Raw genomic sequence first — 115,343 nt, 5'->3', positions numbered from 1 at the left:
GCATATTGCCAAGCGTAAGGCAGCACCAAAAAAGCAAACACAGCGATCAACAGGCAAATTAACACCTGAAACGCCGCTCTCATGCGCAGCCCCAACTGGTGATGAAAAAGCTCAACGCTAATATTACGATGCTGGCGCAACACCACGCCGACGGATAATGCCACCATATAAATAAACAAGTAGCGTGAGAGTTCTTCGGTCCAGGCAATGGAAAACGGCAAGAATAGTCGCTAACACACCTGAAGCAATACCGTTACCGCAATGGCAATTAACGCCAACACCGCCAGGGTAAGAAAACAGGTATCCACCCAGCCAATCATGCGCCCAATGGGGCCTTGTAGCCGAGGCACCGCCGACATTGAATCCAGACTCTCTAACGCTTTGTTTTCGGGCGCTGTTTGATCCGAGTTCATAAACCTATCCTCAAGGACAAGCTGCTTTTGCAGATAGAAGATGGGCTGGCGCAATGCCAGCCCATCGTCACATTACCAACACTTTTACAGGTCTTGGATAGCATCAAAGAGTTCACGCTGCTCAGGCGTCAACGCATCAATAACGGCAGGACGCGCCTTCTCAGCAAACGCATCAACATCAACCTCCACGAACTCCATACCACGTTCCTGAAGCGCCTCTACTAGACGAGCCTGGTCTTCTACAAATAGTTCAGACTCATAAGCCTGCATTGTCTTGGCGGCATCACGGACCACTTGCTGAAGCTCTTCAGGCATTGCTTCAAGTTGATTGCGCCCTATCACGACATAAATCCAGCTACGTACATGGCCGGTCATGTTGACGTAATCCTGCACCTCATTGAAGCTGGCACTTTCAATCAAGCTGAGCGGGTTTTCCTGACCTTCCAGGGTATTTTGCTGAAGTGCGGTAAATACTTCGCTAAAAGCCATCGGCGTAGGACGTGCGCCCAGTGCTTGCCATGTGTCTACAAAAAGCGGCACGTTGGGGACACGAAGGCGTAGGCCATCAAGCTCATCCGGGTTACGGATGGGACGGTTAGAGGTCAACTCGCGAGGACCGCGCTCGAACCAGGCCAACGGGACCAGATTGGTACGCTCGGTGATCTGCGCTTCAATATCGGCACCGATCTCGCCACTGACCGCCGCGTGCAAATGCTCGGAGTCGCGGAACGCATATGGCACCGCCATCATGGCCGCCTTGGGCGCCCAGTTCTGCAGGCTTTCACCCGTGATCGTCATATCCGCCGTACCCAGTTGGATGCTGTTGATCACATCCATCTCATTACCCAACTGCTCACTGGGATAGAGGCGTACTTCGATTTGCCCGTCGGAGTTGGCTTCGACTTCTTCTTTAAATTTCTCCGCAGCCTGATGCCAAATATTTTGCTCATTGGCCAAGTGGCCAAAGCGCAAGGTGTAATCTGCCGCCATTAGTGAATGGCTGCCTAATATCGCGGCGCCGATCACTGCACTTGTTAAAAGTCGTTTGATCATTTTCTCTCTCCTGCACACTGATTTTGTAGGTTGTTAATTGCGCGTGGTGGCGTGTTTACCCTCATGCGCCGACGTTAATCAGCACCTTTCGGGCTTCTTCTGGTCGGTGATCAAGCATGTCGATGGCACTGGGCATCTCGCTTAGCGATAGCCGGTGGCTGACCAAGGCCAAGGGGTCCAACTGGCCACTGGCCATGAGCTTGAACACCTCCGGAAATTTGCGATTATTAAGACGCGAACCCACCAGGGTCAGCTCTTTCTTGATCACCTCTAACTGGACAAGATCACTGGGCTGAACGCTAAAACCCAGCAGACCGATACGACCCGCGGGCGACGCTAAACGCAGCATTTGCGGCAAAAGCGCTGGTATGCAGGCCGCATCAGCGATCAGTGGCACGCCCTCCCCCTGGGTCAAGGCAAGCACTTCCTTTTCTACATCTTGCTCATGACTATTGAAGACGTGCGTTGCGCCAAGCTCTTTCGCTACCGCTAGTCGCTCGTTAATCACGTCCGTAACGATCACATCGTTGATGCCCAGTGCGCGGGCCATCTGCAGGATGGTCATGCCAATCACGCCGGCACCCAGGATCATCAGCCGATCTCCCGGGTGTGGCTGCATACGGTCGAGGACGTTGGCGGCAATGGTATAGGGCTCTACAAGAGCAGCGGCGTCTAGCCCAATATGGTCAGGCAGGCGATGAACATTGGCCGCGGGAACGGCGACAAACTCTTCAAAGCCACCGTTTCTATGCACGCCAATGACTTCAAGTGAACTACATACGTTTGGACGTCCAATACGGCAGGGATAACACTCGCCACAGCTGATCACGGGATCCACACAGACGCGATCACCGACAGCAACGCTCTGGGCTTTCTCGCCCACTGCCTCAACGACCCCCGCAAACTCGTGACCAGTAATACGTGGAAAACGCACAAAGGCATTATCGCCATGGATAATATGCATATCCGAGCCGCAGATGCCGGCAAACGCGACGCGTACCAACACTTCTCCGGCAGCTGCGGTGGGAGCCTCCACATCGGCAACCTGATAGTCGTGCGGGGCGTTAACCTGAAATGCTTTCATGGATATCGTTCTCCTTTACCAGTGCCACAAGGTGCCATCTTCCAGCCGGTTAACCGGCAGGCTGGCACGCTTATAGGGATATTGCTTGGCTAATTCTTCGTCGATATCGACGCCATGCCCTGGGCTTTCACCTACAATAAAATGGCCATCTTCAAAGCGGTAATCGTGGGGGAATACCTCGTTGGTGGCGCTGGTATGCGGCATGTATTCCTGAATGCCGAAATTGGGCACCCATGTATCAAAATGAATAGCCGACCCCAAACAAACCGGTGAAAGATCCGTTGGCCCATGGAAACCGGTGCGCACGTGATAAAGGCCTGCCAAATCAGCGAGTCGACGTACATGCGTAATACCGCCAGCGTGGGTGAGGGTCGCCCGGATATAATCAATCCACTGATTCTCGATCAGTGTCTTGGCGTCAAACAGGCTGTTGAACACTTCGCCTACGGCCAGTGGTGTGGTGGTATGTTGCCTGATGAGGCCAAAGCTCTCCTGGTTTTCCGCCGGTACGCAGTCTTCCAGCCAGAACAGGTGGTAGGGCTCCACTTCCTTGCCCAGACGCGCAGCTTCGATAGGCGTCAGGCGATGGTGAACATCGTGCAGGATATGCAGGTCGTCACCGAAGCGTTCACGCACGGCGGCAAACAGTTTAGGCACGTGGTTCAGGTATTTGGTCGTGCTCCATACGTGCTCGGCGGGCAGGTCGGCATCGGCCGGCTCGTAGGGTTCGCCATCCTTTTTGGCTACCCCGTAAATGCTGGCAATGCCCGGCACGCCCGCTTGAACGCGTACCGCTTTATAACCTTCGTCAACATGGCGGGCCACTTCTTCAAGACACGCGTCAATATCACGCCCTGTCGCATGGCCATACACCATGACCCGATCCCGGCTTTTGCCACCCAGTAGCTGATACAAAGGCATGCCTGCAAGCTTGGCCTTGATATCCCAAAGCGCCATATCAACAGCCGCAATCGCGCTCATGGTGACCGGCCCACGGCGCCAATAGGCACCCCGGTAAAGATAGTGCCAGATATCTTCGATACGCTGGGGGTCACGACCAATCAACGCGGGTATGACATGCTCTTCAAGATAGGCCACAACCGCCATTTCACGCCCATTCAAGGTTGCATCACCAATGCCATACACACCCTGATCAGTGACGATTTTCAACGTCACGAAATTACGACCCGGCGAGGTCACAATGGTATAGGCCTGTTCGATTTTCATTAAACCGTCTCCTGCATCAGCGCTGGGGTATCTTGTTCTGCGAATGATTGGTCTTCCTGGCCTTCGAACAGAGTAGGGAAGCGACGAACCAGATCGGGCATGGAGACCAGTATCTCGCGAAGGTGTAGACGCATTGCTTGCTCAGCTTGAGAGGCGTTTCGCGCCTCAATGGCAGCGATAATGCTAGCGTGTTGGTCAACCAGGCGCGCCAGCGGGGTGCTATCGGGAACACTGAGATAGCGCACGCGATCAAGCTGGGCACGAACCTCCTCAATTACTTTCCAGGCCGCCTGCTGATTGACCCCAAGCGATAGCGTGCGATGGAACTCTTCATCAAGGCGATAAAAGCGATCGTGATCATTAGGTTCGATACAGCGACGCTGACGTTCCAAAAGGTCATACAAGTCAGTCATCGTGGCTTGGTCCAACCCTTTTTCAGCGGCGAGAGTGACGACCGCCACTTCAACTGCCTCACGTACAAAGCGAGCCTCAAGCACTGCCTGCTGAAATATTTTCACCACGTAGGTGCCACGCTGCGGCTTAACTTCCACCAGTCCTGCCTCAGAGAGCCTTATAAAGGCTTCTCTTACCGGCTGGCGGCTGACCGAAAACGTCTCAGCAATTTCTTTTTCTGACAGCGCCTGCCCCGGCGCCAACACCATTTGAATAATCGACTGCCTCAGCACTTGAAATAACCGCTGGCGAACCGAGTCGCTGTCACTGGTTTCCTGCCATAGCATCTTTAAGGTTGTCGTCATAACACCTCTATTCGGGTAGGCGCCCGTATCGAACGGCCACCACAACTGATACAACTAGTATGGTAGTTATCGACAAGCAGAGAAACCCTTTAACGGTTATACTTTGGTCGCCTAAACACGCGATTTGTCATACTTTTTGGTTTTCTTTCAGGAGAGTACGTCTATAAAGATGCTGTTGATCCCGTAGTAGGGTAATTTAGCTAGGCCTCATCACGTAGGAGGTTTTTGTGAGCAGCCAAAAAGGTAAGCAAGCGCTATTATTGAGCCCATAGGTACGCACTATTTAATGTCTCAGCGATGCTTTAAATAGTTTTATCGTGCTGAAAAATAACGTTTATAGGTAAGAAACAAGACATCGACTCAGGGTATTGAGTATCCGTCATGTCGTGTGGCGTGATTCATAGCAAGGATTGATATCCCTTTTAACGCCTTGGCGCGCTATGATGGCTTAATACAAACGACTGATTGATGTCATTGCTGATAGATCGTCAAGCGCAAGGGAAGCCTGACGGCTGTTGGGAATTAGCCACTATGAGTAAGGAGAGAGGAATGCAGGTCATCCAGGTACAAGATAACTCTAAAGACCTGGTCTTATCGACTGAGTTACCCCCTTTTTTGGTAGCCGATTTACTCCAGTGCCCCAACCTGCCTACTCTTCCTTCAGTCGCGATCAATATTTTGAATATAGCGCGTACCGACTCGCCCTCGGTTAACGACTATGCAAATGCCATTGAGCGTGATCCCGCCTTAACCATGCGGATCATCGCGTTGGCAAACAGTGCCTTTTTCTCAAGAACCCATCTAAAAGTAAAAGCTTGCCAGGAAGCCACTGCCAGACTGGGGTTAGATACCACGCTAGCAGCGGTGATGAGCTTTAGCCTGCTAGAAAACAAAGGCGTTGATGCTCATTACCAGCATGTCTGGATGCGGTCGATTATTGCTTCGCTAGCAGCACGCCACTTGGCCATTCATCTTTGCCCTGATAAGACCGGACCTGTATTCACGGCAGCCCTACTCCAGGACATAGGCATTTTAGCCCTGCGCGCAACCTATCCTTCTGAAAGCGCAGCGCTATATGCGGAATCGCCTATTTCTCATCGTCAGCTATCGGAGTCAGAACAACAGCTATTTGGCTGTGACCACTCCCAGGTAGGCGCGTGGCTGGCTGCAAAATGGGGAGTACCAACACCTCTCGCACAACGTATTTGCGATAGTCATGGTGATTATAATATTTCCACACCGGACATGTTGTGTATTCAGCTCTCTGGCCCGATCGCGGATGCCTGGCTATCGTCGCACCCGGCACAGTCGCTGGTTTCCGTAATCCGAGAGTTTGAAACCCAAGAAGGCGCTCATAAAATCTCGTTACGCCAGTTATTAGAAAATATTCAGGAACAGCTGCCAGCGTTAGCCGATATGCTGCGAATGGCTGCGCCGCCTGTACAAGACAACGAATCATTGCTTGCTGAGGCACAACAAATTCTGTTTCGGCAAACGTTACTATTGACGGCACGCCTTGATACCCAACAGGCTGAACTAGCCTCGTTACGTAAACGCCAAGAAGACCTGGAGGAGCGCTCACGCACCGATGCGCTCACGGGCTTAGCGAACCGAGACTGGCTTGAAGAGCAGCTACAAGAACACTTTGTCATTTGCCAAGAGCAGGCTCGTATCATGTCGGTGGTATTTATCGACCTGGACCACTTCAAAAAGCTGAACGACAAATATGGCCACCCAAAAGGTGACCAGGTGCTAAAAAAATTCGGCAAAACGCTGCAGTCGTTAATCCGCGAAGGAGACCTTGCTGGTCGATGGGGCGGAGAAGAATTCGTTATCATTCTGCCCGAAGAGAACGCCATGGCAGCTCAGGTATTTGCTAACAGAGTCGCCCAGCGGTTAGAAAAAACACCTATGGCTTATGCTGAGCTGGATCCCATCCACGTGACTGTCTCTATCGGTATCGCCTGTTTAGATGACGGCGGTTTTAACAGCGCCAATGAGCTGATCGACGCAGCTGATAAATGCATGTATTTCATCAAACGCTCGGGGCGCGGCGGCATAGCGGTTTATGGTGAACGCGGCATCACCAATATGCCTTTTCAGGACTAGCTTATGTGTTGACTGCTAACGCCCCCTCAGTAATCAGGGCAGCCCATGTTGCAACTTCATCAAGTACATAAAACCTATTCAACGCCGCAAGGCCCGCTGAGGGTACTCAACGATATTTCGCTGCATCTGGAAGCGGGACAGAGCCTGGCACTCATGGGTGAATCCGGAAGCGGCAAATCCACCCTCCTACACCTAGCCGCCGGCTTGGATCAGCCCGATCAAGGGAAGGTTATTCTCGCCGGAGAAAATATAGCCACCTTTGCTGAGTCCAGGCGCGCCAAGCTGCGCCGTGAACAAATAGGACTTGTTTTTCAGCAATTCTACTTAGTTCCCAGCCTTACGCTTATCGATAACCTGCGTTTGCAGGCACGCCTGGCCCAACAAGAGGATGCCGAGTGGACAGCCCACTTAATTGAGCGGCTCGGCCTTAGCGGTTTGGAAAAACGTTACCCCGAACAGCTCTCTGGTGGGCAACAGCAGCGCTTGGCCATTGGCCGCGCCTTAGCGCCTCGCCCCGCGTTGCTACTGGCTGACGAACCTACGGGTAACTTAGATGAAGCCACTGCGAATACCGTTCTGACGCTGTTATTGAGCTTGGTACGTGAAACCCAATGTGCCTTACTTGTCGTTACCCACAGCCCTCAGGTTGCTGCTCCACTGGACCGCTGTCTGCGTTTACGCCACGGCCAGTTGGCTAGCGTTACGTCATGGTGACCCGAATGCCGTCAATGTTCATGGTGTTAACGACGCTGCTTGCCCACTATCGGCGTCACCCAGGCCAGCTTGTCATGTTATTGCTCGGCCTGTGGGTAGCCAGTGCGTTATGGAGCGGCATCCAGGCTATCAACGCGACGGCTCGCGACAGCTATGCCCGCGCCGACGCCCTGTTTGAAATCCAGTTGGATCAGCTTGAGCGACGTGATGGCATGCCCCTAACCCACGCCGATTATGTCACCCTTCGCCAAGCAGGCTTGCTTGTTTCTCCGCTATTAGAAGGCGAGCTCATTACCAAGAATGGCACCCGGCTTACGCTTATCGGCATAGACCCGCTGACGCAGCCCAGCAGTAATGCGTTATCCCAATCAGGAAGCTCAGCCTCGTTTAGTGCGTTTTTAACGCCCCCTTGGCAAACCCGCATAGCCCCTGATGCCCTGACAGCCCTGAACCTTGAACGAGCCAGCGCCCCAGGGGCTACGCCAGCGCTTGCGAACGGTAAAGTACTTCCTCCGCTTGTCATAGCCCCCACACTACCGCCTGATACGTTGATCACGGACATTGCCGCCGCGGCGCGGTTACTCGAAAGCGGCGACACCATCTCTAGGCTTGTCAGCGCACCCGGCAGTCTGACTAATGCTCCTGACGGTTTTACGCTCACGCGCGCCAGCCAGATAGCCTCGCCTAACCAACTAACCGAAAGCTTTCATTTAAACCTCACCGCGCTGGGCCTGCTCGCATGGGTGGTGGGATTATTTATTGTTCAGGCAGCGCTAGGGCTAGCACTAGAGCAACGCCTGGGTACGTTGCGCACGTTGCGCGTGTTGGGAGTATCAGGTCGCAGCCTGGTAATAGCGTTAAGCGTAGAGTTACTTCTGCTCGGCATTATCGGGGCACTTGCCGGTATTGCCAGAGGCGTATGGCTGGCGCGCTGGCTTCTCCCGGATGTCGCGGCAACGTTAGGCTCGCTTTACGGTGCCGGCATTGGTCAGGAACTTAACCTACCCTGGCATTACTGGGTCGGTGGACTAGCCTTCACGCTGGGCGGGCTATTACTGGCAGGCAGCGGCGTATTATGGCGCGCGGCGCGCTTGAACCTGCTGGAGTTAGGGCAAATGCAGGCATGGCGCAGCGGTTACCGGCGCCAGCTAACGCTTATGAGTATGGCTGGGGCCATCGCCCTCAGTGCTGCACTATGTTTATACGGATGGCTATATTACCAGCCCCCCGGAGAAGGATTAGTGGCAGGCTTTGGATTGATTGCCTCGCTGCTGTTGGCCAGCGCACTTTGGCTGCCGCCCTTATTGGCTCTGGTGCTTAACGGACTAACTCACTTGGCTCGTCGTCAGGTGCTTGTTCACTGGGCGTTGGCGGATATGCAGCTTCAGTTACCCAGGTTATCGCTGGCCATGATGGCCCTATTGATAGCACTTGCCACCAACCTTGGCGTGGGCAGCATGGTCGGTGGCTTTCGACTTACATTTTTAGACTGGCTTGATCAACGCTTGGTCGCCCCGCTCTATTTAAACGCTCCCGCTGAGCAGTATGACGATATTGACGCCTGGCTGGCTGATCGCCCCGAGGTGGCTGAACGTCTGCTCACCAGACGCAGCGAGGCAACGCTTCAGTCGATCATTACCAATGAAGGCAACCGTGCCATAGGCACAGCTATCGAGCTTTACGGGATTACCCCAGGCGAATCGTTAACGCCGCACTGGCCCTTGCTGGCATCTCAAAACACCCGCGAGGCTGCCTGGGCGGCTTTTGCCAGTGGGGCAGTGTATATCAATGAACAGCTAGCCACAGCGGAGCGTCTTGCTCCTGGTGACCGACTGGTCCTGCGTGCACCGGGCGCTAATGAAACGTTAACCATCGCCGCTATTTATCCCGACTACGGCAATCCCAATGGTCAGGTGCTAATGGCGTCGCCTCAGCTTGCCACGCGTTTCGATGCTCCGCCTGGCTCGATGGGCATAGTGCTGCACGATAACGCCGACGTAGAGGCATTACGTGGCACCCTCACCAATCGTTTTGAGCTGGGCGGCGACGCACTAAGAGATCAACGCGAGATTAAACGTATCGCCACTGACATTTTTGAGCGCACCTTTACCATTACTCGTGCGCTTAATGTACTAACCCTGGCAGTCGCTGCACTGGCGCTGGTGGCCAGCCTGTTAACCCAGGCACGGGGGCGACGTCAACAGCTAGCTCCGCTGTGGGCATTAGGGGTTCCCCGTGCCCGGCTTGCGCAACTTAATCTTGCCCAATTAGGTGGTATAGCCCTCATGACAGGCCTGTTAGCGGTGCCGCTGGGCATTGCGATAACCTGGGGACTCGTCGCCATTATTAATGTGGCCGCGTTCGGCTGGCGACTGCCGCTTTATCTGTTTCCATCGGAAATGGCCATTACCTTAAGCACCGCCGTTGGTGTAGCGCTGCTGGCAGCAGCGCTACCCACTCTGCGTTTTTGGCGCGCCTCACCGCGTACATTACTGGCGGAAGAGGCCCCTCAATGAACGTGCAATTATTTTCACCAACCATGGTTCTGCAATCCACGGTGTTGCGGGCCATCGCTATACTCGTCATAGCGCTGCTGACTCTCCATGGCTGTAACGCTGACGATCAAGCATCGCCCCCTAACGCTGGCTTTGCCGGTTTGGGTCAGGACGCGGACGGATTTCAACACGCCAGTCCGCGTCAATCACTTAACTTGCCAAAAGACTTTCCACAAGCACATGCCGCTCACCCGGACTACCGCATTGAATGGTGGTATTTAACAGCCAACCTTGAAGATGCCTCTGGAGAGTCGCTCGGCCTGCAATGGACGCTATTTCGTCAGGCGTTAATGCCACCCAACGAACGCCCTGCCCCCACACCGTGGTCGGCGGATCAGCTGTGGATGGCCCATATGGCGATCTCCCAAGGTGAACAGCACAAAGTAGCCGAGCGCTTCGGGCGCAGCCACTCGCAGGCTCCGCTACTCGCTTCTCAGGGCAGCCAAGCAGGGGTTATCGCAAGCCCGTTTCACGCCTGGCTGGATGACTGGCAACTGAAAGCCAACCAAGAAGCCGCTAGCACTGATTTCAACCATCTTGCGCTCACCGCCTACAGCGGCGAAGGCGAGTCGCGGTTTGGTTACTCATTAACGCTCACCGCCAAAGGGCCATTGGTGCTGCACGGCGAACAAGGCTTTAGTCAGAAGGCCGCCAATGGTCAAGGCTCGATGTACTACAGCCAACCCTTTTGGCAGATTGACGGCGACGTGACGATTAACGGTGAAACCAAAACGGTCAGCGGTCGCGGCTGGCTGGACCGTGAGTGGAGTAGCCAACTGCTCGATGCTCGCCAATCTGGCTGGGACTGGCTCTCGATTCATCTTGATGATGGCCATAAGCTGATGGTATTTCAGCTTCGGGGCGGCGGCGATAGCGGTACCGCATCCAACGAGCCAGCCGCCGACTATCGCTCCGGCACCTGGATAACGCCTCAAGGCGACACCACCCCTTTAACTAACAGCGACATCACCCTGACACCGCTGACCACCACTCCTGTAGCGGGCCGCGACATCCCCACTCGCTGGCGTCTGGAAGTGCCGTCAGTCGATGTGGATGTCAGCGTCGAAGCGCCCTACGCCAACCGCTGGATGACCACCAGCGTGCCTTACTGGGAGGGCGAGGTGGTGGTTAATGATCACTCAAACGGTGAAGTGCTGGGGGAAGGATATTTGGAAATGACAGGCTATTGACGAACGAAAACGCGACAACTGCACGTTATGTATAGCGACTGACGCATTACGACAACTATTCTATGCTCACCGCGACACACTAGTAGGCGAATAAATCGTTACTAGAGAGCACGCCATGAATCGCAATGTCATCCTTACCTGTGCTGTCACTGGCGCAGGTGATACCACCGCTAAAAACCCCCATGTGCCTGTTACGCCCAAGGCCATCGCCGCTTCCTGTATTGAAGCAGCCCGTGCTGGTGCCAGCATCGCCCATATTCATGTACGCGATCCCGAAACAGGCGGCATCAGCCACTCGACCGAGCATTTCCGTGAAGTAATGGAACGTGTTCGCGAGGCGGAGGTGGATATCGTCATGAACATTACCGCCGGCGGTGGCGGCGACTGGATACCCGATGAACAGGACCCCACCCGCGGCGGCCCCGGCAGCGATATTCAAACACCCGCCGAACGCCATGCCCCGGTCGGCGAACTGCTTCCCGAGCTGTGTACGCTGGATTGCGGCAGCCTTAATTTTGGTGACATGGTCTACGTCAACCCTGCCGACTGGCTGCGCGAACACGCCCGCCTGGTCCAAGCCGCGGGTGTTAAGCCAGAACTTGAATGCTTTGACCTCGGCCACGTCTGGTTTGCCCGCCAGCTCCAGCAGGAAGGACTCATCGACGGTGACCCGCTTTACCAGCTCTGCCTGGGCATCCCCTGGGGTGCCGAAGCCGATACCGAGACCATGCTCGCCATGCGTAATAAATTGCCCGATAACGCCAACTGGGCTGCCTTTGGCATTGGCCGCCATCAAATGCCTATGGTCGCGCAAGCAGTGCTGCTTGGCGGACATGCTCGGGTAGGTTTGGAAGATAACCTGTTTTTGCAGAAAGGCGTGCTGGCCACGAATGGTCAACTGGTCGAGAAAGCCTCAACCATTATCGAGAATCTTGGCGCTCGAGTAATGACCCCAGCGCAAACCCGTGCCCATCTATCACTACGCGCCCCCAACACCGGCACTACGATGAGCCACGCCGCAGGAGGTAAGTCATGAGCCGCTTAGCCGTCATCGGTACCGGCGTGATTGGCAACGGCTGGATTGCTCGCGCCCTCGCCCATGGCTGGGATGTCGTCGCCTTCGACCCAGACCCCAAGGCGCCAGCGCGCACCCGTGCGTTTGTCGACAGCGCCTGGTCCTCGTTGACACAGCTTGGATTGGCGCCCAACGCCAGCATTGATCGCTTGTCCTTTGTTACCAGTATTGAAGAGGCGGTGACCGGCGCTGATCTTATTCAGGAGAACGTGCCTGAGCGCCTGGAACTGAAGCAAGAGATCTTAGCGGCCATTGATGCTACTGCCGCACCGGACGTCATCATAGGCTCATCTACCTCCGGCTTTAAGCCCACCGATTTGCAGCAACGGTGCCAACGCGCGCCTGGCCGTGTGATGGTTGCCCACCCCTTCAACCCGGTGTATTTATTACCGCTGGTGGAGCTTGTAGGCGGTGAGGCGACTCACGCTGAGCAGCTTTCCACCGCGCAAGCGCTGTATCAAGCACTCGCCATGCGACCGTTGGTGGTTCGCCGCGAAATTGAGGGCCATATCGCCGACCGGTTAATGGAAGCGCTATGGCGGGAAGCGCTGCACCTCGTTAATGATGGTGTCGCCACCACGGAAGAGATTGATGCCGCGGTGGTTTACGGCTGCGGGCTACGCTGGTCGTTGATGGGCACTTTTCTTACGTTTCACCTTGCTGGTGGCGAGCCCGGCATGCGTCATATGCTGGAACAATTTGGTCCCGCGTTAAAACTCCCTTGGACCAAGCTGCAAGCTCCCGAACTTACCGACGAATTGATCGATAAAGTGGTCGAAGGCTGTGAGTACCAAGCTGCAGGGCGTTCGGTGGCGACGCTTGACCGACGTCGCGATGACTTTCTCGTCGAGCTACTAGCAGTCGTTCACAAATATTGGCCGGAAGCCGAAGGGTTAGAGGGGCGGATTTAATGATCATTTACACTTCCCGTGTCGCCCCTGAGTGGGTCGATTACAACGGCCACATGAATGATGCGGCTTACGCCCATGTTTTTTCTCAGGCCTGCGAATCGCTCATTGATCATATTGGGCTGGATAAAGCCCACCGCGAACACTATGGCTATACGATTTACACGCTGGAGACCCATCTTTGCTATCGCCAAGAGGCGCATCAAGGGCAGCCGCTTAAGGTGGAACTTGCGCTGCTCGATAGTGATACAAAACGGCTTCATGTATTTTTCACCCTGCGTGATGAGCAAGGTAATCTACTGGCGACCAGCGAACAGATGCTAATGGGGATTAAGCTGGCCTCTGTTCGACCAAGTCCTTTTCCGGCCCCGGTGGCGAGTGCCATCGCCTCACTAGGCCAGGTAAAGAAAGATGCTTGGCCAGCGCTGGCTGGTCGCACTATCGGTATACGACGTTAAACAAACAGCAGCCACTACAACAGCCGATGCATATAGACGCTTTTATCCAACGCTTTAGTGCTGGCCTGACGATAATGGAGGCGTTGCCTTTACCTCAGGCTCGGCGCGCGTACGACAAACGTTGCCGCTCGTTCGCGCCCCCCGACCCGGTCGGCATGCAGATTAACGATTGTCGGATAAAGGGGGTCAACGTCCGCCTCTTTACTCCCCAGCAGCGCACGCCTGGTCGTGTACTCTTTATACATGGAGGAGGATTTACCGTTGGCTCTACGGATAGCCATCATGGCCCCGCAGCAAGCCTTGCCAATCTCCTTGAGCAGGAGGTCGTCAGCGTTAATTATCGACTCGCGCCAGAGGTTAGCTATCCGCTAATGCTGGCAGACTGCCGCGACGTAATGGAGGCTATCCAACCGATCGCGCTGGTAGGTGATAGCGCTGGGGGACGCTTAGTCATGGATTTGGCCCATTCGCTTGAACACTCGCCGCCACTGGGGTTGATCTATCCACCGGTTGGCGAGCTCTCAGCAGAGTGCCTAGGAGAAAGCGCCCCGCTGCTTTCACGACAGGATGTGCTGCGCCTGCGGCAAGAGTGTCCAGAGATCATTGCCACCCAGCGGGATCGTCGCCCGCCTGCGACTAGCATTGAGGTGCTGACCGTCGCCCGCGACCCCTTAACTCGCCCTATTGAAACCACGGTGGCAGAGTGGCGCAAACAAAGGGCCTCAGTTGGCTATCGTTGCGCTGAGCACATGGTACATGCAGCCCTTCACGCCCAGGCAGAGCTACCCGAGATGGGCGACGCGTGGCGGGATTTTTGCCTAGCCCTCAAACAGCGCCTGTGAAGATAAGGCGCTGGTCAACGGATTCGTCGTTCGTTAAGAGAGGGATTAATTACTCAAACTGTGCACGCACTTGCTCAATCGCTGGTTCGCCATCCCGGGTGTTCACACCGTCCAACCACTCGGCAACAGTATCCAGATGCTGCCCAATCCACTCATGAGCGACTTCCTCTGCCGGACGCTCTTCGTAGCTATACTCGTGCACCCACTCGTTTTGATCTTCAATATCAATCACGTACTGTGACAGAAAGCGGTGAACCTCGGGGGCATCATCCTTCAGGCTAGCAGGCGTGATGGTCCAGACTGTGCTTTCGATGGATGCCACGCCCGCATCATCGCTATCCGCCAAGTAGGCTAAATCGAAGCTCACGTTCATCCAGTGAGGCTCCCAACCGACAAAAGTCACCCACTCCTGATCAGCCATTTTTTGCTCAGCCTGGGCCAACATGGCCGAGGTCGAGCTTTCACGAAGCTGCCAATCACCTAGCCCCGCAAGGTCGTTATCAATGGCATTAAGAATCGCCTCATTAATCCCGGTGCCGGCCTCAATCCCCTGGATTTCACCTTCAAACTGATCGTAATGCTCGGCCAGCTCAGCAACCGAGGTCACCCCCGCATCGTAGACATACTGAGGAACTACTAGCCCGGAATTGGCCCCTCGGATATTGGAAGCCACTTTTTCTATTTTCCCGCTAGCCACCAACGGCTCTACCATATCGGTCTGTACGGGGTACCACCCCCCTAAGTAGATTTCCAGGTCGTTACGCGACAGGCCTTCCAGGATGACGCTCACGGCTAAATCCTGTTGGCGGGTTTTATAACCCATCGCCTCGAGTAGCTGAGCAGCCACTTCTGATTTTACCGTCACCCCTGGCCATGGCGGCACGCCAAAGCGCAGTTCATCCAGCGCGGCCATGGCAGGTGCTGCAGCAAACGCAGAAAGTAAAAAGCCCGCTTTTATCGACAACGACTTGGTGGAAATCGTCATATGACTAAACCTCTTATTAGTTGGGTTTAGCTAGTATGCGCGGCTGACTAACCATAACAAGGCACTAAGCGACGATTAAAAGACGTAAGGCGACATAAATGCCCTAAAGCACTTTTTTCGCGGCTGACGAGCGTACCTGCCGAGGCGAGAAACCGTAATACGCGCGAAAGGTGCGCGCAAAGCTTGAAGACGAACTAAACCCACAGGCCAGCCCCACCGCCAGTATGGCTAAATCAGTCTCTGCCAACAGCCGATGAGCTCGCTTTACTCTTAATTGTAAATACCACTGGCGCGGCGTCAGGCTTAGTTCTTGCTCAAATAAGCGCTGCAACTGTCTCACCGAGACCTCCGCCCTACTGGCTATTTCTTCAAGGGTAAGCGGCTCTTCAAGGTGTTGCTCCATCAGCGTCACCGCTTCTACCACATGGCGGTTATGGGTACCCAGGCGCTTCACCAATGCCATGCGCTGCTGGTCGCTGCGGGTGCGGATTCGATCATGGATCAGTTGCTCAGAGACATCGATGGCCAATGCCGCACCATGACGCCGCGCGATAACCTCAAGCGCCATATCCATCGCCGCAGCCCCGCCCGCGCAGGAAAAACGCCGCTCACCGAGCTCGTACAGCTCATCGGTCGTATCAATTCCCGGAAAGCGCTCACGAAACACTGGCAGGCTCTCCCAATGCAGAGCGACTCGCTCGTGTTTAACTAATCCGCTGGCGGCAAGCAAGAATGCCCCGGTATCAATGCCACCCAGGCAGCAACCTGCTTGATCCAACTGATGGAGCCAAGCCATTAACGACCGAGTCAACGAGGCCTCAGGCGCAAACCCACTGCACACTGCAAGCGATGGCAAATGGTGAACATCCGCTGTTGCCTGGTCGGCCATGAGCGTCATACCGTTGGATGCCGTGACAGGACCTCCATCAACACTAATCAAGGTCCAATCAAACAGCGGTCGATCGGCAATGCGGTTAGCAATCCGCAGCGGCTCAACGGCGGCAAAGAACGCCATCATCGAGAACTGAGGTAGCAACAAAAAGCCTACCTTTTCAGGCAGCGAGCCCTGATAACTAAGGCGCATAGCAATGCTCAAGGTGATGATGAAGTGATCCCAACGGGCAGACGGCCAAGCGTTACTCTATATCGAGGCGTTGCTGTTGATAAAGCGACCACTGCTGTTCAACGCGTCCGTTTGGCAGTCGACAATAACGTCCGGTGCCCAAACTGGTTTCTTGAACGTAAGCATCCCCACCGATGCTTTCACAATAGTCAGCGGCTTGTTGAAGCATCTGCTGGTCCTTTCCGCCCTGACTAGCACATCCCGCCAACAGCAGCATCATGGCCGCGATCAAGCAATGATTCTGGCGTGCAGTGATTGAGTTCGAATTCATCATCCTCTTCTCTCTTTGCTTGTTCATTAACGCCATGCTGCTCTCCCTATTCGCCGAGGACGACAATCTTAACTCAGTCGGCCCAACGTCCGTGTGTTCCGTGTGTAGTGGGCCAACTAATCCGCACTTCTACTATCAAAACCAATATAGAAACGTCTGCTGTGTTTGCCGATGTCGACAATGATAGCTAGGCTAAGGAGTGTGCCGATTGAGGTATGACATCGTTGATGGAATTGTGCTACACCAATTCATAAGGGCAGCCCATTGATAAGGGCAATGTCTGTTTATAAGGAGAGTTGAGCTATGTCCAGCCCGGAGCATAAGCAGAAGATCTGGAAGATGATCAAGGATATCAAAGTTGGCATGCTCGTTACGTTGGACCACGACACACCCCGTGCCCGCCCAATGCACTTGGTTCAGGATGAGTATGATGGCACGTTGTGGTTTTACACTCGCCGCAGTGCCGAAAAGGTATTTGAAACCGAAGACGACCATGATGTGTGCCTGAGCTTTTCCGATCAGGAAGAAGGCGTATACGTATCGCTATCAGGTAAAGCCAATTTAAGTGACAACCGCGATTTGATCGCTAAGTACTGGAATCCTTTCATCGCGGCGTGGTTCCCAGAAGGTAAAGACGATCCAGACATTGCTCTGCTGGAAGTTAAAGTACAGATGGGTGAGCACTGGAAGGCTAAGGAAAGCAAAACCTTCCAACTCTATGAGATCGCCAAAGCCAACATCAAAAAAGACGCTACCCCCAACATGGGCGAAAATGAAAAATTCGGTAGTTAATCGCTTAATAAAGCGCCCTTATATAAGGGCGCTTGTAAGCCTGTTGCTGGCTCCCCTTATGGGAGCCAGCCATGTGTGGGCGATTGAGGCGTCTCACCAAGAAGATGACACTCCCCAGAAGGCGTGTGAGCTAACCGATCAGAAGCAGAAGATGCTTTCTCAGATCAATGACGCGCGTGGTGAGGAGCGGCAATGCGGTAACCAACATTTTGCTGCGGTCGCCCCGTTGAGCTGGAGCTGTGAGCTTGAAGCCGCTGCCGCTTCCCATTCTCAGGACATGGCCGAGAATAATTATTTTAGCCATACCACACCGGATGGCGTGGGTATTCAGCAACGTGTCAGTAACCAAGACTACGAATGGCAAGCCGTCGGTGAGAATATCGCCGCTGGGCACACCTCGGTCTCTGCAGTGGTGGACGGTTGGCTAGATAGCCCCGGCCATTGTCGCAATATCATGAGCGAAGCTTTCACCGAGATGGGTATGGCAAAGGCCCACAACCCTGAGTCGCGCTATTCAACCTACTGGACGCAAACACTAGGCAACGCACGCTAAAAAGACGTGAGTTCATGTAGCGGCAAAGTGAATTAATCACAGGTCGCCATAGTGAACCGCCGTAATCGCATTTTTAGGCGAACCATCGACCAACTTGGTGCTGTAGGTTAAATACACAAACGTTTGAGCGTCGGTGTCATGCATGCGCACCACACGCATATTCTTAAAAAGCGCCGAGCGGCGTTGCGTAAACACCACTTCCTGCTCCGATACCTCGGCTGGGTCGAAAACAATCTCCCCTGTTTGTCGGCAGGCGACACTCGCCTCACTGGCCTCTTCGGCCAACCCCACCGCCCCAGAAAGCCCACCAATTTGAGAGTAGGACAGGTAACAGGAAATACCTTGTACTTTCGGGTCGTCAAAGCGCTCTACTTCAATCGTATTGTTCGGGCCGAGTAGTTTGAATTCCGTGCGCACGCTGCCAATATGCGCGTCTTGAGCGAGTAGCGTAGCTGGCAGCAACGCCACCATGGGCAAGGCCACCATGACAACAAGCGACTTGATAACGACACGGCTAGGAAAGAACAGGGATATGGGCATAAGCGTCACTTTCTGGAGTATTAAAGGCGTAAGTTTTCAACCCGCGTGACCCAACAGGAAAGCGCGCTGATAATAGTACAGCGCGCTTTCGGTAGTTTCGCGTTGTTACTACTTAGTTACTACTTACGCGTTATCTATCGGGAGCTGGCTGACGGCTCATGGTACGGGCAGGCGTTAAAGCTTGCACGAAAATCAGCCGAGTGCCGGTAGGTTTCTTTACGTACCCGGTTGATATTGCCCAATGGCTGATGATCAGCGATGCCTGTCCAGACACTAAAGCGCATCTCATCTTCTACCTGACGAACCATTGCTTCTTGCCAGCTGTCTTGCGATGGAATATGCAGGGTAGCGACGCGATAAAACGGCGCGCTCTGTTCGTCCCATTCAACCGTTGCGTCTTCGATGGGCTGTTGTTCAATATCCCGACAGAGCTGGACGCAAAAAGCCCACTCCCCCTGCCTCTCTTTCATTTCATTGCGCACATCTTCGCGGATCGCATCTCGACGGCCATCAATATCGACCATGCGCCCGCTTAGCGCCTTCAATGAGTCACTGATAGGCCTGATACTGAACTTCGCCATATAATCGCCGTAACGAAAGGCGGTCGCGCTGTAGTAGGTTTCACCCAGCGGATCAATATTGGGCACCCCACCTAACGACTTAACGGCGGGACTGTCGACATGCATCTTCTCAAGCACCTTGTCGACCCCCTGCAGGGTCTTGGAAGTCGCTACTTTAGTGCCCTCAAGCCGATCCGTGGTCTTGGCCAGCATCTTGAGATTGGTCTGAAATTTCTCTGCATTCGGCGCCTGGAAGACCGGGGCGTTAAGCATGATAAAGTCTTGGTTGTGCCCTTCAGAATCAGGCAGGCGTTCCCCTTCGACACCGACCACCTTGAGCGCTAATCCTCGAGGCAACGAAATGACATCCGGCAGAATATCGCCAGCGTTGGTTGAAAGGCGCAGGTAAACCTCATACTCGCCAGGCTTGGCAAAAAGCCCTTGGGCCAGTTCATCCGGCAGCGCTGATTCAACCCGTAAGGAGCCTTTCAAAATACCGTGCGCCTTGGCGTGTACACTGCGCACGGCATGGTCATAATCTTCAGAAGTGCGTTCCAAAATGGTATCGAAGTCATTGATCAGCGAATCAATGACTTTCTGCTCGTCATCCAGAGGGGTTTCGACGTCGGGTGTATAGCGTACGGGGGAAGATGGTTTCATATAGCCTCCATGCTGTAGGGGTCTTTACTGTCCTGAACGATCAACGCCTATACCTTCCAGCGCATCGACTCCATTAAGACTAGACTTTATTCACAACCTCTCAACAGTCAACGCCAGATTAGGTGCCAATGGTAGCCGAGGCAGCAACGTGCCCTGGTAGGCATGATAAAGATCGGGCTTAACATCGCCAGCATTCGGGTCAATTGCCAATGTCTTATCGAGCTCTTGATACCAACCACCCCGTTGACGGTCAATAAAGGTAGTATCGACAAAATCCCAGAATTGACGGTACCAATGCTCATAATGAGCCTCATTGGTACGTCCCAGGAAAGCGGCTGCGGCGGCCAGCGCTTCCACGTGGGTCCAGTGCCGACGACGTCGGGAGCTTGGCCGACCGTCCCAATCCACGGTATACACCAGTCCTGCCACGCCGTCAGTCGCCCAGCCGTCACGTAGGCTGGCGTCAAATAGTGCCGTAGCATCACTCAATAGCCAGGGCGGCGCTGCCCGCCCGCGAGACTCGAGCGCCGCTTCCAGGTGCAGCATCAAACGCGACCACTCAAAGCCGTGCCCGGGCGTGGCGCCATAAGGGTAAAAGTCATCATCGAGCTGGTCGGCGTTATAGTCTGGCCACTCCGACCAATCACCATGAAAATGCTCGAGTATTCGATAGTGGCGCGTAACGGCATGACGATGGATCATTCGTTCCACAACGGCCAGCGCCCGATCAAGCCATACTGGCTGTGCCAGCACATCGGCCAGCGCCAAACACAGCTCTACGCCATGCATGTTGCTATTGCCACCTCGGTAGTCTGCCAGCTCACTCCAATCCCGATGATAGCTCTCTACGAAAGCCTGCTCTTCGCTTGACCAGAAACGAGCCTCAATTACTCCCACGACCTCATCAAGCAGCGCAGCTGCACCAGGAATACCTGCGTGTGTCGCGGTAGCGGCGCCGAGGGCAACGAAATGATGAATGTAGCACTGCTTTGTGTGATCGTCGGCCGTGGCAGGATCGGCTGAGTACCAGCCACCGTGACGCTCGTCGCGTAGTACACCGTCAAGCGCACAAATAGCGTGTTCGGACAGCGCCGCGGCGCCCGGCACGCCCTGCAACGCTGCCAGGGCGTAACTATGCGCCATACGCCCGGTAATCATCGTATCGGCCCCGGCTCCGTCAGGAATACGCCCTTCCCCATCAAGTGCTGCGAAACCGCCAGAGGCCAGACGCGCCTGACGGTGAAAGTCGAGCAGCGCGAGTCCTTCCCGGGTTAACCAATAATGATGAGTGGCGCTATCGAGCCAGCACCGTGGCTTTTGAGCGATCTTGTGCATGGCAACCATTCCTTTGTATCGTGCGAGACTCGGTCTCGCATCCAGCTATTAACCATGAACCACGGTAACGTCATTGGTGTGGAGGCTCAGGCCGCTGCTGAACGAAGCCTTCCCGTCACTCCATGAAAATCCGCGCCTGCACTCAGCGTAGACATGGGTTTATGTCACCACAAGTGCGGGGATCTGAAGGTGACACGTAGTCCTTCCTGGATGCCTTTAATATAAGGTCAAGAAGTGTCCATGACATTTAGGGCGATTCAAGTAGCTGGTTTTGAAAGGAATGCTAGGGAACGGCGAGAGCCAAAAATAAAGCCTTTTAGAGTTTTTTAGCTTAGTCAGGACTTCTCAAGATAGCCCGCTGGCGTCCCTGGCAGGAGTCGAACCTGCGACCTGCCGCTTAGGAGGCGGCTGCTCTATCCTACTGAGCTACAGGGACATTAGCTGTCTAAGCTTGCGGGCGCGTAGTATAACGCGTCAGCCTAATCAGGGCCAATTGAGTTGCTAAATCCAACCCAGTAAACGTAAAGCAAAAATTCCAAGCGTGATCGTCACGCTCGCCATGAGGGTCGTCATCGCAATAATATTGGCGGCTAGAGCCGCGTTTCCGCCCATGGCTTTTACCATGACAAAGCTGGCGGCAGCGGTAGGGCTGGCGAAGAATAGGAACAATAAACCTAGCTGCTCGCCTTTAAAGCCCAGGGCCCAAGCCGCAGCCGTCGAAATCACGGGAAGAATCACCATCTTCATGACGCTAGAACTCAGCGCAATCTCGCTTTTATCCCGAATACTCGAGACTGACAGCGTGGCGCCAATACAGATGAGTGCTAGCGGTAGGGTTAATGACGCAAAGTAATCGCCAGAGGTCATCATCCAACGCGGAAGTGAAATAGAGAACGCGGTAAACGGCAGCGCTACCACCACTGAGATGATCAGCGGGTTGGTGGCGATATGTTTGAGGATGCTTTTCCAGTTTGTCGCTTGCCCGGGCTGATAAGTTGCCAGCACGATAACCGATAGCGCGTTATACATGACAATAACGACACCGACTAAGAGACTGCCTGCTGAAAGCCCGTAATTGCCGTACATACCCGCCGCCAACGCCAAGCCAACGACACCGCAGTTGCCACGAAACGCTCCCTGAACGTAGATCCCTCTCTCGGCATAAGGAATGCGATAAAGTGCCCATAGCCAGCTAAGCGCAAATTGACCTAGCGTCGCGACAGTGAAAAACAGCATTACCGGCACATCAAGCGCCACGCCAATATCTGCCTTGATCAGACTAAGAAAGATCAGCGTGGGTAGCGTCGCTTTGAAAACTAGCGCAGAGGCGGTGGACACAAATGCCCGATCAATCCAGCCCAGTCGTTTCAGGCCAATACCTAAAAAGACCATGGCAAACACTGGCAGGGTGATATCCAGCGTTTGCGTAAACAGTTCAAGTAAGTTCACAACGGTGTCTCAATCAATTAAGCACTTGCTTATACTCCACTGAGGAAGGAGTATTGTCGACAGGTAAGCATGAAAAGAAGGTACTTTAAGTATTACGTGCTCGCTACTCAAGCTGGCGAGTTCACTCTACCGCCTCATAGTTAGTGTCCGTCATATTGACCACTACCCCGTCTCGGCCCAGTCCTTTTGCCTTATAACTACCTGCATCGGCGCGAGCCAGCACGTTGGCGACACTGCCGTCTGCCTCATTAAAGGTAGTGACACCGATACTCAGCGTCACTAGATATTCTTTACCTTGGTGAGTGACTGATATCTCTCTCACCGCTTGGCGGAGAGACTCAGCGATTCGCCTCGCTTGAGATAGCGTGCAGCTAGGTAATAGAACGCCAAACTCGTCGCCGCCTTGACGCGCCACATGGTCGCTACGGCGTACCTCCCAGGCAACCACCTGGGCAATACGGCGCAACATTTCATCGCCAAGCGCGTGGCCCCCTTCGTCATTGATGGGCTTAAAGTGATCCAAGTCGAACAGTAAAAGAGCCGACGGCGTACTGGTCTTTTGGAAGTCCGCAAAGGCTTCTTCCAAGCGCCGCTCAAAACCGCGCCGATTTAATAAACCGGTTAATGGATCGTGCTCTGCCTCCCAGCGCTGAAGCGCTTCTTGCTCCCTGCGTTCAGTAATATCCTTAACAACACCGACTAAACCCAGGGTATGACCATCTTGGGAAAGCGTGACCACGCGCGCATGAATATCCAACCACAACAGCTCTTCATCACTGCGCAAGAAACGCAGCTGACGAACAAAGTCACTGCCGGTATGCAGGCTATGCAGCCACATATCGCGTGCGCCTTCTATATCATCGCTATGAACCTGTTTGAGCCACAACTCCATTGGCATATCAGCAGCAATACCTAACATTTCCAACAGCGCGGGATTCATATAGGTAATGTCGCCATGAATATTAGCCACAAACATACCTTGGGGCGCGGCGTTCAGCACAGAGTCTAGAAATGCCTCTCGCTCTTGCAGATCACCGAGCAGTAGCTGCCGTTCATTCTCGACACGGTTAAAGGTACGTGCTACTTGCTGCAGCTCCCGCATATTGGTGGCCAAGCTCACGGTTTCACGGTGGCCAAGCCCTACTTCGCCAATTTGCTTTTCTAATTGCCTCAGAGGAGAAAGGACGCGCCCCAACATCCACAACAATAACGGCAGCGTGAAAAGCGCCAGCGCCACCCATAACCACCAAAGTTGTCGAATAAAGTTAGTTAATGGCCATTGCGCCTGCTCAAGTGGCAAATAAAGACCGACTATCCAATTAGCAGGCCACACCTGCGCATAAGACTGTAGCGCCATTTGTCCATTTAACAATTTACCTACGCCATCACCTTCCCAGCCATCCAAAGCCAAATCCAATAATGAATTCATGCGCTTATCGGGTACGGCAACGTTCACGAGTTTGCTGTCAGGGTGGTATAAAATTTTCCCTGAGGCGGTGGCCACGCCAGCAAAACCGCTGTCGCCCAACCGCACTTTAGCTAAACGATTAAATAGCCCCCCAGAGTCTAATTTTAGGACTCCACCTATAAAACCATCGAAATCTCCCTGTTCGGTAAAGCGAGGAACGCTGATCAGCACTATCGGCACACCGCTCGCTCGACCGACAAATGGTTCGCTGACATAAGGACGACGACTCCCCCGAAGCATGGCAAAATATTCAAGGTCAGCGGTATTCAGCCCCACCCGTCCGACGACAGCGGGCCAATCAGCAACCACGACTCCCTCGCTATTGGCAACCACGATTCCATCGAACCACGGTAAAAGGCTATCGCTCTGCCGAAGCTGGTAGCTAATCCAATCAGGATCCTCCGTGCTGCCGATCGTCTCCCTTAATCGCTCTAGCGCTTGGATGCGCATGACGACCTCTTGGGTCACTTCGTCAGCGAGTAGCGTGGCTTCATAACGAAGGTGCGACACATTCGTCGCATGCACCATCGTTTTACCTAATTGCCAGGACATCGCCAGCATGAGCGATACCACCAAAAACCAGGTAATGGCGAGCCCCAGCAGTAGCCGGCTTTTTAAGGAACGTGAGGTAAACATTGTTTTCAGGGCAGAAGCCAAACGCACAGGGCAACCTTATTATACATTTGTAACCACTTGATGTTATTGGTGATAGCAGTATCGCCCAAGTATCGTTAGCAACCAACGTACCAACCCTAGAGGCTCTAAAAACGTTGACGCCGATCAATATTCCCGCTTATGGGGCATCATTTCGTTTACGGTATCGAAAAACTTAACTTACATTACAGTAGACAGCTATTCTATAGGCTTATACGCGCAATGAAAGCTATAGAGCCTCCGTAGAGACCCACGACCAATAAACGCAAGGTTCAACAAGCCCCCTCCAACCGCCTTAATGGTTGAACTAGCACTTCAATAAAAACGAGCTCATTACCCTCGACTCACGTATGTTCGCCCACTTTCCCTTTGTTCTGATACCTTACTGCGGCTTGTTTTAGGGCGTATGGTTGATGACGAATGGGCTTTGGCGAAACAAACGACAAGGTGTCTCTCATTAGGTACTCACAAACTGGCTGCCTTACCTGCATTGTTGGCAAAATTTCATCGTTTCAGCCGAACACACCCATACCTCCGACACCGGATAATATAGACAAAACATCATTAAATAAGGTTGAAGCAAGCTCACTGGATGCGATAGCCTCGCTAGCCGCTTGGCTTTACCATCGCTTGTTCGAATTTATAGCCTATGGGCACGAAGCGGCATAGTAATATAGCGTCTCTTGGCAGCGGGCAGTATCTGAAAAAAGAGCTCCTTTGCGCTTCTTTTATTTTGTGACCATACCAAAACACACATTGACCAAACGTTACATGCATTAGCGACATTGCTGCCGTAACCTATCCGTCAAGATTGACACGGTTAATGCTGGTTAGACCCAAGGATAAACGGATGGATTCTTTCAACGACTTAGAAGGCGCTACACCTTCTTGGTACGTTATTCAATGCAAAGGCGGGGAGTCATTTCGCGCTGCAGAGCACCTCACAAATCAGGGATATGAGGTGTTCCACCCTGTGCTGAAGATTAAGCGCAAGCGTCAGGGAAAACTTACCATGGTGACCGAGCCGCTTTTCCCGTATTACCTATTTATTCTACTCGATCAAGTCGCCAGTGATTGGCGCCCTATTCGCTCAACTCGCGGTGTGCTGCGTCTGCTGACATTTGGTAATAAACCGGTCGCCACGCCCAGTGCGCTTATCGATACACTGCATGCCCAGCCTCATCAGCAAGATGAAATCCACACCTATTTTAGCGCAGGCGAAAAAGTCACAATTACAGATGGCCCTTTTAAAGACCTCGAGGCGATATTTACCCGCTGCAAAGGCGAAGAGCGCGCGATTGTATTGCTCAATGTCCTTAACCGCCCTCAACACTTAGACATCCCGCTCGAAACCTTAAGCAAGTTGTAGCGCGCGGCAAGGGGTAAGAAAGAGGAACGGATATAGTGAGGCAACCATGAAGGCGACTTACGCCGCCTTCATGGTTATTGACTGAATTAGACCTCGTAGCCTGCTTCGCGAGCGAGCAGTGTATTCGCTTTCAACCAGCCTTCTATATTGCCGCAATCGAAGGTTCGCCCGTTCATGCGGAACGCCTCAACTGAGCTCCCTTCCTTCATTAACCGATCAATGGCGTCGGTCAATTGAATTTCATTACCGGCACCAGGAGGCTGATCGCTTAACAGCTCCATAATTCGATAAGGCAGCACATACCGACCGATGACAGACAAACGTGAAGGGGCCTCATCAGGCGAGGGCTTCTCAACGACCCCCTGCATATTGGCACTTTCCCCCGCACTAGGCTCATTACCTGCACAATCAACAATGCCGTAACGGTGCACTTCCTCTTCAGGAACTGCTTCCACCATTATCTGCGCCGCATTGCTGGCATCCCACCGGGAGACCATATCGCCAAGATCACAGGTTTGGCTACCAGGTTGGGGCTTTACCAGCACATCAGGGAGAATAACCGCGAACGGCTCACCCTCACCCAATAAATGTGCAGCACAAAAGATAGCATGCCCTAGCCCTTGGGCGTTGGGTTGGCGTACGCTGGTAATTTTAAGCGATGGCGGCGCAATCGAGGCTAAGGTTTTAAGCAGATCATCTTTGCCCTTATTGGCCAGAGAATCTTCAAGTTCCGCATGGGCATCAAAGTGATCCTCAATGGAGGATTTACCCGAACGAGTAACCAGAACGATTTCATTGATACCTGCCGCTAGCGCCTCTTCCACCACATGTTGAATCAATGGCCGGTCAACCACGGGCACCATTTCTTTAGGGATCGACTTGCTAATCGGCAATAATCGCGTGCCAAAACCCGCGACTGGAATAATGGCTTTACGTACCTGCGTCATCACGTGTTTCCTTTTTAGTTCCATTACTGACGCCACTGGCCCACTTGACGCAGTAGCTGTTCGGTACTCGGGTCTTTCACTAACGCCTGCTTAGTTAGGCTGCCCGAAAGCGTATGAAAGAGGCTTGTCGCCAATTTCTTGCCTAACTCCACTCCTGGCTGATCAAACGGATTTAGATGCCATAGCACCGACTGCACAAACACCTTATGTTCGTAAAGGGCTATCAACGCTCCAAGGCTCCATGCATCTAACTGCTTTAGCAATAACATCGAATTTGGCTGATTACCGCGATACCCCTGCGCCATGTGACCACGCAGCTCCGTAGGGATAGCATCATCCCCCAGCGCAAACAGCTGAGCCTGAGCCAAGCAGTTAGCTAATGTTAACTGTTCTTGTGCTATTAAAGACGCTTTGACCGCTGGCGAAGCATCTACCTCACGCCCAGCCATCGCCACAAAATCAGCGCTCACTGTATGGCTGCCTTGGTGCAACAACTGGTAAAAGGCATGCTGTGCATTGGGTCCTACATCTCCCCAAATAATCGGACAGGTGGGATGAGTAACCGAACGCCTATCAAGACGGACACTTTTGCCGTTCGATTCCATCTCCAGCTGTTGCAAATAGGCGGGCAGGCTTTTCAGTCGGCCATCGTAAGGCAGTACCGCATGGGTAGGAATTTGTAAGAACTGACAGTTCCACGCCCCCACCAGGGCCATTAAAACGGGTAAGTTTCGCTCCAGCGGTGTTTCCAGGAAGTGCTGGTCCATTGCGTGTGCACCTTCTAGCAAGGCATTAAAACGCGTCATGCCAAGCTGCATCGCGACGCTAACGCCAATCGGTGACCACAACGAAAAACGCCCACCAATCCAGTCTTTAAAGATCAATTGATGGGCATCAGGAATACCAAATTCCGTCATTTTTTCTGGCTTGGCCGACACCCCTATCAACTGATGACGACTGATGGTCGCGACATCGACTTCAAGCGACTCGCTTAGCCACGCAAGGGCTGTTTTAACATTAAAGTGAGTATCTGCAGTCGTGAACGACTTGGAGGCAATCACCATCAGCGTAGTAGCCGGATTTAAGCGCTCCATTAGCGGCAGCAACTGGCTGCCATCCATACTCGACACATAATCCACATCGATACGCGTATGGCTGGGCCGGTCGGCCAGCGCCTCACTGATCAATTTTGGCCCTAAATCTGAACCACCCACCCCGATATGCACGACATTAGTGATTTTTTGACCTGTGACGCCAAACCACTCCCCCTGATGCAAACGCTCCACCATCGCTGTTAAGCGGTCACGTTGATGCTGACAAAAAGCGACCGCTGGCTCCATTCCGGCAGGCGGGGTTACCTTATCGGGCCAACGAGCTGCCATATGCAACGCCGCGCGTCGCTCAGACGTATTAATTTGTGAGCCTGCAAACAATGCGTCACGCTTCGACGTAACGCCACAGCTATGCGCCCAATCAACCAATAAGCTCAGCGTTTCAGGCGTAATACGTTGTTTGCTAAAATCTAAATGCAGCGATTCAAGCGTAAACACCAACGCGCTGGCACGCTCGCCTGCCGCGGTGGCCTCATTGCCTATCAAGTCGCTAAGCGATTGCGCTTGAAGATGCTCAGCATGTTCCTGTAATGCATTAACCGGCGTATAAACACGCGCCATGGTGGGCTGGACTGAAGCCATCATTCGTTCCTCCCTGAACGATCATTCGCGTTAAGCGAAAAAGTATTCAACGCGAGAGCCAGTGTATCTCCGACACCCCAATTAACGTTATAACAATTAGCAAAAAGCAAGCTTTGCGCCATTGAACGTTTATCACCGCGTTAGTTAATAATAGACAATGGGATAGCGCACAACATGAGTATGCTCATCATTACCGATGAAAGATCTCGTTGCCGGGTTATCCAGTAGGGCTATGCCAATACTCCCTTCAGCAATTTTGTGGCGTTATCGATCAATTCGTTAAGATGCTGCTCTCCTTTAAAACTCTCGGCATACACTTTATAAAGTGACTCGGTACCACTGGGGCGGGCGGCAAACCAGCCGTTATCGGTCGTCACTTTAATCCCGCCAATAGACGCTTTGTTTCCGGGGGCAGCCACAAGCACAGCGTTGATCGCATCGCCCGCCAGGGTTTTATCCACCACGCTCTCGGCACTAAGCTGTTTAAACGCTGCCTTTTCATCAAGAGAGCAAGGGGTATCAACGCGTTTATAGAAAGGTTCGCCAAAGCGCTCGGTGAGTGAACGATAATACTCACTGGGCGTTTTGCCGGTCACGGCCATGATCTCGGCAGCCAACAAACACAGCACAATGCCGTCTTTATCGGTAGACCACGGCTTACCATCAAGCGTCAGCAAACTAGCCCCTGCGCTCTCCTCACCGCCAAAGGCCAGCCACCCTTCGTGTAGACCACCCACAAACCACTTAAAACCCACCGGCACTTCGTAAAGCTCGCGCTGGTGTGAAGCTACCACCCGGTCAATCATGGAAGAAGACACCAGTGTCTTACCAATCTTTAACGCAGGAGACCATTCAGAACGATGGGTAATAAGGTAATCAACACACACTGCGAGAAAATGGTTTGGACTCATCAACCCATTGGTATCCACAATGCCGTGTCGATCAGCATCAGGATCGTTACCAAAAGCAAGATCAAAGCGATCTTTACTATTTAGCAGGTTCGCCATGGCCGCTGAGCTGGAACAGTCCATACGGATCTTGCCGTCGTGATCAGGCGGCATAAAGGTAAAGCCAGGATCAATCGTGGTATTCACTACCTCGAGGTTTAACTTGAAATGCTCCGCAATCGCCTGCCATACCGGTAATGATGTGCCCCCCATGGGGTCAGCACCCAGCGTCAGATTAGCTTGCTGTATCGCCCCCATGTCGACAACGTCTGCCAGTTGGGCGACATAGTGGGCGGTAAAATCGTATTCTTGAGCATGGGCTAAGGCTTGCTCAACCGGCACGGTGAGCACGTCCTCACATTTGCGCAGTAAGTAAGCATTAGCACGCAGCTCGATCCATCCTGTCGCATCAGTATCTGCTGGGCCGCCGTGGTGGGGGTTATATTTAATACCGCCGTCTTCGGGAGGATTATGCGAAGGGGTAATCACCAACCCGTCTGCCAAACCAGCGTCAGGCACAGCCTGATTTTGCAAACGGTTGTGCTTTAAAATAGCGTGGCTAACTAAAGGAGTCGCGGTATAGCCGTGCCCTTTCTCAACAAACACAGGCACCTTATTGGCAGCTAACACCTGTAACGCGCACTCCCAGGCTGGCCGAGAGAGAGCATGCGTATCAAAGCCTAAAAAGAGCGGTCCCTGATAGCCAGCCTGCAGTCGATAATCAACGACGGCTTGGGTAATTGACCAGATATGCGCGGCGTTAAAGGTGCGCTCGCGTGCACGACCACGATGACCGGAGGTGCCAAACGCTACACGCTGACTAGCCTCATTAGCATTCGGTACTTCATCAAAAAAAGCCTTCGTGACGGCTTCCATGTGCGTCTCCCTTGCTTTAATTGCCACGTATTAATGATCATTGTGTTTTGCATAACCCCTACTTTTCCTTCATGCCGTGGATACTTAATCGACGGCATGATCCATCTCTTACCATATATGCAAAAACGACACACAAAATAGCATCTACTTAACTTAATGCCCTGTTATGAGTACACCGCTAAATAACGTGGGTCTGTTAGCTCTTATGACCATCACCAGCCGCCATGCCAAATGGGTACCCAAAATTAACAATGGAGTGAGGTTAACCGCCAAGCACGCTGGCAATCCGTTCAGCACACTGGCGGGCCTGGTTAGCATCTAGCGCTTCGACCATCACTCGAATCAATGGCTCAGTACCTGACTTACGCAGCAGTACACGACCATTTTGACAGAGCTCAGCCTCAACCTCGGACAAAACGCCTTGGACCTGGGATGCTTCCAGCGGATCCACTCCCTCCTCGGCTTTGAAGCGCACATTGATAAGCGTTTGAGGCAGTTTCTGCATGCCCTGCTTGCCATCAAACAGCACGGTGCCTTGCTGTAACAAGCAAGTGAGCACACGCAGCGAAGCAATAATGGCATCACCCGTGGAGGCATGGTCCAAGCTCAATAAATGCCCGGAGCCTTCCCCGCCCAGCCGCCAGCCCGTGGCTTTAAGCTGCTCCATTACATAGCGGTCACCCACTTTGGCGCGCAGAAAAGGAATATCCAATGCCTCCAAGGCTTGCTCCAAGCCCAGATTAGTCATTTGGGTACCCACTACGCCGCCGGTATAGCCTGAGGCCTTAGCATCTTTCGCGAGTAGATAAAGAAGCTCATCACCATCCACCACACTGCCGGTATGGTCGACCATCATTAAACGATCAGCATCACCGTCCAATGCAATACCTAAATCGGCTTGATGCTCAACGACTGCATCCCGCAGGCTTTCCATCGATGTTGCGCCGCAATGCTCATTGATGTTGAGGCCATTGGGCGAGGCGTGAATACTGATAAGCTCTGCGCCTAGCTCTCGGTAAACAGCGGGGGCCACTTTATAAGCCGCACCGTTAGCCGAATCGACAACGATTTTCAGGCCATTTAAGCTTAAATGACCGGGCAGGTTTGCCTTGCAATACTCAGTATAACGACCTGCGGCATCATCAATACGCCGCGCTTTACCCAATTTATCGGAGCTTACGCACGTCATGCCGCCTTCAAGGGCTACCTGCAACCAGCGTTCAATGTCCTGCTCTTGTTTGTCGGTTAATTTATGTCCGCCTTGCGCAAAAATCTTGATGCCATTGTCATCAAACGGATTATGCGAGGCGCTGATCACCACACCAACATCCGCTCGGAAGGTAGATGTTAAATAAGCAATGCCCGGCGTCGGCAGAGGCCCTACCAAGGCAACATTAACCCCTGCTGCTGAAAAACCGGCTTCTAAGGCCGATTCCAACATATAGCCACTAGCTCGTGTGTCTTTACCTATCAGGACTTCTTTCACGCCTCCAGCGCCCAATACCTGCCCTGCCGCCCATCCCAGCTTCATCGCAAAATCCGGGGTCATCGGAAACTCACCTACACGACCACGGACGCCATCAGTGCCGAAATATTTACGCATTGTTAAGAAACCTGAATACTGAAAAATGAGTGATGACCGATACGTTACTATTCACAATTCACTATAATTACGGTTCACTATAGTTACGATGTACTGTGCCTTACTCTACCGTCACGCTTTTAGCCAGATTACGTGGCTTATCCACATCCGTGCCTTTGACCAGCGCCACGTGATAGGAAAGCAACTGCAGTGCGACCACATGCAGCACGGGTGACAACAGACCGTAGTGTTCTGGCATGGGTAGTACATGTACGCCGTCTGAAGAGGTTACTGCACTGCCACCATCAGCAAACACATACAGCTGGCCGCCGCGAGCACTGACTTCCTGCATATTGGCTTTAAGCTTTTCCAGCATTTCATCTTTGGGCGCCACTACTACCACTGGCATCTCGGCATCGACTAACGCCAACGGGCCATGCTTGAGTTCACCCGCCGGATAAGCTTCGGCGTGAATATAAGAGATTTCTTTCAGCTTCAGCGCGCCTTCCAGAGCAATTGGATAATGGCGGCCACGGCCTAAGAACAGTGCATGATGTTTATTAGCAAAGTGCTTCGACCAAGCTTGAATGCTAGGCTCCAACGACAGCACCCGATCTACCGCGATAGGCAAATGGCGCAGTTCGTCCAGGTAGGCTTTTTCATCGCTCTCGCTCAGCCGTTGATTAGCTTTAGCGAGCAATAGCGTTAACAGAAATAACGCGCTTAGTTGAGTGGTAAACGCTTTAGTCGATGCCACGCCTATTTCCGGCCCGGCGCGGGTAATAAAGCGTAGCGCGGTTTCACGCACAATGGCAGACTCGGGAACATTACAGATCGCCAATGTGTGCGTATGGCCTAGCGCTTTAGCGTGGTGTAAAGCCGCGAGCGTATCGGCCGTTTCACCCGACTGTGAAATGACGACGACTAACTGGTTCGGGTTGGGCACGCTGTGGCGATAACGGTATTCGCTGGCGATTTCAACATTGCACGCAATGCCTGCGACCTGTTCAATCCAATACTTAGCGGTCATTCCCGCATAGCTTGAAGTGCCACAAGCAAGGATCAACACAGAGTCGACCTGCTGAAAAATGTCGGCAGCCTCGGCACCAAAGATGCCCGGCTGAAGTTGCCCCGCGCCACTAATCATTTCCAGCGTATTACTAAGCGCTAGTGGCTGCTCGAAGATTTCCTTTTGCATGAAGTGACTGTAATCGCCAAGCTCCACTGCATTAGCACTCAGAGTCGAAGTAATCACTTCACGCTGGGCAGGCTGACCCAAACGATCTAGTACCATGACTGAATCACGAGTCAAGCGAGCGATATCACCGTTTTCCAGGTACATCATGCGTTTGGTGACTGACAACAACGCTGAGGCATCTGAGGCGGCGTAGTGGCCATCCTCGGCAACACCCAGCATTAAAGGTGAGCCTTCGCGGGCAACCACCAAACAATCGGGTTCTTCTTCACTAATCACCGCTAAGGCAAAGGCACCTTTCAAGTACGCGACGGCGCACTGAACGGCGGAGAAAAGGTTTTCAGCAGGCTCCCCCAACTGCCCTTTAAAGCAGGCTTGGATTAGGTGGGCGATGGTTTCGGTATCGGTATCCGAGGTAAAGTCATATCCTAAGCCCTGTAGCTGTTCGCGCAGTGACTCGTAATTCTCGATAATGCCGTTGTGTACGACCGCTAATCCGCTAGAAATATGCGGATGAGCATTGCGCTCGGCAGGCACGCCATGGGTAGCCCAACGGGTGTGAGCAATGCCCACGCCACCTTGTAACCCTTCCTGGGATACTTTGTTGGCCAGCTCAGATACACGCCCTTTGGCGCGTGCACGCTGCAGTCCGTGCTTCTCGCTAGAAAGTAATGCAACGCCCGCCGAATCGTAGCCGCGGTATTCCAATGTGGCCAACCCTTCGAGTAAAAAGGGGGTGCTATCCTTTGCGCTTACCGCGCCGACAATGCCGCACATAAAAATTCCACTATTAGCTGTCAGTTAAAATCTAATACCTAATGTATATTATTGTAACCAGCAATGCGAGTGCTAGTCATAATAAGCCTTAAGTATAGAGCTCAGTATCCCCACACGACAAAGTGGGGGTTTAGTTTTTCATTAGGGTTAGCGTAGCTGATCGCTTCGCCCTCCAAATTTACTACCCTACCACCGGCATAAAGCACCACCGCATGGGCAGCCCCGGTATCCCATAGGCAAGTGGGGCCAATCCGCGGATAAACATCAGCGCTACCTTCGGCAATCAAGCAGAGTTTTAACGAGCTGCCCATGGACAGCATGGTGTGCTTACCCAATTTTTCCAGCCATGCAGCTAAATCGGGACTAGGGTGCGATCGACTTCCTAGCACACGCCATGCCATGCCCGCTTTGGGCTTACCAGCAACCGCAATCGCTTTGCGCTCGCCATTGGCGTCAACCTTAAAGGCACCCAGCCCTTCTGCAGCTATGTAGCCTATGTCTAATGCGGGCGCAGTCACTACGCCAAGTATCGGCTTGCCATTTTCAATCAGAGCAATATTGACGGTAAACTCATCGTTACGTTTGATAAACTCTTTGGTGCCATCCAGCGGGTCGACTAGCCAGTAGCGACCTTCCCTATCTGCGCCCGAAAAGCCTTCAACATCTTCTTCAGAGAGAATCGGGAACTGGCACGGCAGAGCTTTTAAACCACGTACAATGATGTGATGGGCCGCTTTATCCGCCTCGGTTAACGGGCTTTTGTCGTCTTTCTCTTCAATACTAAAATCACGAGCGTAGACGCTCATAATGGCATTACCCGCTTCACGTGCAATGCGTTCAACTTCATCCAGCAGTGATTGGTCAATAGTCATCATATAAAGCTTCCTGACAGAGCAGCATATAACGATTTAAAAGAACGACTGGCGCCTCTTTTAAATGTTTATCACATTACGCTTTTGTAAATCAGATATGCATAAAAAAACCGACCTCATAAGAGGTCGGTTCTATTGGTTCTGCTAGGCAGATGACTCTTTAAGCAAGGTATTTAAACCAAACTTAGAAGTCGTAACGAACACCAACAGTAGTCAGAATTTCGTCGTCCAGGTCACGGAAGTTTTCACGTAGAGAGCTGTCAAAGCTGGTACCACTGTCTTGCTGGTAAACTTCAGCAAAGACGTACATCGGCTGGCTGAAACGGTAGTTACCACCCAGCATCCAGCGGTCTTTGTCATCTACGCCATCAAACGCCATGTCGACACGTGCGTACTGACCGTAGATTTCGCCCATACCGTAGTCGTAGGTAGCGCCCAAGCCAAGAATGCTTTCTTCCGCACTAGCAGAACTGCGATTTTCCAGCTCTTCTTGACTGAAGGTATCAGTGATCTGCTCATACTTGAAGCGCATGCTGAAAGCATCGGTGAAGTCATAGTTAGCGAAGAAGCCAAACAGGTCTTCACCAGCAGCATAAGGGTTAGTGCCGTTAGAAGCACCGCCGTCATAACGAGCAGTACGGTCAGCAACATCTTTACCTTGGCTATAGGCAAGAGACATGTAAAGGTCGTTGATGGTGTAATCGACGGCCGCTGCAGTGGTCCAGGTAGAGCTAGCGTCGCGACCAGCAATATCAGATTCAGTATTACCGGAGAGGTGCTTGGCCTGAACGTGAGCACGGAAGCCAGAAAGATCTGGAGTAGAGTAGGAAACTGCATCGCCGCGGCTGTCAGCAGAAATGCCGCCCAACTGTTCCCAACCCGGACCTTCCGGCACATCGAAAATCACGTCGCCAGAACGGTAGTAAACGCTGTCGAAGTTACCGACCTGCACAGAACCCCAAGTGTTGCCTTTAACACCTACATAAGTGTTACGGATGGTGTCGAAACCACCGCTGTTTTGGGCATCAGCTTTACCACGGAATTCCATACGAGCAAAAACGCTCATATCGCTGGTCACTTTGTGATCGGCGATGAAGCCAAAACGAGATCCAAGATCAATAAACTCAGAACCGTCCGTCTTGCCTTCACCAGGTGCTGCTTCAGCACCACCAGTCTGCACAGCATAAGCAAGACGACCGTAAATGTTAAGCTTAGTACCGTCTTGGTCGTATACAGTGGCTGCTTGTGCTGCTGCAGAGGCACCCAGGGCGCCGATGATAGCAGTCGCTAAAAGTGTTTTTTTCATGATGTAAGTTCCTTGACTCGTATACTGTTTCGATCGTTTCTGCTCGACTCTTTATGAGAAGGCAGGTTGGCCTGCGGGCCATGCTCTTTTCCCATCCATCGGTTCTTTCCCGACGGTATGCGGCATGTCCTCAACTAAGCCTTGTTATAGTCCAATGCTCGCAGGACAAACTCTATACTGGGATTCCAGGGAACGCAATAGAAAAAAACAGTGTTTCTTTACTATTTGCACTTTTTTATTGAACCCTTGGCTTTAGCCTTGGTCTCAGCGGCCTTTGAATTTTTGTTGCAGGCCTAGCAATTTATCTTCCATGCTAAGCGCCTTACGCGGTTCGCTTTTTTCTATCGCTTCTTCTACCTCTGGCGGCTTTACCGCCTTTTCACGCGGTTTTTTAGTCACTGCAGCGGGCTTTGCTTGGGCTTTTTCGCGTGGGCCACCGGCCTTTTTGTCGCCACGTTTTTCCGATGCGTGCTGGGCGGCTTCTTTATCTACCTTGCCTGCTGGTTGACCGTCCAAATCCACTCGATCCACTCCTGCGCGTACCGCTTTTATATAGCGCGGCAGGTTCACGTAGTTGGCCAACGCACGGCGGATGAGTTTATTTGACCACTGTTCACGCTCGGCCAAATCTTGGTGGATTCCAATTTTTAAGGGCTTGGTATGGCCTTTAAAAAACGCCTTAGGGTAACGTGCGTACCATTGATTGAGCAGTGCGTGGGGCGAAGGCGCCCCAGGCGCTTCATTTGTTGGTTGCGATGAAGGAGAGGCAGAAGGAGGCGCTATAGATGCTTCACTTTCAATTGCTTCTCTTTCAAGCTCACCTTTTTCAACTGCACCATATTTTTCAACTGCGCCATAGTTTTCAACTGCAGCATAGTTAGTCACTTCGCTTTCAAGCGCCTCATGATCTACCACATCATTCTGAAGCTCGCCCATGGAGGGGGTATTATCGCTTGGCGGGCTTTTTTGTTGTTCATTTTCCAGCGCCAACTGTTGCTTAAGCCGCTGATTTTCTTCACGCAGAATGCATAGCTCAGTTTGTGTACGCTCAAGACGCACCTCTAAGTCATCCAGCAAGTTTATTAAGCTAGCGGCCATAGCCTTCTCCTTTGACGTTGTCAGTCGGCAATGCGCTCGTAAACCACGAAATCGTAGTGAGGCTGTCCCTCACTTGGCTGTCCCGCTTCGCGCTGCACTTCCTGCCACTCTTGCGAGTCTATCTCAGGAAACGTCGTATCACCGTCGACCTCCACATCCACTTCGGTGACATACAGCCGTTGAGCAAAGGGTAACGCTTGACGGTAGATCTCCCCTCCCCCCATGACCATGATCTCTTCCGCTGCCTCAATCGTGGCATGTTGATCGGCCAACGCGAGGGCAGCAGGCAGGTCATGGCGAACGCGCACGCCCTCATGGGCAAACTCGCCGTTACGAGTAACAATGATATTTAGCCGATTCGGCAGCGGCTTACCAATAGAGGTAAAGGTTTTACGCCCCATCACCAAGGGCTTAGCCTGAGTCATACGTTTGAAAAACTTTAAATCTTCGGGCAAGTACCAAGGCAAGTTTCCCTCTACCCCGATGACTCGGTTTTTTGCCATAGCCACGATCAAAGCCACCGGCACCAAGCATTCACTATCACCGTTTCGCTGTGTCATACCGCCACCTCAGCTTTTATATGAGGGTGCGCCTCATAAGCTTCTATATGAATGTCTTCAAATCGAAAGGCAAACAGGTCATCGACTTCAGCGTTGAGCGCGAGTGTTGGCGCTGGCTTGGGGGTGCGCGACAGTTGCTCTTTAGCCTGCTCAAGGTGATTACTGTACAGGTGTGCATCGCCCAGGGTGTGGATAAACTCACCTGGCTGGAGTCCTGTGACTTGCGCCACCATGCAAAGCAGCAACGCATAGCTTGCGATATTAAACGGCACGCCAAGGAAAATATCAGCGCTACGCTGATAGAGCTGGCACGACAGCTTTCCGTTTGCTACGTAAAATTGAAACAAGCAATGGCACGGCGGTAGCTGCATTTCATCGACCTGGGCCGGGTTCCAAGCAGACACAATTAACCGACGCGATTGGGGTGAGGTGCGTATCTGCTCAAGCACTTTGGCAATCTGGTCAACACTCCCCCCTTTTGGGTCGGGCCAACTGCGCCACTGATAGCCGTAAACGGGTCCTAAATCACCGTTTTCATCGGCCCACTCATCCCAAATCCGCACACCGTTTTCTTTCAGGTAGGCAATGTTGGTGTCACCTTTCAAAAACCACAGCAGCTCATGAATGATGGAACGTAGATGTAACTTTTTAGTGGTGAGTAACGGGAAACCGCGCGCTAAATCAAAACGCATTTGATGGCCAAACACAGAGCGTGTGCCGACACCTGTCCGGTCATGGCGATCTACGCCATGCTCTAAAACGGTTTGCATCAAGTCTAGATAAGGTTGCTCAAGTGCAGGCGTTGTTGCAGTCACAGAATTTCCAAATTAACAGGCGGTGTAACAGTTTATTCTAGGGGGAGAGGTGATACGGGGCAATGCGAAGATTGCCCCATACGCCATTCTAATAGGCTAAGTCATTACCCTTACGCGCTTTGTATCTTCATATCCACCGGCTGAGTGCGTGACCAGGCAATAAGAATAAGGCCAAGCGCTACCATCGGGAGCGTCAACAACATACCCATAGTGACCCAGCCGAAGGCGATAAAGCCGATATGGGCGTCGGGCATGCGCACAAACTCGACCATAAAGCGGAATATCCCATAGCAGACCAGAAACAGCCCGGACACAAAGCCGCGCGAGGTGGGCTTGGCAGAAACCCACCATAAAATGACAAACAATACGACGCCTTCTAATACTGCCTCATAAAGTGCTGAGGGGTGGCGCGGCTCGGGACCCATGCCAGGAAACGGCATTCCCCAGGGCAGAGACGCCATTCTCCCCGGCAGCTCGTGATTAATAAAGTTGCCAATACGACCTGCGCCTAACCCAATAGGCACCATAGGGGCGATAAAATCAGTCAGTGCAAAGAAGGCTAACTGCTTGCGGCGCGCGAATAGCCAAGCTGCCAGTAATACACCAAGCAAGCCACCGTGAAAGCTCATTCCGCCGTCCCATACACGGAATATCCATAGCGGGTCGGCCGACCACTGACCGAGGCCATAGAACAAGGCGTAACCTAAGCGACCTCCCGCGACGACGCCGATGGCACAGTAAAACAACAAATCGCTAATATCATCATTATTGAGGCCAATACGCGACGCTCGTCGACAGCCAAGCCACCACGCCGCCACAAACCCTACTACGTACATTAATCCATACCAATGGACTTGCAGCGGCCCCAGGGAAACGGCCACAGGGTCAATCATAGGGTAATTAATCATATACGCTCTCTCATTGGTGCTCTCTCATTGACACATTTATATTACTAATGACGCCTGCGGTATATATGCTTGAAAACATGCGGATTTATTCACAACTTAGCCAGGCAAGCTGGCCAATGCTGCGAGCAGTGCATAAACAGCACGGGAGCAATGATAAGTCTGTGGAATGAGAAAGCCACCTATATTGTCATTTAGGCGGTGTGTCTTTCAGCGTATTGGGGAACCAGTTAGCAATTATTTTAAGCAGCGTTTCTGGCTGATAGGGCTTGGCAAGAAGATCATCCATACCGGCCGCTAAGCAGGCGTCGCGCCCGGCATTATCCGCATTGGCGGTGAGCGCCACTAGCACACTTGAGCACTGACCATGAGTGCGTTCATACTCGCGCCAACGCCGGGTGGCTTCGAGCCCATTCAGGGTGGGCATAAAAATATCCATAAAGACCAGATCGAAATGAACACTTTGTTGACGCTCAAGTGCTTGCTCGCCACTGCTCACCCCTTCGACCTGCATCCCCTGGGTTTCAAGCATTTGCCTCGCCAACATTAAGTTCACAGGTCCGTCATCGACGACGAGCACACGTAAAGGAGCCGACAAGGTAGGCTGCTCGCTGTCTCTCTCATTCTTGGGTAGCTCTACAATCGTGTCTTGAACGAGGTTCTCCATCAATCCCCGAATATCAGACAGTTTCTCTTTTACTTCAAGAATGCTCTGCCGACAACTGTCAGATACCTCTTTATCGGCCATGGTCGTTAAGTGCTCAAAAAGGCTGTCGGTTTCACGCTGCAACAATGTTAGGTAACCCGTCTTCAAACGCGACTCCTCCCGCGCCCTATCACGTCCGGCCAGTAACTGCTTGAGCTGCATGCGCTGCTGTTGAAGATCTTGTAGCATCGTTTGGTCATGCTCAGACGGGTTATCATCCGAGGCTGCCAACATCACTTGGGAGCGGTGCAGGGAGCGTTCCAGGCTCGCCAATCGAGCATTAATATTAACGAGACGCTGAACAGGAAGCCCACCGCTTTTGTCGGCATCAGTTGCAGACGTTGAGTTTCCTAAGGGTGAACTAGTCGAGAGTGAGCATAACGCTTGGCCATGCTGTTCCAGCTCGGTAAGCTCAGCCAAGAAACGAGCATCCTTACGCCGGGCACGAGATTTCACCAACATAAGAAAGACGCTGACATTTAAGCTACTGCCAATCAGCAATGCCAACATTAGCCATAGTGTCGTGCTCCATGAGACGTAGCCAGGCGACATCCACCAGACCATTGACCCAACGACTAAACAGAGCAGGGTCAGGGCCGCCTGTACAAGCAGAAGAGGCCAAAGCAACGGCCACACGATGGCGTTCCAAATAGGCTCTTGTTGATAACGTTGCATGATCTCGCTTTCCTGGTGTCCGAATGGCACTGATAACGTGATCGTTTACCCGCTGCGCCCTTATCAATAGCCTTCAAGGTTGCCATCAGCAGGACGATTTATGCGACAAGCATGATACGCTTGATAGTGTACGTCTACGCCTCGTTACTGTCATGCGGCTGTTACGTTGAATACTTCCCCTTCTTTTTGCTGACGAGTTTGTTATGTGCTTGATATCGTTTGCTTGGCAGCCTGGCACGCCGACCCCCTTACGTCTCATGGGTAACCGTGATGAGTTCCATGTGCGGCCGACAGCACCTCTTGCCCATTGGCAGGATCACCCTGACATAGCCGGCGGGCGAGACTTAGAAGCCGGGGGGTCATGGCTTGCAGCTAGACAGGGCGGCATTGTGGCGGCGTTAACCAATGTACGTGACCCTTTACTGTATGCGCCATTGGACTCGCCCAGCCGGGGTGAACTCGTCGCTAATGCGCTAGCATGCGAGGATATTGCCGCCTGGCTATCCCGACTAAGTCAGGGCGAAGCATTGCGCTACGCAGGGTTTAATTTACTCGTGGCAACACCACAACGGCTTTGGCACCTGCATCGCGGCCGAGACCGGCTAGTGCTGAACGAGGTGGCCCCCGGCGTACACGCCATCTCCAACGCAGACCTGAACTCCCCTTGGCCAAAGCTATTAAACGTAAGGCGCGCGCATGCCCAGGCATCATTGGAAGAGTGGCCCAGCGCCGTTAAAGACGCGATGCACAACTCCCAGGAAGCAGCCACAGAAGCCCTTCCCGATACCGGCGTGGGGCTAACCCTCGAACGCCAGCTTTCAGCGGCATTTATAATCGGAGAGCACTACGGGACTCGTGCAACTTCGTGGCTAACGCTAGACGCCAAAGGAGACATCAAGATGACCGAGCAGCGCTTCGGGCCGCTGGGCCACTTTGAGGGTGAGACCACCCTAGCGCTTCCCAACGACTCAAACGAGACGTCCCTCTAATCCCGGGGCGGCATTAGGTGTGATAGCTGCCATTCGTCTAAACGGCTTTCCAACAGCGTATGCACCTGAGCGGGTGTATCCAATAGCATTACTTCTTTAAGCAGTTGTTGAGCATCGCTAAACGGCACACGGCGAATGGCGGCGCGTACTTTTGGCAAGCTGGGCGCGTTCATGGAAAGACTGGTGAAGCCCATCGCCATCAGCAACAACGCACCTGCCGGGTCACCGGCTAATTCACCGCATAGCGAAATCGGCTTCTTGAGTCGCGCAGCGTCACTGGCAAGCTCCTGAAGCGCCCCAAGTAACGCCGGATGCAGCGCATCATACAAACTAGATACCCGTGGATTATTACGATCAACCGCCAGCAAGTACTGAGTCAGGTCGTTACTGCCCACTGAGAAGAAATCGACCCGCTTCGCCAGCGCATCCATTTGGTAGATGGTGGCGGGCACTTCGATCATCACGCCGACCTTCGGCCTGACTACCGTAATACCTTCTTCCCCTAGCTCTAGAATGGCGCGATCCAGCAAGCGCAGCGCTTCATCAACCTCCTCCACATTGGTAATCATCGGGAAAAGAACGTAGAGATTATCCAGATCGATGGAGGCTTTGAGCATCGCACGAAGCTGCACCATCAATACTTCAGGGTGATCGAGCGTGACTCGCATCCCACGCCAGCCCAGAAACGGGTTGGCCTCATCGATGGGGAAATAAGGAAGATCCTTATCACCGCCGATATCCAGGGTGCGCATGACCACAGGCAACGGTGCAAAACCCTCTAACTGATCACGATAGAGCCGCGTTTGCTCTTTTTCCCCTGGGAAGCGTTCAGTAATCATAAACGGCACTTCGGTGCGGTAAAGCCCCACCCCACCAATACGGCTTTTCAATAGGGCGGTGGCATCAACCGCCAAGCCGGTATTCACCATTAACGGCATGGTGTAGCCATCGGGCGTAGCGCTGGGCAGATCCTGCTCGTGCTCTAACAGCTCGCTGAGCGCCTCTTCTTCAGCTATTAAACTAGCGTAACGTGCCTTAAGTTCGGCAGCGGGGCGCACAAACAAGCGACCACGATGGCCGTCCAAGACCACCGGAGCGCCTCCGAGGCGCGGCAACGGCAAATCCACCATCCCCAACACGGTAGGAATCCCCATCGCACGAGCCACAATGGCCACGTGAGAGGTGCTGGAACCGCGCACCGACACTAGCCCTTTGAGCTTGTCACGAGGAACTTCGCCTAGCATGGCAACGCTGATTTCATCGCCCACTAAGATGGCGTTATCCGGATAGGTTTCCGGCGTAGAGGGGGTATCTTTCTGAAGGTGCGCCAGCACCCGGCGACCCAAATCACGAATATCCGCTGCCCGTTCACGCAGGTAGTTGTCATCGACCCGCTCTAAATACTGTACGTGGCGACGCACCACATCCGCCAGCGCACCGGGCGCCCATTGGCCTTCACGAATACGTTTTTCAACCTCATCGGCGAGCGCTGCTTCGCCAAGCATTTGCTGGTACACATCAAACAGGGCAAGCTCTTGAGCGGAGATCCGGTTTGTCAGACGCTCGGCCGCCGCGCGGATTTCGTTACGGGTTTTGCCAATCGCCTCTTTTAAGCGGGCAACCTCATAATCCTGGTCGCTGGGTACCAAATCGGGCACGCTATTAAGGTCAGCAGGCGGCGTAATCACGACCGCTTCGCCCATCGCCATGCCTGGCGATGCAGCAATCCCCTTAAACATCGCCTGGCCACCGGCTAACGCTGGGCGCATAAGATTGCCGGTCGCCAGGGCATGCGCCAGCACACCCGCTAACTGAGACGCCATGGTGACCAGAAAGGCTTCATCTTCATCATCGTAGCGGCGCTTTTCGGCCTGCTGGACCACCAACACGCCCAGCATGTGGCGCTGGTGAATAATAGGGACGCCCAAGAAGCTGGAATAGCGCTCCTCACCGGTAGCTTCAAAGTAACGAAATTGCGGGTGCGTTTGCGCATCTTCAAGGTTCAGCGGCTCGCTACGTTTAGCCACTATCCCCACCAAGCCTTCACCTAAAGGCAGTACAACGCGCCCCACCGCTTGAGTGCGCAGGCCAATAGTTTCCATTAGCACCAGCGACTCAAGCTCTTTGTCGTAAAGATAAAAGGAGCAGACATCGGTCTGCATCGCTTTACGGATTCGGCGTACCATCGTAGACAGCGCGGCGTCGAGGTTGCGCGCACCGTTAACTTCTTGGATAACCCGGCGCAGCACCTCAAGCATGGACATGTTACTTTTCACTGTTATTTGCCTCGCTGAGGAATTTCCTGGCAAACTGCCGCCGTTTCTCTCTGGACAGCGGCCTGTCGCCCTATTCTTCATCCTGTGCCAAGCGCTGAACGCGGGGAGACAACTCTCGTAGTGCGCGCCGGTATACCTCACGCTTAAAAGGCACGACCTGCCCAAGCGGATACCAGTAGCTCACCCACCGCCACCCATCAAACTCGGGCGTCGGGGTTGCCGTCATGCATATGCGACTTTCCTGGCAACGGATTTTAAGTAAAAACCACTTCTGCTTCTGGCCTATACAGATTGGACGCGAATGCGTTCGAATCATACGTCGTGGCAGACGGTAGCGTAGCCAGCCCCGGGTGCAGGCAACAATATCAACATCGTCGGCGGTTAAACCGATCTCTTCGTAAAGCTCACGAAAAAGTGCTTGTTGTGGCGTCTCGCTTGCATTGATGCCCCCTTGGGGAAATTGCCACGCATTTTGTCCTACCCGACGCGCCCAAAGCAGCTGCCCCTGGCTATTGGCAATGATAATGCCAACATTGGGGCGAAAGCCGTCAGCGTCGATCACGGACATCACCTTCATAAATTTTCAGTTGTCCCCATTTTTCCACAAGGGTGACAAGCGTATCAATACAATATAACGCTAAGTGATGAATGGATGCTGTGTGTCGGTGGGAATGGATACACGACTCTGCGATAATCCGCCTCCGCCAATCACCGATAACATGCCTTATGTTATCCATAATGAACGATAAGGGGAGCACTGTGAGTCTGGCCATTTTCGATTTGGACAATACCCTGCTATCCACCGATAGCGACCATGCCTGGGGTGAGTTTTTACTCGAACAGGGAGCGGTAGATCCAATCGCTTACCGAGAAGCCAACGAACGCTTCATGGCCGACTACAATGCCGGCACGCTGGATATGGCGGCCTTTCTGGCAATGGCGCTCAAGCCGTTGGCCGATAACTCGCCAGAACAGCTATCCGCCTGGCACCAGCAATTTATGATCAGCAAAATTGAGCCACATATTTTGCCAAAAGCGGAGGAGCTACTGGCTCGCCACCGCACCAGAGGCGATACACTGTTGATTATTACCGCTACCAATCGTTTTATTACCGCGCCCATTGCCGAGCGGCTGGGTGTCGATCACCTGATTGCGGTCAATCCAGAGGTCAAAGAGGGGCGCTACACGGGGCGTGTTTCGGGCATTCCCAGCTACCGTGAAGGCAAAGTCACCCGCCTACAGCAGTGGCTAGAAGATCAAAACATGAGCATGGAAGGCGCCTGGTTCTATAGCGACTCGCACAATGACTTACCGCTTTTAGAGAATGTTGAACATCCCGTCGCGGTCGATCCCGACGACACCCTGCGAAAAGTCGCCGAAGAGCGCCAATGGCGGATTATGAGTTTGCGGGATTAATGCTGAGTACGAAAACCGGCACCGCGTCGAAACTGCAGCGCTTATAACAGTATTGAGGACTACCACACGCAGAAAAATGCTTAGCGGTTTAGCAGTGCCTCAAGCGAAATCACATTACCAGCATGCTGCGCTGCTAGCTTGACATCGTCAGTCACCAACGTAGCTGCTGTAACGAGTGCCGAGGCAGAGATAATACTATCCGGTAGCTTCATCTGAGTGCCACGCCGCACCGTGATCGTTTCATTTCTGACGTGATGATCCAATTCTACTCTCGTTAACTGCATCAATATCGTCTTAATGACCTGCTCTTCTTCTGGATGCAGACCAGGAAAGGATAAGAGTTCAAGCTCTGTGATGACAGAGTATAAGTAATGAGCAGCAGGTAACCGTAACTGACGTTCAATGGCATTAATGAAGACATTGGTGTCAAGCAGGTAACTACCACTCATCTCGCATCGTCCTTTGGTATTCGACTCCGTCATGACCGGCTAGGGATGGCGCTTTGACAGCTGCAAAATCTATTTCAGCCTGACTAGCAGAAACGCTCAATTCTTCTGGTGTATTTTCATACAGCACAACGATTCTGGCGTGTCTGTTCTTTAAATACCCATACTCTTCGGGAATTTTAACTATCCCATCCTCAATATCTGCTTCAAATTCAATTGCATTCATCGCAACCTCTCTATCACCCAATAACTGATTCACTTATTTGACACGCTTTCTGTGGAAAATTCGAGGAGTAAAACGAGAAGAACTTATGGCTCTAAACGATAACGCTTTCATTCATTATCGCCCTCACGTTTACCAAGCTATACGATTCACACCCCCCGCACGACTAAATCAAGCACGGCCAAAAACACAAAACCCCGCCAGCGATAGCTGGCGGGGTTTTGTGTTACTAAACGCTCTTAAAAAGCAGCGTTAGTGGGTGCGCTTAGCCGAGCAGGTGCTCAACGGCCGCACGCTCTTCGCGGAGCTCTTTCTCGGTAGCTTTCATCTTCTCTTGGCTGAACTCGTCGATTTCGAAACCTTGAACGATTTCATACTTGCCGCCCTGGCAACGCACCGGGTAGGAGTAGATGATGCCTTCTTCGATGCCGTAGCTGCCGTCAGACGGAATCGCCATGCTGACGATGCCTTTGGAGCCCAGCGCCCAGTCGTGCATGTGGTCGATGGCAGAAGAGGCAGCGGACGCCGCAGAAGAGGCGCCACGCGCTTTAATGATTGCCGCGCCGCGCTGCTGCACGGTAGGGATAAAGTCGTTTTCGTACCAGTCACGCTCAACCAGATCAGCGGCGGCTTTGCCGTCTACCTTGCACTGGGCAATATCCGGGTACTGGGTGGCACTGTGGTTGCCCCAGATGATCATGTTTTCAACGTCAGTGACGTGCTTGCCGGTTTTCTGAGCCAGCTGGGTCAGCGCGCGGTTATGATCCAGACGCGTCATGGCGGTAAATTGACCTTTATCGAGGTCTGGCGCGTTGCAGGAAGCAATCAGTGCGTTGGTGTTAGCCGGGTTACCCACCACCAGCACTTTTACATCGCGGCTGGCGTGATCGTTCAATGCCTTACCCTGTACCGAGAAGATCGCCGCGTTAGCTTCGAGCAGATCTTTACGCTCCATGCCGGGGCCACGCGGACGAGCGCCTACCAGCATAGCGAAGTCGGCATCTTTGAACGCAACGTTCGGGTCATCGGTGGCAACAATGTCTTGTACCAGCGGGAAGGCACAATCGTTAACTTCCATGACGACGCCATTCAGCGCGTCCATCGCTTGAGGAATTTCCAGAAGCTGGAGAATGACAGGCTGATCCGGCCCCAGCATGTCGCCTGCGGCGATGCGGAAAATTAGAGAGTAGCTGATCTGGCCAGCGCCGCCGGTAATCGCAATACGTACTGGATCTTTCATCATTGCTCCTTGATTGGTTCGCCTAGGGAGGATGGTTCTCGCCTGAGGAGTGGTTCAACAGAACTCAAGACGCCAAGATGGTATGCCCAGCCAATGAAAAACTCAATCAGACATGCGGCTAGGCTTTGTACGAAAACTACCTGTACTCGGCAATAAGGCGTTAAAAACCACCTCACAAAGCTCAGTTACATGTCGTAAACTCGGCTCTTTCGTTGCTTGATGTTATCGCTAGCCTTCACCTGTCGGCTTTTCGTCAATGCCGTCCCTCTTTGCCATGGTGGCCATTCACAGAACCACTTGTCACTCGCTGAAAAAGCCGAGTTGCGCTATGGTATCTACGGTTCTAAGCCCTCCTTTCTTATTTTGCTAATCGTTTTGCTAAGGACATGGACACTCCATGCGGAAAATCCCTTTCTCTTATGCCTTGGCTAGCCTGCTGGTGCTGGCCCTGGTCATATGGCTCGCTTTTGGCAATTTCCAGCGTTTTCAAACCACGCCTCCAGATAGTTCTGCTCAAAGCACTAAAGCGCCCCGGGTGGAAGTCGTCGAGCAACAAAGTACCGCCTTTATTCCAGAACACATTGTGCAGGGACAACTGGCCGCTGAGCGTGAAACCATGCTGCGCGCCAATGTGGCAGGCTTTGTTGCCGATAAGCCGGTGGCGCAAGGTAGCCGAGTTGAGGCGGGCGATACCCTGTTAGTACTGGACAACAACGCGCTGCCCGAACAGCTTCAGCAGGCACGCGACGAGTTAGCCGTAGCCGAAGCTGAATATACCGGAGCGCGTAATTTGCGCCAGCGAGAGCTGATTTCACAACCCGAGCTACTGCGCCTGCAAAGCGCACTGAGCGCCAGCGCCGCCCAGGTCGCTCAGCTGGAGAAGCAGCTTAGCGACACTCGCCCTACCGCCCCGTTCGATGGCGTACTCAATCGGGTTCAGGTGGAGCTTGGCGATCTGCTCCAGCCAGGCGAAGAGTGGGCCCAACTGGTAGATGACCGACGACTGAAAGGCATTGCCTGGGTATCTCAGCAGCAGGTAGGCGATTTAAGCGAAGGGTTGCCGGTGACCGCACGGCTGTTGAATGGGGATCATTTAGACGGCGAGTTGACCTTTGTAAGCCACCGGGCCGACGAGGCCACACGGAGTTTCTATATTGAAGCGACGCTGGATAACCCTGACGGGAAGCGCTTGGCAGGCGGCAGCGCGGAGCTAACGATTACCCTGCCGCCCCGTCAGGTCCACACTCTTTCACCGGCGCTACTGAGTTTAAATAGCGAAGGCCAACTGGCCGTAAAACATTTGAATAATCAAGACCAGGTACAGCAGACCGCTGTAGAACTGGTCAGCGCCGATATTCAACGCGCGTATGTTACTGGCCTTCCCGACCCGCTACGCCTGATTACGCTAGGCGCGGGCATGGTGGAAAGCGGTGAAACCGTCAGCCCCGTGCCGGCTGAAGAACCGATTATTTCATCACCGTCAGCGGCACAGGAACGTGTTCATGCGCCAGTTGATTAATGCCGCGCTCACGCGTACCCGTACAACGTTACTGCTGTTAGTAAGCCTATTGCTAGCGGGTATCACAGCGTGGCAAATGATCCCCAAAGAAGCCAACCCCGACGTTACCATTCCGATGATTTACGTCTCGCTGTCGTTGGAGGGAGTAAGCCCTGAAGATGCCGAGCGCCTGTTGATCCGCCCGATGGAACAGGAGCTGCGCGGCATTGAAGGGCTGCGCCAGTTCACCGCCCAATCCAGCGAGGGACATGGCTCGATCACGCTTGAGTTCGACCCTGGTTTTGACCCTGACACCGCCCTCACAGAGGTGCGCGACCGGGTCGATATCGCCCGCAGCGAGTTGCCTTCAGAAGCGGATGAACCGCGCGTGATGGAGGTCAATGTATCGGAGTTTCCGGTTTTAACGATCGGCTTGTCCGGTCAGCTTGATACCCGCGAGCGAATTACCATTGCCAGGCGCCTGCAGGAAGAGATTGAAGGCATCGCCGACGTACTGGAGGTCGACATTGCCGGTGAGCGGGAAGACCTATTGGAAATAGTCGTCGACCCGCTGGTACTGGAGAGCTACGGGGTCGATTTTGATGCACTGTTTAACCAGGTGTCGCGCAACAACCGCTTGGTGGCGGCAGGCAGCCTGGACACCGGCGCAGGACGCCTGGCCTTGAAAGTCCCCGGTATTATTGAATCCCTCGATGATGTCATGAATATGCCGGTCAAGGTCGAAGGTGATCAGGTCGTTACCTTTGGCGATGTGGCCTGGATCAATCCCACTTTCAAGGACCCGGCAGGGTTTGCACGCATTGATGGCCAACCCGCGCTGGTATTGGAAATTTCCAAGCGCGCCGGTGCCAATATCATTGCCACCATTAACGACGTTCGTGAGCGCTTGGCACAAGCCGAAGACATACTCCCCGAGCAGCTCCGCTTCACCACCATTCTGGATGAGTCGACCACCGTTGAAAACATGCTCTCTGAGCTTTTAAACAACGTGCTAACCGCCGTGGTCCTGGTGTTGATTGTGGTCGTTGCCGTCATGGGCTGGCGCATGGCGCTACTGGTTGGACTGACCATTCCCGGCGCTTTCTTAACAGGAATACTGCTGGTATGGGCGTTTGGCTTCACGCTCAATATTGTCGTGCTGTTTGCACTGATTCTAGTGGCAGGCATGCTGGTGGACGGTGCGATCGTGGTTAGCGAGCTGGCAGACCGATACTTACGCGATGGCCAAACGCCCCATCAAGCGTGGCTTAATGCCGCGTCGCGAATGAGCTGGCCGGTCATTGCCTCCACCGCCACTACGCTGGCAGTCTTTTTGCCCCTGCTATTTTGGCCAGGGGTCGTCGGGCAGTTCATGAAATACCTGCCCGCCACCGTCATCTTGTGCCTTTTGGCATCGCTGGCCATGGCGCTGGTGTTTCTGCCCACGCTGGGGCGACTCTTTACGCGTACAGCCACGACATCAAACGACACACCCCCTGAGGAAGCCACCACTTCGCTAGGGCGTGGCTATCGCCATTTATTGGCTAGATTACTCAAGCATCCCGCCTGGGTCCTGCTGGTAACCGTGCTGCTAATGGTGCTGCTGTATACCGGCTATGCCCGGTTTAATCACGGCGTCGACTTCTTCCCTAATGTAGAACCCGACAGCGCTCAAGTGTTGGTGCGCGCGCGCGGAGATTTCTCCGCTGAGGAAACCGACTCTATCGTACAGCGAGTTGAGGCGACCCTATCAGGCATGAGTGAAGTCCGAGCGCTGTACGCTCGCTCATTTGCAGTGCCCAACGAGCAGATGGGCAACGATGTGATTGGCATGCTCCAGTTCCAATTCATCGACTGGCATGAGCGGCGCCCTGCCCGCGCTATTTTGGCCGATATGGCCGAACGTACCCGAGAGATCCCCGGCATTAACCTGGAATTTCAAGAGCAGGAAATGGGGCCGGGCGGCGGTAAACCCATTGTGCTCGAGGTGAGCGCAACCGATCCCGAGGTCGCTGATGCAGGCGTTAACCAGTTGACCCAATTAATGCGTGAGCTAGAGGGCTTTGAAGATATTCAGGATAACCGTAGTCTGCCGGGCGTGGAGTGGCGAGTAAATGTAGACCGCGAAGCCGCTGCGCGTATGGGCACCGACGTCACCACGATTGGCAGCGCCGTACAGTTATTGACCACGGGCCTTCAGGTAGCTAGCTATCGACCGCCTGAGGTCAACGACGAAGTCGATATCCGTGTGCGCCTGCCACAAAACTGGCGTTCACTGGATCAACTGGAACGGTTAACGATCAACACCCAGCGCGGCCAAGTGCCGATCTCACACTTTGTCACGCTCACTCCAGCGCCCAAGGTGGGTACGCTCAATCGTATTGATGGCCGCCGGGCGATTACCGTGGAAGCGGATTTAGCCCCTGGTTATCTCGCTGATGAACGCCTGCGGGCACTACTGGAGGCTGGTAACGATCAGTTACCTGACGGGTTAATGGTCAATGTGGCTGGCGAGCAGGAAGACCAGCAGGAGTCGATGCAGTTCCTGGCCAGTGCGTTCTTGATTGCGATTGGTTTAATGGCGCTGATTCTGGTCACCCAGTTCAATAGCTTTTATCAGGCCGGGCTGGTGCTTTCGGCGATTGTTTTCTCTACCGCGGGGGTGTTGATGGGCTTGCTGGTTACCGGCCAAGCCTTTGGTGTGGTGATGGTGGGAATGGGCGTCATTGCCCTGGCGGGCATCGTGGTCAACAACAATATTGTGTTGATTGACACCTATAATGAGCTGCGCGGTGAGGGTATGTCACCCAGCGAGGCCGCTCTGGAAGCTGGCTGCTTGCGTTTACGTCCAGTGCTGCTAACCGCGATTACCACGGTGCTTGGATTAATGCCGATGGTGCTGGGTATCAATGTCGATCTGTTCACACCAGCCCTTGGCTTTAACGCTCCCTCTGCGCAGTGGTGGACACAGATGTCGAGCGCCATCGCCGGCGGGCTCACCTTCGCCACCGCCCTTACTCTGCTGCTGACGCCCTGCATGCTGGTGATAGGAGGCAAGCTACATCGCAAGAGGTAACGGTCATTGCGAGCGTATTTGTCATTGCGAACTCAGTGAAGCAATCTGGGGGTTGCCCTTATTTGTCATTGCGAACGCAGTGAAGCAATCTCGGGGTTGGATTGCCGCTGTAGGCTTAGATTGCCGCGTCGCTATGCTCCTCGCAATGCCATAAAGTTAAGCAGGAGCTTTGGTGTGCTGTGGGCTATGCGCCGCATGCAAGCGAGCAATCAACTGGTCTTCCAGTGCGAAGCGCTCGGTGAGGCCACGCGCCAGGCGGTCAATCCAGGCGGGAAGACGGGCAATATTCTGTTCACAGCTAAGCGTTGAACCAAAATCGCTATCAAACGCCAGCACCATCTCGGTCGACATATCCAATCGCTCAAGCAATTTTTCAGCGATACGCAGCGCAGCTTCGTCGTCGAATGCCTGAGCCTCTTCGGCAAGCTGCGGATAAATCTCAAAGTGACCGGCACTGATATAGTCCATCAACAACTCACTGAAGGTGTCGATGGGCTGTTTACTGACAGCTTCCAGTTCAGCGTCGCACGCCTCTTTTAACTCAATAAAACTCACTAATAAATGACGGCGCTGATCGAGCCAGCGATCAATCAGGGTGTGCACGCCTCCCCAGCGCTCCAGGGCATTTTTACAATCTTCGAGCATGGGGCTTTCTCCTTATCGAACCTTTTAGCTACTTCCAGCGGCGCTTTATAACTCGCTTCACTGCATAGGGCAACAGATGGGCTTAGCGTCGCGCCTAGGCACAGCGCTGTCAATGCCGGCAAGTACGGTTTCAATGGTACTAAAAGTTCAAACCCTATAACGCTTTCTTCTATAGGGGAAAACCAGCGTTCTAAAGCGGCTGGCTCCACGTCTTTTAATACTCTTATGCTCTCATCTTACGCTCAGCATAGCGATCAAAGCCACCCACCTGGCGTCGAGTGCATACAGCAAAATAGTTTAAACTTAAAAAGTTTAAGCTTGAATTTTATCAGCAGCTCTCCTATCTTCAGAAAAGAGTGTGATTTCCCGTGGAGAATAAAAATGAAAATCGCCTGCCTGGGCGGAGGGCCTGCTGGGCTCTACTTCGCCATTAGCATGAAACTCCAGGACCCTTCCCATGACATCGTGGTATTTGAGCGCAACCGGGCAGACGATACCTTTGGTTGGGGCGTGGTGTTATCAGATGAAACGCTGGATAACCTGGCCACCAACGATCCTGTGAGTGCGGAACGGATTCGTGAGCATTTCGCCTATTGGGACGACATAGCGGTCATCCATCAGAACGTTAAAACCGTGTCGACAGGCCACGGCTTTTGCGGCATTGGTCGTCGTCAATTATTAATCTTGCTGCAAGAGCGCGCCCATGAACTCGGCGTGGAAATGCGCTTTGAAGCCGATGTCAGCGAAACCAGCATTGAAGAGTACCGACGCGAATTTGATCTGGTACTCGCCGCCGATGGCCTTAATTCCCGAACCCGTCAAACCTACGCCGAACACTTCAAACCCGATATAGATGTACGGGTGTGTAAGTTTGTTTGGCTAGGTACTCGTCAGACCTTTAACGATGCCTTTACCTTTATTTTTGAAAAGACCGAGCATGGCTGGGTGTGGGCGCACGCTTACCAGTTTGATAAGGATACGGCGACGTTCATCGTCGAATGTAGCGAAGCAACCTGGCAGGCCTTCGGCTTCGGTGAACTTAATCAGCAGGAATCGATTGCGATCTGCGAACGTATCTTTGCCAAGCATTTGGACGGCCATGCGCTGATGACCAATGCCAACCACGTACGCGGTTCGGCATGGATCAACTTTCCTCGCGTGCTCTGCGCACGCTGGAGCTATGAGAATGTAGTGTTGATGGGTGATGCGGCGGCTACCGCTCACTTTTCGATTGGCTCGGGCTCCAAGCTTGCCCTGGAAAGCGCTATTGCCCTGGCTAACTACTTGCACAGCGAAAGCACCATGGAAGACGCCTTCGCCCGCTATGAGGAAGAGCGCCGCTTTGAGGTGCTTCGCCTACAGTCCGCCGCGCGCAACTCCACCGAATGGTTTGAGCAAATTGAACGCTATCTGGATCTGGACCCAGTGCAGTTCAACTACTCATTATTGACCCGCTCCCAGCGTATTAGTCATGAGAACCTTCGATTGCGCGACCCTGAATGGCTAAAGAGTGCCGAACGTTGGTTTCAAACCCAGGCGGGCAATCCTGACAGCACCCGTGCGCCAATGTTTGCGCCCTACCAACTGCGTGACATGACACTGGTCAATCGCGTCGTGGTCTCTCCCATGGCGCAGTACAAGGCCGTTGATGGTTGCCCTACCGATTGGCACTTTAGCCACTATGCTGAACGCGCCAAGGGCGGTGCAGGGCTGGTATATACCGAAATGACCTGCGTCAGCTCAGGTGGGCGTATCACCCCTGGCTGCCCAGGGCTCTACGCCCCGGAACATGAAACAGCGTGGAAGCGGCTATGCGATTTCGTCCACGCAGAGACCTCTGCCAAGCTGTGTGCCCAGCTCGGCCACTCCGGCCCCAAGGGCTCTACGCAGCTGGGCTGGCATGAGATGGACGCACCGTTGGACGAGGGTAACTGGCCGATACTGGCAGCCTCCTCTCGCCCCTGGGCTGAGCGCAACCAGGCACCTAAAGCGATGGATCGCGATGATATGGATCGCGTACGCGATGAGTTTGTCGCCGCCGCGCAGATGGCCGACCGTGCTGGGTTCGATATGATCGAAATTCACGCCGCCCACGGCTATCTGCTCTCTTCGTTTATTACCCCCTTGACCAACTACCGTGACGATGAATATGGCGGTTCGCTGGATAACCGGCTGCGTTATCCGTTAGAAATCATCAATGCCGTACGTAGCGATTGGCCAGATCATAAACCGCTGGCGGTGCGTATATCCGCCAACGACTGGCGCGGCGATGAAGGCATTACCCCCGACGATGCCGTGGAAATCGCCAAACGGCTGCGCGAGGCGAATGTGGATATCGTCGATGTCTCTGCCGGACAAACATCGACCCAGGCCAAGCCTGTGTATGGACGCATGTTCCAAACGCCTTTCTCCGACCGGATTCGTAACGAAACACCTATTGCCACCATGGCAGTAGGCAATATTTATCAGGCTGACCACGTGAACTCAATCTTGATTGCCGGGCGAGCTGACTTGGTCTGCATAGCGCGCCCCCATCTCGCCGACCCCTATTGGCTGCTGCATGTAGCTGCGGGATTGGGTGACCGTGAAGTTGAGTGGCCTGCACCCTACCGGGCAGGTGCCGATCAGCTCCAGCGCTTAGCGGAACGCGGCGAGGGTTGGATATGACCTTGGCAACTGACAGCTTGGTAACTGACTGCCTGGCAGGCAAACGTATCATCATTACTGGCGGTGGCAGCGGCATCGGAGCCGATATGGCGCTTGGCTTTGCCCAGGCGGGCGCGAAGGTCACCATTACCGGACGCCGTGAGGCTGCCCTGCAAGCGGTCGCCCAGCAACATGACGCTATTCACTTCAAGGTAGTCGATGTCACCGATGAAGCCGCCATGGTCGTGCTATTTGAGCAGCATGGCAGTGTCGATATCGTCATTGCCAATGCAGGGGCAGCGGAAAGTGCGCCGTTCGCCAAGACCTCTTTAGAGCAGTGGCAACAGATGATGAACGTTAATCTGGGTGGTGTTTTTCTGACCCTGCGCGAAGGCTTGAAACAGTTAAACGACGGTGGACGAATGATAGCGGTCGCCTCCACAGCAGGCCTGAAAGGCTACGCCTATGTGGGCGCTTACTGTGCAGCAAAACATGGAGTGGTGGGGCTGGTACGCTCACTGGCTGCTGAGACAGCCACTCGCAACCTGACCGTCAATGCACTATGCCCAGGATTTACCGATACCCCGCTCCTGGCTGCAAGCGTCGAGAACATTGTCGCCAAAACAGGGCAGTCAGCCGAGCAAGCGACTGCGCACTTTCAAGCCACCAACCCCACCGGGCGCTTAATTACACCCGCTGAGGTCACCGCTACTGCCCTATGGCTGTGCGGGCCTAACAGCGGCGCGATTAACGGCCAGGCCATTTCTATCTCAGGGGGAGAAGTATGATGGCTGAGAGCTTAGATAAACCTGGCCAGAGCCAAAAAAGCTTGAGCAAAGAGCGCCTGCGTTTATGGCTGCGCATGCTGCGGGTTACCCGACAGGTCGAGTCCGAGCTACGTGAGCGTCTGCGAACAGAGCATGAGTCTACGTTGCCCCGCTTTGATGTGCTGGCCGCCCTGTATGCCAGTGAGGAAGGCCTGAAAATGAATGAGCTTTCCCGCCGGCTACGCGTTTCCAACGGCAATGTCACCGGCATTATTGATCGTCTGGTGGAGGATGGCGCCGTGGAACGTATTGCAATTGAAGGCGACCGACGCGCTACGCGGGTATGCCTGACCAATGCTGGCCAGAAAAGCTTTAGCAACATGGCCGTTGAACATGAACGCTGGATCAACGCGCTTTTTGAGGGAGTTACCGAAGAGGACGCCCATCATATAGGCGAGTTGCTCCACCGCTTACCAGCCTCTATCAATAACGACACCAACTAACGAGCTCCTACTAATCACTGGCAGACGAGAACAAAAATGAGACGCATGGCTAACTTAGCCCCCGAGCACTTCATATGGGAAATGACAGGTGATGTCGCCGTTATTCGGTTAAATCGCCCAGAGCGCAAAAACCCACTGACGTTTGAAAGCTACGCGGAGCTGCGTGATACCTTTCGCGACTTAGCCTACGCCTCAGATGTGCACGCGGTAGTGTTTACCTCCAACGGTGAGAACTTCTGCTCCGGCGGCGATGTGCATGAAATCATCGGCCCTCTGGTGGGCAAGGATATGAAGGAACTGCTCGAATTCACCCGAATGACGGGGGATTTAGTCAAAGCCATGCTGAACTGCGGTAAACCGATTATTGCCGCCGTGGACGGCATTTGCGTCGGCGCGGGGGCTATTATCGCCATGTCCTCGGATATTCGTTTTGCCACCCCCCGCGCAAGCACGGCATTCTTGTTTACCCGGGTGGGATTGGCGGGCTGCGATATGGGCGCTTGCGCGATTCTTCCCCGCATTATCGGCCAGGGCCGCGCCGCCGACCTTCTATACAGTGGCCGCAGCATGAGCGCCGAGGAGGGCCTGCAATGGGGTTTTTATAACCGCGTGACCGAACCCGACACCCTTGAAGAAGAAGCCATCGCCTACGCCACCCGACTGGCTCAGGGGCCGACTTTCGGCCACAGCATTACCAAGACCCAGTTAAACCAGGAGTGGTCGATGAGCCTGGAACAGGCTATCGAATCGGAAGCCCAGGCGCAGGCAATCTGCATGCAGACCAAGGACTTTGAACGCGCCTACCATGCCTTTGTAGCCAAACAAAAACCTGAGTTCAAGGGGGACTGATGAGCGACAAACGTTTTCTAGAATGGCCCTTCTTCGAGGCCCGGCATCGCGAGCTTTCCGAGCAGTTGGAAGCGTGGTGCAGCGCAGAGCTGCCCCGGGATCACAGCGATGTTGATGCTACCTGTATTCAGTTAGTGCGTGATCTAGGTCAGGCGGGCTTTTTAGAGGGTACTGCAGGTGAGCATATCGATGTACGTAGCCTGTGCCTCATCCGTGAAACCCTGGCCCGGCATGACGGCCTAGCCGACTTTTCGTTTGCCATGCAGGGATTGGGCACCGGCGCAATCAGCTTATATGGCAGCGATGAGCAGAAGCAGTGGCTGGAGAAAACCCGCCGTGGTGAAGCGCTTTCAGCATTTGCCCTTAGCGAGCCGCGCTCCGGTTCCGATGTAGCCCAACTGGATACCATCGCCGAGCGCGAAGGCGACAGCTATCGTTTGAATGGTGAAAAGACCTGGATATCGAATGGCGGCATTGCCGATATTTACACGGTATTCGCTCGCACCGGTGAAGGCCCCGGCGCCAAAGGGCTTTCCGTGTTTTTGGTACCCGCCGACACACCAGGGCTTGAGATTCGTGAACGGCTGGAGTCAGTGGCACCTCATCCACTGGCACGGCTTGGCTTTAACGAGATGGTGCTGCCTGCCAGCGCAATGATCGGCCAACCTGGGCAGGGCTTTCGGATTGCCATGTCGGTTCTGGACGTTTTCCGTTCAACAGTGGGTGCCGCAGCCTTGGGCTTTGCCCGCCGAGCGCTGGAGGAGTCGCTGTCGCGAAGTCGTTCACGGGAGCTGTTTGGCGCTACTCTCTCCGACCTTCAGATGGTGCAGGGCCACTTGGCCGATATGGGGCTCAACGTAGATGCAGCCGCCCTGCTGGTGTATCGCGCTGCCTGGACCAAGGATCAGGGGGCAGAACGGATAACGCGCGAAGCAGCGATGGCCAAGTTATTTGCCACCGATCAGGCCCAGCAGGTAATTGATCAGGCGGTGCAGCTGCATGGCGGTGACGGCGTGCGCAAAGGACACATTATCGAGAGTCTCTACCGCGAAATCCGCGCACTGCGTATTTATGAAGGGGCTTCAGACGTACAGAAAGTGGTGATCGCCCGCAGCATGCTCGCGGAAGAGTAAGTAACTAAAGGAGTAAGCAACCAAAAAAGCCACACTAGGTTTTAAACGAAAAATCAAAAAACAATAAAACATTACGCCAGGCACCGTATCTCTGCCCACGCTTCACTTGAGGCGTTGGGCAGGAATAAACAACGACACTAAATACGGAGATTGGTCATGACTATCCAGTCGGCTCATGCTGATACCTTTGCACGGGATAACCTGCCCCCTATTGACTGTCAGCCTGATTTTCTGCTTTCAGGCTGCGATTACCCCCAACATCTCAACGCGGGCGTTGAACTCTGCGACCGGCTGGTTTCTTTAGGTTACGGCGAACGTATTGCCTTAGCAGGCAATGGCCGTCGCCGAACGTACCAAGAGCTCACCGAGTGGACCAACCGCCTTGCCCATGTATTGGTGGAAGATTTAGGCGTGGTGCCGGGACAACGAGTGCTCATCCGCTCTGCCAATAACCCGGCCATGGTGGCCTGCTGGCTAGCCGCTACCAAGGCAGGTGCTGTGGTCGTCAATACCATGCCCATGCTGAGGACCAAAGAGCTTCGCCAGGTGATCGATAAGGCGGAGATCAGCTTAGCCTTGTGTGATACCCGACTGTTTGATGAACTCATCACCTGCCAGGAACAGAGCACCTGCCTTACACGTATTATCGGTTTTGATGGTACGGCCAATCACGACGCAGAGCTTGACCGTTTAGCGCTAAGAAAACCCTCCATTTTCAATGCGGTGGATACCGCCGCCGATGATGTGGCGTTACTCGGCTTTACCTCTGGCACCACTGGTTCACCCAAGGCCACCATGCATTATCACCGGGACCTATTGGTAATTGCCGACGGTTACGCCAAGGAGGTTTTACAGGTAACGCCTGATGACGTATTTGTCGGTTCGCCACCGCTGGCGTTCACGTTTGGCCTGGGTGGGCTGGCGATCTTTCCATTGCGCTTCGGTGCCACCGCCGTGCTGCTCGAACATGCCTCGCCGCCCAATATGATGGATATTATCCGCGAATATCAGGCTACCGTGGTGTTTACCGCACCAACCGCTTATCGAGCGATGCTCTCGGCACCCACGCGTCACGAGGATTTAAGCAGTCTTCGCGTTGCCGTTTCCGCAGGCGAAACATTGCCCGCCCCGATTTATGATGATTGGATCAAGCAAACCGGCACTCCAATCCTTGACGGTATCGGCGCCACAGAAATGCTGCATATATTTATCACCAATCGTCTGGACGACCACCGTCCTAACTGCACCGGCAAACCAGTAGCAGGCTATGAAGCACGGATCGTTGACAATGATATGCAGGCCGTCCCCCTTGGAACAGTCGGCAAGCTCGCGGTACGTGGGCCCACCGGCTGTCGCTATTTAGCCGACAAGCGCCAGCGAAACTATGTAAAAGATGGCTGGAATATCACCGGCGATGCGTTCTATCAGGATGAGGAAGGCTACTTCCATTTCGCCGCCCGCAATGACGACATGATTATCTCGGCAGGCTATAACATTGCAGGCCCCGAGGTAGAGGCAGCGCTCTTGTCCCATCCCGCCGTGAAAGAATGTGCTGTGATTGGTGCCCCTAGCCAGGAGCGAGGCCAGATTGTCGAGGCTTTTGTTGTTCTAAACGATGGATTTCAGGAAGATGACGCATGTCTGCAAATGTTGCAGGACTTCGTGAAGCAGACTATCGCGCCGTATAAGTACCCTCGCTCGATTCGTTTCATTGAGGCACTACCTAAAACACCCACTGGTAAGGTTCAGCGTTTTCGGCTGAACCAGGAATATTACCCGGGCGCAGGCGCTTCTAGCATCAATAACAACGTATAACCTCTAAGCAATAAAACGATTAAATAAAATGAGGAAGAATCAATGAAAACGCTATCCCGCTTGGGTCTTGGGTTACTGCTCTCTTCAAGCCTGGTGACGGCTCATGCCGATGACGTCAAGATTGGCATGATAACCACCCTGTCCGGGGGAGGTTCGCATCTGGGTGTCGATGTTCGTGATGGTTTCATGCTGGCACTGGAGCAGTCGGGGGGTGATGATATTGAAGTACTGATTCAAGATGACGCCAACCGCCCTGACCTGGCGCGCAGCTTGGCCAATGAATTTATGCAGCGTGATAACGTCGACATACTCACCGGCATTATCTGGTCTAACTTGGCGATGGCGGTAGTACCCACCGTTACTCGCCAAGGCGTGTTTTATCTCTCGCCCAATGCCGGCCCTTCTGATTTAGCCGGTCGCATGTGCCACGAAAATTACTTCAACGTGGCGTACCAGAATGACAACCTGCATGGCGCAATGGGTGCCTATATGCGCGAAGAGGGGTATGAGCGCCCCATTATCATGGCGCCCAACTACCCGGCAGGCACCGATGCGCTGGCGGGCTTCAAGCATCTTTATGAAGGTGACGTCGTTGGCGAGCTTTACACCCAAATGGGCCAGACCGACTACGCAGCTGAAATCGCCCAGATCCGCGATAGCGATGCCGATAGCCTGTTCTTCTTCCTGCCTGGCGGTATGGGCATCTCGTTCATGAAGCAATGGGAAAGCTCCGGGGTTGATATGCCGATCTTTGGCGCCGCGTTCTCCTTTGACGAAATTCTTATCAAGGCCGTCGGCAGTGCGGCCATTGGCGCCCGCAACACCTCGCAATGGGCTTACGATCTGGAAAATGAGGCTAACGACCGCTTCGTAGAGGGCTTCCAGGCCGCCTATGGGCGTATGCCGACGCTTTATGCGGCACAAGGTTACGATACCGCCAACCTGATCCTTAGTGCGCTTGAAAAGGCCCACCCCGATGACAAGGACGCTTTCCGTGAAGCGCTGCGGGCCGCCGACTTTGACAGCGTGCGCGGTGAGTTCCGCTTTGGCCCTAACCATCATCCCATCCAGGATATTTACGTACGCGAAGTGGTAGAAGGTGACGATGGTACGCCGACCAATCGCCTGATCGGTATAGCGATCGAAGATATTCAAGACGTCTATTTCGAACAGTGCCAGATGTAAGCTCGCCTCGGCTGGGTTTATGCACCCAGCCTTTACTCTTCGTCTTCGCTAAGGATATCCAACGTGTCCGTCACTCTGCTGATTGAGCAACTACTTAACGGCGTGCAGCTCGGCACGATGCTGTTTTTAATGGCCAGCGGTCTCACCCTTGTGTTCGGGGTAATGGGGCTCATCAATCTTGCCCACGGCTCTTTTTATATGGTGGGTGCCTACGCCACAGCGACGGTCACTGCCTCGACAGGCTCTTTTTTGCTTGGGCTTGGGGCGGGCATGGCAGCCGCCGCACTGGTTGGCGCTTTGGTGGAGCTGCTGGTGATACGCCGACTTTATCATCGCCCTCACCTTGACCAAGTATTGGCGACCTTTGCACTGATTCTGATTTTCTCGGAGGGTACCCGCTGGTTATTCGGCTCATCACCGCTATGGCTGAGCCCGCCTTCCTGGTTGACCGGTTTCGTCACCTTGCCGGGGGACACTCGCTATCCCATTTATCGGCTGATGTTGATTGGAGTGGGTGTGGCTATTTCGATCGCCCTTTACCTGTTGATTTCCCGTACACGGCTAGGCATGCGCATTCGGGCAGGTGAAAGTGATCGCGAGATGATCGGTGCTCTGGGGGTGAATATTGCCAAGCTTTATACCGTGGTGTTTGCTCTGGGGGCGGCACTGGCGGGCTTGGCTGGTGCGCTGGTGGGGGCATTGCAATCCGTGCAGGTGGGCATGGGCGAGCCGGTACTCATTCTTGCCTTTGTGGTGATCGTTATCGGTGGTATCGGCTCGATCAAAGGTGCCCTACTGGGTGCGCTACTGGTGGGCGTCGTCGATACGTTGGGGCGGGTCTATTTGCCGCTCTTCTTTCAAACGTTCATGCCACCGTCTGAGGCTACCGGCGTTGGTTCGTCGCTGGCTGCGATGCTGATCTACATCCTCATGGCCTTCATCCTCGCCTTCAAGCCTAAGGGACTGTTCTCCGCTCATGACTAATAATACTTATCTGTCCAAGAACGCTGCCCGAGACGTTGCTGAGCGGGCGCCAGTTGCCAAAGCGGATAGCCACTTTGACCGCAAAGGGTTGGTCCAGATGACCCTGCTCGGCCTGCTGCTATTGCTACCGGTGGCAGCCTATTTTCTGGGACAGCTCTATTACGTCAATCTGGCCTCGCGAATCACCATTATCGCCATGGCGGCTGTCGGGCTTAACCTGGCGATTGGCTATGGCGGCATGGTGAGCTTCGGTCATGCAGCGTATTTTGGCCTGGGCGGCTATGTCGCTGGCATCAGCGCCTACCATGCCTTTGATTTAACACCGTTCATGAGCTGGCCGTTTAGCGTGCCAGGTAGTGATAGTTTACTGGTTGTATGGCTCGCCGCTGTGCTGTTGTGTGCACTCCTGGCGCTGGCAATCGGGGCCATTTCCCTGCGTACCACCGGTGTTTATTTCATCATGATCACCCTCGCCTTTGCGCAGATGATTTACTACTTTGCCAATTCCTGGCCAACGCATGGTGGTCAGGATGGCCTGCCTATTTATATACGTAACACCCTGCCCCTGGTTAATAGCAGTAATGCATTAACTTATTTTCTTATCTGCTTTACCGGTCTGGTATTGGCGATGGCGATAACCTCGCGGCTAATGAAATCTCGTTTTGGCGCCGCCCTGACCATGGCAAGATTAAATGATGTTCGCCTGGCAACGGCGGGGATCAGCCCCTATCCCATACGACTGGTGGCGTTTGTCATTTCAGCCGCAATAACTGGGCTTGCCGGTGCACTCTACGCAGATTTAAACGGTTTTGTCAGCCCCAACATGCTCAGTTGGCACTTCTCGGGTGAGCTGATGGTGATCGTCATTCTGGGCGGCGTTGGTCGTCTTTATGGGCCGCTTGCTGGGGCGATTCTGTTTGTGATGATGGAGACCCTGCTGGGTGGCATTACCGAATACTGGCAGTTCTTTCTGGGACTGGTGCTACTTGGCGTAGTGCTGTTTGCCAAACACGGCGTCATGGGGTGGCTTGCCGGGAGTGAGCGCAATGAGTGAAAACGTCCTTTCCCTGCAAAGCCTGCATAAGCGCTTTGGGGCACTGCAGGCCACCAGCGATGTTTCGTTGGATCTTAAGCAGAGAGAAATCCATGCCCTGATTGGTCCCAACGGCGCGGGCAAATCAACGCTGATCGGGCAGATTGCGGGTAGCCTGCAACCCGACGAGGGTCGTATTTACCTGGCAGATACCGATATCACCGGCATGAGCATTGCCCAACGTGCACGCCTTGGACTTGGTCGCAGTTTTCAGGTCTCTTCACTGGCCGAGCCGCTATCGGTGATGCGTAATGTGATGATGGGCGTTCAAGCAATGAAGGGTCATAGCTTTCGATTCTGGAAACGCATCGCCCGCGACCGCCAGTTGCTTGATCCCGCTTATGAAGCGTTGGAGCGTATGCAGCTTAGCCACCGTGCCTGGACACCAGTGTTTGAGCTTTCCCATGGCGAACGCCGCCAGGTGGAAGTGGCGTGTGCCCTGGCGCTTAAGCCCCGCGCCCTGCTGCTGGATGAACCCATGGCAGGCCTTGGCCCGGAGGGCTCGGCAAAGCTAACCGAACTACTTGAAGCATTGAAGCTGGAAGTCCCTATCCTGCTGATCGAACACGATATGGAAGCGGTCTTTCGTCTTGCCGATCGCATTTCGGTATTGGTCTCGGGCAGTGTCATCGCCCATGGGGATAGCCATGCGATTAAGCAGAACCCTCTTGTTCGTGAAGCCTACCTGGGAGATGCTGATGCTTAAAGTCGCTGATATTGAAACGTTTTATGGTCCCTCCCAGGCGCTATTCGGCGTTAACCTTGAAGTAAATGCCGGTGAAATGGTCGCCTTGATGGGCCGTAATGGCATGGGCAAAACCACCACTATCCGCTCGATATTCGGCCTTACCCCTGCCAGCCGCGGCTCAATTGAGTTTGAAACCCACAACATACGCCGCTTGCCCGCTTATCGCATCGCCAAAGCGGGGTTGGGCTTGGTGCCTGAAGGAAGACGCTGCTTTCCCAACCTGAGCGTACGCGAAAACCTGCTGGTGACGGCGCGCCCAGGAGAATGGACACTCGAGAAAGTGGAAACGCTTTTTCCGCATCTAGAAGAACGCCGTGCGCAAATGGCCAAGACTCTTTCCGGCGGCGAGCAGCAAATGCTGGCCATTGGCCGGGCATTGATGACTAACCCGCGCCTGCTGGTGCTTGATGAAGCCACCGAAGGATTGGCCCCCGTCATTCGTCAGGAGATCTGGCGGGCGATTCGCCTCCTTAAAGAACAGGGGCAGGCTACGCTGCTGGTCGATAAATCGTTAAGTGAAATCTTACCGATCGCCGACCGCTGTACCATTTTAGAAAAAGGCTGCACCGTATGGGATGGTAAACCCGCCGCGTTGGATAGCGCTGTTCGCGACCGCTACCTGGGCGTCTAGCTAAAACATACAGTTAAAAATCCAGGTGAAGAACGTGTCGTCGAGAAGTGTTAGTAGAAATAATAAAGGGGGATGTGATGTCGTTTACTACCCAACGAAAAGTCCGCTTTCAGCACTGTGACCCTGCGGGAATCGTTTTTTATCAGCGCTATTTCGAGATGATTAACTCAGTGGTTGAGGACTGGTTCGAGGAGGTTTTGCATCACGACTTTAACCAACTGCATGTGGAAGGCGGTACCGGAGTTCCCACGGCCGCTATCGACACCGAGTTTCACGCGCCGAGTCGGCTAGGCGAACGGCTCACCTTCGAGTTGAAAGTTCAAGCCATTGGGCGTAGCAGCCTAACCTTGCAGATCACCGCTTCTTGCGGTGAACAAAAGCGCTTAACCAGTTGTTCCACCTTAGTGTTTATGGATTTAAGTAGCGGTAAATCGATGCCATGGACCGAGGCAATACGCCAGTACATTACCGTTGATAACCTATAAGGATAACCAATAATGAGTGACGCCAACGTTCATCAACTACTTCACCCTTCGCACTGGAAAGCAGCGGTCGGTTACGCCAACGGTGTGCTTGCTTCCGGCCAGACGGTGTTTGTGGGCGGGCAGATCGGTTGGAATGCCGATCAGGTATTTGAAAGCGATGACTTTGTTGTTCAAGTCAATCAAGCGCTGCAGAACATCGTGGCTATCTTGCAAGAGGCAAATGCAGGCCCTGAGCATATCGTGCGCTTAACCTGGTATGTGACGGACAAACAAGAGTATTTAGCACGGCTTAAAGAGGTGGGTGCGGCTTACCGCGAGGTGCTGGGCAAACATTTCCCGGCAATGACGATGGTTCAGGTAGCCGGTCTTGTCGAGGACCAGGCGAAGGTGGAAATTGAAGCGACTGCAGTGATTCCAGCGGGATAGCCGCTATAAGACAGCGCCTCTGCGAGGCGCTTTATAAACCGTGAAACGCTTTAATCCACGCAACAAAGCAGCCATCATCAAGATAGTGTTCAAGGATCGAGAAATGATCCACATCGGGAAGTAGCTGCTGGGTAACGTGCTGACCCTGCTGGCGTAAATGCTCATGATAAGCGCTCATCTGACGCGCAAACTCATCTGATTCCAGGCCGCCTGCTACCAGCTTAACTGCCGCTGGCACACAGCACGGCTGCCATAAAGGGCTGAACTCCTGCACATCGCGACCACTGAGCTGGAGCTTGGGCTGTAGCCACGACCAGGGGAAAGGGCGCAAATCATACAAACCGCTGATACACAGCGCGCCGCGAATCAGTTGGTTCGATAAACCAAACGTGCCTTCCCAGTCGGTCGCCATCAACATGGCGCACAGATGCCCTCCGGCCGAATGTCCCGAAACACTTAGTTGCTCAGCATCAACGTTCAGCTCAGTTGCGTGGCGGTATAGATAGGCCACCGCTGCCTGACTTTGCCTAACCAGTTCGCTAAATCGCACCTGCGGGCAAAGCGCGTAGTTGACCACCGCCACGCTGATACCAGCACTCACCAGGTCATCAACAATAAAGCTGAATTCACGATGACTTAAAGAGCGCCAGTAACCGCCGTGAAAAAATACATGTACAGGAGCGTTAGGCTGAGCCGCATGAAAGATATCCATGCGTTCAGCCAGCGATGGGCCATAAGGAAGATCAATGGTGGTGTGGTGACGCGCCCGTGACGCCTCACTGCGTTGACGCCATTCCTTTACCAACACTGCCGGGTCCCGACCAAGCATCGGGTCGTAGGCACGATCAATCTCTTCCTGAGTCGCAAAGTGTTGATAAAGCATCCTGCCCCCCTTACCGCGGCCCACCCACTACCCCCGCTGTTTAAAAAACAGCATCCGTAACGGGGCGAGTGCCAGAATCGCAAAACCGATCAACGTCCAGGCGGGTAGCGAAAGGCCCAGCAAGGAGAAATCAATGTTGGCGCACTCCCCCGAGCCAGTTAACACCATGGACACAACATCCTGCATCGGCAGGATCTCCATCATGTAATCCAGCCCAGGCCCGCAGGAGGGAACCTCATCCGCAGGCAGCGTTTGCAGCCATACGTGGCGCCCTGCAATAAAGGCGCCAGTTCCAACCGCGGCCAACGACAGCAGTCCGTAAATGACTTTGCCCACGCGCCCTGCCGGGTTGTGGATAGCGGCAATCGCGAACACAAGGCCAGCGGAGATCACCGCTACGCGCTGAAAGATACATAGCGGACAGGGCTCAAACCCACCGATATGCTCTAAACCAAGCGCGACTGCCATCATTAATACACAGAAAGCTAACCCGGCCAGAGCGGCCGAGCGAAAGGAGTGCAGCATCATTGACGAACCTCAGTTGGCAGCGCAGACAGCGCGCGGGACTCGCGAGCTTTGGTAAAGTAAACCTGTAAAAACTCGTCGAAACTCTCCTTATCAGCGGCTTCAATATCGTGCTGCTGCTGGTGTGAGGTCTCAATCAGTTGAGCAAGCAGAGCTTCACGGCTGCGCTGCATAGGTTCGGCCTTCAATTGCTCCGCCTGCTGCTGGGCCAAGCTGAGCATTAAGTCACTCAATGAACCGCCATTCTCTTTTAGTCGTTCCAGCACCTGGGCAGAAGGCGTTAGAGAGGGATCGGCTAGTTGGGGCGCAAGGCTCGCCAGCGCATCGGCATGGGGGGTGCCTTCTTCTACTGCATCCAACAAGCGGGTGACTTCCTCCATCTCGGCGAAAATCTGCTCGCCCCATTCAGGCACCGTGGTGGTTTCACCATGGTTGTATAGCGTGAGTTCAGGATCCCGGCCACGCTCGACCACCCAACGGCGGTTATCGTCCAGGCGGTCGCACTCTTCGTCAGAAATCCACGGGCTGTCGCTAAGCAGGCACCACATCAAGAAAGTGTCTACAAACCGCATCTGGGTTTCAGTCACACCGAGAGGGTCGAAGGGATTCAAGTCCAGACAGCGTACTTCAATGTACTCCACCCCACGGGCTTCGAGCGCCTGGCTGGGTGTTTCATTGTGCTTGGCGACCCGTTTGGGACGAATATCGCTGTAGTACTCATTTTCAATCTGCAGAATATTGGCGTTTAGCTGACGCCATTCTCCTTCCACGTTCACGCCCATTTTTTCATAGTCCGGCCACGGCGAAGAGATAGCGTGACGCAGGGTGTTGACGTAGTTGGAAAGCGAGTTAAAGCAGATTTTAAGCTGCGACTGTACCTTGTTTTGATAGCCCAGATCCGACATGCGTAGCGTTGTCGCGTACGGCGCAAAATAGGTATCGTCGCTGAGTGACTGAAGCTTATCCGGTACTTTTCCTTCAGGCAGGAAGCTCTTATCAATTGCTGGCGAGGCGCCAAATAGATAGAGCAGCAACCAGCTATGACGTCGAAAATGGCGAATCATGCCGAAATAGCGGGTGGAGCGGTAATCATTGAACGGGATATTGGTGGCTTTTTCTAATTCACGCAGCGCGTGCCACATATCATCGGGCAGCGAGACATTATAGTGAACGCCTGCAATCGCCTGCATGATCCGACCATAACGCAGGTCCAGCCCTTTACGGTAAACATGCTTCATGGTGCCGACATTGGAGCTGCCGTAATCGGCAATCGGCACGCTGTCGTTACCTGATAACCGGGAGGGCATGCTGCCAGGCCATATCCATTCGTTTTGCAGATGATGATAGGTAAACGTGTGCAAGTCTGACAAAAAACACAGCGCCTCACCCGGTTGTGAATAAACCGGCGTGATGTACTCCAACAGCGACTCTGAATAGTCAGTGGTGATATGCGGGTGGGTTAACTTAGAGCCCAAGGCATGCGGGTGCGGCGTTTGTGCAATGTGACCGTTGGCATCAACCCGTAGCCCTTCTTTTTCTAGCCCCCGGCGGAGGCGACCCAACCGACCAAGACGCGCACTGGGTAACAGACGTTCAATTTGCGCGGTCAGCGCGGATGGCACAGTGAGTGGTTCAGGCAAGGTGAACACTCCTTGTCAGTAAAGCCCGCTGTTGGCGGGCCTTGGTGTAGTCAGGTGGCATCGCCATCATCGCTGTCTCAAAAATAAGCACAGGATATGGCGGCAACCATGTTTTTTTCAAGCTAGCTGTTTTTTAAGCCATGCGACTATTTGCCGCCACGCGCTTTTAACAATGCGGCCCCTAGCGCGCCCATGGGGGCTGGCGCTTCGGCAGGCTTGGTAGTGTTACGCTGACCACGCGAAGGCTTACGCGAAGTGCTCGGTTGACCAGTAGCAGCGCCGTTATTGCCCTCCTCCGGCTGGTCATCCAAACGCATGGACAAGCCTACCCGCTTACGAGGAATATCCACACTCATGACTTTAACGGTGACGATATCTCCCGCTTTAACGACGCTACGTGGGTCGTCAATAAAGCGATCCGACAGCGCAGAAATATGCACCAGGCCGTCCTGATGGACACCGATATCCACAAAAGCGCCAAAATGGGTCACGTTAGTCACCGTGCCTTCAAGTACCATCCCGAGCTTAAGATCGTTAAGGGTTTCGACCCCCTCACGAAACTCGGCGGCCTTGAACTCTGGGCGTGGGTCACGGCCAGGCTTATCCAGCTCGCTGAGAATATCGTTGACCGTCGGTACACCAAAGCGCTCATCGGCGAAGTCGGCCGGTTTGAGCGTTTTAAGAGTGGCGCTATCACCGATCAAGCCCCTTACCTCTCGCCCACTCTGTTTGGCGATTCGCTCTACCAGCGGGTAGGCTTCTGGGTGAACGGCACTGGCATCCAAGGGATTATCGGCATTATGGATGCGTAGAAAGCCCGCACACTGTTCAAACGTTTTGGCACCCAGGCGACTCACTTCCAACAGCTCTTTGCGGCTCTTGAAAGCACCTTTGACGTTACGTTGGGCAACGATATTGTCAGCCAACGCACTGCTCAACCCAGCGACCCGTGAAAGTAGTGCGCTGGAGGCGGTATTGAGATCGACACCAACCGCGTTAACGCAGTCTTCAATCACCGCTTCCAGGCTGCGGGAGAGCTGGACTTGGGAAACATCGTGCTGGTACTGACCTACCCCAATCGACTTGGGCTCAATTTTAACCAGTTCCGCGAGTGGGTCTTGCAGACGCCGGCCAATCGAGACGGCGCCACGCACGGTCACATCAAGATCCGGCATTTCCCGTGAGGCGTACTCGGAAGCCGAGTAGACCGAGGCTCCCGCCTCAGAGACCATCACCTTGCTTATCCGCTGAGCCGGTGCGAGCGCTTTAAGAAGCTCCCCTGCCAGCTTATCGGTTTCTCGGCTAGCGGTGCCGTTGCCCACCGCAATCAGCTCAACGCCGTGCTGCTTGACCAGTTTGGCCAGCACGCTTAATGACTCATCCCAGCGGTTTTGCGGCGCGTGCGGGTAAATCGTGGTGTGGTCGACAAACTGACCGGTAGCATCGATCACCGCGATTTTACAGCCGGTACGCTGACCGGGGTCGATAGCCAACGTCACTTTCTGGCCTGCCGGCGCGGCGAGCAGCAAGTCTTTGAGATTGGCGGCAAACACCTCAATAGCGGTCAGTTCCGCCTGCTCACGCAACCGGCCCAGCAGTTCAGTTTCCAAGGCGGTGTAGAGCTTCACCCGCCAGGTCCAGCGTACAACCTCCGTTAACCATTTATCCGCCGCACGACCCTGGTCGCTAATGCCGAACTGTTTGGCAATCGTCACCTGGGCGGGATGAACAGGCGCGTCCTCTTCGCCGGGTAAGCGAATGGATAGGCTCAGCACGCCTTCGTTACGCGCCCGGAACATCGCTAACGCACGGTGGGAGGGAGCTTTAGCCAGCTTCTCATCATGCTCGAAATAATCAGAGAACTTGGCGCCCTCTTGCTGCTTGCCGTCCAGCACGCGAGCGCTGAGTTCACCCTCTTGCCACAAGCGTTCGCGTAACTGGCCAATCAGCTCAGGGTCTTCGGCAAAACGCTCCATTAAGATCTGCTTGGCACCATCAAGAGCGGCTTTTGCATCGTCGATGGCAGGAATGTCGCCGTCTGCAGGGCGCAGATAGCGTTCCGCTTCGCTTTCGGGGTTGAGCGTTGGGTCGGCCAGCAGGGCATCCGCCAGCGGCTCTAATCCCGCCTCACGAGCGATTTGGGCTTTGGTACGGCGCTTTTTCTTAAACGGCAGATACAGGTCTTCCAACCGCTGCTTGGTTTCAGCGGCGTCAATGCTCGCCTTCAGCGAAGCGTCCAGCTTGCCCTGCTCATCAATCGCCGCCAACACCGCGGCACGACGCTCTTCCAATTCGCGTAAATAACGCAGGCGTTCATCCAACTGACGTAGCTGGATATCGTCCAGCGCACCGGTAACTTCTTTACGGTAACGAGCAATAAACGGCACGGTGGCGCCACCATCGAGAAGCTCCACCGTGGCTGAGACTTGGTCGGGTCGTACACTTAGCTCAGAGGCTAAACGAGAAATAATACGCTGATTGACATCCATAAATTGCAACTAACTCATGCAGCATTTTAAAGTGCCCACAAGGTATCACAAACGCGCCACGGCTGGCATAACCTTAAGAATAGCCCCGAGATTGGTTCACTACGTTCGCAATGACCACAGGGGCTCCACGCTGTCATGGCGAGGAGCGCAGCGACGCGGCAATCTCAACAGGCAGTTTGCTATCGACGCCAGCCTCTGTCATCCCAAAAGGGCCGATGCGATTCACGCTGAACGTCTTCACGACTAATGCCAATATCTTTCAGCATGTCGTCACTCAAGTGACGTAATGCATAGCGCTCACGGCGCAGTTGTCGCCAGCGATAGAACTTTTCCCGCCAGGTTACTTTGCTTACACACTGCTCTGCCTGCTGGCGCTGGGCGTTTTGATGAGTCGCGACTGAACACTCCATTTCAAGCTCCTTATAGCCGTTTAAACGGCATAGTAAATAAGCGTTGAAAGAAGTATTAAGTAGTGCCTAAAATCAATCCAACGAATAGTTCTTATATCCTGCATCAATAAGATTGATACCCATGGCCACACTACCCACCATCGATCACGAACTGCTGCGTACCTTTGTGGCAATTGTCGACCAGGGCGGATTCACCCGCGCCGCCCAGACGGTCAACCGTACTCAATCGGCCGTCAGCATGCAGATGAAACGCCTGGAAGAGGACGTGATAGAGCGACCGCTGTTTGTGCGCCAAAATCGCCAATTGTTGTTAACCAGCGAGGGACACACGCTGCTGGGCTATGCTCGCAAGATTTTATCGCTGCAGGGTGAGGCACTGACGCTGCTGCGCCAGCCCGACATGGTGGGTCATGTGCGCCTGGGCGTGCCGGACGACTATGTCATGCGCTTTCTACCCGGCATTCTGAAGACCTTTTCTCAAGCCTGGCCGCTGGTGGATGTCGATGTGCACTGCGCGCCCTCTTCCGTGCTCTCCCAGCAGCCGCAAGAAAGCTTGGATCTGATCATAATGACCCGAGAAATAGGCGATGAAATAGGCACGATTTTAAGACAGGAACCGACTGTATGGGTCTCCGCCGAAAGTCACAGCACCCATTTACAGACCCCGATACCGCTTGCCATGTTCGAGGCACCCTGCTTTTGTCGCCGCCACGCTTGTAATGCATTAGACCGCGCAGGCCGAACCTATCGAATTGCTTACAGCAGCCCCAGCTTGGCTACCTTGCAAGCCGTTGTTGGCGCAGGTTTGGCCGTGTCTGCCTGGATGCGCAGCCTGGTCACGGCCGATATGCAGATCTTAGGTGAAAAGGAAGGGTTCCCCGAATTACCAGAAGCGTCCATCATTTTACAGCGCACTTCCTCTACCCAATCACCCATTATCGACAGCTTGGCCGAGCATATTGTGGAAGGCTTTAGGTTGTGATGGATGATGCTAATTCACGGTTGATAGAGGCATGAACGATCCAACTGGGAAAGAGCGGTCAAACCTAATAGCGCCATATTGCGCTCAATTTCACGTTCTAAAAGAGCAGCGATATGCTCAACGCCTTCTTGCCCCGCGCAGGCAGCCGCATAATTGAACGGGCGCCCCACGAATACAAAGTCAGCCCCCAGCGCCAATGCCTTGATGACATCGGTACCCCGCCGAAAACCACTATCGATCATAATCGGAATATCGCTGACGCGGCGTTTTATCTCTGGCAGTACCTGCATAGGAGAAATGGTGGAATCCAGCTGTCGCCCACCATGATTCGAGAGAATAATGCCATCCACTCCCGCCTCTCGAGCGCGTACTGCATCATTGGGGTTTAAAATGCCTTTCACGATCAGGACGTCTGACCACAGGCGACGCACTAGATCTAGATAACTCCAGTCAAAATGGCGCCGACCCGAAAAATCTCGAGCTGCTCGACGGGAGATCACGGGCGCCCCTCGCTCGGCATGATTATTCTCGAAATGAGGCATCCCATGTTTCCATAACGTACGCAGAAACGTGTTACATAACCAATCAGGACGTATCAAGCCATCAAAAGCGAGTCTTAGACTAGGTTCAAGGGGCGACGTAAACCCTGCTCGGCGAAAATTATCGGGATTGGGAGGCACGGGATAATCGAGTGTTACTACGAGCTTCTTGAACCCAGCCCGCTTGATTCGCTCAATCAAGGCTTCGATACCTTCGGGTGTTCCCGGCAGGTAGGCCTGGAACCAGTCGGCGCCCTCAACTTTTGCCACCTCTTCCATGGGCACTAGCGATGAACCACTCATGATCATGGGTAAGTTGCGCTTCGCTGCTGCCCGCGCCAGCACTAAGTCGCCCTGATAAGTAGAAAGCGCACTGATGCCCATAGGGGCAATACCGAAAGGCACAGCGTAGCGTTTGCCATAGAGTTCTGTGTGCAGATCAATTTGCGACACATTAACAAACGCCTTGGGCAAAAAGCGATAATCATCAAAAGCAGTGAGGTTAGCGCGCTGGGTTCGTCCATCCTCTGCGACATGATCGATATAGCCAAAAATGGGCCTGGGCAGCTTACGCTGTGCCATTCGCTCAACATCGTGCAGGTTATGAATACTGGCGAGCTTTTTTCGAGTCCATCGTTGTTGGAGCCAACCTTTCACACCACCCTCCTACTGATTGTTTTTGGTTACCCGCCCGTCTATCCGTTTGCTCACGCAGGTACAAAGCGCAGGGCCGCGCCATTATTGCACCAGCGCAGGCCGGTAGGGTCGGGGCCGTCCTCGAAAACATGGCCCTGATGGCCACCGCAGCGGGCACAGTGATATTCCGTGCGGGGCCAAACCAGTTTGAAATCAAGCTCGGTAAGCATGTGCCCTTCTACGTGCTCAAAAAAGCTTGGCCAACCGGTACCGGAATCGAATTTCATGTCACTGGTGAACAGTAATAGGTCGCAGCCCGCACAGCGATACTCGCCCTCTTGCCACTCTTTATCTAAAGGGCTCGAAAAGGCTGGCTCTGTGCCATGGTCGCGGAGAACGTTATAGGCTTCATCTGAGAGCCTTTCGCGCCACTCCTCTTTACTCAGCTCTAGCGTTTCCAACCCTGGGGCAGGCTCAAGGTCAAGCCGTGGAAAGCCAAACGAGAGGCCTGGTACGGCCCCTGCTATGCCGGTCAGTCCTGCTAAGCCTAAGAATTGACGTCTTTTCATGGGTATCGCTCCCGTGTTGTTCTGCGAAGAAAGTAGCCAATAAAAATGGGACAGTGCCGAAGCGCTGTCCCATTTTGGCGTCAATCGTTTCTAATGGCGATGACTTCTAACCACTTAGTCGTTCTAACCGTTGACTACTTACACCGGGCGATTGCTTTTTTAGCCAACCTTTTTGCCTTCCTTTGTTAGCTACTTGCCTCTTTAGCTAGCAAACGCTCCGGCTCCATCATTTACCAGCCGCGACCCATTAGGTTAACTGGGGACCCGCCTGTATGATCGCTTCGTTAACGCCTTCGAACTTCTTGAAGTTATCAACGAACTTGGTCGCCAGCTCTTTAAGGTGACGGTCATAGGCATCGCTATCCTGCCAGGTTTCACGCGGGTCGAGCAAGCTGGAGTCGACGCCCGGCACGGCAACCGGCACCTGAAGGTTCAGGCCCTCAATATGCTTGGTCTCAACGTCACGCAATACGCCGGACTGAATCGCGCTGATAATGGCGCGAGTCGTCGGGATAGAGAAGCGTGAGCCACCCTCGCCGTAAGCACCGCCGGTCCAACCGGTATTGACCAGATATACCTGAGCATCTTTCTTGGCCACACGCTTGATCAGCAGGTCAGCATATTCACGCGCTGGCCGCGGGAAGAACGGGGCACCAAAGCAGGTAGAAAACGTGGCGGCCAACCCTTCAGACGAGCCCATTTCAGTAGAGCCAACCTTGGCGGTATAGCCTGACAGGAAGTGGTACGCCGCGGCTTCTTTAGACAACACCGACACTGGCGGCAGGACGCCGGACATATCGCAGGTCAGGAACACAATGGCATTCGGCTCGCCAGCCAGATTTTCCGCGACACGCTTCTCGACGTGCTCTAACGGATAGGCGGCGCGAGAGTTTTGGGTCAGGCTATCATCGGCGTAATTAGGCTCACGGCGATCATCAAGCACCACGTTTTCAAGCACGGTGCCAAACTTGATCGCATTCCAGATAACCGGCTCGTTCTTCTCGGAAAGATCGATACATTTGGCGTAGCAACCACCTTCCATGTTGAAGACGATGTCATCACCCCAGGCATGCTCGTCATCACCAATCAAGAAACGCGCCTGATCCGCAGAGAGTGTTGTCTTGCCGGTGCCAGAAAGCCCGAAGAACAGGCAGGTTTCGCCATCTTCACCGACATTCGCCGAGCAGTGCATGGGCAGTACATCGGCTTCCGGCAGCAGGAAGTTCTGCACCGAGAACATCGCTTTTTTCATTTCACCGGCATAGCGCATACCCGCGATCAGCACTCTCTTCTCGGCGAAGTTGATGATGACACAACCATCAGAGTTGGTACCGTCGCGCGATGGATCACACTCAAAGCCTGCCGCGTTTAGAATCGTCCACTCATCTTTTGCCGCTGGGTTGTAAGCTTGGGGGCGCACAAACATGGTACGGCCAAACAGGTTTTGCCACGCGGTTTCCGTGGTGGTACGCACCGGTAAATAATGAGTGGAATCACTACCAACATGTAATTCAGAAACGAAATGCTCTTGGCTTTCAAGGTAATCACTCACCCGATTCCACAGGGTGTTAAATTTGTCGGCATCAAAAGGACGGTTAACGCTGCCCCAGTCAATTTGCTTGCTGGTGGAGGGCTCGTCGACAATATAACGATCTTTCGGTGAACGGCCGGTACGCAGGCCAGTATTTACTACCAAGGCACCATTGGCCGAGAGGCGGCCTTCGCCACGTGCCACGGCGCGCTCGATAAGTTCGGCGCTGCTGAGATTGACGTGGGCTTGGGGAGCGGCTTGAGTCATGGTCATGTCGATTCCTTGGCCGTGAGGCCGTTTCTCTCATGTTACCGGGCGTCACCGACGCCTTAAAAATTCATCCCAACCATGACTGACACCGGCTGGGCGCGCTGAAGTCCGGCGCATTATGGCAAAAAGAAAGCCCCCGGGAAACGGGGGCGAAGATCAAATATCTTGTAGTTAAACTACTACAAAGACACTATATTTTGTGTTGCGGCGCAGTATAATTTAAAACGACCGTTTGCGAAAAGCGCTGACATCATTGAATTCAGCGGCCCGCCTAAGCATGGCTGAAAAGACCTTATCGCTCCCCTTCGACTACATATTTAGTGAATGGTGGGAGACGGCGCTTCAGGGTCGTCTAATAAAGTTTCAATATCGGCCGCGGTGTAGTGATATTTCGTATGGCAAAAGTGACATTGTGTATCGATGGCACCCTGTTCGTGCAGAATATCGCTCAGCTCCTCCTTGCCTAATGAGTAGAGCGCGAAGGTCATTCGCTCACGAGAGCAGGTGCAGCCAAAACGTAGTGCTTTGGGTTCAAACACACGGATGGTTTCTTCATGATAAAGACGGTGTAGCACTTCGCGCTGCTCAAGCCCTAACAGCTCATCCGCTTTGATGGTATCGGCTAACTGCACGCTGCGATCCCATGCATCAACATCCTGGTTTTGCGACTCTTCAGGTAGGCGTTGCAGCAATAACCCGCCTGCACGCTCTGTATTAGCCGCCAGCCATAGCCGCGTAGGCAATTGCTCTGATTGGCTAAAGTAGGCTTCCAGACAGCCCCCCAGCGTTTCTTGATCTAGCGCCACAATGCCTTGATAGCGGTGCCCTTCGCGAGGATCCAGGGTAATCACAATTTGTCCTTCGCCTACCAGCTCACGAAAACTTGCATGCTCGCTGGGCAAGTCGGCGTCTTCTGCAATCCGCGCAATGGCACGTAGCTCTCCGCCGGGGTTGGATTCGGCCATCAATAGCGACAACACCCCTGCCCCCCGCACTTCAATGCTTAACGTGCCATCCAGTTTGACGGTATCGGTCAGCAGCGCTACCGCCGCCAACAGTTCGCCAAGCAACTCATTAACGGCAGGTGGATACGCATGACGATCCAACACTTCGTGATAGGCGGTCGAAAGAGTGACGATCTCGCCGCGTACATTGGTGTGGTCGAACATAAAACGTTGAATTTGATCAGACATAATTTGGAAACCTAAAGGGGTTAACGGCGTCTCAATAGTGAACGTTGAGCCCTGCTAAAAACAGGGCAACGGCTACCGGTGTCTTGAGCTGTTTAATGACGCGACTAAAAGGAGGGAAACTACTCGCCTTGGTGGCGCTGAAAACGCTGAATATCGCGGCGCTGCTTTTTATCCGGGCGTTTAAGCGGATGCTGCATCACCTCATTCGTCAAGCGTCTGGCTTCTGCTTCGCGCTGACGACGCTGAAGGCTATCAGGCGTTTCAGCATAAAGTTGACGCGCTTCGGGCGCGCCTCGACGCTGATCGGACAGCGAAATGACTTCTACTTCAAAAATTTCCCAGCCTTGGGGCACCTTAATCAACGCCCCTAACTCGACATGTTTACTGGTTTTCACCCGTGAGCCGTCATAGTCAACTTTACCACCCTCAATGGCTTTTTTAGCAAGCGCACGGGTCTTGAAAAAACGTGCAGCCCAAAGCCATTTATCTAAGCGTACGCTCTCGCTCATTAAGACTCTCCTTGCTTTGCTAAAAGCGACTCCGGCAACTGCTCGGGAAGCAGATGGGCAAACCGATCAAGGGCAATAAACTCCTGAAGCTCTTTTTCAGGTCGTTGGCTATCAGGCTGTTTAATACCCAATAGATGCTTGATGCCGAACTCGCGGGCGCTTTCTAGCACATTGGCGTTATCATCAATAAATAATGTACGGGAGGGGTCAAATGGCTCGATTTCCTGTAGTGCAAACCAGAACGCCTGCTCCTCTTTCGCCGCCCCCACATCTTCTGAAGAGACAATCGCGTCCAGGTATTGTTCCAGGCCAGTAAGGGGCAGTTTCAATGCCAAACTGGCACGGTCAGCATTGGTGGCGAGCACTACGCGCGGGTGCGCCAGCTTAAGCCATTTGAGAAAATCCAGCGCGTCGCTGCGCAGGCCTATCAAGTGCTGGACCTCGCGTTTCAGCGCTACGATATCCACCTCTAGCTCGCGGCTCCAGTACGCTAGGCTATACCAGTTCAGCGTGCCCTGCCCGCCGAGAATACGCGCTTGCAACGCCTCCTGAGCGGCAGCGTCCAACTGGTGCAATTCACGATAGCGCCGGGGTAAGTGCTCAAGCCAAAAATGGCTATCAAAATGCAAATCCAGCAGCGTGCCATCCATGTCCAGCAGGACTGTATCTATTTCGCGCCAATCAATCATCGCCGCTCCGTCACGTAAGGAGTAAGCGTGCTATTGTAGCTTAACCGCCTTTTACCAGCCATGGAGGCACGTGCTTATGTCCACGCCAACCACGCTTAATAACGCTGACGATACCCCGGCTGACCGCTCTGATGGTCGGCGCAAGCCCCATATTCTGTCTCGGCAGCTCGTCGCCCAAAGCCGCCTCTTTCAGGTGGAGTCGTTGGATTTACGTTTTGCCAATGGCGAAGAGCGCCAGTTTGAACGCTTAACCGGTGCTGACCGTGGTGCGGTGATGATGGTAGCAATGCCCGATCCCGATCACGTGCTGTTGATTCGCGAGTACGCCGCTGGTTTTGAAGACTACGTGCTCACGCTACCGAAGGGACTGGTGGACCCCGGCGAAGATATTGTCACTGCGGCTAACCGGGAGTTAATGGAAGAGTGCGGCGTTGGTGCCCATCGCATTGAGCCGTTAATAGAGCTCTCATTGGCCCCTAACTATATGCGTCACCGCATGCAGGTACTGCTTGCCACCGACCTCTACCCAAAACGTCTGCCGGGCGATGAGCCTGAGCCACTTATTGTTGAAACCCACCCGATTGAGGACCTCCCCGCGCTGCTGTTGCGCGAGGATTTCCATGAAGCGCGGGCAATAGCCGCCCTTTATATCGCCCGGGACAGGCTTCGGGAGGAAAAGCAAAATAGCGCGGCAAATCTACTCTGAATGAACGCGGGGTGGATTTATCATTCCACCCTGCCATGTAACCCAAAGCTAAGGTCGCCACGCTTCGCTCGCTAGGACGAGCAAGGGCAACCTAGATTGCTTCACTACGTTCGCAATGACAATCAAGGGCATCCGCTTCCCCCTGTCATTGCGAGGAGCGCAGCGACGCGGCAAACTCATCTAGCAGTGGCAAACCAACCCAGATTGCTTCACTACCTTCGCAATGACATTAAGGGCGCCCTAATGTCATTGCGAGGAGCGCAGCGACGCGGCAATCTCATCTAGCAGTGGCAAACCACCCCAGATTGCTTCACTACCTTCGCGAGGACAGGAGAATGAGCGTCGTAATGAAAGGTGAAGTGTAGGATCAATGACATCAGTATGGTGAAATCTCATGCCATTCAGGGTTGAGCGAATCTACCAGGGCGTTTTTCCGCTGGCGAGACCCCGCTTTAAGCTGTTTTTCGCGCCGGATAGCGTCTTCTATGCTACTAGTCTCTTCTAGCCATACCAGCTTGTGACAGCGATATGTGGTGGTGAAGCCCGGTGTTAACCCCTGACGGTGTTCATAAAGCCTACGTTCCAAGTTATTGGTAACGCCTATATAAAGAACACGATGAGTTCGGTTAGTCAGCATGTAGACATGATAACAATGGTTTTTTGTCGACATATCACGACTCTGCGATAATGAATTTCACTTAATCTAACTTTATTTTAGTTACGCTAATAGCCCTGCGTTACTTCCCCATATCATTGTGATATTAGATCCCCATGTCATTGCGAGGAGCGCAGCGACGCGGCAATCTCATCTAACAGTGGCAAACCAACCCAGATCGCCACGCTTCGCTCGCGATGACAAACAAGATCAACCCCAGATTGCTTCACTACGTTCGCAATGACATAGCCTGCCATTAAGGGTGTCCTCATGTCATTGCGAGGAGCGCAGCGACGCGGCAATCTCATCTAGCAGTGGCAAACCACCCCAGATCGCCACGCTTCGCTCGCGATGACAAATAAGATAAACCCCAGATTGCCTCACTACGTTCGCAATGACATAGCCTGCCATTACGAGCGCCCTCATGTCATTGCGAGGAGCGCAGCGACGCGGCAATCTCATCTAACAGTGGCAAACCAACCCAGATCGCCACGCTTCGCTCGCGATGACAAATAAGATAAACCCCAGACTGCCTCACTACGTTCGCAATGACATAGCCTGCCATTACGAGCGCCCTCATGTCATTGCGAGGAGCGCAGCGACGCGGCAATCTCATCTAACAGTGGCAAACCAATCCAGATCGCCACGCTTCGCTCGCGATGACAAATAAGATAAACCCCAGACTGCCTCACTACGTTCGCAATGACATAGCCTGCCATTACGAGCGCCCTCATGTCATTGCGAGGAGCGCAGCGACGCGGCAGTCTCATACTCCGGTGGCAAACTAACCTCGAGATCGCCACGCTTCGCTCGCGATGACAAACAAGATCAACCCCAGATTGCTTCACTACGTTCGCAATGACATAGCCTGCCATTAAGGGCGCCCTCATGTCATTGCGAGGAGCGCAGCGACGCGGCAATCTCATCTAGCAGTGGCAACCAACCCAGATCGCCACGCTTCGCTCGCGATGACAAATAAGATCAACCCCAGATTGCCTCACTACGTTCGCAATGACATAGCCTGCCATTAAGGGTGTCCTCATGTCATTGCGAGGAGCGCAGCGACGCGGCAATCTCATCTAGCAGTGGCAACCAACCCAGATCGCCACGCTTCGCTCGCGATGACAAATAAGATCAACCCCAGATTGCTTCACTACGTTCGCAATGACAAATAAGCGCGAACTCTCCTTACTTAAAACTTATTTTTCAATGAGATCCAGCGCCGTTGGCGGTGGCTGTCCAGGCCTGCTTCCAACAAGGCCATTGAGCGCAACGCGTCATCTACGCTGACCGGTAACGGGGCTTTATCGCGAATGGCGGCGACAATACCCTGATAGTACGCAAGGTAGTCGCCCGGCAGCGTCGGTAGTTCGCGTTGCTCCAGCGGGGCGGTCTCGCCCTCTCCTTCACGCAACGTCAAGATGCCGTGGTGGCGATCTTCCCCCCATTGTGGCGCCGGCGTTTCGCCTGCTTTCAAGCGATCCTCCTGGGGGTCTAAACCGTATTTAACAAAGCTACCCTGGGTGCCATGGAGACGAAAGCGCGGCGTGGGCTCGGCGACCAACGTGCCTGCCGACAAGCTAACGCGAAAGACTTCATAATCCAGCAGCGCCAGAAAGTCATCATCCACTTTGGCACCATCACGCCGTGCGCCAAGCTCCAGCAGAATAGCGTGGGGCATGCCAAACAGCTCGCAGGCTTGATCCAGCAGATGCGGGCCCAGGTCGTACCAGATACCGCCCCCCAACGTGGCCTTTTCGCGCCAACGATCACGCACTTCCGGCCGAAAGCGATCAAAACGTGATTCCACGTTTACCAACCGCCCTAACGACCCTTCTGCCAGCAATGCTTTAATAGTTAAGAAATCACTATCCCAACGACGATTATGGAAAACTGAAAGCAAACGCTCCTTGCTATCGGCCAGTGATTTTAGCAACTTTCCCTCGGAAAGCGTCACCGTAAACGGCTTGTCGACCACGACGTGCTTGCCCGCCGAAAGCGCCGCTTTTGCAATAGAAAAATGCGTATCGTTGGGCGTCGGAATAACGATCAGGTCAATATCGCTGCGCTGGCAAAGCGCCTGCACTTGGCTCTCCACCTCGACACTGGGCAGTGCTGCTTGAACCTTGGCAGCATCGCTTGAGGACACCGCGACCAAGTCCATGCCTTCCGTGGCCTGAATCAGCGGTGCGTGGAAGGTTTGGCTAGCGAAGCCGTAGCCAACTAATCCAACATTAATAATCGCCTTCATAGCATTCCTTTAACTGATGTAGTGCGTTTGTAACTGCGAGCTGTTGCAGCGTGGCTGTCCGTATCAATCTAGCTTACTGAGATCTCTAACGGCTCCTTTATCCGCAGAGGTTGCCAACAGGGCATAGGCTTTGAGCGCTGGGGTGATCTTACGCGGACGCTGTTCGACAGGCTTCCAGGCCATAGCGCCTTTGGCCTCCATCGCTTTGCGGCGGACAGCCAGGTCAGCGTCACTAAGATTAACGTTGATCGATCGGTTGGGAATATCAATGCGAATAAGATCACCCTGCTCAATCAAGCCAATGGCGCCACCCGCCGCGGCTTCAGGTGAAACGTGACCAATCGAGAGGCCCGAAGTACCGCCTGAAAAACGCCCGTCGGTAAGCAGCGCACAGGCCTTACCCAGCCCTTTGGACTTGAGATACGAGGTCGGATAGAGCATTTCCTGCATGCCGGGGCCGCCTTTGGGACCTTCGTAGCGGATGACCACGACGTCCCCCTCTTTCACCTTGTCCGCCAGTACATCCGCCACCGCCTGATCCTGAGATTCGACCACATGGGCGGAGCCTTCAAATACCAGGATGGATTCGTCAACGCCGGCGGTTTTTACCACGCAGCCATCCAGGGCGATATTGCCATACAGCACGGCCAAACCACCTTGCAGAGAAAACGCATGCGCTACATCGCGAATACAACCGGTTGCACGGTCGCCATCCAGGCTTGGCCAGCGGGCGCTTTGGGAAAAGGCGGTTTGAGTCGGAACACCACCCGGCCCGGCTTTGAAGAACTCAACCACCTCGGCGCTGGGCGAGCGCATGATATCCCACTCATCCAGCGCGGCGCGAAGCGTGTCGCCGTAGACAGTCGGCACTGAGGTATCCAAGACGCCAGCACGATCCAGCTCGCCCAGAATCGCCATGATACCGCCTGCACGGTGGACATCTTCGATATGGTATTTCTGGGTGTTAGGGGCGACTTTGCATAGCTGAGGCACTTCACGAGAGAGCCGGTCGATATCCGACATGGTGAAATCCAGCTCCGCTTCCTGAGCCGCCGCGAGAAAGTGCAAAATGGTGTTAGTGGAACCGCCCATGGCGATATCCAGTGTCATGGCGTTTTTAAACGCCGCCTTAGAGGCAATGGCGCGGGGCAGCAGGTGCGTCTCGTCACCTTCGTAGTAACGTTTGGCAAGCTCGACGATACGTTGGCCGGCGGTTTCAAACAGGCGACGGCGATCTGAGTGAGTCGCCAGCACCGTGCCATTACCCGGCAGCGCCAAGCCCAGCGCTTCGGTTAAACAGTTCATTGAGTTGGCAGTAAACATGCCCGAGCAACTGCCACAGGTAGGACAAGCGCTACGCTCCACTTCCGCCAGGGTTTCATCATCAACACTGTCGTCAGCGGCCATCACCATGGCGTCAACCAAATCCAATCCATGGTTCAGCAGCTTGGTTTTACCCGCCTCCATGGGGCCGCCGGAGACAAAAATAACCGGGATATTGAGGCGTAAAGCCGCCATCAACATGCCTGGCGTAATCTTGTCGCAATTGGATATACATACCAGCGCATCAGCGCAGTGAGCGTTGCACATGTACTCAACACTATCGGCGATCAGGTCACGGCTGGGCAACGAATAGAGCATGCCGTCGTGGCCCATGGCGATGCCATCGTCCACCGCAATGGTATTGAACTCTTTAGCAACGCCACCGGCTTTCTCAATTTCACGCGCTACTAGCTGGCCCATGTCTTTCAAGTGCACGTGGCCCGGCACAAACTGGGTGAACGAGTTGGCAACAGCAATAATCGGCTTTTGAAAGTCGCCATCCTGCATACCGGTGGCGCGCCATAGCGCACGGGCGCCGGCCATATTGCGGCCAGCGGTGGTGGTACGTGAGCGATACTCTGGCATGGTCTTGTCTACTCTTCTTTTAATGTCTTTTTTAAGAACTGTTTTTAAGTGCTGTTTTTAAGAACTGTTTGTAAGAGCTATTTTGAATGGCTGTCTTCAATGTCTATTTTTAGACTATTTTGATAATCATCTAAACGGCGCGATCTCGCCTTTCGATGACTAGCGTTTGACGTTTATAGTTTAATTGCCCGCGGCCAAAAAACGGGGCCAAGCGTATTCTGAAAGATATCAGCAGCCTTTGATTGTGGCATGAGTGATGCGCTGACACTAGATGCTGAGGATAGGGGCAGTGAGGGATAGCGAGGATAGCGCCGTCCATGGCGCGGAATGATTAAAAGGCGTCCCAGGCCTCTTCGGCTGAAGGGGCCTGGCTAGTACGCGTTGGTGTGGGAGCAGTTGATGAGGCTAATGTAAGTGGAGTCGCCGTTAACGAAGGCGTGGCTGTAAGCTCGGTTTGCTTTTGTAGTCGCGCTTGCGCTGTTTCGCTACTTTCTACTGCCGCTCCCTCCAAGCGGAAGGCAGCAATAACATTGGCAAGCCCTAGCGCTTCGCGGGTGAGGTCTTGAGCGGCGCTTGATATCGATTGCACCTTAGCGGCATTTTGCTGGGTCACATCATCCATCTCGGAGACGGCCGTGTTGATTTGAGCGATACCGCTGCTTTGTTCATCAGACGCGGTACTGATCTCTTCCATAATGTCGCTGACCTTCATTACCTGAGTAACGACCTGCTCAATAGCGGCTTCAGCCTCTTTCACCGCCAGCGCGCCACCGCTGATTTCCTGTGAGGAAGAGTCGATCAAACGACGAATTTCTCCCGCGGCATCGGCGCTACGGCCCGCCAGATTGCGTACTTCATTGGCCACGACGGCAAAGCCACGTCCCTGCTCACCAGCACGGGCGGCCTCTACAGAGGCATTCAGCGCCAGAATATTGGTTTGAAAGGCAATACTGTCAATTACGCTAATGATATCGGTCATTTTACCGGCGCTTGAGGCGATGCGGTCCATCCGCTCGACCAGGGCCTGCATACGCTCACCGGTTTCACGGCTAGTGCTGGCATTTTGCATCGCTAACTGATTCGCTTGACGAGCATTTTCGCTATTTTGCTGCACCGTCACGGTCATTTGATCCATGCTAGAGGCTGTTTGCTGCAACGATGATGCTTGCTGCTCGGTGCGTGATGCCAAGTCTTCGTTTTGCTGCTTAATATGCTCAGAAGCAGGCGTGACGACAGCCACTTTATTGCCTACGTCGGTGATAAGCCCGGACAGACTGGCACGCATGGTTTCCAGTGACGTTAACAACTCACCGAGTTCGTCATTGCGCGTTAACGTTACCCGGTTGGCGAGATTTCCGGCGGCAATTTGGAAGGTAACCCGGCGCGCTTCGTTAAGTGATTGAATCAGTGATTTGAGTATCGCGATACTTAGGCCAAGCATTAACACGATACCCATTACCACGATGCCCAATTGGCCATATAGCAGTACATGGTGCTGCTGCTCAGCATTCTCCATCAAGTCAGACGCTGCGGCTCGCTCCTGATCCACCAACAAATTAACATCAGCGCTAATGCTCTCAGAGGCGGGCTGCGCAACATCATTAAAAGCCTCAAAGGCGGCAAACCCATTGCCGTCACGAATAGCGGTCATGGTGGTTTCAAGCGCTCCCATAAAGACGGTGAGATGCGCCTGTAAGTCTGACTGCAAACTCCCTCCTTCACGCTCGTCACTATACGCAAGCCACGCCTGCTCCAAATCAGCCTGCATACTGATGAGTTGGCTTTCAAGTAAATCGAGGTCGGCACGCCGAGGATTACGCACGGCAGGCTCAAGCGCTTGGTTTGCCTGGCTCACCCGCTGGTCTATTTGCTGCAGATAACTAATGCCTTCAAGGCCGGTCTGGTTGAGGATGCGCAGCCGCTCAGCAGAGCTGGTTAAACTGTACACACCCGCAGCGCCCGCTATCACCAGCAGCAATACCGATGCCACCACCATACCTATTAACTTGGCCTGCATACTGCTGAAACTAAAGCGCTTAACAAAACCACGCACTCCCGCAGGGCGCAGCGCACCATAATGGAGCTTAACACCCCGCGTTTTGCCCTGCTCCATTGAGGCATACACGCGCTCAGCTCGCTCAATGTCGTCAGCCTTGGCTTTACGTCGAATGGAGGTATAACCCACTATCTGCTCATCACCCAGCAGTGGCGCAATCGTGGTATGCATCCAATAAGCTTCGCCGTCTTGACGACGATTTTTAATCAGACCACTCCAGGTTTTCCCTGCTTCAATGGTCTCCCATAGATTATGAAAAACGGCTTGGGGCATACTGGGATGGCGAAATAGGCTATGCGGTTTTCCGATCATCGCTTCCAGCGAATAGCCACTCATCATCACAAATGACTGGTTAGCGTAGGTGATTCTGCCCTGCAGATCCGAGCGTGAAATCAACACGTCGTCATCGGATAACTCATAAACAGCGGATGCTGCTGGTACGGCATTATGCATTTAAACCCCCTACTTTTTATTGAAAGCTTGCGCCACCTTTAGGCTTAGTGGCTCCTTTGTGCCAAGGCGTTTCAATTAGAGGTAATGCATGAAATATGCCACCGCAAAGGGTGGCATATCACTAAAACGAATAAAGGCGAATCAAGCACCTAACAGCGTTATCTGTCGGACTAAAATTCTTCCCACTGGTCGGCGCGAGGCTGTGCTGGAGAGGGTACTGAAGAGTGTGCTGAGTGAGTCTTCGCCCGCTGCTCGGTAGGAGCAGGTAACCCGCGAGTCGCTTTACTGTGCGCTTGGTTGGCCTGCTGTAGCTTCGCGCGTGCGTCTTGAATGCTCTCAGCTTGAGCACCTTCCAAGCGAAAGGCGTCGACTACGTTAGCAAGTTCAAAGGCTTCCAGAGAAAGGTTATCCGCCGAGGCCGCTATCGTCTGCACCTTAGAGGCGTTCTGTTGAGTCACAAGATCCATTTCGGCAATCGCTGAATTGATTTGACCAATACCGCCACTCTGCTCAGAAGAGGCAGTGCTGATCGACTCCATTAATTCACTCACCCGACTCACCTGTTGCGAGACCTCCTCAATCGCCCGCTCGGCTTGCTCAACGGCAGTACGCCCGCCACCGACCTCTTGGGTGGTGCTATCGATCATTTTGCGAATTTCCTGAGCAGCATCGGCGCTTCGTCCTGCCAGGTTGCGTACTTCGCTTGCCACCACGGCAAATCCACGCCCGTGTTCGCCTGCGCGAGCAGCTTCAACTGAAGCGTTAAGCGCCAGGATATTGGTTTGAAAGGCGATGCCATCAATGACGCTGATCATTTCCTTCATCTTCTCGGCACTCTGGGCGATACGCTGCATGCGCTCCACCAACTGCTGCATTTTTTGCCCCGTGTCGCGGGTACTCTCAGCGTTTTGCGCCGCCAAATCGGTAGCCTGACGGGCATTCTGGGTATTCTGCTGAACCGTCGAGGTCATTTCTTCCATACTCGACGCCGTTTGTTGAAGCGATGACGCTTGCTGCTCAGTGCGAGAGGATAGCTCTTCGTTCTCAGCGGCAATCTGTTGTATCGCGGGGGTCACTACCGATACGCGACTTTCTACATCGCCCACAATACTGGAGAGACTAAACCGCATGGTATCCAGCGAGTAGAGCAGCTCGCCGAGCTCGTCGTTGCTTTGACGACGCTCCCTCGCGGCCAGGTTACCTGCCGCAATTTGGAAAGTGATAAAACGCGCTCCTGATAGGCTGCGGAATAACGACTTTAAAATCATGACGCTTAAGCCAATCATCACCAAAAAGCCCACCGCCAGTAAGGCTAGCTGGGCAATCAGCATATGTTGGCGACTGCTTTGCGCCTCGGTAACCAACATTTCAGCATTGGTGCGTACTTGATCAACAAGCGCGCTATTCATTTCACGAAGCGACTGAGTCGTAGGTACTACGACATCATTAAAGGCTTCAAAAGCCGCAAATCCATTGCCGTCCTGTATGGCCACCAAGGTAGATTCTATAGCGGCTATCCAGGTGGTCAACGCGCTATCATAGGCTTGATTAGCCGCATCGCTGGCTCGGTCATCAACGTAATAGTTTGACCACAGCGTTTGCATGGCCTGCTTATATTGATCCATTTCGGCGTTGACGACACCGATATCTACCCGGCGCGGATTACGCACCGCAGGCTCTAAGGTTTCGATGGATTGACCAAGGTAGCTCTCTATTTGCTGAAGTGCAGCGACCTCACCCAGCCCTGAATGGTTGATTTTTTCAAGCCGCTCGCCGGAAACCATCAACGCATAAACGCCTAAACCACCAGCCAATGAGAGCAACAATAACGACGCCACCACCATCGTAATAAGCTTGGCTTTCAGGCTACTAAACTGAAGGCGAGACAGCAGGCCTACCACCCCTTTCCGGCGTAGCGCTCCCTGAACAAGTTTATAGTGCCTCGACTTACCCTTTGCCCGAATGTCGGCATAGGTTGTTTCCGCCAGCGCAATAGCTTTCTCTGGCGCTTTGCGACGTACCGAGGTGTAGCCGACGATGCGCTCACCATCGCGTAGCGGTGCAACCGTGGCATGCACCCAGTAATGATCGCCGTTTTTACGTCGGTTTTTGACCACCCCCTGCCAGGTCAGTCCGGCCTGAATGGTTTTCCAAAAGTCCGCGTAGGCGGCTTCGGGCATATCAGGGTGGCGCAATAAGTTATGTGGTGAACCGATGAGCTCGTCACGGCTGTAGCCACTTACTTCTACAAACGTCGGGTTTGCATAAGTCACGTTGCCCTTTAAATCCGAACGTGAAATGAGAACCGCTTCTTCGCTTAGGACATATTCACGTTGAGTGACGGGCTGATTATTGCGCATTAGTGCTCCAAACATTAGATAAACTTAATTTTTTGTTCAGCTATGCGCTATTATTACGACTGTTTCGGTTTGCAAAACGGTAAACAAAAGTAAAAAAAGCGCCATACTTTCGTATGGCGCTTTAAAACACATAATAATTTTAGTTAGCTATCTAATTAGGTATCTAACGTGTTAACTAATTCGCTAATTGATCATTTACTTTTACCAAATACGACCTCTGCTACATCACGGTAGCGTTTGGCAAAATGCACCGTTACCCCCTCCTTTAAATAGTCAGGTAATTCTTCATAATCTCGCCGATTGGCATCGGGAAGAATAAGCTCGAAGATATCGCTACGCCGAGCGGCGATCACCTTCTCACGAATTCCACCCACGGGAAGCACCTGCCCCGTTAAGGTTAGCTCCCCGGTCATTGCCAATGGCCTATCAATGGCATGATGCTTGGCCAGCGACAGTAGTGCGGTGGTCATGGTGACACCAGCCGAAGGACCATCTTTAGGCGTTGCACCCTCCGGAACGTGAAGATGCACAAACGCCGAGTCGAAGAAATCTGAGTCGGCCCCATACTCCTGTAGATGCCCTAAGGTATAGCTGTAGGCAATGTTGGCCGACTCCTGCATCACTTCACCAAGCTTGCCCGTCAACTTAAAGCCGCGATCCAGCGAGTGCACCTTGCCCGCTTCAATAGGTAGCGTGGCGCCCCCCATGGACGTCCATGCCAAGCCAGTCACCACGCCTTCGCCGGTAAGCACTTTTTCCTTGCGGAATAGCGGCGCACCGAGAAACTCTTCAAGGTTCTTGACCGAGATCTTGACCGTTTCAAGGTCTTCTTCAAGCAGCTTAACCGCCGACTTCCGTACAATCCGGTGCAGCTGTTTTTCTAGCTGACGCACCCCAGCTTCACGCGCATAGCCTTCGATTACCTGCTTTAAAGCGGCATCGGATAAATTGATACGCTTTTTGGGCAGGTTATCCCGTTTCAGCAGCTTCGGCCAAAGGTGGTGCTTGGCAATCGCCAGCTTCTCTTCGGCGATATAGCCGGAAAGGCGAATCTGCTCCATACGGTCTAGCAACGGCCCGGGAATCGAATCCAAGGTATTGGCCGTACACACAAACAGCACCTTGGAAAGGTCCATCCGCACATCTAGATAGTGATCGAGAAAGTCGACGTTCTGCTCTGGGTCGAGTACTTCAAGCAGCGCCGAGGCGGGATCGCCTTGAAAGGACTGTCCCAGCTTATCGATCTCATCAAGCATAATGACGGGGTTTTCGACTTCGACTTCTTTAAACGCCTGCACCAGCTTGCCGGGCATCGCGCCTACATAGGTACGACGGTGCCCTTTAATCTCGGCTTCATCGCGCATACCGCCTACCGAGAAACGGTAAAACTCGCGTCCTAGCGCTTCAGCAATCGAGCGTCCAATCGATGTTTTACCCACCCCTGGCGGGCCGACGAGCAGCACAATGGAGCCGCCCACATCACCTTTGAACGTGCCCTCAGCCAGAAACTCGATGATGCGTTCTTTAACATCTTTCAGGCCATCATGATCGCGGTCTAATACTTGGCGGGCATGGGGTAGATCCAACTGATCCTGACTGGTCACGCCCCACGGCAGAGACGTGAGCCAATCCAGATAGTTTCGCGTCGTGCCGTACTCAGGCGAGCCTGTTTCCAGCACACTGAGTTTATTGAGCTCGTCATCGATGCGCGTTTGAACGCGCTCGGGCACCACCAACGACTCTAGCCGGGCTCGAAACGTATCGACATCGTTTTCACGATCATCTTTCGAAATTCCCAGCTCTCGCTGAATCACCTTAAGCTGCTCGCGCAGGAAGAACTCGCGCTGGCGATCCTGCATTTGAGCATTGACCTGCTCGCTAATCTCGCCTTGAAGCAGCGCTACATCGATCTCTTTACGCAGCAGCGGCAATACTTTCTGCATCCGCTCACCGACCGGCAACGTGGCAAGCACATCTTGCAGCTCAGGGCCTTTTGCGGAAGTGATCGCAGCGGCAAAGTCGGTCAATGGGCCCGGTTGATGGGGGCTAAACCGGTTTAAATAGTGCTTCAGCTCTTCGCCATACAGCGGGTTGATCGGCAACAGTTCCTTGATGCCGTTGATAATCGCCATCGCATAGGCACGGGTCTCTTCATTCTCCGCGTCAACCGGCTCTTTGGGATAGCTCACTTCAACCAGATAAGGCGGCTCTTTAGATAGCCAGCGGGTGATTTTGAAACGCTGAATGCCCTGAGCAATAAACTGGATCTGTTCGTCTTCACCTTTGAGCTTGTGCACCTTGACCGCAGTACCGATCTCAGGGAAGCCTTCATGATCAAGCGACGTAACGCCCTGTTCACCAACAAACGCAACGCCCAAGGTGTGGTGAGGCGTATTGCCCACGCGACGCATGGTCTCTTCCCAGCGCTCGCGATTGACTACCAGCGGCTGTACCTGGGCGGGAAAAAAGGGGCGGTTATGAATAGGCAGCAGATAAATACGCTCGGGCATCATCTCGCTGGCGGGCACTATCGAGTTTACCCGTTCGCCGTCGGAACGATACTCTTCGCCATCCTGCCCCTCCGTCTTGCGGGTTTCATCAGGGCTGGATGACTCTTCTTCATCAATTTGCCAATCGGGGTGGTCGTGATCGCGTTCGTAATCCTGGTCGCTCATGCATCCTCCAATAAGCCGATATCGACGGTGAGAACCGTCTATCATTGACCATGGAATGCGGGCAGTTCGGCTAAACTTCAACCCTTGGGGGACGGCAATTAAGAACTAAGGCCAGAGCTGGGGCATGGGACGGCCGTTCACACGCAAAACACCGCGGATCACATCGAACTGAAGCTCGCGGGTGCCGAGCGGTAGCCCTAACCATAGCGCCGCAACGGTGGGCGCGTCATGCCAGGTGAAATCGCCGTCAACTCGTTCGAGCCACTGCGCCTGTTCTTTCTTTTTATCAAGCTTCACCACGCTAAGCTCATCTAGCTTGCGGTCATCGAAGAACAGCGCGCCATCCGCATCAAGGCGAATACCCAGCAAAGGGCTATCGATGGCAATCGTGGGCACATCCAAACGCGGTGAGTCGCTAAGCATATGTCGCAAATCCGGCTCAAGACGCGCTAACAACCCTTCCGCCATGGGGAGACTGGCATCTCCCCAAGCCGCCTCTTGACGCAAGCGGCGAATTACCTGACGAACCGCATCCGCATTAATACGCGAAAGCTCCATTTCCAACCGCCCGTTGAGCAGTGGCGTGTCGGGCTCCTCTGAGGGTACCAGTACGTCCCCCAACTCCAAATCAACTTTGATGCGTAGCTCGCTCTCATCCAGCACCGTATGGCTGTTGACGTCGAGAGGCGACAGCTGGATATCGTAAGAGGGGTAACTCAGTTTCAGACTTTCAACATGCAGATGATCGCGTTGGGCAAAATGATAGGCGCCATCGGTATAGGTATAACGACTTTCCAGAACCGAGGGACCCAGGACTAGCTGGGCCATTCCGTCAGTAAGCGTCAACTGATCCAATAAAGCACGCAAACGCCAGTCACCAAACACCCCTTCCAGGCGTAAACGCCCTCCCCTTACCGCTAGCTCGCGCCCATTCTGTTGAATAACAAAAGGCGCAAGGGCAAGTCGCAGTTCACTGTGGCCGCTAAGGGTATGATAACGACCTTGCCAGCGTGGCACCGAAGGCACGGTCACTTCGCCAACCGCCTGCTGCAATACGGTATCCAAACGGGGTAAAACGGTACCTTCAACATCAGTACTTAAAATACCGTGCCGCGCCCGATAGGTGAGTTCAAGACGCCAGGGACGCCCTAGAAGGGGGGATAGAATCAGCCTTCCCTGAGAAGTAAGCCATCCTTGGCGGCTCTCTGTACGGTTAACGCGCCATTCGCCGCGTGCTTCCAAATCTTCCAGTGCCTGGCGGAGGCTACGTTCAAACAGCACGCTTGAGAGCAGCTGCGCTGCCAGCCACACCACCGCGATTATCGCCAGCGTAGGGACAATTAAACGTTCCTTGCGCATGCTGCCTCCTTGAAGCTAACGCAACTGAAAGACCTTATCAGCTGACCGTGCTTCCTACCCGCCTTTTAGCACCATCATTGCCAGATCACTAGTGCAGCCAGTACCACAAATGCATAGTACTCCAGGCGTAGATCCCTGCCATCACATCATCGATCATAATACCAAAACCACCCGCCACCCGCCGATCAGCCCAGCGGATTGGCCAGGGTTTAAACACATCGAAAATACGGAATACCACAAACCCCCATAGCGCCGCTTCCCATGAAAAAGGCACCGCCGCCATGGTCAACCAGTAGCCGACAAACTCATCCCATACGATGCCGGAGTGGTCGTGAACACCTAAGTCTTTCGAGGTTTTATCGCACAGCCAAACGCCAATGACAAAGGCAACAAAACAAATGCCTAAATACCAACCCAGGGGCAAGTCCGCCATCATCCAGTAAAACGGAATCGCCGCCAGTGTGCCGAAGGTGCCCGGTGCCCAAGGCACCGTGCCACTCCCTAGCCCGAAGGCAAAAAAATGTGTTGGGCGACGCCAGACACTTTTCGGTGCATGATTCATGGCGTTTCCCCACTGAAATGCTGCCAGCCAGCGTAATTACCCAGATCCCGTTGATCCGAGGCATTAACACCCAATGTTTCACTACAGCGACCGATGACCGTCAGCGCCAGGCCAAGCGATACCAAACGCCGTTGCGCTTTTTCCAGGTTGTTAGGGTTTAACGTCACTAGCAGTTCGTAGTCATCTCCTCCAGAAAGCGCCGCGGCTAAGGCTGCCTCTTCGCCCAGTGCTTCTAACAAGCCCTCGGCTAGCGGTATCGAATCCAGCTCGATGACCGCCCCTACCTGAGAGCGTTCACGAAGGTGGGCTAAATCGGCTAGCAATCCATCGGAAATATCCATCGCGGCGGTGGCTAAACCACGCAGCGCTACACCAGCCGCTAAGCGTGGCTCAGGCAATAAATAACGGCGCATCAACGGATGCGTTTCATCTCGCTCACCCTTTTGCCAAAGTGCCAAGCCACCGGCTCCGCCACCTAACGCGCCCGTTACCGCGATAAGATCCCCCGCCTTAGCGCCACTCCGGGTCAAGGCGTCGCCTATCGGCACCTCCCCCATTACGGTAACGCCTATCGACAGCGCGCCGGAGGTGACATCACCTCCCACCAGTACCGTCTTGTGCTGTTGGCAAAGCGAACGAAAACCGCGTGAATAGTCGCTTAGCCACGCGTGAGTGGCCTGATCATCGGCAAACCGGCGCTGATCAAAGGTTAACGCCATTAAACACCAGCGCGACACCGCCCCCATGGCGGCCAAATCGCTCAGCGCAACGGCCAACGCACGGTGGCCCACCGCAAAGGCAGGTGCTTCGCGGGGAAAATGTACATCGACAACCGACGTATCGACGCTCACGGTTAACTGTTGACCGACGGTCGGTGTTAACAGTGTCGCATCGTCTCCGCTTCCGAGCGTGACGCCATTGGACGCAGCGGTCACCTCTTGCGGTGACATAAAGTAGCGTCGGATCAAATCAAATTCGGCAAGCACAAAGGCCCCTTAAACGCATTGTCATGCCGCTCGCGTTCATAGACGACGAGCGCTGACCTCGGCACTACGCAGGCGAATCGCCAGCTTATCAAGAATGCCGTTCACGTATTTATGGCCATCAGTGGCGCCAAATGACTTAGCCAGCTCAACGCCTTCGTTAATCACGACACGATAAGGTACTTCCATGCGCCGTGAAAGCTCGTAAGCGCCTAGCCGCAGAATCGCCAGTTCCACCGCATCCAGATCTTCCAGACGACGGTCTAGCAAAGGAGAGATTTCGCGATCGAGCTCCGCTTTAAAGCGTACGGTGTTGTGCAGCAGCTCGTGAAACATTGCTTTGTCAGCAATTTCCATCACCTTCACCCAGTTTTCGTGATCTTCCAAGTCGTCGTCCGCGACTTGGCTACGAAACTCAGCTTCGATGGAAGTAATGGACTTACCCGTCATCTGCCACTGATAAAGCCCCTGTACCGTCAACTCTCGGGCGGCATGTCGGCTCTGCTGAGCGGCTGATGGCTTGCGTTCGCTCATTGGGAGTCTCCTGCCGGTAGCGCGCGTAGCAATGAGACCATTTCCATGGCGGCCATCGCGGCTTCAGTACCTTTATTGCCGGCTTTGGTGCCTGCCCGTTCAATCGCCTGCTCTATCGACTCGACGGTTAGCACGCCGTTCGCGACCGGCGTGTCAAATTCAAGCTGAAGATGGTTGATTGCCGTGTTGCAACCCCCTGCCACATACTCAAAGTGGGGTGTCCCGCCGCGAATGACGGCGCCAAGCGCAATGACAGCGTCGGGTTTCATGCCTTTGAGGACACGTTTAACGGCTAGCGGCAGTTCCCAGGCCCCCGGTACGTGAACAATATGGATATGCTCCGGATCAACGCCATGACGGGTCAAACTATCGACAGCACCTTCCACCAGACTGTCGACGACGTGATGATTAAAACGGCCAACGACGATGACATAATGACCGTCAACGTCAACAAAAGTACCTTCAACTTGTGAGAGGGAGTGCATCAATTTATTCCTGCTGAGAAGTTGGCTCATACGCCGAATCATTGGGACCCAGACGCTCAACGACTTCGAGATCAAAGCCGGATAGCGCCGAAAATTTCCACGGCGAGCTAAGTAAACGCATTTTTCCGACGCCCAAATAGCGCAGAATCTGCGAACCGGTACCGATCGTTAAATAGTTACCTGCACCGTCAGATTCACTGGTACGCGGCTGGCGAACGCGATCCAAAAAGATATCAAGCTGCTCTTTTAAATCCTGGGCGGGTCGTCCGTCATCAATCAGGACAAACACCCCAGCCGGCGAACCGGCAATTTCTTCAAGCGCCCGATGAGCGTCCCAGCGACACTGATCATCCTTCAACAGGCCCAGCACATCGCGCAGCGTATCGGTAAGATGTACACGCACCGTGGTTGATACGTCAGGGGTGGGCTGGCCTTTCACCAGGGCCAAGTGGTGCGCCCCCTGAATACGATCACGGAACACGTGTAACGTCAGCTCGCCATGAGCGGTCATGACGGTTGAGTCTTCCAGATGATCGATGGTCTGCTCATTAACAATGCGGTAATGGATCAAGTCCGCAATGGTTCCAATCTTAATGCCGTGCTCTTGAGCAAAGGCTTCAAGCTCAGGGCGCCGCGCCATACTGCCGTCATCGTTCATGACCTCGCAGATCACACCGCTGGGGTCACATCCGGCCAGCGCCGCCAAATCACACGCCGCCTCGGTATGCCCCGCTCGGCGTAACACGCCACCAGGCTCTGCCATTAGCGGAAAGATATGCCCTGGCTGAACGATATCGGAAGGCTTGGCATGGGGTGCCACCGCTGCCTGTACCGTACGCGCGCGATCACCGGCGGAAATACCGGTCGTCACGCCTTCGGTCGCTTCAATCGAGAGCGTAAACTTGGTGCCAAAACCCGAGCCATTGTCGCGCACCATTAGCGGCAAATTAAGCTGCTCGCAGCGGGCACGAGTCATGGGCATGCAGATCAGCCCCCGGGCAAAACGCGCCATGAAGTTGATATGCTCGGCCTGCACTTTTTCGGCGGCCATAATAATATCACCTTCATTTTCGCGATCCTCATCGTCCATGAGAATCACCATTTTGCCCTGGCGGATATCTTCCACCAACTCGGCGATAGGGGCTAAGCCTCTAGAGGAGGAATGCGCCATGGAATCTCCCAATAAGTGTTGTCGCGAAAGCTGCGATTTCGCGCGTCAGGGTACCTTGGTATCGCCTATTGCGCTAGTCGTCAAAGGGGAAGCGATAATGCGCCAATCACGCCCTACCGCTCGCATATCATGAATGGCTAAACGTCGCTGGTCAGCCATGCGCGCAAGCCCTGGCAGCGCAAATAGTGGCCTGGCATCGCCGCCTAACAAAGTGGGTGCGACAAACAACTGCAGTTCGTCGACCAGCTCGGCGTCCAGCATCGCGCCTGCTAATGTGGCGCCGGTTTCAACCAGCAACTCATTAACCTGCTCGTTTTCGACTAACCACTGAAGCATCAAGGCGAGGTCGATACGGCCATCGTTGCCGGCCGGCAATACCTGCACCTCCGCCCCGGCCTGGGTTAACCGAGCACGCTTTTCAGCCGAGTGATCAGGGGTCGTAATGACCAGCGTGCGCCCTGGTTCAGTTAAACAGGCAGCCGCCAGCGGTAACCGCAAATGGGTATCTAAAATCACTCGCAATGGTTGGCGAATGACGATGTCATCGGCATTCGCAAGCTTGAGTTGTTCGGGCCGCAACGTCAGTCGTGCGTCATCCATGATAATCGATTCCACACCGCTTAATATCGCGCTGGAACGCGCCCGCAGCCGCTGCACCTGAGTTCGCGCCTCGGGGCCGGTGATCCACTGAGATTCGCCGGAGCCCATCGCTGTTCGGCCATCCAAACTCATGGCCATTTTCAAGCGCACAAAGGGCCGCTGGGTCGTCATGCGCGCAATAAAGCCTGGATTGAGCGCCCGCGCCTCACTCTCAAGCAAGCCCACGGCCACTTCAATACCGGCCTCTTCAAGCATACGGATACCACGACCACTGACCTGGGGGTTTGGGTCCACCATGGCCACCACTACTCGAGACACCTGGGCAATCGTCAACGCCTGCGCGCAAGGCCCCGTCCGGCCAGTGTGAGAACACGGCTCCAGCGTCACGTAAGCCGTTGCCCCCTCGGCCAACTCGCCAGCGGCTTCCAACGCGTGGATTTCCGCATGGGCCTCTCCAGCCCGTAGGTGGAAGCCCTCACCAACGACCTGCCCATTAAGCACTATCACACAGCCGACCCGGGGATTAGGATCCGTGGTGTAAAGCCCTTTGCGGGCTAGCGTCAGCGCTTGCGCCATGTAGCGGTGATCGGCTTGGCTAAATATGTCAGTCATGTTGACGGCTCGCTGCCATGGCCAGGTTTAACCATTGACGGGTGGGTCGGCTCTTGAGAAAGCCGGTCGATTTCGGCGCGAAACTCGTCCAGATCCTGGAATTTGCGATATACCGACGCAAAGCGAATATAAGCTACATGATCAAGGCTTTTAAGGGCCTGCATGACGGATTCGCCGATATCACGGGCATTGATTTCCCGATCGCCGCGGGCGCGCAGGGTTTGCCGAATGCGCTCAACCGCGGCTTCCATCGATTCCGCGCTGACGGGGCGCTTCTCTAGCGCACGTAGCATGCCTGCCCGTAATTTGGTTTCATTAAAGCTTTCCCGCGAACCGTCCGACTTCACCACGCGGGGCATTACCAGCTCCGCGGTTTCATAGGTGGTAAAGCGTTCCTGGCAGTTCGCACACTGGCGACGGCGGCGAACCTGATCACCATCGGCGACAAGCCGCGAGTCGGTCACTCGAGTATCGTTTGCACCACAAAAAGGGCAATGCATGGCGGTCAACCTATTGTCATCTCGTGTTGGCGTGCCACACGAGTTAGCGTGTTATAACCTGTCGATGTGTGTGCTATTAATGGCGTTAAAACGCTTACAAACTCACAGCTCTATCTAAGCATTGTAACGATTTGGCACACAAGCTGCAGCGTTTGTGGCAGATTGTTTATCAGGAGTTATCCATGCCGTCTTTCGAGCAGACCGTTCGACACTATCTCAGTCATCTTTACGGCCCCCGCGCGGGCGAAGTTCAGCGACGCCTAAACCTACATATTGAACACTTTCAGGCGCATGCCCCCTTTTCGTCCGCAAGCGACGATGCACCGTCCAAGCATGCACCTTCATGGAGCGAGAAAGACCAGTGGGTCATCTGCTACGGCGACTCCATTCTTGAAGAAGGTGTGGCCCCGTTGGCGGTGCTGAGCGACTTCCTGCAAGCGAGACTGGGAGACCGGATCAGCGGCGTACACGTACTGCCCTTCTTTCCGTGGAGCAGCGACGACGGCTTCTCGGTCATCCACTATCGTGAAGTTAACAGCGAGCTGGGCGACTGGTCGCATATCCGTGAGCTTGCAAGTCACTACGATGTAATGGCCGACCTGGTCCTCAATCACGTCTCGCGGGAATCACTGTGGTTTGTCGATTACCTGGGTGGCAGCCTCCCGGGGCGCGACTATTTTATCGAAGTCGACCCCGAGACAGATGTATCCCAGGTCGTTCGCCCGCGCAGCAGCCCCTTGCTGGTTCCTGTCTCGACACGACGCGGCACTCGTTACCTGTGGGCGACTTTTTCCGAAGACCAGCTAGACCTCAACTTTGAAAACCCGGATGTGCTGCTCGAATTCGTGGGTATTTTACTTTTCTATTTGCAGCAAGGCACACGAATGATACGCCTGGATGCGGTGGCCTTTTTATGGAAGCGGCTAGGCACTAGCTGTATTCATTTGCCAGAAACGCATACCGTGGTACGCCTACTGCGGGCGATCGTGGATCATGTGGCGCCGGGTACGCTGTTGGTGACTGAAACCAACGTACCTCACCGGGAGAACATGAGTTATTTCGGGCTTGAGCGGATTCCCAACGGCCCGCCCGATGAAGCTCACATGATCTACCAGTTCACCCTGCCGCCGCTGTTGCTACATACGCTAACGCGAGGCGAGGCGAGCACATTACAAACCTGGCTTGCCAGCCTTCCCGTGCTGCCGACGAACTGCACCTACCTGAATTTCACCGCCAGTCACGACGGTATTGGTGTGCGTCCGCTGGAAGGTTTATTACCGGATCATGAGCGGGATGCGTTGCTGGAACTGATGCATCGTTTCGGCGGTTTCGTCAGCATGCGCAGCAATCCCGACGGCCCTGACACACCCTATGAAATCAATATCACCTGGTTTGAAGCCATGCGCGGCACCCGTCGTGGCCCCGACCCGTGGCAGATTGCGCGCTTCTTATGTAGCCAAGCGATCATGCTGAGTTTACAGGGTATCCCTGCGCTTTATATTCATACGCTGACGGGCACCCTCAATGACGTAGAAGGCGTAGAACGCAGCGGTCGGTTACGCTCCATTAACCGTCGCCGCTGGCAGCGTAGCGAGCTTGACCTGCTGCTAGACAGCCCCTCCACCCCCACTCACGATGTTTTCAAAGCGCTGAGCCGACTGTTGGAACTGCGTCGTCAAGAGCCCTGCTTTGACCCCAGCGCTGCGCAGCGGGTTTTGGATTCATGCCCCGAACTGCTGGCACTGGAGCGCGGTCCGCTACATGATGGTCGCCGCCTGTTAGCGCTCTATAACGTTACCGACCTGCCGCTCCCCTTTGAAAACATGGGCGAGGCAGTGACTCAAGCGCTGAGCAACCATACTTGGCAGACGCTGGACGCTGCTACAACGTGGGTAAACGAAGGCACGCTTCCCCCCTATGCAGTACGCTGGCTGGTAACATCGTACTAATATCATTGCTCATTGAATAAGGCGCGTCATGCACTTAAATCGTCCCATGCTTACCAGCGGATTGCTTCTACTGACCGTATGTGCAAGCACTGTCACCGCTTCCGATGAGCTTCCTGCTCCTGTTCAAGCACTTGTTGACCAAGGCGTGGAGATTCATGCCTCGTTTGAGGCTCCAGGTGGTTTGCGCGGTTACGGCGCCAGCACAGAAGGCCGTGAGATGGTGATCTATTTAACTCCGGATGGTGAGCATGCGGTGGTCGGCACACTAACGGATAGCCAGGGCAATAACCTTACCGACGCGCAGTTGGACGAGCATGTACGCGCCCCGCTGGAAGCACAAACCTGGCAGCTATTGCGCGACAGCCATTGGGTTCAGGATGGCGATGTGCAGGCGCCCCGGGTGATTTACACCTTTACGGACCCTAATTGCCCCTACTGCCGTCAGTTATGGCAAGAAACACGCCCCTGGGTCGAGGCTGGCGAGGTACAGTTGCGCCATATCATGGTGGGTATTTTAGCCCCCGATAGCCCAGGTAAAGCGGCCGCTATACTGGGGGCCGATGATCCTGCCGCCACCTTGCAGGCTCATGAACGAGCGGAAATTACGGTAGAGGCTAGCGCCCAGCCAAGGGAGATCGAAGAGCAGGTATATGCCAATAACCAGCTCTTCGAGGCACTTGGTTTGTACGCCACGCCCACCTCCGCTTTCCAGCGCGAAGTGGAGAACGGGACCCTGCGTATCGAACGTATTCAGGGTCTACCCAGCGATGAACAGCTAATCGATATGATGGGCAGCGCAACGCCTTAACGTTATCAGTTCGCCTTAACGCTATACGCTCGCCTTCAAACGCCGCCATTAGCTTTAGGGCTATACCCCGCTACCCCTTGTAAGCCAGCACTCCAATCCATCCATCACTCCTGCTCAACAACGCTGATGATTTAAAAGCCCGCCCTTTGATAACGTCAGAACTTATTAATGGGCACTTTTAAGTACCTAGTACCGTTGTCCTCAGCAGGAGGCAGTTCTCCGCCGCGCATATTGACCTGTACCGCCGGAATAATCAGCGTTGGCATGCCCAGGGTGGCGTCACGCTCAGTGCGCATTTCCACAAACGCCTCTTCGCTGACCCCTTCATGAACGTGAACATTGGCGCGGCGTTGTTCAGCGACGCTGGTTTCATATTCAAATGTGTCACGCCCGGGGGCTTTGTAATCGTGGCAGAGAAACAGGCGAGTGCGCTCTGGCAGCGCCAGCACTTTTTGGATGGAATGATAAAGCGTACGTGCATCACCGCCAGGGAAGTCACACCGAGCAGTACCATAATCCGGCATAAAGAGCGTATCGCCGACAAAGGCCGCGTCTCCCAGCACATAGGTGATACAGGCAGGCGTATGCCCCGGGGTGTGTAAAACCTGCCCTTCCAGCGTCCCGATGGTAAAGGTATCGCCTTCCTCAAACAGGACATCAAACTGACTGCCATCTCGCGAAAAATCGCCCCCCACATTAAATGTCTTAGCGAATATTTCCTGTACCTCAACAATGTTGGCGCCAATCGCGGTTTTGCCACCTAAAAGCGCATTCAGATAGGGGGCTGCTGAGAGGTGATCGGCATGAACATGAGTTTCTAAAACCCATTCAACCTCAAGTTGGTGTTCGCGTATAAACGCGATGATTTGATCAGCAGAACGCACATCTGTTCGACCTGCAGCGTAATCGAAATCAAGCACCGAATCTAAAATCGCGCAGGCACGACTGTCAGGATCCTGCACGACATAACTAAACGTGTTGGTTGGCTCATCAAAAAAGTGGGTAACGACAGGGCGTTTCATTGATTGCCTCCTAGGGGTACGCAGGCGCATGAGTTGAAAGACTCGCCAAGTATGTCACTCACAGCATAGTACGAAAAACAACTATAGTTATTCCTTTTATGAATATAACCTTAACTTCATATACAACATAAGCTAACGCTAAATAAACGATGTTAAAAAAATTCGCTAAGGTCTGGCGCTTTTAAGCCGATAGATAAGGAGTCAATTCAATAAAAAATAAGGAACGCCATGTCCCGTTTAACAACAACGCAAAAGCTCTGGGGAACGCTGGGTATCATATGGGTCGCGATGCTGCTTTTAGTAGGTTGGCTTGCGTGGGAGAACCGTCACACGATAGAGACCGAACGCCGCGACAGCATTCAATACGTGGTCGAGAGCGTACAGAGCCAAATCGAAGCGCTTCAGGCACGGGTAACGGCCGGTGAACTCAGCCTTGAAGAAGCCCAGCAGCGCGCTATCGATAACATGGCCAGCGTCGGCTTCGGGGATGGCGAGTATATTTTCTCGTTCAACGACGAGTTATTGATTATTTCACACCCTACCCGCCCTACGGGCACTGACATGACCAACTATGAAGATGCCAGCGGTATGGCGCTATACCCTGAGTTATTGCGTGTAGCCCAAGCTGGCGGAGGCCACGTTAATTACTACTCTACTCGCGCGGGTGGCGATGAACAGATTCCCAAAACCAGCTATGTCGGGTACCTCCCTGAGTGGGAGTGGTCACTCGCCACGGGTGTGTATGTCGACGATATTAATGCAGCGTTTATCAGCGGCTTGATTCGCTCGGTCGTCATACTGCTGATCATTGGCTTACCGGTCACGCTGCTGATGGGGTGGGTAATTCGTGACGTTTCTCGTCGTTTGGGCGGCGACCCTCGTTACGCGGCAAGCGTCGTTCGTCATATCGCTGATGGGGATTTAACTCAAACCACCCAGCTATCGGCCAAGGACCAAGAGAGCCTGCTGTTTAATATTAACCGTATGCGTGAAACCCTGGCCGAAACGATTGGTAATATCCACCATGAGGCCAGTCAGGTTAATAATGGTGTTGAGCAAATTGTCGGTGTTAACGAAGAGCTTTCGACCCGTACCGAAGAACAGGCCGCCTCGTTGGCGGAAACCGCTTCCAGCATGGAGCAGCTCACCGCCACCGTGAAGCAAAATGCCGAACACGCCGACCATGCGCGCTCGCTTGCCGCTCGCACCGCCGATAGCGCGCAGCGCGGCAGCGACTCCATGGCGACCGTTATCACTACCATGGCGACGATTAATGAAAGCGCCACCCAGATGAGCAGCATCGTCAACACGATTGACGGAATTGCCTTCCAAACCAATATCCTAGCGCTCAATGCCTCAGTAGAAGCCGCGCGCGCTGGCGAGCAAGGCCGCGGATTTGCCGTGGTCGCCAATGAGGTCCGCAATTTAGCTAGTCGTTCGGCAGCAGCAGCTCAGGAGATAAAAAGCTTAATCGAAGCGTCGGACAGCAAAGTAGTAGAAGGCAGCCGCCAAGTGCGCGCGACTGGTGATGTGATTAACAGCATGGTCGATGACATTAAGCAGCTAAGTACGCTGGTGCAGGAAATTTCGTCGGCCACCATTGAGCAAAGCAGCGGTATCGAGCAGGTTAATCTGGCCGTGACCCAAATGGATCAAATGACTCAGCAAAATGCCAGCCTAGTGCAGGAAAGCAACCATGCTACTCAAGCGCTTGCCCAGCTCAGCGCTCAACTGCGCCAGTTGGTTGCTCACTTCCGCATTAACCAAAATGACGAGCATATCCCGGCAAGCTTGCCCGCCACTAAACAGGCTCATCAAGTAGCTCATCACTCTAGCGACTTTTAACGCTTAACGTTGTAACGACGTGCTTTGAGGCGGCCATGATAATGGCCGCCTCAATGTTTATATGAATGCCCCTCTGCTCTACTTTCTTCTTTTCAACTCTCTTTTTCTAAACTCTCTTTTTCTAAACTTTCTTCTTCTCACCTATCTTATTTCACCTCTCCCCCTCAAGTTCCTCCTTCTCTGCTCTCCTTCTTACCTTCCTTTCCTGCTTTTCATGTTCACCCTGACAGACCACTAGGTGCTGACCGCCATTAAGCTAAAAATGGCCTTCATGAGTAATTTTATTAAGGTTCGTTGCGTTTAGGCCGATAAATAAAAACTTACTTAATTATTAAAAATTAATTGAAAAATTAGGGAAGTCATGACGCATTTAACGACGACGCAAAAACTGTGGGGAACGCTGGGTATCATTTGGGTAGCCATGCTGCTAATGGTGGGCTGGCTAGCCTGGGAGAATCGACAAACGATTGAGAGCGAACGCCGCGATAGTATTCAATACGTAATCGAAAGCGTACATAGCCAAATTGAAGCTCTGCAAGCGCGAGTAGTCACCGGGGAACTCAGCGAGGAAGAAGCGCAGCAGCGAGCGATTGATAATATGGCCAGCGCCAGCTTTGGTGACGGTGAATATATATTCGCCTTCGATGATGACCTACGTATTGTATCCCACCCCAACCGCCCGCTCGGCGAAGACATGAGTGCCTATCAGGATAGCAACGGCATGGATTTGTATGCCGCGTTTAGAGCCGCCGCTCAAGCGGGCGGCGGCCATGTAGGCTACTACTCCCGACGCATCACTGGCGATGCCCAGGTACCTAAAATCAGCTATGTGGCCTACCTGCCAGAATGGAACTGGTCCCTCGCCTCGGGTGTTTATGTCGATGATATTAACACCGCCTTTATCAGCGGCTTGATTCGCTCGATAGTGATCCTACTGATCATTGGCTTACCGGTCACACTGCTGATGGGCTGGGTAATTCGTGACGTTTCGCGCCAATTAGGCGGCGATCCTCGCTACGCGGCAAGCGTCGTGCGCTATATCGCCGACGGGGATTTGACCCAAAGCACTCAGCTATCAGCCAAGGATCAACAAAGCCTGCTGTTTAATATTAACCGCATGCGCGAAGCCCTTGCCAATACGATTGGCGACATTCACCACGAGGCAAACCAGGTGAATAATGGCGTTGAGCAAATTGTCGGCGTTAACGAAGAGCTTTCGACCCGTACCGAAGAGCAGGCTGCATCATTAGCAGAAACGGCCTCCAGCATGGAGCAGCTCACCGCCACCGTGAAGCAAAATGCCGAACATGCCGACCATGCGCGCTCGCTTGCCACTCGCACCGCCGATAGCGCGCAGCGCGGCAGTGACTCCATGGCGACCGTTATCACCACCATGGCGACGATTAATGAAAGCGCCACCCAGATGAGCAGTATCGTCAACACGATTGATGGAATTGCCTTCCAAACCAATATCCTTGCGCTCAATGCCTCAGTGGAAGCCGCCCGCGCTGGCGAGCAAGGCCGTGGCTTTGCCGTAGTCGCCAATGAGGTTCGCAATTTAGCTAGTCGTTCGGCTGCAGCAGCGCAGGAAATCAAGAGCTTGATTGAGGCCTCTGACAAGAAAGTGACGGAGGGCAGTCATCAAGTCCGCGAGACCGGTGATGTGATTAACGGCATGGTCGATGACATTAAGCAGCTAAGTACGCTGGTGCAGGAAATTTCGTCGGCCACCATTGAGCAAAGCAGTGGGATCGAGCAAGTCAACCTCGCCGTGACGCAAATGGATCAAATGACTCAGCAAAACGCCGGTTTGGTACAAGAAAGCAACCACGCCACCCAGGCGCTTGCCCAGCTCAGTACCCAACTGCGCCAACTGGTGGCCAATTTCCGCATCAATCAGAATGACGGACATGCCCCGGCAAGCTTGCCTACCGCTAAACAGACTCAGCAAGTAGCCTATCAATCTAGTGATTTTTAGGGCCTGAGACGATAAGCGAAGCACGGCAACCTCAGGGTTGCCGTGTTTCGTTGCGAATAGGGGCTTCTCCCCGTCTGATGCGAGGATAAAAGAAAAAGCGGGTGAGCGTTTGCCAGCGCTGCTTATGGTAGAGTTCATTATAAATTTTCAGGAGAGATCATGCCGATAGAACCGGGTGATTATCCGATAATCGAGCCTGACACGGCGTTAGGACTTGCACTCGTTGAGTTTTTCGATGTGCTTGAGCCTGTGTATGCAAATGGCGAGAAAGGCGTTTTTCAAGTGATTGTCTTTGGTGGCTATGCGGTGCATATTCATTCGCAAGTTCGAGGGAGCGCGGATATAGACGCCGAGGTTTCGTCCCATGGGTTGGCAGATAAATCTGAAATAGCTGCCCTCCTAGGTGAAGACGCCTAAGTCTTTGCTGATGAAGAAGGCATAGTGCAAATCCTGGAGTTGGACACCAGTTTTAATACCACGTTAGCTCCTCTACATGAGGATTACGAAGATCGCGTCATTCGGCTGATGAATCAAAGCAGTGTTTCTAACGTGGAAGTCTACGTCGCAAGTGCGCTAGATGTGGCCATTTCAAAGCTTGGTCGTTTTGGTGATCGTGATCAAAACGATATTCAAACGTTGCTGAAGCTTCCTTATATCGACATTGACGAATTCGAACGATTAGCCCGAGAAGCGATCAGCTACTATGTAGGGGATGAAATGCGCATTTCAGGGAATCTGAAAGTGATGCTAGACGACTATCATCAAAGGCAGGGCTAATTATGACGTTTTCTGTCACCTATAAACAGCTATACCGCGTGGGTTCTCGCCCTCTTGAAAGCGCTATTGAGGATGTCAAGAAGCTTGCCGAGCGCATCTGGTATAAAGGTTATCAGCCTACGTGGGGAGAGCTCGAAACACTTCGTGCCGCTATGACACATAAAGAGTTTCAGCGTTCGCTTTGTGTTCTTGAAATGCTGAGCCAGTATCCTGTCTGTCGCCGTGATACCGCGCTGCACTTACAACAGATGACCCAGCGCCTCCATCGGGAGTTGTTAGGGGGGGACGATGCTCCTACTCAAGGCAGATACTCCCCTGGCAAACGCTGGGGTCTAACAGATACTACGACGCCACTTCGCAAAGCATTGCTTCCGCTTCAGACACGCACCTTTGCTGATTCGACTGGTCATCGTCATGGGCTTAGCGCTTAGCGCCAGTAGAAAACACTCTGATGGAGGACGTGCCCCCGCACATCCTCTTCTCTACCTCATTTAGCGCCACGCCCCCATGTCATCGCAAGCGAAGTGACGCAATCTGAGGTTGCCCTATACCTTGCCCTGGTTATCAAGCTCTACAGCTTCATTCATTCTGGCTAGCAGATCAGGTGCAGCGGCCTGCACCCGGTTCCAACTGGGAATAAAGGGGCGCTCTCGGGGGTTATCCATGAATAGATTGCCTGCTTCCAGTAAATTACTGGCAAACAGCTCCACTGCTTGTTCTTCGCTGTGGCGATCCAAGCTCAGGCCATTCATGGTGGCATCGTGATCATACGCTTCGATCAAATCCAGAGCGAAGCGATAGTAAGTGGCTTTGAGCGTTCGGAAATCTTCGCTACTGAAGGTAATGCCTTGCGTCGCCAATTTTCGATACAGCGCTTTGGAAATATCCAGGCTCATGCGGTTTAAGCCACCATTCGGATCATCTTCGCTGACCGGCTGATGCTTGTGGTCATAGGCATCGGCAATGTCCACCTGACAAAGCTGTCGCACAGAATAGTTGCGCTGCAACTCTGACAATACGCCAATTTCCAGCCCCCAGTCAGCGGGCATCCGAATTCCTTCCAGCACTTCACGACGCATGGCAAACTCGCCCGACAGCGGATAACGGAAGCCATCCAAGTAATCGAGATACGGCATCGGCCCGCATACGGTTTTAAGCGCGCGAATCAGCGGCGTCACCAATAACCGCGATACGCGACCATTTAGCTTGCCCTCTGCAATACGAGGGTAATAGCCCTTGCTAAAGCTATAGTTAAAATTAGGATGGGCCACCGGATACATCAGACGCGCTAGCATTCCGCGTTCGTAGGTCAAGATATCGCAATCATGGAGCCCCACCACTGCAGAATGCCCTGACGACAGCATATAGCCCGCGCAATACCAGACATTGCGCCCTTTACCGGGCTCCAATGCGCCCAGACCATGTTCTTCAAGCTCGGCATCCAAAGCGCGCAAACGTGGACCATCGTTCCATAAGATCCGGGTATGCTGGGGCAGCCGAGAGAAAAACTCCCGCGCGTACAAGAACTGTTCACGATCGGCTTTATCCAGACCAATCACAATCTCGCTTAGGTACGGGACATTTACCAGCTCATCGACAATGGACGATAATGCAGGCCCTTCCAACTCCGAAAAAAGCGAGGGCAGAATTAGCCCCATAGGGCGTCGTTTAGAAAATTGACAAAGCTCCTGCTCAAGCGCTTCAACCGGACGTCGAGTCAGGTTGTGAAAGTCAGTAATAATTCCATTTTGATGAAAATCACTCATGCGCAAACCTCCCTGGTTCTAATAAATAGTTCTAATAAATAGTACTAATAAACAGTTCTAATAAGTGGATTACACCCTTGCTCTTCTCCACCACCGCTAGACGACGGTCATTTTGCCCCACCAGTGGGCCACGCCCTCAGCCCAGCCTTTCGGCCCGGTGGCTTGAGTGCGATAGAGCGAGGTATTGCGAGGCTCGACCACTAAATCATGGCAACCGCGGATGACCACCGCTTGATCGACAGCTTCGAGCATAGTGATATCGTTTGGCCCATCCCCCAGGCCCAGCGAAAGCGGGGTCTGCCCTTTTAACGCCGTAAAACGCTTTACTAGCCACTCTACGGCACTGCCCTTATCGGCCGATTGTCCCATCACATGCCAGAAGCGCCCGCCTTGGGTCAGTTGTAAACCATCGCCCTCTAGCGCGGCACGAAACGATTCCAGCGCCTCATCACTGTCTTTCCATAACAAAGGCTCACTGCCCTCGCGCTGACACGCATCCCGAGCGCGTGCGTCGTCAAGCCCTGTGAGCTCCATGACTTCTTGCACGCTCAGCTCTCCCATACGCGTAAAGCGAACACCCAGGCGTTCGCGCCATACCGTTAAACGGGCACGAATAAAACCGATATCAACGCCTGGGTGTTTAATGACCACACCATCATCCCCGATGCCAGGTTGATCTAAGCGGGCATGGCACCAGTCCGGAGGCAACCCAATCACCGCCCCGTTCTCAGCGACAAAGGGGGTCGCCATCAGGCCGAGCGCTTCACGTAGGGGAAACAACTCAGCACGGGTTTTACTGGTCACCGGGATGACGGGCACCCCCCACTGTTTTAAGCGCTCAAGCCACGGGGCGGCTGGGGCGAAGTCATAATTGTGGTGGTCCAGCAGCGAGCCATCCAAATCAGTCATTACCAGCCGCGGCTGTAAGATCGATTCATCCAGAGGAGCAGACCCTGAGGTCGATAGTGAAGGGCTAGTGGGTTCAGGCATGGGACTACCTCTTTTAGGTCTTAACGCAGCGTCACACGTCATATTTGGCGACACTTATCGGCTATTCACGTTGCCATTTACGTTAGTTAGCAAGTTACAAGCCAAAACGGAGAAGTGCTGGTTTAGCAAGGGGTTACATAATGATTAATAGCGACGCTCTACTGAGTCTAGCGCTAAACCCAAAACATCACCAAAAAGAGGCAATACAAAAGCACCAAAAAAAAGCATGCAAAAGAAAAGTGTGCGTTTGTGACGTTTCTCTTAAAAAGCCTATTAGCTTTTATAAAAACTGCCAACAAACGCAACAAATCTTGGCAATCTCTTAAAAAAAGCTATACTGAAGCTGTACCCACTGAGGATCTTGTACACCCCTCACTTGATTCCAGTGGGCTGCAGTGAACCAAGCCCTTTAATGCCCGCCTCCCCGGCGGGCTTTTTTTGTCATATTGCTAAGTTAGATTGCCGTGTCGCTACGCTCCAGGCAATGACATACATAGAGCTACTCGACGTGAATGACCACCTCTACTCGCCGGTTACGCGCTCGCCCTTCTGCGCTGGCGTTACTCTCAAGCGGCTTGGTCGCTGCCAGGCCTACCGCGCGCAGTCGCTCTGCATCGACGCCTGCGGCTTCCAACGCTTCGACAATGGCGATCGCCCTGGCGCTTGAAAGTGCCCAGTTAGATGAATACTCCTCGGTGCTAATCGTTTGGCTATCCGAGTGCCCTTCGACCCATACTTCACCATCGTAGCGCTGGATGGTTTCCAGCAGGCTGCCCACCAACGAAGACCCGTCGTCAGTTAACTCGGCAGTGGCTGACGGAAATAGCAATTGATCCTGCACGCGAAGGCTAATCCCTTCCGCCACACGGGATACTTCAACGCCTTCCAGGTCGGGCAGATACGGAGACTCCTCAACGCGCTGAGAGAGCGCCTGTTCCAGCGCCACCGCCCCTAGTATTGCTTCATCGCTCACTGTTTGTACGTTGACTGGTGGGCGATCCGTTAACACCACCATATAGTCCGCCAGAGGCGACGCTAAATTCTCGCTGCCTGTCGACATCAGCAGAGTGGGCAGTGAGATAACCGGTTCAGCGCGAGGCTGCGGAGTAGGCGCGGCCAATAAAGGCGGAACGCCATAGCGTACTCGTCGTGGCAATCCTGCCACCCCAAGCGCTGCGCTAATGGCCATAGGGCTTAATCCTTCGCCGCTCCATCTAACGATGACTGCATGCTCATCCGAGCGTTGTTCCAAAGACTGCTCCAATTCAGGCGGGAGAGGAATCTCCAGCTCAGGCGGCGGCGTATATGTATAATCCTCCGCCAACTCCTGCTCGCTCCACTCTGGTTTTATGGGGCCGGCCGCCGCAATAATCACCACAAAGAGAGCCACGAGCAGTGTCATGATATCGAGGTAACTAATCATCCAGCCGCTGCCGCTATCACTTTCGTGATAGGCCGTCATTAACGAGTCATGGCGCGGACCACTGCGGTGATCTTCAAGCATGGTTTTTATCGCTCATTCAAGTTTTGAACCTTGTGGCCGATATAACGAAATATGACAAGCTATGCATTGCAAACGGTGCATTACAAACCGGGCATGAAAAAGTTAATCATTTTGAACCACCTATATAGAACTACGTACATAAAGCTAAGTATGCTAAACCAAGCTAGGTACGTAGTATTAGCCATGGCAAACTACGTATGGCGACCAGTCTATCAAAAAGCCGTTTAGTAGCGAAAAAGGAACCCGCAGGTGCGTACCCGACCCCGTTTATTTCGACTCCCGACTTTCCTACAGGCTGCTAGCGTGGGAGTAGCCAGTCTACTGCTCAGCGGCTGCTTTTATGCCAACACATCGCAAGCGCCGATTGCCACGACGTATCCTTATACTGAACAGCAGCGCATGCAGGCAGCGCATCACTGGGATGTCCTGGCCCGCCACGAAGCGACCAGCATTTTACAACGTGAGCGCGTACGCAATCGCGACTTATATATCAGCGCCGCTGACGATAATGATGTGAGCACTTACCGCGGCGGCGAGTTTGGCCGCGGCTTTCGCACCCTGCTAACCAGCGAACTGGTCTCACGCGGTGCCAACCTGACCACCATCCCCACCGTCAACGGGGCCATCATTACCGTCGATGTGGATGTGGTTGAACACCGCGACCGAGGTTTTGTTCGCCCGCCCACCGGCGCGTTTACTGCACTCACCGCGGGTGTTGCTGTGGCGACTATCCCCATTAACCACTGGGCCGAGCCAGCGCTGGGCTTGATTCCTGCGGGCATACTCGCCGATATTACCAGCGGCAGTTGGACCAATACCGGCAACGAAGAGATCATCGTGACCACACAGATCATTGATGGCGAACGAATTCTCTACTCATCCTCCAACATTTACTACATCAATGCTGGTGATCGCCGCCAATATGCTCCTCACAGCATACCGCGGGCGCCTGTCACGCCCACCGTTTCCATCACAGATACATGGTAATTTCATGCTGACGACCTTTTTTACCACCTGGCGCCCTCGCTCAACCCATTTTGCAACCCGCGTGGCGACCTTGGCCATCGTGCTACTGTTACTCACTGGCTGTAGCACACTGGGTAATGCCAACAACACTAACGCCGAGCCGGAACCTGACCTTTCGGCGCTGGCTCACGCCGCAGCCGAGCAAATGATGACCAGCAATCCCGAGCTGGCACGTTACAGCCCCATGATCGCGGCGACGTTTGTGAGTATCGACAACCTGAGCCAATCATCAACGCTTGGACGTATTAGCTCTGAATTAATGGCGTCAGCGCTAGCCCGCCAAGGGATGCAGGTTCGCGAAGTTAAAATGCGCGACAGCATGTTTATCGAAGAGAATGTGGGAGAGTTGATTCTGTCACGCCAAGTGCAGCGGCTTAGCGCCCAGCATAACGCCCGTTCCATATTGATGGGCACCTATGCTCAAGGGCAGGACTATGTCTATGTGAGCGCTCGGGTAGTACGCGCAGGCGATGCCATGGTGCTCGGCACCGCCGATTTCCGGCTGCCGCTCAATAACAACACCCGCAGCCTATTAGAAAGCCAAGGGGGCTGGTAAGCGCAGATTGCTTCACTTCGTTCGCAATGACACCTCTATGTCATTGCGAGGAGCGCAGCGACGCGGCAATCTCTGTTTGCGGTGGCAGTTCAACCCCAGATTGCTTCACTTCGTTCGCAATGACACCTCTATGTCATTGCGAGGAGCGTAGCGACGCGGCAATCTCTGTTTGCGGTGGCAGCTCAACCCCAGATTGCTTCACTTCGTTCGCAATAACAGCACCTATGTCATTGCGAGGAGCGTAGCGACGCGGCAATCTTTGTTTGCGGTGGCAGTTCAACCCCAGATTGCTTCACTTCGTTCGCAATGACACCTCTATGTCATTGCGAGGAGCGTAGCGACGCGGCAATCTCTGTTTGCGGTGGCAGCTCAACCCCAGATTGCTTCACTTCGTTCGCAATAACAGCACCTATGTCATTGCGAGGAGCGTAGCGACGCGGCAATCTCTGTTTGCAGTAGCAACTCAACCCTAGATTGCTTCACTTCGTGCATAATGACACCTCTATGTCATTGCGAGGAGCGTAGCGACGCGGCAATCTCTGTTTGCGGTGGCAGTTCAACCCCAGATTGTTTCACTTCGTTCGCAATGACAAAAGGATGTGACTCGCAGCAACAGACGCTGGGCAGCTTACTTTAACCACCCTCGGGTGAATTTTCGGGTAAAAACACGGTGACTGCATGCTTGTGCTTCAGCGCCATGGCTTCAATAGCGGTTTTAAGCGCTCGCCTTGCAGTATCATCACCATGAACGAGACGAACCTCCCGCGGCCAATGACGCATACGTTTGATAAAGGTAAGTAAATCACGCTGGTCCCCATGGGCAGAGTAACCGCCAATCGTGGTTATCCCAGCGCGAATATCAAAACGCACGCCATCTAGCACCACCCAGCCGCCCCGTGGGCCATAGCGCTGGATATCGCGCCCCGGCGTGCCTGCACCCTGGTAACCCACAAACAGTACTTGATGACGCGAATCACCCAGCATGGCTTTTAAATAATTCATCACCCGCCCACCGGTACACATACCGCTGGCGGCGATCACTACTGCTGGCCTGCCACTGTCAGCTAAATAACGTACCGTTTGTTCATGCTCTTCATGGCTGTCCACCGTGTACAGCGCATCAAAATTTAATGGGTGCCGCCCTGCTTGCAAGCGTTTCTGTGCCTCGTCGTCCCAAAACGGCTTTAACTCTCGGTACACCTGAGTAAATCGAGCCGCTAACGGAGAGTCCACAATGATCTCTAACGACTGCCAAAGCGATCCCTGGCTTGCACCGTGGATAATATTTTCCAACTCGTAGAGTAGCTCCTGAGTTCGGCCAATACTAAAGGCAGGAATAATAACCGTGCCCTTATTGTTTAACGCCTGCTCAATAGAACGCTTCAGCAAGGTGGTTCTCTCATCACGACCTTCATGCAGTCGGTCGCCATAGGTAGACTCCAATACCATTACATCTGCCCTGGGCGGCGACTTAGGCGCAGGCAACAATGGCGCATGGACCGAACCCAAGTCACCAGAAAACACCACCCGTTCACGGCGCTTGGTGTGGGGTTCACGCAAGGCGACCTCAACATAGCGAGCGCCGAGAATATGCCCCGCACGCTGAAGTTTGAGGTTAACTGAAAGAGAAGACGAATCTACGACAGAGTGCCACTTGGCTACCTCCAACGGCACCAGCTGCTGCTCTACTCGCTGAAGAAACTGGTCAATTAAACGCGCATTGCGGGTAAAGCCAATTTTCAGGGCATCTTCAATCACTAACGGCAATAGCTTGGCCGAGGGGAGTGAACAAACAATCGGCCCGCTATAGCCCGCGGCGAGCAAATAAGGCAACCGCCCCACATGATCAATATGTACGTGAGTAATGACCAACGCTTTTACCTTTGAGATATCAAAATCAATAGTGAGCTGATCGAAGCTATCCTGCTGGGCGTCTTCGCCTTGAAACAAACCACAATCAATTAATAGTGAACACTCACTATTAACAACAAGTTGATGGCAACTACCGGTCACCCCGTTTGCACCACCGCGATGAATAATAGTGGATAATGAACATTCAGAGTTATTCATCGTCATGGTTATCTCTCCAAGCAGCGCTACTAATAGCCTTAATCTAATTTAACAAGGACTAATGATAGATCGACGATGCGATAAAAGAGAATAAAAGGCAATGTTTAATTAGCAAAAGCCCGCCAACACCTTTTGGGTGATGG

104 protein-coding genes, 1 tRNA gene and 1 pseudogene (1 of these 106 running past the window's edge) are annotated in these 115,343 nt (G+C 53.7%); 39 read left to right on the top strand and 67 right to left on the bottom strand.

Features of this window, described 5'->3' with window-relative positions; translation table 11 throughout:
• The 6 genes from ACFFLD_RS09655 to ACFFLD_RS09630 all read right to left on the bottom strand — a co-directional run.
• A protein-coding gene (locus ACFFLD_RS09655; RefSeq protein ID WP_386039544.1) for a TRAP transporter small permease crosses the window boundary here: on the bottom strand, positions 1-221 show its 5' portion. Its footprint begins 166 nt before the window's first position; the window shows 221 of its 387 coding nt (coding positions 1-221); its start codon is at positions 219-221; its stop codon lies off the left edge, out of view.
• Between the two features lie 9 nt (positions 222-230).
• Positions 231-413: a hypothetical protein gene (locus ACFFLD_RS09650; RefSeq protein ID WP_386039542.1), complete on the bottom strand. Its 183-nt coding sequence runs from the start codon at positions 411-413 to the stop codon at positions 231-233.
• Between the two features lie 84 nt (positions 414-497).
• Entirely contained in the window at positions 498-1,466 is a 969-nt protein-coding gene (locus tag ACFFLD_RS09645) for a TRAP transporter substrate-binding protein (RefSeq protein ID WP_386039540.1), read from the bottom strand.
• A 61-nt stretch (positions 1,467-1,527) separates the two neighbouring features.
• Positions 1,528-2,550: a Zn-dependent oxidoreductase gene (locus ACFFLD_RS09640; protein ID WP_386039538.1), complete on the bottom strand. Its 1,023-nt coding sequence runs from the start codon at positions 2,548-2,550 to the stop codon at positions 1,528-1,530.
• Positions 2,551-2,565: 15 nt separating this feature from the next.
• Positions 2,566-3,777: a D-mannonate dehydratase ManD gene (gene manD / locus ACFFLD_RS09635; RefSeq protein WP_386039536.1), complete on the bottom strand. Its 1,212-nt coding sequence runs from the start codon at positions 3,775-3,777 to the stop codon at positions 2,566-2,568.
• A complete protein-coding gene (locus tag ACFFLD_RS09630) occupies positions 3,777-4,535 on the bottom strand; it encodes a GntR family transcriptional regulator (protein WP_386039534.1) in 759 nt (252 codons plus the stop codon). The genes manD and ACFFLD_RS09630 overlap by 1 nt, the downstream gene beginning before the upstream one ends.
• A 549-nt stretch (positions 4,536-5,084) precedes the next feature.
• Here ACFFLD_RS09630 and ACFFLD_RS09625 point away from each other — a divergent pair.
• The 8 genes from ACFFLD_RS09625 (at position 5,085) to ACFFLD_RS09590 (ending at position 14,386) form a co-directional block, all read left to right on the top strand.
• Positions 5,085-6,644, top strand: a complete 1,560-nt coding sequence (locus ACFFLD_RS09625; protein WP_386039532.1) for a sensor domain-containing diguanylate cyclase — start codon at positions 5,085-5,087, stop codon at positions 6,642-6,644.
• Positions 6,645-6,689: 45 nt separating this feature from the next.
• Complete coding sequence (locus ACFFLD_RS09620) at positions 6,690-7,358, top strand: ABC transporter ATP-binding protein (RefSeq protein ID WP_386039530.1); 669 nt, start codon at positions 6,690-6,692, stop codon at positions 7,356-7,358.
• Positions 7,359-7,363: 5 nt separating this feature from the next.
• Entirely contained in the window at positions 7,364-9,874 is a 2,511-nt protein-coding gene (locus tag ACFFLD_RS09615) for an FtsX-like permease family protein (protein ID WP_386039528.1), read from the top strand.
• The gene (locus tag ACFFLD_RS09610) at positions 9,871-11,103 is read left to right on the top strand and encodes a lipocalin-like domain-containing protein (RefSeq protein WP_446753355.1); all 1,233 of its coding nucleotides are present in this window, start codon (positions 9,871-9,873) and stop codon (positions 11,101-11,103) included. The genes ACFFLD_RS09615 and ACFFLD_RS09610 overlap by 4 nt, the downstream gene beginning before the upstream one ends.
• A gap of 115 nt (positions 11,104-11,218) precedes the next feature.
• A complete protein-coding gene (locus ACFFLD_RS09605; protein ID WP_386039526.1) occupies positions 11,219-12,139 on the top strand; it encodes a 3-keto-5-aminohexanoate cleavage protein in 921 nt (306 codons plus the stop codon).
• Positions 12,136-13,089 (top strand): L-carnitine dehydrogenase, encoded by a 954-nt coding sequence (locus ACFFLD_RS09600; protein WP_386039524.1) that lies wholly within the window; start codon positions 12,136-12,138, stop codon positions 13,087-13,089. Before ACFFLD_RS09605 ends, ACFFLD_RS09600 begins: the two co-directional genes overlap by 4 nt.
• The gene (locus ACFFLD_RS09595; RefSeq protein WP_386039522.1) at positions 13,089-13,544 is read left to right on the top strand and encodes a thioesterase family protein; all 456 of its coding nucleotides are present in this window, start codon (positions 13,089-13,091) and stop codon (positions 13,542-13,544) included. Before ACFFLD_RS09600 ends, ACFFLD_RS09595 begins: the two co-directional genes overlap by 1 nt.
• A 26-nt stretch (positions 13,545-13,570) precedes the next feature.
• On the top strand, positions 13,571-14,386 hold the full coding sequence (locus ACFFLD_RS09590) for an alpha/beta hydrolase (RefSeq protein WP_386039520.1): 816 nt from the start codon (positions 13,571-13,573) through the stop codon (positions 14,384-14,386).
• Between the two features lie 49 nt (positions 14,387-14,435).
• On the opposite strand, the gene ACFFLD_RS09585 is transcribed toward ACFFLD_RS09590, so the two are convergent.
• From ACFFLD_RS09585 to ACFFLD_RS09575, 3 genes are all read right to left on the bottom strand, one after another.
• Entirely contained in the window at positions 14,436-15,371 is a 936-nt protein-coding gene (locus ACFFLD_RS09585; RefSeq protein WP_386039519.1) for an ABC transporter substrate-binding protein, read from the bottom strand.
• A 103-nt stretch (positions 15,372-15,474) separates the two neighbouring features.
• Positions 15,475-16,455: a GlxA family transcriptional regulator gene (locus ACFFLD_RS09580; RefSeq protein ID WP_386039517.1), complete on the bottom strand. Its 981-nt coding sequence runs from the start codon at positions 16,453-16,455 to the stop codon at positions 15,475-15,477.
• 52 nt (positions 16,456-16,507) lie between these two features.
• Positions 16,508-16,768 carry a DUF333 domain-containing protein gene (locus tag ACFFLD_RS09575; protein WP_386039515.1) on the bottom strand — a complete coding sequence of 87 codons (261 nt, stop codon included), beginning with the start codon at positions 16,766-16,768 and terminating at the stop codon, positions 16,508-16,510.
• A 300-nt stretch (positions 16,769-17,068) separates the two neighbouring features.
• Here ACFFLD_RS09575 and ACFFLD_RS09570 point away from each other — a divergent pair, with 300 nt between their 5' ends.
• Positions 17,069-17,557, top strand: coding sequence for a pyridoxamine 5'-phosphate oxidase family protein (locus tag ACFFLD_RS09570; RefSeq protein ID WP_386039513.1), 489 nt, complete (start codon positions 17,069-17,071; stop codon positions 17,555-17,557).
• Positions 17,558-17,615: 58 nt separating this feature from the next.
• On the top strand, positions 17,616-18,110 hold the full coding sequence (locus ACFFLD_RS09565) for a CAP domain-containing protein (RefSeq protein ID WP_386039512.1): 495 nt from the start codon (positions 17,616-17,618) through the stop codon (positions 18,108-18,110).
• A 36-nt stretch (positions 18,111-18,146) separates the two neighbouring features.
• Here ACFFLD_RS09565 and ACFFLD_RS09560 read toward each other — a convergent pair whose 3' ends face one another.
• The 6 genes from ACFFLD_RS09560 to ACFFLD_RS09535 form a co-directional block, all read right to left on the bottom strand.
• Positions 18,147-18,650 carry a CreA family protein gene (locus tag ACFFLD_RS09560; protein WP_446753354.1) on the bottom strand — a complete coding sequence of 168 codons (504 nt, stop codon included), beginning with the start codon at positions 18,648-18,650 and terminating at the stop codon, positions 18,147-18,149.
• Between the two features lie 134 nt (positions 18,651-18,784).
• Positions 18,785-19,870: a catalase family protein gene (locus ACFFLD_RS09555; RefSeq protein WP_386039510.1), complete on the bottom strand. Its 1,086-nt coding sequence runs from the start codon at positions 19,868-19,870 to the stop codon at positions 18,785-18,787.
• A gap of 90 nt (positions 19,871-19,960) precedes the next feature.
• Positions 19,961-21,205: an AGE family epimerase/isomerase gene (locus tag ACFFLD_RS09550; protein ID WP_386039508.1), complete on the bottom strand. Its 1,245-nt coding sequence runs from the start codon at positions 21,203-21,205 to the stop codon at positions 19,961-19,963.
• Positions 21,206-21,564: 359 nt separating this feature from the next.
• Positions 21,565-21,641 (bottom strand) — tRNA-Arg (locus ACFFLD_RS09545).
• 65 nt (positions 21,642-21,706) lie between these two features.
• A complete protein-coding gene (locus ACFFLD_RS09540; protein WP_386039505.1) occupies positions 21,707-22,654 on the bottom strand; it encodes an AEC family transporter in 948 nt (315 codons plus the stop codon).
• A gap of 121 nt (positions 22,655-22,775) precedes the next feature.
• On the bottom strand, positions 22,776-24,758 hold the full coding sequence (locus ACFFLD_RS09535; RefSeq protein WP_386039503.1) for a diguanylate cyclase: 1,983 nt from the start codon (positions 24,756-24,758) through the stop codon (positions 22,776-22,778).
• Between the two features lie 868 nt (positions 24,759-25,626).
• On the opposite strand from ACFFLD_RS09535, the gene rfaH reads away from it, so the two are divergent.
• Positions 25,627-26,145 (top strand): transcription/translation regulatory transformer protein RfaH, encoded by a 519-nt coding sequence (rfaH, locus tag ACFFLD_RS09530; protein WP_386039501.1) that lies wholly within the window; start codon positions 25,627-25,629, stop codon positions 26,143-26,145.
• Positions 26,146-26,231: 86 nt separating this feature from the next.
• On the opposite strand, the gene ACFFLD_RS09525 is transcribed toward rfaH, so the two are convergent.
• The 12 genes from ACFFLD_RS09525 to ACFFLD_RS09470 form a co-directional block, all read right to left on the bottom strand.
• The gene (locus ACFFLD_RS09525) at positions 26,232-27,092 is read right to left on the bottom strand and encodes a UTP--glucose-1-phosphate uridylyltransferase (protein ID WP_386039499.1); all 861 of its coding nucleotides are present in this window, start codon (positions 27,090-27,092) and stop codon (positions 26,232-26,234) included.
• A 23-nt stretch (positions 27,093-27,115) separates the two neighbouring features.
• Positions 27,116-28,789 (bottom strand): glucose-6-phosphate isomerase, encoded by a 1,674-nt coding sequence (pgi, locus tag ACFFLD_RS09520; RefSeq protein WP_386039496.1) that lies wholly within the window; start codon positions 28,787-28,789, stop codon positions 27,116-27,118.
• Positions 28,790-29,016: 227 nt separating this feature from the next.
• A complete protein-coding gene (locus ACFFLD_RS09515) occupies positions 29,017-30,609 on the bottom strand; it encodes a phosphoglucomutase, alpha-D-glucose phosphate-specific (RefSeq protein ID WP_386039495.1) in 1,593 nt (530 codons plus the stop codon).
• 262 nt (positions 30,610-30,871) lie between these two features.
• The gene (gene glmM, locus ACFFLD_RS09510) at positions 30,872-32,212 is read right to left on the bottom strand and encodes a phosphoglucosamine mutase (RefSeq protein WP_386039492.1); all 1,341 of its coding nucleotides are present in this window, start codon (positions 32,210-32,212) and stop codon (positions 30,872-30,874) included.
• Positions 32,213-32,312: 100 nt separating this feature from the next.
• The gene (glmS, locus tag ACFFLD_RS09505; protein ID WP_386039490.1) at positions 32,313-34,163 is read right to left on the bottom strand and encodes a glutamine--fructose-6-phosphate transaminase (isomerizing); all 1,851 of its coding nucleotides are present in this window, start codon (positions 34,161-34,163) and stop codon (positions 32,313-32,315) included.
• A 101-nt stretch (positions 34,164-34,264) separates the two neighbouring features.
• A complete protein-coding gene (gene cysQ, locus ACFFLD_RS09500) occupies positions 34,265-35,038 on the bottom strand; it encodes a 3'(2'),5'-bisphosphate nucleotidase CysQ (protein ID WP_386039488.1) in 774 nt (257 codons plus the stop codon).
• A 181-nt stretch (positions 35,039-35,219) separates the two neighbouring features.
• On the bottom strand, positions 35,220-36,341 hold the full coding sequence (locus ACFFLD_RS09495) for a porin (RefSeq protein WP_386039486.1): 1,122 nt from the start codon (positions 36,339-36,341) through the stop codon (positions 35,220-35,222).
• A gap of 264 nt (positions 36,342-36,605) precedes the next feature.
• Entirely contained in the window at positions 36,606-37,331 is a 726-nt protein-coding gene (locus ACFFLD_RS09490) for a ProQ/FINO family protein (protein WP_386039484.1), read from the bottom strand.
• A 128-nt stretch (positions 37,332-37,459) separates the two neighbouring features.
• Positions 37,460-37,999 carry a dihydrofolate reductase gene (locus tag ACFFLD_RS09485; protein WP_386039482.1) on the bottom strand — a complete coding sequence of 180 codons (540 nt, stop codon included), beginning with the start codon at positions 37,997-37,999 and terminating at the stop codon, positions 37,460-37,462.
• On the bottom strand, positions 37,996-38,814 hold the full coding sequence (locus ACFFLD_RS09480) for a thymidylate synthase (RefSeq protein ID WP_386039480.1): 819 nt from the start codon (positions 38,812-38,814) through the stop codon (positions 37,996-37,998). The genes ACFFLD_RS09485 and ACFFLD_RS09480 overlap by 4 nt, the downstream gene beginning before the upstream one ends.
• A gap of 110 nt (positions 38,815-38,924) precedes the next feature.
• Positions 38,925-39,722, bottom strand: coding sequence for a prolipoprotein diacylglyceryl transferase (gene lgt, locus ACFFLD_RS09475; RefSeq protein ID WP_386039478.1), 798 nt, complete (start codon positions 39,720-39,722; stop codon positions 38,925-38,927).
• Between the two features lie 187 nt (positions 39,723-39,909).
• Positions 39,910-41,100, bottom strand: a complete 1,191-nt coding sequence (locus tag ACFFLD_RS09470) for a response regulator (protein ID WP_386039476.1) — start codon at positions 41,098-41,100, stop codon at positions 39,910-39,912.
• Between the two features lie 203 nt (positions 41,101-41,303).
• On the opposite strand from ACFFLD_RS09470, the gene ACFFLD_RS09465 reads away from it, so the two are divergent.
• A complete protein-coding gene (locus tag ACFFLD_RS09465) occupies positions 41,304-42,089 on the top strand; it encodes an NRDE family protein (protein WP_386039474.1) in 786 nt (261 codons plus the stop codon).
• Here ACFFLD_RS09465 and ptsP read toward each other — a convergent pair.
• Together ptsP and rppH are read right to left on the bottom strand one after the other, a co-directional pair.
• Positions 42,086-44,347 carry a phosphoenolpyruvate--protein phosphotransferase gene (gene ptsP / locus ACFFLD_RS09460; protein ID WP_386040423.1) on the bottom strand — a complete coding sequence of 754 codons (2,262 nt, stop codon included), beginning with the start codon at positions 44,345-44,347 and terminating at the stop codon, positions 42,086-42,088. The two genes, ACFFLD_RS09465 and ptsP, sit on opposite strands and share 4 nt — an antisense overlap.
• An 88-nt stretch (positions 44,348-44,435) precedes the next feature.
• Positions 44,436-44,927, bottom strand: coding sequence for an RNA pyrophosphohydrolase (rppH, locus tag ACFFLD_RS09455; RefSeq protein ID WP_386039472.1), 492 nt, complete (start codon positions 44,925-44,927; stop codon positions 44,436-44,438).
• A gap of 197 nt (positions 44,928-45,124) precedes the next feature.
• Between rppH and ACFFLD_RS09450 the strand changes: the two genes are divergently transcribed.
• Positions 45,125-45,781, top strand: a complete 657-nt coding sequence (locus ACFFLD_RS09450) for a histidinol-phosphatase (RefSeq protein WP_386039470.1) — start codon at positions 45,125-45,127, stop codon at positions 45,779-45,781.
• 80 nt (positions 45,782-45,861) lie between these two features.
• Here ACFFLD_RS09450 and ACFFLD_RS09445 read toward each other — a convergent pair whose 3' ends face one another.
• The 3 genes from ACFFLD_RS09445 to ACFFLD_RS09435 all read right to left on the bottom strand — a co-directional run bounded on the left by ACFFLD_RS09445 (position 45,862) and on the right by ACFFLD_RS09435 (position 47,690).
• The gene (locus tag ACFFLD_RS09445) at positions 45,862-46,230 is read right to left on the bottom strand and encodes a type II toxin-antitoxin system VapC family toxin (RefSeq protein ID WP_386039468.1); all 369 of its coding nucleotides are present in this window, start codon (positions 46,228-46,230) and stop codon (positions 45,862-45,864) included.
• Positions 46,220-46,453, bottom strand: coding sequence for a hypothetical protein (locus ACFFLD_RS09440; protein WP_386039466.1), 234 nt, complete (start codon positions 46,451-46,453; stop codon positions 46,220-46,222). The genes ACFFLD_RS09445 and ACFFLD_RS09440 overlap by 11 nt, the downstream gene beginning before the upstream one ends.
• A 262-nt stretch (positions 46,454-46,715) precedes the next feature.
• A complete protein-coding gene (locus ACFFLD_RS09435; protein WP_386039464.1) occupies positions 46,716-47,690 on the bottom strand; it encodes a malate dehydrogenase in 975 nt (324 codons plus the stop codon).
• A 397-nt stretch (positions 47,691-48,087) separates the two neighbouring features.
• Here ACFFLD_RS09435 and ACFFLD_RS09430 point away from each other — a divergent pair, with 397 nt between their 5' ends.
• Together ACFFLD_RS09430 and ACFFLD_RS09425 are read left to right on the top strand one after the other, a co-directional pair.
• Positions 48,088-49,209 (top strand): efflux RND transporter periplasmic adaptor subunit, encoded by a 1,122-nt coding sequence (locus tag ACFFLD_RS09430; protein WP_386039462.1) that lies wholly within the window; start codon positions 48,088-48,090, stop codon positions 49,207-49,209.
• On the top strand, positions 49,193-52,264 hold the full coding sequence (locus tag ACFFLD_RS09425) for an efflux RND transporter permease subunit (protein ID WP_386039460.1): 3,072 nt from the start codon (positions 49,193-49,195) through the stop codon (positions 52,262-52,264). Before ACFFLD_RS09430 ends, ACFFLD_RS09425 begins: the two co-directional genes overlap by 17 nt.
• Before the next feature lie 156 nt (positions 52,265-52,420).
• Here the strand turns inward: ACFFLD_RS09425 and rsd are convergent, their stop codons facing one another.
• Positions 52,421-52,909: a sigma D regulator gene (gene rsd / locus ACFFLD_RS09420; RefSeq protein WP_386039458.1), complete on the bottom strand. Its 489-nt coding sequence runs from the start codon at positions 52,907-52,909 to the stop codon at positions 52,421-52,423.
• A 381-nt stretch (positions 52,910-53,290) separates the two neighbouring features.
• Here rsd and ACFFLD_RS09415 point away from each other — a divergent pair, with 381 nt between their 5' ends.
• The 13 genes from ACFFLD_RS09415 (at position 53,291) to ACFFLD_RS09355 (ending at position 66,174) form a co-directional block, all read left to right on the top strand.
• Positions 53,291-55,576, top strand: coding sequence for a bifunctional salicylyl-CoA 5-hydroxylase/oxidoreductase (locus tag ACFFLD_RS09415; protein WP_386039456.1), 2,286 nt, complete (start codon positions 53,291-53,293; stop codon positions 55,574-55,576).
• Positions 55,573-56,343: an SDR family NAD(P)-dependent oxidoreductase gene (locus ACFFLD_RS09410; RefSeq protein WP_386039454.1), complete on the top strand. Its 771-nt coding sequence runs from the start codon at positions 55,573-55,575 to the stop codon at positions 56,341-56,343. Before ACFFLD_RS09415 ends, ACFFLD_RS09410 begins: the two co-directional genes overlap by 4 nt.
• Positions 56,343-56,825: a MarR family winged helix-turn-helix transcriptional regulator gene (locus ACFFLD_RS09405; protein WP_386039451.1), complete on the top strand. Its 483-nt coding sequence runs from the start codon at positions 56,343-56,345 to the stop codon at positions 56,823-56,825. Before ACFFLD_RS09410 ends, ACFFLD_RS09405 begins: the two co-directional genes overlap by 1 nt.
• Before the next feature lie 45 nt (positions 56,826-56,870).
• Positions 56,871-57,674: an enoyl-CoA hydratase family protein gene (locus ACFFLD_RS09400; RefSeq protein ID WP_386039449.1), complete on the top strand. Its 804-nt coding sequence runs from the start codon at positions 56,871-56,873 to the stop codon at positions 57,672-57,674.
• Positions 57,674-58,807, top strand: a complete 1,134-nt coding sequence (locus ACFFLD_RS09395) for an acyl-CoA dehydrogenase family protein (RefSeq protein ID WP_386039447.1) — start codon at positions 57,674-57,676, stop codon at positions 58,805-58,807. Before ACFFLD_RS09400 ends, ACFFLD_RS09395 begins: the two co-directional genes overlap by 1 nt.
• A gap of 156 nt (positions 58,808-58,963) precedes the next feature.
• Positions 58,964-60,622 carry an AMP-binding protein gene (locus tag ACFFLD_RS09390; RefSeq protein ID WP_386039445.1) on the top strand — a complete coding sequence of 553 codons (1,659 nt, stop codon included), beginning with the start codon at positions 58,964-58,966 and terminating at the stop codon, positions 60,620-60,622.
• 42 nt (positions 60,623-60,664) lie between these two features.
• Entirely contained in the window at positions 60,665-61,807 is a 1,143-nt protein-coding gene (locus tag ACFFLD_RS09385; RefSeq protein ID WP_386039443.1) for an ABC transporter substrate-binding protein, read from the top strand.
• 63 nt (positions 61,808-61,870) lie between these two features.
• Positions 61,871-62,791: a branched-chain amino acid ABC transporter permease gene (locus ACFFLD_RS09380; protein WP_386039441.1), complete on the top strand. Its 921-nt coding sequence runs from the start codon at positions 61,871-61,873 to the stop codon at positions 62,789-62,791.
• Positions 62,784-63,845, top strand: a complete 1,062-nt coding sequence (locus ACFFLD_RS09375) for a branched-chain amino acid ABC transporter permease (RefSeq protein ID WP_386039439.1) — start codon at positions 62,784-62,786, stop codon at positions 63,843-63,845. Before ACFFLD_RS09380 ends, ACFFLD_RS09375 begins: the two co-directional genes overlap by 8 nt.
• Positions 63,838-64,590 carry an ABC transporter ATP-binding protein gene (locus tag ACFFLD_RS09370; RefSeq protein WP_386039437.1) on the top strand — a complete coding sequence of 251 codons (753 nt, stop codon included), beginning with the start codon at positions 63,838-63,840 and terminating at the stop codon, positions 64,588-64,590. Before ACFFLD_RS09375 ends, ACFFLD_RS09370 begins: the two co-directional genes overlap by 8 nt.
• Positions 64,583-65,263, top strand: coding sequence for an ABC transporter ATP-binding protein (locus tag ACFFLD_RS09365; protein WP_386039435.1), 681 nt, complete (start codon positions 64,583-64,585; stop codon positions 65,261-65,263). The genes ACFFLD_RS09370 and ACFFLD_RS09365 overlap by 8 nt, the downstream gene beginning before the upstream one ends.
• Positions 65,264-65,340: 77 nt before the next feature.
• A complete protein-coding gene (locus ACFFLD_RS09360; RefSeq protein ID WP_386039433.1) occupies positions 65,341-65,748 on the top strand; it encodes an acyl-CoA thioesterase in 408 nt (135 codons plus the stop codon).
• Between the two features lie 12 nt (positions 65,749-65,760).
• Complete coding sequence (locus tag ACFFLD_RS09355; protein ID WP_386039430.1) at positions 65,761-66,174, top strand: RidA family protein; 414 nt, start codon at positions 65,761-65,763, stop codon at positions 66,172-66,174.
• Between the two features lie 31 nt (positions 66,175-66,205).
• Here ACFFLD_RS09355 and ACFFLD_RS09350 read toward each other — a convergent pair whose 3' ends face one another.
• The 5 genes from ACFFLD_RS09350 to ACFFLD_RS09330 all read right to left on the bottom strand — a co-directional run bounded on the left by ACFFLD_RS09350 (position 66,206) and on the right by ACFFLD_RS09330 (position 72,121).
• Entirely contained in the window at positions 66,206-67,057 is an 852-nt protein-coding gene (locus tag ACFFLD_RS09350) for an alpha/beta hydrolase (RefSeq protein ID WP_386039428.1), read from the bottom strand.
• A 27-nt stretch (positions 67,058-67,084) separates the two neighbouring features.
• Entirely contained in the window at positions 67,085-67,585 is a 501-nt protein-coding gene (locus tag ACFFLD_RS09345) for a disulfide bond formation protein B (protein WP_386039426.1), read from the bottom strand.
• The gene (gshA, locus tag ACFFLD_RS09340; RefSeq protein ID WP_386039424.1) at positions 67,582-69,222 is read right to left on the bottom strand and encodes a glutamate--cysteine ligase; all 1,641 of its coding nucleotides are present in this window, start codon (positions 69,220-69,222) and stop codon (positions 67,582-67,584) included. The genes ACFFLD_RS09345 and gshA overlap by 4 nt, the downstream gene beginning before the upstream one ends.
• 146 nt (positions 69,223-69,368) lie before the next feature.
• Positions 69,369-71,711, bottom strand: a complete 2,343-nt coding sequence (locus tag ACFFLD_RS09335; RefSeq protein WP_386039422.1) for a Tex family protein — start codon at positions 71,709-71,711, stop codon at positions 69,369-69,371.
• Between the two features lie 179 nt (positions 71,712-71,890).
• Positions 71,891-72,121, bottom strand: coding sequence for a DUF1127 domain-containing protein (locus tag ACFFLD_RS09330; protein WP_386039420.1), 231 nt, complete (start codon positions 72,119-72,121; stop codon positions 71,891-71,893).
• A gap of 121 nt (positions 72,122-72,242) precedes the next feature.
• Here ACFFLD_RS09330 and ACFFLD_RS09325 point away from each other — a divergent pair, with 121 nt between their 5' ends.
• A complete protein-coding gene (locus tag ACFFLD_RS09325; RefSeq protein ID WP_386039417.1) occupies positions 72,243-73,103 on the top strand; it encodes a LysR substrate-binding domain-containing protein in 861 nt (286 codons plus the stop codon).
• Positions 73,104-73,117: 14 nt separating this feature from the next.
• On the opposite strand, the gene ACFFLD_RS09320 is transcribed toward ACFFLD_RS09325, so the two are convergent.
• The 6 genes from ACFFLD_RS09320 to yrfG form a co-directional block, all read right to left on the bottom strand.
• Positions 73,118-74,299 carry an alpha-hydroxy acid oxidase gene (locus tag ACFFLD_RS09320; protein WP_386039415.1) on the bottom strand — a complete coding sequence of 394 codons (1,182 nt, stop codon included), beginning with the start codon at positions 74,297-74,299 and terminating at the stop codon, positions 73,118-73,120.
• Positions 74,300-74,349: 50 nt separating this feature from the next.
• Positions 74,350-74,847: a peptide-methionine (R)-S-oxide reductase MsrB gene (gene msrB, locus ACFFLD_RS09315; RefSeq protein WP_386039413.1), complete on the bottom strand. Its 498-nt coding sequence runs from the start codon at positions 74,845-74,847 to the stop codon at positions 74,350-74,352.
• A gap of 247 nt (positions 74,848-75,094) precedes the next feature.
• Positions 75,095-76,651 (bottom strand): phosphoenolpyruvate carboxykinase, encoded by a 1,557-nt coding sequence (locus ACFFLD_RS09310; RefSeq protein WP_386039411.1) that lies wholly within the window; start codon positions 76,649-76,651, stop codon positions 75,095-75,097.
• A gap of 314 nt (positions 76,652-76,965) precedes the next feature.
• Positions 76,966-77,841 (bottom strand): Hsp33 family molecular chaperone HslO, encoded by an 876-nt coding sequence (hslO, locus tag ACFFLD_RS09305; RefSeq protein ID WP_386039407.1) that lies wholly within the window; start codon positions 77,839-77,841, stop codon positions 76,966-76,968.
• A 119-nt stretch (positions 77,842-77,960) separates the two neighbouring features.
• On the bottom strand, positions 77,961-78,350 hold the full coding sequence (locus ACFFLD_RS09300; protein ID WP_386039405.1) for an RNA-binding S4 domain-containing protein: 390 nt from the start codon (positions 78,348-78,350) through the stop codon (positions 77,961-77,963).
• Positions 78,350-79,039, bottom strand: a complete 690-nt coding sequence (yrfG, locus tag ACFFLD_RS09295; RefSeq protein ID WP_386039403.1) for a GMP/IMP nucleotidase — start codon at positions 79,037-79,039, stop codon at positions 78,350-78,352. The genes ACFFLD_RS09300 and yrfG overlap by 1 nt, the downstream gene beginning before the upstream one ends.
• A 76-nt stretch (positions 79,040-79,115) precedes the next feature.
• On the opposite strand from yrfG, the gene nudE reads away from it, so the two are divergent.
• The gene (gene nudE, locus ACFFLD_RS09290; RefSeq protein ID WP_386039401.1) at positions 79,116-79,745 is read left to right on the top strand and encodes an ADP compounds hydrolase NudE; all 630 of its coding nucleotides are present in this window, start codon (positions 79,116-79,118) and stop codon (positions 79,743-79,745) included.
• A 376-nt stretch (positions 79,746-80,121) separates the two neighbouring features.
• On the opposite strand, the gene ACFFLD_RS09285 is transcribed toward nudE, so the two are convergent.
• The 18 genes from ACFFLD_RS09285 to nrdR all read right to left on the bottom strand — a co-directional run bounded on the left by ACFFLD_RS09285 (position 80,122) and on the right by nrdR (position 98,909).
• Positions 80,122-80,415 (bottom strand): GIY-YIG nuclease family protein, encoded by a 294-nt coding sequence (locus tag ACFFLD_RS09285; RefSeq protein ID WP_386039399.1) that lies wholly within the window; start codon positions 80,413-80,415, stop codon positions 80,122-80,124.
• Between the two features lie 104 nt (positions 80,416-80,519).
• A complete protein-coding gene (locus ACFFLD_RS09280; RefSeq protein ID WP_386039397.1) occupies positions 80,520-80,657 on the bottom strand; it encodes a hypothetical protein in 138 nt (45 codons plus the stop codon).
• 16 nt (positions 80,658-80,673) lie between these two features.
• Complete coding sequence (locus ACFFLD_RS09275; protein ID WP_386039395.1) at positions 80,674-80,811, bottom strand: hypothetical protein; 138 nt, start codon at positions 80,809-80,811, stop codon at positions 80,674-80,676.
• A 16-nt stretch (positions 80,812-80,827) separates the two neighbouring features.
• Positions 80,828-80,965 (bottom strand): hypothetical protein, encoded by a 138-nt coding sequence (locus tag ACFFLD_RS09270; RefSeq protein WP_386039393.1) that lies wholly within the window; start codon positions 80,963-80,965, stop codon positions 80,828-80,830.
• A 16-nt stretch (positions 80,966-80,981) separates the two neighbouring features.
• Complete coding sequence (locus ACFFLD_RS09265; RefSeq protein ID WP_386039391.1) at positions 80,982-81,119, bottom strand: hypothetical protein; 138 nt, start codon at positions 81,117-81,119, stop codon at positions 80,982-80,984.
• Between the two features lie 473 nt (positions 81,120-81,592).
• A complete protein-coding gene (locus ACFFLD_RS09260) occupies positions 81,593-82,651 on the bottom strand; it encodes an oxidoreductase (RefSeq protein WP_386039388.1) in 1,059 nt (352 codons plus the stop codon).
• A gap of 63 nt (positions 82,652-82,714) precedes the next feature.
• A complete protein-coding gene (gene ilvD, locus ACFFLD_RS09255; RefSeq protein WP_386039386.1) occupies positions 82,715-84,559 on the bottom strand; it encodes a dihydroxy-acid dehydratase in 1,845 nt (614 codons plus the stop codon).
• Between the two features lie 331 nt (positions 84,560-84,890).
• Positions 84,891-87,068 carry a methyl-accepting chemotaxis protein gene (locus ACFFLD_RS09250; RefSeq protein WP_386039383.1) on the bottom strand — a complete coding sequence of 726 codons (2,178 nt, stop codon included), beginning with the start codon at positions 87,066-87,068 and terminating at the stop codon, positions 84,891-84,893.
• Positions 87,069-87,238: 170 nt separating this feature from the next.
• Positions 87,239-89,428 (bottom strand): methyl-accepting chemotaxis protein, encoded by a 2,190-nt coding sequence (locus tag ACFFLD_RS09245; RefSeq protein ID WP_386039380.1) that lies wholly within the window; start codon positions 89,426-89,428, stop codon positions 87,239-87,241.
• A 191-nt stretch (positions 89,429-89,619) separates the two neighbouring features.
• Positions 89,620-92,103, bottom strand: coding sequence for an endopeptidase La (gene lon / locus ACFFLD_RS09240; protein ID WP_386039378.1), 2,484 nt, complete (start codon positions 92,101-92,103; stop codon positions 89,620-89,622).
• Between the two features lie 105 nt (positions 92,104-92,208).
• Positions 92,209-93,462, bottom strand: coding sequence for a DUF945 family protein (locus ACFFLD_RS09235; protein ID WP_386039375.1), 1,254 nt, complete (start codon positions 93,460-93,462; stop codon positions 92,209-92,211).
• Positions 93,463-93,550: 88 nt separating this feature from the next.
• Positions 93,551-94,024: a phosphatidylglycerophosphatase A family protein gene (locus ACFFLD_RS09230; protein WP_386039373.1), complete on the bottom strand. Its 474-nt coding sequence runs from the start codon at positions 94,022-94,024 to the stop codon at positions 93,551-93,553.
• Positions 94,021-95,010 (bottom strand): thiamine-phosphate kinase, encoded by a 990-nt coding sequence (gene thiL, locus ACFFLD_RS09225; RefSeq protein WP_386039371.1) that lies wholly within the window; start codon positions 95,008-95,010, stop codon positions 94,021-94,023. Before thiL ends, ACFFLD_RS09230 begins: the two co-directional genes overlap by 4 nt.
• A gap of 36 nt (positions 95,011-95,046) precedes the next feature.
• A complete protein-coding gene (gene nusB, locus ACFFLD_RS09220) occupies positions 95,047-95,541 on the bottom strand; it encodes a transcription antitermination factor NusB (protein WP_386039369.1) in 495 nt (164 codons plus the stop codon).
• A complete protein-coding gene (gene ribH, locus ACFFLD_RS09215) occupies positions 95,538-96,026 on the bottom strand; it encodes a 6,7-dimethyl-8-ribityllumazine synthase (protein ID WP_386039367.1) in 489 nt (162 codons plus the stop codon). The genes nusB and ribH overlap by 4 nt, the downstream gene beginning before the upstream one ends.
• A gap of 4 nt (positions 96,027-96,030) precedes the next feature.
• Positions 96,031-97,197, bottom strand: a complete 1,167-nt coding sequence (gene ribBA / locus ACFFLD_RS09210) for a bifunctional 3,4-dihydroxy-2-butanone-4-phosphate synthase/GTP cyclohydrolase II (protein ID WP_386039365.1) — start codon at positions 97,195-97,197, stop codon at positions 96,031-96,033.
• Positions 97,198-97,242: 45 nt separating this feature from the next.
• Entirely contained in the window at positions 97,243-98,409 is a 1,167-nt protein-coding gene (gene ribD, locus ACFFLD_RS09205; RefSeq protein ID WP_386039363.1) for a bifunctional diaminohydroxyphosphoribosylaminopyrimidine deaminase/5-amino-6-(5-phosphoribosylamino)uracil reductase RibD, read from the bottom strand.
• Positions 98,406-98,909 (bottom strand): transcriptional regulator NrdR, encoded by a 504-nt coding sequence (gene nrdR, locus ACFFLD_RS09200; RefSeq protein WP_386039361.1) that lies wholly within the window; start codon positions 98,907-98,909, stop codon positions 98,406-98,408. Before nrdR ends, ribD begins: the two co-directional genes overlap by 4 nt.
• Before the next feature lie 182 nt (positions 98,910-99,091).
• Here nrdR and ACFFLD_RS09195 point away from each other — a divergent pair, with 182 nt between their 5' ends.
• Entirely contained in the window at positions 99,092-100,858 is a 1,767-nt protein-coding gene (locus tag ACFFLD_RS09195) for a sugar phosphorylase (RefSeq protein WP_386039359.1), read from the top strand.
• Between the two features lie 28 nt (positions 100,859-100,886).
• Complete coding sequence (dsbG, locus tag ACFFLD_RS09190; protein WP_386039357.1) at positions 100,887-101,666, top strand: thiol:disulfide interchange protein DsbG; 780 nt, start codon at positions 100,887-100,889, stop codon at positions 101,664-101,666.
• A gap of 155 nt (positions 101,667-101,821) precedes the next feature.
• Here the strand turns inward: dsbG and ACFFLD_RS09185 are convergent, their stop codons facing one another.
• Positions 101,822-102,688, bottom strand: coding sequence for an MBL fold metallo-hydrolase (locus tag ACFFLD_RS09185; protein ID WP_386039355.1), 867 nt, complete (start codon positions 102,686-102,688; stop codon positions 101,822-101,824).
• Positions 102,689-102,916: 228 nt separating this feature from the next.
• On the opposite strand from ACFFLD_RS09185, the gene ACFFLD_RS09180 reads away from it, so the two are divergent.
• The 5 genes from ACFFLD_RS09180 to ACFFLD_RS09160 all read left to right on the top strand — a co-directional run bounded on the left by ACFFLD_RS09180 (position 102,917) and on the right by ACFFLD_RS09160 (position 107,719).
• On the top strand, positions 102,917-104,533 hold the full coding sequence (locus ACFFLD_RS09180) for a methyl-accepting chemotaxis protein (protein ID WP_386039353.1): 1,617 nt from the start codon (positions 102,917-102,919) through the stop codon (positions 104,531-104,533).
• Between the two features lie 361 nt (positions 104,534-104,894).
• Positions 104,895-106,511, top strand: coding sequence for a methyl-accepting chemotaxis protein (locus tag ACFFLD_RS09175; RefSeq protein WP_386039351.1), 1,617 nt, complete (start codon positions 104,895-104,897; stop codon positions 106,509-106,511).
• A 159-nt stretch (positions 106,512-106,670) separates the two neighbouring features.
• On the top strand, positions 106,671-106,928 hold the full coding sequence (locus tag ACFFLD_RS09170; protein ID WP_386039349.1) for a hypothetical protein: 258 nt from the start codon (positions 106,671-106,673) through the stop codon (positions 106,926-106,928).
• Positions 106,929-106,952: 24 nt separating this feature from the next.
• Positions 106,953-107,288 carry a DUF6036 family nucleotidyltransferase gene (locus ACFFLD_RS09165; RefSeq protein WP_386039347.1) on the top strand — a complete coding sequence of 112 codons (336 nt, stop codon included), beginning with the start codon at positions 106,953-106,955 and terminating at the stop codon, positions 107,286-107,288.
• 2 nt (positions 107,289-107,290) lie between these two features.
• Positions 107,291-107,719, top strand: coding sequence for a hypothetical protein (locus ACFFLD_RS09160; RefSeq protein ID WP_386039345.1), 429 nt, complete (start codon positions 107,291-107,293; stop codon positions 107,717-107,719).
• A 114-nt stretch (positions 107,720-107,833) separates the two neighbouring features.
• On the opposite strand, the gene ACFFLD_RS09155 is transcribed toward ACFFLD_RS09160, so the two are convergent.
• The 3 genes and pseudogenes from ACFFLD_RS09155 to ACFFLD_RS09145 form a co-directional block, all read right to left on the bottom strand.
• Positions 107,834-109,054, bottom strand: a complete 1,221-nt coding sequence (locus ACFFLD_RS09155) for a glycosyl transferase (protein WP_386039343.1) — start codon at positions 109,052-109,054, stop codon at positions 107,834-107,836.
• Between the two features lie 31 nt (positions 109,055-109,085).
• Positions 109,086-110,044: pseudogene (locus tag ACFFLD_RS09150) on the bottom strand (HAD-IIB family hydrolase).
• A 499-nt stretch (positions 110,045-110,543) separates the two neighbouring features.
• Positions 110,544-111,548 (bottom strand): OmpA family protein, encoded by a 1,005-nt coding sequence (locus tag ACFFLD_RS09145; protein ID WP_386039341.1) that lies wholly within the window; start codon positions 111,546-111,548, stop codon positions 110,544-110,546.
• Between the two features lie 249 nt (positions 111,549-111,797).
• On the opposite strand from ACFFLD_RS09145, the gene ACFFLD_RS09140 reads away from it, so the two are divergent.
• Both ACFFLD_RS09140 and ACFFLD_RS09135 read left to right on the top strand, forming a co-directional pair.
• The gene (locus tag ACFFLD_RS09140) at positions 111,798-112,535 is read left to right on the top strand and encodes a hypothetical protein (RefSeq protein ID WP_386039339.1); all 738 of its coding nucleotides are present in this window, start codon (positions 111,798-111,800) and stop codon (positions 112,533-112,535) included.
• Positions 112,536-112,539: 4 nt separating this feature from the next.
• Positions 112,540-113,130, top strand: a complete 591-nt coding sequence (locus ACFFLD_RS09135; RefSeq protein WP_386039337.1) for a FlgO family outer membrane protein — start codon at positions 112,540-112,542, stop codon at positions 113,128-113,130.
• Positions 113,131-113,763: 633 nt separating this feature from the next.
• Here ACFFLD_RS09135 and ACFFLD_RS09130 read toward each other — a convergent pair.
• A complete protein-coding gene (locus tag ACFFLD_RS09130; RefSeq protein WP_386040421.1) occupies positions 113,764-115,200 on the bottom strand; it encodes an MBL fold metallo-hydrolase in 1,437 nt (478 codons plus the stop codon).
• Positions 115,201-115,343: the final 143 nt, after the last annotated feature.

The sequence above is a fragment of the Vreelandella sulfidaeris genome (genome assembly GCF_042429665.1).
GTDB lineage: Bacteria > Pseudomonadota > Gammaproteobacteria > Pseudomonadales > Halomonadaceae > Vreelandella.
The sequence above is the reverse complement of the archived record's forward strand: the minus strand, read 5'-3'. Positions and strand labels throughout refer to the sequence as shown.

Coding starts and splice junctions, on each gene's coding strand:
- ACFFLD_RS09650 (WP_386039542.1), bottom strand. CDS start 413: ATGAACTCGGATCAAACAGCGCCCGAAAACAAAGCGTTAGAGAGTCTG.
- ACFFLD_RS09645 (WP_386039540.1), bottom strand. CDS start 1,466: ATGATCAAACGACTTTTAACAAGTGCAGTGATCGGCGCCGCGATATTA.
- ACFFLD_RS09640 (WP_386039538.1), bottom strand. CDS start 2,550: ATGAAAGCATTTCAGGTTAACGCCCCGCACGACTATCAGGTTGCCGAT.
- manD (WP_386039536.1), bottom strand. CDS start 3,777: ATGAAAATCGAACAGGCCTATACCATTGTGACCTCGCCGGGTCGTAAT.
- ACFFLD_RS09630 (WP_386039534.1), bottom strand. CDS start 4,535: ATGACGACAACCTTAAAGATGCTATGGCAGGAAACCAGTGACAGCGAC.
- ACFFLD_RS09625 (WP_386039532.1), top strand. CDS start 5,085: ATGCAGGTCATCCAGGTACAAGATAACTCTAAAGACCTGGTCTTATCG.
- ACFFLD_RS09620 (WP_386039530.1), top strand. CDS start 6,690: ATGTTGCAACTTCATCAAGTACATAAAACCTATTCAACGCCGCAAGGC.
- ACFFLD_RS09615 (WP_386039528.1), top strand. CDS start 7,364: ATGCCGTCAATGTTCATGGTGTTAACGACGCTGCTTGCCCACTATCGG.
- ACFFLD_RS09610 (WP_446753355.1), top strand. CDS start 9,871: ATGAACGTGCAATTATTTTCACCAACCATGGTTCTGCAATCCACGGTG.
- ACFFLD_RS09605 (WP_386039526.1), top strand. CDS start 11,219: ATGAATCGCAATGTCATCCTTACCTGTGCTGTCACTGGCGCAGGTGAT.
- ACFFLD_RS09600 (WP_386039524.1), top strand. CDS start 12,136: ATGAGCCGCTTAGCCGTCATCGGTACCGGCGTGATTGGCAACGGCTGG.
- ACFFLD_RS09595 (WP_386039522.1), top strand. CDS start 13,089: ATGATCATTTACACTTCCCGTGTCGCCCCTGAGTGGGTCGATTACAAC.
- ACFFLD_RS09590 (WP_386039520.1), top strand. CDS start 13,571: ATGCATATAGACGCTTTTATCCAACGCTTTAGTGCTGGCCTGACGATA.
- ACFFLD_RS09585 (WP_386039519.1), bottom strand. CDS start 15,371: ATGACGATTTCCACCAAGTCGTTGTCGATAAAAGCGGGCTTTTTACTT.
- ACFFLD_RS09580 (WP_386039517.1), bottom strand. CDS start 16,455: ATGCGCCTTAGTTATCAGGGCTCGCTGCCTGAAAAGGTAGGCTTTTTG.
- ACFFLD_RS09575 (WP_386039515.1), bottom strand. CDS start 16,768: ATGATGAATTCGAACTCAATCACTGCACGCCAGAATCATTGCTTGATC.
- ACFFLD_RS09570 (WP_386039513.1), top strand. CDS start 17,069: ATGTCCAGCCCGGAGCATAAGCAGAAGATCTGGAAGATGATCAAGGAT.
- ACFFLD_RS09565 (WP_386039512.1), top strand. CDS start 17,616: ATGGGAGCCAGCCATGTGTGGGCGATTGAGGCGTCTCACCAAGAAGAT.
- ACFFLD_RS09560 (WP_446753354.1), bottom strand. CDS start 18,650: ATGCCCATATCCCTGTTCTTTCCTAGCCGTGTCGTTATCAAGTCGCTT.
- ACFFLD_RS09555 (WP_386039510.1), bottom strand. CDS start 19,870: ATGAAACCATCTTCCCCCGTACGCTATACACCCGACGTCGAAACCCCT.
- ACFFLD_RS09550 (WP_386039508.1), bottom strand. CDS start 21,205: ATGCACAAGATCGCTCAAAAGCCACGGTGCTGGCTCGATAGCGCCACT.
- ACFFLD_RS09535 (WP_386039503.1), bottom strand. CDS start 24,758: ATGTTTACCTCACGTTCCTTAAAAAGCCGGCTACTGCTGGGGCTCGCC.
- rfaH (WP_386039501.1), top strand. CDS start 25,627: ATGGATTCTTTCAACGACTTAGAAGGCGCTACACCTTCTTGGTACGTT.
- ACFFLD_RS09525 (WP_386039499.1), bottom strand. CDS start 27,092: ATGACGCAGGTACGTAAAGCCATTATTCCAGTCGCGGGTTTTGGCACG.
- pgi (WP_386039496.1), bottom strand. CDS start 28,789: ATGATGGCTTCAGTCCAGCCCACCATGGCGCGTGTTTATACGCCGGTT.
- ACFFLD_RS09515 (WP_386039495.1), bottom strand. CDS start 30,609: ATGGAAGCCGTCACGAAGGCTTTTTTTGATGAAGTACCGAATGCTAAT.
- glmM (WP_386039492.1), bottom strand. CDS start 32,212: ATGCGTAAATATTTCGGCACTGATGGCGTCCGTGGTCGTGTAGGTGAG.
- glmS (WP_386039490.1), bottom strand. CDS start 34,163: ATGTGCGGCATTGTCGGCGCGGTAAGCGCAAAGGATAGCACCCCCTTT.
- cysQ (WP_386039488.1), bottom strand. CDS start 35,038: ATGATGACTATTGACCAATCACTGCTGGATGAAGTTGAACGCATTGCA.
- ACFFLD_RS09495 (WP_386039486.1), bottom strand. CDS start 36,341: ATGAAAAAAACACTTTTAGCGACTGCTATCATCGGCGCCCTGGGTGCC.
- ACFFLD_RS09485 (WP_386039482.1), bottom strand. CDS start 37,999: ATGACACAGCGAAACGGTGATAGTGAATGCTTGGTGCCGGTGGCTTTG.
- lgt (WP_386039478.1), bottom strand. CDS start 39,722: ATGATTAATTACCCTATGATTGACCCTGTGGCCGTTTCCCTGGGGCCG.
- ACFFLD_RS09470 (WP_386039476.1), bottom strand. CDS start 41,100: ATGCAACGTTATCAACAAGAGCCTATTTGGAACGCCATCGTGTGGCCG.
- ACFFLD_RS09465 (WP_386039474.1), top strand. CDS start 41,304: ATGTGCTTGATATCGTTTGCTTGGCAGCCTGGCACGCCGACCCCCTTA.
- ptsP (WP_386040423.1), bottom strand. CDS start 44,347: ATGCTTGAGGTGCTGCGCCGGGTTATCCAAGAAGTTAACGGTGCGCGC.
- ACFFLD_RS09445 (WP_386039468.1), bottom strand. CDS start 46,230: ATGAGTGGTAGTTACCTGCTTGACACCAATGTCTTCATTAATGCCATT.
- ACFFLD_RS09440 (WP_386039466.1), bottom strand. CDS start 46,453: ATGAATGCAATTGAATTTGAAGCAGATATTGAGGATGGGATAGTTAAA.
- ACFFLD_RS09435 (WP_386039464.1), bottom strand. CDS start 47,690: ATGAAAGATCCAGTACGTATTGCGATTACCGGCGGCGCTGGCCAGATC.
- ACFFLD_RS09430 (WP_386039462.1), top strand. CDS start 48,088: ATGCGGAAAATCCCTTTCTCTTATGCCTTGGCTAGCCTGCTGGTGCTG.
- ACFFLD_RS09425 (WP_386039460.1), top strand. CDS start 49,193: ATGCGCCAGTTGATTAATGCCGCGCTCACGCGTACCCGTACAACGTTA.
- rsd (WP_386039458.1), bottom strand. CDS start 52,909: ATGCTCGAAGATTGTAAAAATGCCCTGGAGCGCTGGGGAGGCGTGCAC.
- ACFFLD_RS09415 (WP_386039456.1), top strand. CDS start 53,291: ATGAAAATCGCCTGCCTGGGCGGAGGGCCTGCTGGGCTCTACTTCGCC.
- ACFFLD_RS09410 (WP_386039454.1), top strand. CDS start 55,573: ATGACCTTGGCAACTGACAGCTTGGTAACTGACTGCCTGGCAGGCAAA.
- ACFFLD_RS09405 (WP_386039451.1), top strand. CDS start 56,343: ATGGCTGAGAGCTTAGATAAACCTGGCCAGAGCCAAAAAAGCTTGAGC.
- ACFFLD_RS09400 (WP_386039449.1), top strand. CDS start 56,871: ATGGCTAACTTAGCCCCCGAGCACTTCATATGGGAAATGACAGGTGAT.
- ACFFLD_RS09395 (WP_386039447.1), top strand. CDS start 57,674: ATGAGCGACAAACGTTTTCTAGAATGGCCCTTCTTCGAGGCCCGGCAT.
- ACFFLD_RS09390 (WP_386039445.1), top strand. CDS start 58,964: ATGACTATCCAGTCGGCTCATGCTGATACCTTTGCACGGGATAACCTG.
- ACFFLD_RS09385 (WP_386039443.1), top strand. CDS start 60,665: ATGAAAACGCTATCCCGCTTGGGTCTTGGGTTACTGCTCTCTTCAAGC.
- ACFFLD_RS09375 (WP_386039439.1), top strand. CDS start 62,784: ATGACTAATAATACTTATCTGTCCAAGAACGCTGCCCGAGACGTTGCT.
- ACFFLD_RS09370 (WP_386039437.1), top strand. CDS start 63,838: ATGAGTGAAAACGTCCTTTCCCTGCAAAGCCTGCATAAGCGCTTTGGG.
- ACFFLD_RS09365 (WP_386039435.1), top strand. CDS start 64,583: ATGCTTAAAGTCGCTGATATTGAAACGTTTTATGGTCCCTCCCAGGCG.
- ACFFLD_RS09360 (WP_386039433.1), top strand. CDS start 65,341: ATGTCGTTTACTACCCAACGAAAAGTCCGCTTTCAGCACTGTGACCCT.
- ACFFLD_RS09355 (WP_386039430.1), top strand. CDS start 65,761: ATGAGTGACGCCAACGTTCATCAACTACTTCACCCTTCGCACTGGAAA.
- ACFFLD_RS09350 (WP_386039428.1), bottom strand. CDS start 67,057: ATGCTTTATCAACACTTTGCGACTCAGGAAGAGATTGATCGTGCCTAC.
- ACFFLD_RS09345 (WP_386039426.1), bottom strand. CDS start 67,585: ATGATGCTGCACTCCTTTCGCTCGGCCGCTCTGGCCGGGTTAGCTTTC.
- ACFFLD_RS09335 (WP_386039422.1), bottom strand. CDS start 71,711: ATGGATGTCAATCAGCGTATTATTTCTCGTTTAGCCTCTGAGCTAAGT.
- ACFFLD_RS09330 (WP_386039420.1), bottom strand. CDS start 72,121: ATGGAGTGTTCAGTCGCGACTCATCAAAACGCCCAGCGCCAGCAGGCA.
- ACFFLD_RS09325 (WP_386039417.1), top strand. CDS start 72,243: ATGGCCACACTACCCACCATCGATCACGAACTGCTGCGTACCTTTGTG.
- msrB (WP_386039413.1), bottom strand. CDS start 74,847: ATGAAAAGACGTCAATTCTTAGGCTTAGCAGGACTGACCGGCATAGCA.
- ACFFLD_RS09310 (WP_386039411.1), bottom strand. CDS start 76,651: ATGACCATGACTCAAGCCGCTCCCCAAGCCCACGTCAATCTCAGCAGC.
- hslO (WP_386039407.1), bottom strand. CDS start 77,841: ATGTCTGATCAAATTCAACGTTTTATGTTCGACCACACCAATGTACGC.
- ACFFLD_RS09300 (WP_386039405.1), bottom strand. CDS start 78,350: ATGAGCGAGAGCGTACGCTTAGATAAATGGCTTTGGGCTGCACGTTTT.
- yrfG (WP_386039403.1), bottom strand. CDS start 79,039: ATGATTGATTGGCGCGAAATAGATACAGTCCTGCTGGACATGGATGGC.
- nudE (WP_386039401.1), top strand. CDS start 79,116: ATGTCCACGCCAACCACGCTTAATAACGCTGACGATACCCCGGCTGAC.
- ACFFLD_RS09285 (WP_386039399.1), bottom strand. CDS start 80,415: ATGTCGACAAAAAACCATTGTTATCATGTCTACATGCTGACTAACCGA.
- ACFFLD_RS09280 (WP_386039397.1), bottom strand. CDS start 80,657: ATGGCAGGCTATGTCATTGCGAACGTAGTGAAGCAATCTGGGGTTGAT.
- ACFFLD_RS09275 (WP_386039395.1), bottom strand. CDS start 80,811: ATGGCAGGCTATGTCATTGCGAACGTAGTGAGGCAATCTGGGGTTTAT.
- ACFFLD_RS09270 (WP_386039393.1), bottom strand. CDS start 80,965: ATGGCAGGCTATGTCATTGCGAACGTAGTGAGGCAGTCTGGGGTTTAT.
- ACFFLD_RS09265 (WP_386039391.1), bottom strand. CDS start 81,119: ATGGCAGGCTATGTCATTGCGAACGTAGTGAGGCAGTCTGGGGTTTAT.
- ACFFLD_RS09260 (WP_386039388.1), bottom strand. CDS start 82,651: ATGAAGGCGATTATTAATGTTGGATTAGTTGGCTACGGCTTCGCTAGC.
- ilvD (WP_386039386.1), bottom strand. CDS start 84,559: ATGCCAGAGTATCGCTCACGTACCACCACCGCTGGCCGCAATATGGCC.
- ACFFLD_RS09250 (WP_386039383.1), bottom strand. CDS start 87,068: ATGCATAATGCCGTACCAGCAGCATCCGCTGTTTATGAGTTATCCGAT.
- ACFFLD_RS09245 (WP_386039380.1), bottom strand. CDS start 89,428: ATGCGCAATAATCAGCCCGTCACTCAACGTGAATATGTCCTAAGCGAA.
- lon (WP_386039378.1), bottom strand. CDS start 92,103: ATGAGCGACCAGGATTACGAACGCGATCACGACCACCCCGATTGGCAA.
- ACFFLD_RS09235 (WP_386039375.1), bottom strand. CDS start 93,462: ATGCGCAAGGAACGTTTAATTGTCCCTACGCTGGCGATAATCGCGGTG.
- ACFFLD_RS09230 (WP_386039373.1), bottom strand. CDS start 94,024: ATGAATCATGCACCGAAAAGTGTCTGGCGTCGCCCAACACATTTTTTT.
- nusB (WP_386039369.1), bottom strand. CDS start 95,541: ATGAGCGAACGCAAGCCATCAGCCGCTCAGCAGAGCCGACATGCCGCC.
- ribH (WP_386039367.1), bottom strand. CDS start 96,026: ATGCACTCCCTCTCACAAGTTGAAGGTACTTTTGTTGACGTTGACGGT.
- ribBA (WP_386039365.1), bottom strand. CDS start 97,197: ATGGCGCATTCCTCCTCTAGAGGCTTAGCCCCTATCGCCGAGTTGGTG.
- ribD (WP_386039363.1), bottom strand. CDS start 98,409: ATGACTGACATATTTAGCCAAGCCGATCACCGCTACATGGCGCAAGCG.
- nrdR (WP_386039361.1), bottom strand. CDS start 98,909: ATGCATTGCCCTTTTTGTGGTGCAAACGATACTCGAGTGACCGACTCG.
- ACFFLD_RS09195 (WP_386039359.1), top strand. CDS start 99,092: ATGCCGTCTTTCGAGCAGACCGTTCGACACTATCTCAGTCATCTTTAC.
- dsbG (WP_386039357.1), top strand. CDS start 100,887: ATGCACTTAAATCGTCCCATGCTTACCAGCGGATTGCTTCTACTGACC.
- ACFFLD_RS09185 (WP_386039355.1), bottom strand. CDS start 102,688: ATGAAACGCCCTGTCGTTACCCACTTTTTTGATGAGCCAACCAACACG.
- ACFFLD_RS09180 (WP_386039353.1), top strand. CDS start 102,917: ATGTCCCGTTTAACAACAACGCAAAAGCTCTGGGGAACGCTGGGTATC.
- ACFFLD_RS09175 (WP_386039351.1), top strand. CDS start 104,895: ATGACGCATTTAACGACGACGCAAAAACTGTGGGGAACGCTGGGTATC.
- ACFFLD_RS09170 (WP_386039349.1), top strand. CDS start 106,671: ATGCCGATAGAACCGGGTGATTATCCGATAATCGAGCCTGACACGGCG.
- ACFFLD_RS09160 (WP_386039345.1), top strand. CDS start 107,291: ATGACGTTTTCTGTCACCTATAAACAGCTATACCGCGTGGGTTCTCGC.
- ACFFLD_RS09155 (WP_386039343.1), bottom strand. CDS start 109,054: ATGAGTGATTTTCATCAAAATGGAATTATTACTGACTTTCACAACCTG.
- ACFFLD_RS09145 (WP_386039341.1), bottom strand. CDS start 111,548: ATGCTTGAAGATCACCGCAGTGGTCCGCGCCATGACTCGTTAATGACG.
- ACFFLD_RS09135 (WP_386039337.1), top strand. CDS start 112,540: ATGCTGACGACCTTTTTTACCACCTGGCGCCCTCGCTCAACCCATTTT.
- ACFFLD_RS09130 (WP_386040421.1), bottom strand. CDS start 115,200: ATGAATAACTCTGAATGTTCATTATCCACTATTATTCATCGCGGTGGT.